The sequence below is a fragment of the Pseudomonas sp. RIT-PI-q genome (genome assembly GCF_001297125.1).
In the GTDB taxonomy this organism is placed as follows: domain Bacteria; phylum Pseudomonadota; class Gammaproteobacteria; order Pseudomonadales; family Pseudomonadaceae; genus Aquipseudomonas.
The window spans coordinates 568,326-661,762 of record NZ_LHPC01000028.1 but is presented as its reverse complement, the minus strand read 5'-3'; the positions used below and the strand labels follow the sequence as shown (position 1 = coordinate 661,762).

At 59.4% G+C, this 93,437-nt stretch carries 88 protein-coding genes, 1 tRNA gene and 2 pseudogenes (1 of these 91 only partly in view); 48 read left to right on the top strand and 43 right to left on the bottom strand.

All coding sequences use genetic code 11. From position 1 onward, the window contains the following. Positions 1–458: 458 nt before the first annotated feature. The 8 genes from AEQ67_RS15580 to minC all read right to left on the bottom strand — a co-directional run bounded on the left by AEQ67_RS15580 (position 459) and on the right by minC (position 8,800). Positions 459–1,796, bottom strand: coding sequence for an amidohydrolase (locus tag AEQ67_RS15580; protein WP_059404705.1), 1,338 nt, complete (start codon positions 1,794–1,796; stop codon positions 459–461). 65 nt (positions 1,797–1,861) lie between these two features. Next, positions 1,862–4,018 carry a mechanosensitive ion channel family protein gene (locus AEQ67_RS15575; protein ID WP_082377856.1) on the bottom strand — a complete coding sequence of 719 codons (2,157 nt, stop codon included), beginning with the start codon at positions 4,016–4,018 and terminating at the stop codon, positions 1,862–1,864. Positions 4,019–4,096: 78 nt separating this feature from the next. Beyond that, positions 4,097–4,273 carry a hypothetical protein gene (locus tag AEQ67_RS35965; RefSeq protein ID WP_177333649.1) on the bottom strand — a complete coding sequence of 59 codons (177 nt, stop codon included), beginning with the start codon at positions 4,271–4,273 and terminating at the stop codon, positions 4,097–4,099. A 194-nt stretch (positions 4,274–4,467) separates the two neighbouring features. After that, complete coding sequence (locus tag AEQ67_RS15570) at positions 4,468–5,757, bottom strand: M18 family aminopeptidase (protein WP_059404703.1); 1,290 nt, start codon at positions 5,755–5,757, stop codon at positions 4,468–4,470. Positions 5,758–5,967: 210 nt separating this feature from the next. Continuing rightward, complete coding sequence (locus AEQ67_RS15565; protein WP_059404702.1) at positions 5,968–6,603, bottom strand: RluA family pseudouridine synthase; 636 nt, start codon at positions 6,601–6,603, stop codon at positions 5,968–5,970. A gap of 191 nt (positions 6,604–6,794) precedes the next feature. After that, positions 6,795–7,049: a cell division topological specificity factor MinE gene (gene minE / locus AEQ67_RS15560; RefSeq protein ID WP_007944431.1), complete on the bottom strand. Its 255-nt coding sequence runs from the start codon at positions 7,047–7,049 to the stop codon at positions 6,795–6,797. Continuing rightward, complete coding sequence (gene minD / locus AEQ67_RS15555) at positions 7,049–7,861, bottom strand: septum site-determining protein MinD (RefSeq protein WP_059404701.1); 813 nt, start codon at positions 7,859–7,861, stop codon at positions 7,049–7,051. Before minD ends, minE begins: the two co-directional genes overlap by 1 nt. A 201-nt stretch (positions 7,862–8,062) precedes the next feature. After that, a complete protein-coding gene (minC, locus tag AEQ67_RS15550) occupies positions 8,063–8,800 on the bottom strand; it encodes a septum site-determining protein MinC (RefSeq protein WP_059404700.1) in 738 nt (245 codons plus the stop codon). 117 nt (positions 8,801–8,917) lie between these two features. Here minC and AEQ67_RS15545 point away from each other — a divergent pair, with 117 nt between their 5' ends. Together AEQ67_RS15545 and AEQ67_RS15540 are read left to right on the top strand one after the other, a co-directional pair. Next, on the top strand, positions 8,918–9,850 hold the full coding sequence (locus AEQ67_RS15545) for a lipid A biosynthesis lauroyl acyltransferase (RefSeq protein WP_059404699.1): 933 nt from the start codon (positions 8,918–8,920) through the stop codon (positions 9,848–9,850). A 35-nt stretch (positions 9,851–9,885) separates the two neighbouring features. Beyond that, on the top strand, positions 9,886–11,058 hold the full coding sequence (locus AEQ67_RS15540) for a patatin-like phospholipase family protein (RefSeq protein WP_059404698.1): 1,173 nt from the start codon (positions 9,886–9,888) through the stop codon (positions 11,056–11,058). A gap of 131 nt (positions 11,059–11,189) precedes the next feature. Here AEQ67_RS15540 and AEQ67_RS15535 read toward each other — a convergent pair whose 3' ends face one another. The 8 genes from AEQ67_RS15535 to puuE all read right to left on the bottom strand — a co-directional run bounded on the left by AEQ67_RS15535 (position 11,190) and on the right by puuE (position 19,307). Further along, positions 11,190–11,975 (bottom strand): outer membrane protein OmpK, encoded by a 786-nt coding sequence (locus AEQ67_RS15535; RefSeq protein ID WP_059404697.1) that lies wholly within the window; start codon positions 11,973–11,975, stop codon positions 11,190–11,192. Positions 11,976–12,350: 375 nt separating this feature from the next. Continuing rightward, positions 12,351–13,136, bottom strand: coding sequence for an outer membrane protein OmpK (locus AEQ67_RS15530; RefSeq protein ID WP_059404696.1), 786 nt, complete (start codon positions 13,134–13,136; stop codon positions 12,351–12,353). A 170-nt stretch (positions 13,137–13,306) separates the two neighbouring features. Next, the gene (locus AEQ67_RS15525) at positions 13,307–14,659 is read right to left on the bottom strand and encodes a nucleobase:cation symporter-2 family protein (protein ID WP_059404695.1); all 1,353 of its coding nucleotides are present in this window, start codon (positions 14,657–14,659) and stop codon (positions 13,307–13,309) included. Between the two features lie 138 nt (positions 14,660–14,797). After that, positions 14,798–16,102, bottom strand: coding sequence for a urate hydroxylase PuuD (locus tag AEQ67_RS15520; RefSeq protein ID WP_059404694.1), 1,305 nt, complete (start codon positions 16,100–16,102; stop codon positions 14,798–14,800). Positions 16,103–16,152: 50 nt separating this feature from the next. After that, positions 16,153–16,656, bottom strand: a complete 504-nt coding sequence (locus AEQ67_RS15515; RefSeq protein WP_059404693.1) for an ureidoglycolate lyase — start codon at positions 16,654–16,656, stop codon at positions 16,153–16,155. 128 nt (positions 16,657–16,784) lie between these two features. Next, positions 16,785–17,780: an allantoicase gene (alc, locus tag AEQ67_RS15510; protein WP_059404692.1), complete on the bottom strand. Its 996-nt coding sequence runs from the start codon at positions 17,778–17,780 to the stop codon at positions 16,785–16,787. Between the two features lie 88 nt (positions 17,781–17,868). Next, a complete protein-coding gene (uraD, locus tag AEQ67_RS15505) occupies positions 17,869–18,384 on the bottom strand; it encodes a 2-oxo-4-hydroxy-4-carboxy-5-ureidoimidazoline decarboxylase (RefSeq protein WP_059404691.1) in 516 nt (171 codons plus the stop codon). Next, entirely contained in the window at positions 18,381–19,307 is a 927-nt protein-coding gene (puuE, locus tag AEQ67_RS15500; protein ID WP_059404690.1) for an allantoinase PuuE, read from the bottom strand. Before puuE ends, uraD begins: the two co-directional genes overlap by 4 nt. Positions 19,308–19,739: 432 nt before the next feature. Here puuE and uraH point away from each other — a divergent pair, with 432 nt between their 5' ends. Further along, entirely contained in the window at positions 19,740–20,093 is a 354-nt protein-coding gene (gene uraH, locus AEQ67_RS15495; RefSeq protein WP_010456673.1) for a hydroxyisourate hydrolase, read from the top strand. Between the two features lie 198 nt (positions 20,094–20,291). On the opposite strand, the gene AEQ67_RS15490 is transcribed toward uraH, so the two are convergent. The 3 genes from AEQ67_RS15490 to AEQ67_RS15480 form a co-directional block, all read right to left on the bottom strand. Beyond that, the gene (locus AEQ67_RS15490; protein ID WP_059404689.1) at positions 20,292–20,918 is read right to left on the bottom strand and encodes a LysE family translocator; all 627 of its coding nucleotides are present in this window, start codon (positions 20,916–20,918) and stop codon (positions 20,292–20,294) included. 66 nt (positions 20,919–20,984) lie between these two features. Further along, entirely contained in the window at positions 20,985–22,334 is a 1,350-nt protein-coding gene (locus AEQ67_RS15485) for an NCS2 family permease (protein WP_059404688.1), read from the bottom strand. Positions 22,335–22,648: 314 nt separating this feature from the next. After that, positions 22,649–23,095 carry a MarR family winged helix-turn-helix transcriptional regulator gene (locus AEQ67_RS15480; RefSeq protein ID WP_059404687.1) on the bottom strand — a complete coding sequence of 149 codons (447 nt, stop codon included), beginning with the start codon at positions 23,093–23,095 and terminating at the stop codon, positions 22,649–22,651. Between the two features lie 81 nt (positions 23,096–23,176). Here AEQ67_RS15480 and AEQ67_RS15475 point away from each other — a divergent pair, with 81 nt between their 5' ends. Beyond that, positions 23,177–24,343 carry an aminotransferase-like domain-containing protein gene (locus AEQ67_RS15475; protein WP_059404686.1) on the top strand — a complete coding sequence of 389 codons (1,167 nt, stop codon included), beginning with the start codon at positions 23,177–23,179 and terminating at the stop codon, positions 24,341–24,343. A 171-nt stretch (positions 24,344–24,514) separates the two neighbouring features. Here AEQ67_RS15475 and AEQ67_RS15470 read toward each other — a convergent pair whose 3' ends face one another. The 5 genes from AEQ67_RS15470 to AEQ67_RS15450 form a co-directional block, all read right to left on the bottom strand. Beyond that, positions 24,515–24,886, bottom strand: coding sequence for a glutathione S-transferase N-terminal domain-containing protein (locus AEQ67_RS15470; protein ID WP_059404685.1), 372 nt, complete (start codon positions 24,884–24,886; stop codon positions 24,515–24,517). Between the two features lie 100 nt (positions 24,887–24,986). Further along, positions 24,987–25,532 carry a GTP cyclohydrolase I FolE gene (folE, locus tag AEQ67_RS15465; protein ID WP_003204506.1) on the bottom strand — a complete coding sequence of 182 codons (546 nt, stop codon included), beginning with the start codon at positions 25,530–25,532 and terminating at the stop codon, positions 24,987–24,989. Between the two features lie 77 nt (positions 25,533–25,609). Continuing rightward, entirely contained in the window at positions 25,610–26,167 is a 558-nt protein-coding gene (locus AEQ67_RS15460) for a Smr/MutS family protein (RefSeq protein ID WP_059404684.1), read from the bottom strand. 75 nt (positions 26,168–26,242) lie between these two features. Beyond that, complete coding sequence (locus AEQ67_RS15455) at positions 26,243–26,563, bottom strand: hypothetical protein (protein ID WP_059404683.1); 321 nt, start codon at positions 26,561–26,563, stop codon at positions 26,243–26,245. 131 nt (positions 26,564–26,694) lie between these two features. Beyond that, positions 26,695–27,285: a cysteine hydrolase family protein gene (locus AEQ67_RS15450; RefSeq protein ID WP_059404682.1), complete on the bottom strand. Its 591-nt coding sequence runs from the start codon at positions 27,283–27,285 to the stop codon at positions 26,695–26,697. Between the two features lie 240 nt (positions 27,286–27,525). On the opposite strand from AEQ67_RS15450, the gene prmB reads away from it, so the two are divergent. Next, positions 27,526–28,434, top strand: a complete 909-nt coding sequence (prmB, locus tag AEQ67_RS15445; protein ID WP_059404681.1) for a 50S ribosomal protein L3 N(5)-glutamine methyltransferase — start codon at positions 27,526–27,528, stop codon at positions 28,432–28,434. A gap of 207 nt (positions 28,435–28,641) precedes the next feature. Here prmB and AEQ67_RS15440 read toward each other — a convergent pair whose 3' ends face one another. Together AEQ67_RS15440 and AEQ67_RS15435 are read right to left on the bottom strand one after the other, a co-directional pair. Further along, a complete protein-coding gene (locus tag AEQ67_RS15440) occupies positions 28,642–29,433 on the bottom strand; it encodes a hypothetical protein (protein WP_059404680.1) in 792 nt (263 codons plus the stop codon). A 96-nt stretch (positions 29,434–29,529) separates the two neighbouring features. Further along, positions 29,530–30,528, bottom strand: a complete 999-nt coding sequence (locus AEQ67_RS15435) for an alpha/beta hydrolase (RefSeq protein ID WP_059404679.1) — start codon at positions 30,526–30,528, stop codon at positions 29,530–29,532. A gap of 83 nt (positions 30,529–30,611) precedes the next feature. Between AEQ67_RS15435 and aroC the strand changes: the two genes are divergently transcribed. From aroC to AEQ67_RS15420, 4 genes and pseudogenes are all read left to right on the top strand, one after another. Next, entirely contained in the window at positions 30,612–31,703 is a 1,092-nt protein-coding gene (gene aroC / locus AEQ67_RS15430; RefSeq protein WP_008146116.1) for a chorismate synthase, read from the top strand. A 33-nt stretch (positions 31,704–31,736) separates the two neighbouring features. Beyond that, positions 31,737–32,882: an MFS transporter gene (locus AEQ67_RS15425; protein WP_059404678.1), complete on the top strand. Its 1,146-nt coding sequence runs from the start codon at positions 31,737–31,739 to the stop codon at positions 32,880–32,882. Beyond that, positions 32,858–32,962: pseudogene (locus AEQ67_RS35095) on the top strand (methylthioribulose 1-phosphate dehydratase); the annotation flags it as partial. The gene AEQ67_RS15425 and the pseudogene AEQ67_RS35095, both read left to right, overlap by 25 nt. Before the next feature lie 12 nt (positions 32,963–32,974). After that, positions 32,975–33,520, top strand: a complete 546-nt coding sequence (locus AEQ67_RS15420; RefSeq protein WP_059404677.1) for a 1,2-dihydroxy-3-keto-5-methylthiopentene dioxygenase — start codon at positions 32,975–32,977, stop codon at positions 33,518–33,520. Between the two features lie 201 nt (positions 33,521–33,721). On the opposite strand, the gene AEQ67_RS15415 is transcribed toward AEQ67_RS15420, so the two are convergent. Beyond that, positions 33,722–34,000, bottom strand: coding sequence for a DUF3509 domain-containing protein (locus tag AEQ67_RS15415; RefSeq protein ID WP_059404676.1), 279 nt, complete (start codon positions 33,998–34,000; stop codon positions 33,722–33,724). 342 nt (positions 34,001–34,342) lie between these two features. On the opposite strand from AEQ67_RS15415, the gene AEQ67_RS15410 reads away from it, so the two are divergent. From AEQ67_RS15410 to AEQ67_RS15365, 10 genes are all read left to right on the top strand, one after another. Beyond that, a complete protein-coding gene (locus AEQ67_RS15410) occupies positions 34,343–36,181 on the top strand; it encodes a long-chain-acyl-CoA synthetase (protein WP_059404675.1) in 1,839 nt (612 codons plus the stop codon). Positions 36,182–36,278: 97 nt separating this feature from the next. Then, positions 36,279–36,797, top strand: a complete 519-nt coding sequence (locus AEQ67_RS15405; protein ID WP_059404674.1) for an ankyrin repeat domain-containing protein — start codon at positions 36,279–36,281, stop codon at positions 36,795–36,797. Positions 36,798–36,963: 166 nt separating this feature from the next. Next, positions 36,964–37,494, top strand: coding sequence for a hypothetical protein (locus AEQ67_RS15400; RefSeq protein ID WP_059404673.1), 531 nt, complete (start codon positions 36,964–36,966; stop codon positions 37,492–37,494). Between the two features lie 70 nt (positions 37,495–37,564). After that, positions 37,565–37,756 (top strand): PLDc N-terminal domain-containing protein, encoded by a 192-nt coding sequence (locus tag AEQ67_RS15395; RefSeq protein ID WP_059404672.1) that lies wholly within the window; start codon positions 37,565–37,567, stop codon positions 37,754–37,756. 243 nt (positions 37,757–37,999) lie between these two features. Beyond that, a complete protein-coding gene (gene speE / locus AEQ67_RS15390) occupies positions 38,000–38,875 on the top strand; it encodes a polyamine aminopropyltransferase (RefSeq protein ID WP_059404671.1) in 876 nt (291 codons plus the stop codon). 214 nt (positions 38,876–39,089) lie between these two features. Then, positions 39,090–39,323 (top strand): hypothetical protein, encoded by a 234-nt coding sequence (locus AEQ67_RS15385; RefSeq protein WP_059404732.1) that lies wholly within the window; start codon positions 39,090–39,092, stop codon positions 39,321–39,323. A 213-nt stretch (positions 39,324–39,536) separates the two neighbouring features. Continuing rightward, entirely contained in the window at positions 39,537–39,878 is a 342-nt protein-coding gene (locus AEQ67_RS15380; protein WP_059404670.1) for a ribonuclease E inhibitor RraB, read from the top strand. 470 nt (positions 39,879–40,348) lie between these two features. Continuing rightward, positions 40,349–41,758 (top strand): circularly permuted type 2 ATP-grasp protein, encoded by a 1,410-nt coding sequence (locus tag AEQ67_RS15375; protein WP_059404669.1) that lies wholly within the window; start codon positions 40,349–40,351, stop codon positions 41,756–41,758. A 12-nt stretch (positions 41,759–41,770) separates the two neighbouring features. Next, positions 41,771–42,721 (top strand): alpha-E domain-containing protein, encoded by a 951-nt coding sequence (locus AEQ67_RS15370; RefSeq protein WP_059404668.1) that lies wholly within the window; start codon positions 41,771–41,773, stop codon positions 42,719–42,721. Then, positions 42,718–43,527, top strand: coding sequence for a transglutaminase family protein (locus AEQ67_RS15365; RefSeq protein ID WP_059404667.1), 810 nt, complete (start codon positions 42,718–42,720; stop codon positions 43,525–43,527). Before AEQ67_RS15370 ends, AEQ67_RS15365 begins: the two co-directional genes overlap by 4 nt. Before the next feature lie 199 nt (positions 43,528–43,726). Here AEQ67_RS15365 and AEQ67_RS15360 read toward each other — a convergent pair whose 3' ends face one another. Further along, the gene (locus tag AEQ67_RS15360) at positions 43,727–44,548 is read right to left on the bottom strand and encodes a c-type cytochrome (RefSeq protein WP_059404666.1); all 822 of its coding nucleotides are present in this window, start codon (positions 44,546–44,548) and stop codon (positions 43,727–43,729) included. Between the two features lie 680 nt (positions 44,549–45,228). Between AEQ67_RS15360 and AEQ67_RS15350 the strand changes: the two genes are divergently transcribed. From AEQ67_RS15350 to AEQ67_RS15340, 3 genes are all read left to right on the top strand, one after another. Further along, entirely contained in the window at positions 45,229–46,434 is a 1,206-nt protein-coding gene (locus AEQ67_RS15350) for an acetyl-CoA C-acetyltransferase (RefSeq protein WP_059404664.1), read from the top strand. Between the two features lie 25 nt (positions 46,435–46,459). Then, positions 46,460–48,604: a 3-hydroxyacyl-CoA dehydrogenase NAD-binding domain-containing protein gene (locus tag AEQ67_RS15345; RefSeq protein WP_059404663.1), complete on the top strand. Its 2,145-nt coding sequence runs from the start codon at positions 46,460–46,462 to the stop codon at positions 48,602–48,604. A gap of 95 nt (positions 48,605–48,699) precedes the next feature. Beyond that, a complete protein-coding gene (locus AEQ67_RS15340; protein WP_059404662.1) occupies positions 48,700–49,422 on the top strand; it encodes an amidotransferase in 723 nt (240 codons plus the stop codon). 98 nt (positions 49,423–49,520) lie between these two features. Here AEQ67_RS15340 and AEQ67_RS15335 read toward each other — a convergent pair whose 3' ends face one another. The 3 genes from AEQ67_RS15335 to AEQ67_RS15325 form a co-directional block, all read right to left on the bottom strand. Further along, a complete protein-coding gene (locus AEQ67_RS15335; RefSeq protein WP_059404661.1) occupies positions 49,521–50,492 on the bottom strand; it encodes a magnesium and cobalt transport protein CorA in 972 nt (323 codons plus the stop codon). Positions 50,493–50,767: 275 nt separating this feature from the next. Continuing rightward, positions 50,768–51,490 (bottom strand): lysophospholipid acyltransferase family protein, encoded by a 723-nt coding sequence (locus AEQ67_RS15330; protein WP_059404660.1) that lies wholly within the window; start codon positions 51,488–51,490, stop codon positions 50,768–50,770. A 214-nt stretch (positions 51,491–51,704) separates the two neighbouring features. Further along, positions 51,705–52,394, bottom strand: a complete 690-nt coding sequence (locus AEQ67_RS15325; protein WP_059404659.1) for a crotonase/enoyl-CoA hydratase family protein — start codon at positions 52,392–52,394, stop codon at positions 51,705–51,707. A 308-nt stretch (positions 52,395–52,702) separates the two neighbouring features. Between AEQ67_RS15325 and AEQ67_RS15320 the strand changes: the two genes are divergently transcribed. From AEQ67_RS15320 to AEQ67_RS15265, 12 genes and pseudogenes are all read left to right on the top strand, one after another. Beyond that, a tRNA-Ser gene (locus AEQ67_RS15320) sits at positions 52,703–52,792 on the top strand. Between the two features lie 285 nt (positions 52,793–53,077). Beyond that, a pseudogene (locus AEQ67_RS15315) lies at positions 53,078–53,258 on the top strand (hypothetical protein). A gap of 53 nt (positions 53,259–53,311) precedes the next feature. After that, positions 53,312–53,716: a DUF488 domain-containing protein gene (locus AEQ67_RS15310; protein ID WP_059404658.1), complete on the top strand. Its 405-nt coding sequence runs from the start codon at positions 53,312–53,314 to the stop codon at positions 53,714–53,716. Positions 53,717–53,840: 124 nt separating this feature from the next. After that, positions 53,841–55,136 carry a serine hydrolase domain-containing protein gene (locus AEQ67_RS15305; RefSeq protein WP_236710343.1) on the top strand — a complete coding sequence of 432 codons (1,296 nt, stop codon included), beginning with the start codon at positions 53,841–53,843 and terminating at the stop codon, positions 55,134–55,136. Between the two features lie 126 nt (positions 55,137–55,262). Beyond that, entirely contained in the window at positions 55,263–55,901 is a 639-nt protein-coding gene (locus AEQ67_RS15300; protein WP_236710338.1) for a zeta toxin family protein, read from the top strand. Continuing rightward, positions 55,888–56,070 (top strand): hypothetical protein, encoded by a 183-nt coding sequence (locus tag AEQ67_RS15295; RefSeq protein WP_059404656.1) that lies wholly within the window; start codon positions 55,888–55,890, stop codon positions 56,068–56,070. The genes AEQ67_RS15300 and AEQ67_RS15295 overlap by 14 nt, the downstream gene beginning before the upstream one ends. A 101-nt stretch (positions 56,071–56,171) precedes the next feature. Next, positions 56,172–56,492: a YbjQ family protein gene (locus AEQ67_RS15290; RefSeq protein ID WP_059404655.1), complete on the top strand. Its 321-nt coding sequence runs from the start codon at positions 56,172–56,174 to the stop codon at positions 56,490–56,492. Between the two features lie 148 nt (positions 56,493–56,640). Continuing rightward, positions 56,641–56,829, top strand: coding sequence for a hypothetical protein (locus AEQ67_RS15285; protein WP_059404654.1), 189 nt, complete (start codon positions 56,641–56,643; stop codon positions 56,827–56,829). A gap of 311 nt (positions 56,830–57,140) precedes the next feature. Beyond that, entirely contained in the window at positions 57,141–57,512 is a 372-nt protein-coding gene (locus AEQ67_RS15280; protein WP_059404653.1) for a hypothetical protein, read from the top strand. A gap of 192 nt (positions 57,513–57,704) precedes the next feature. Continuing rightward, positions 57,705–58,133: a glycine zipper domain-containing protein gene (locus AEQ67_RS15275; protein ID WP_059404652.1), complete on the top strand. Its 429-nt coding sequence runs from the start codon at positions 57,705–57,707 to the stop codon at positions 58,131–58,133. A 127-nt stretch (positions 58,134–58,260) separates the two neighbouring features. Beyond that, entirely contained in the window at positions 58,261–58,449 is a 189-nt protein-coding gene (locus AEQ67_RS15270) for a hypothetical protein (protein ID WP_059404651.1), read from the top strand. Positions 58,450–58,546: 97 nt separating this feature from the next. Next, positions 58,547–58,759 carry a hypothetical protein gene (locus AEQ67_RS15265; protein WP_059404650.1) on the top strand — a complete coding sequence of 71 codons (213 nt, stop codon included), beginning with the start codon at positions 58,547–58,549 and terminating at the stop codon, positions 58,757–58,759. A 90-nt stretch (positions 58,760–58,849) separates the two neighbouring features. On the opposite strand, the gene AEQ67_RS15260 is transcribed toward AEQ67_RS15265, so the two are convergent. Next, a complete protein-coding gene (locus tag AEQ67_RS15260; protein ID WP_059404649.1) occupies positions 58,850–59,242 on the bottom strand; it encodes a hypothetical protein in 393 nt (130 codons plus the stop codon). Between the two features lie 2 nt (positions 59,243–59,244). Further along, positions 59,245–64,113: an RHS repeat-associated core domain-containing protein gene (locus AEQ67_RS15255; RefSeq protein WP_059404648.1), complete on the bottom strand. Its 4,869-nt coding sequence runs from the start codon at positions 64,111–64,113 to the stop codon at positions 59,245–59,247. Positions 64,114–64,350: 237 nt separating this feature from the next. Between AEQ67_RS15255 and AEQ67_RS15250 the strand changes: the two genes are divergently transcribed. Then, complete coding sequence (locus tag AEQ67_RS15250; RefSeq protein ID WP_059404647.1) at positions 64,351–65,046, top strand: HAD-IA family hydrolase; 696 nt, start codon at positions 64,351–64,353, stop codon at positions 65,044–65,046. Positions 65,047–65,169: 123 nt separating this feature from the next. Here the strand turns inward: AEQ67_RS15250 and AEQ67_RS15245 are convergent, their stop codons facing one another. Then, a complete protein-coding gene (locus AEQ67_RS15245) occupies positions 65,170–65,916 on the bottom strand; it encodes a 3-oxoacyl-ACP reductase family protein (RefSeq protein WP_059404646.1) in 747 nt (248 codons plus the stop codon). Positions 65,917–66,041: 125 nt separating this feature from the next. Between AEQ67_RS15245 and AEQ67_RS15240 the strand changes: the two genes are divergently transcribed. Further along, the gene (locus AEQ67_RS15240) at positions 66,042–66,965 is read left to right on the top strand and encodes a LysR family transcriptional regulator (RefSeq protein WP_059404645.1); all 924 of its coding nucleotides are present in this window, start codon (positions 66,042–66,044) and stop codon (positions 66,963–66,965) included. Positions 66,966–67,097: 132 nt separating this feature from the next. On the opposite strand, the gene AEQ67_RS15235 is transcribed toward AEQ67_RS15240, so the two are convergent. The 3 genes from AEQ67_RS15235 to AEQ67_RS15225 all read right to left on the bottom strand — a co-directional run bounded on the left by AEQ67_RS15235 (position 67,098) and on the right by AEQ67_RS15225 (position 70,736). Then, positions 67,098–67,826 carry an aspartate/glutamate racemase family protein gene (locus AEQ67_RS15235; RefSeq protein ID WP_059404644.1) on the bottom strand — a complete coding sequence of 243 codons (729 nt, stop codon included), beginning with the start codon at positions 67,824–67,826 and terminating at the stop codon, positions 67,098–67,100. 57 nt (positions 67,827–67,883) lie between these two features. Beyond that, positions 67,884–69,425, bottom strand: a complete 1,542-nt coding sequence (locus AEQ67_RS15230; protein ID WP_059404643.1) for an NCS1 family nucleobase:cation symporter-1 — start codon at positions 69,423–69,425, stop codon at positions 67,884–67,886. Between the two features lie 570 nt (positions 69,426–69,995). Continuing rightward, a complete protein-coding gene (locus AEQ67_RS15225; protein ID WP_008027340.1) occupies positions 69,996–70,736 on the bottom strand; it encodes a phosphoadenylyl-sulfate reductase in 741 nt (246 codons plus the stop codon). A gap of 173 nt (positions 70,737–70,909) precedes the next feature. Between AEQ67_RS15225 and thrH the strand changes: the two genes are divergently transcribed. Next, positions 70,910–71,527, top strand: coding sequence for a bifunctional phosphoserine phosphatase/homoserine phosphotransferase ThrH (gene thrH, locus AEQ67_RS15220; RefSeq protein ID WP_008027341.1), 618 nt, complete (start codon positions 70,910–70,912; stop codon positions 71,525–71,527). A gap of 105 nt (positions 71,528–71,632) precedes the next feature. Here the strand turns inward: thrH and pabB are convergent, their stop codons facing one another. The 4 genes from pabB to rloA all read right to left on the bottom strand — a co-directional run bounded on the left by pabB (position 71,633) and on the right by rloA (position 76,245). Beyond that, positions 71,633–72,970 (bottom strand): aminodeoxychorismate synthase component I, encoded by a 1,338-nt coding sequence (gene pabB, locus AEQ67_RS15215; protein WP_059404642.1) that lies wholly within the window; start codon positions 72,968–72,970, stop codon positions 71,633–71,635. A gap of 211 nt (positions 72,971–73,181) precedes the next feature. Then, positions 73,182–74,168: an alpha-L-glutamate ligase-like protein gene (locus tag AEQ67_RS15210; protein WP_059404641.1), complete on the bottom strand. Its 987-nt coding sequence runs from the start codon at positions 74,166–74,168 to the stop codon at positions 73,182–73,184. Next, positions 74,168–75,703: an osmotic stress tolerance membrane protein RloB gene (gene rloB, locus AEQ67_RS15205; protein WP_059404640.1), complete on the bottom strand. Its 1,536-nt coding sequence runs from the start codon at positions 75,701–75,703 to the stop codon at positions 74,168–74,170. The genes AEQ67_RS15210 and rloB overlap by 1 nt, the downstream gene beginning before the upstream one ends. Before the next feature lie 5 nt (positions 75,704–75,708). Further along, positions 75,709–76,245: a retropepsin-like aspartic peptidase RloA gene (rloA, locus tag AEQ67_RS15200; RefSeq protein ID WP_059404639.1), complete on the bottom strand. Its 537-nt coding sequence runs from the start codon at positions 76,243–76,245 to the stop codon at positions 75,709–75,711. Positions 76,246–76,547: 302 nt separating this feature from the next. On the opposite strand from rloA, the gene AEQ67_RS15195 reads away from it, so the two are divergent. From AEQ67_RS15195 to prpD, 6 genes are all read left to right on the top strand, one after another. Beyond that, positions 76,548–77,267, top strand: a complete 720-nt coding sequence (locus tag AEQ67_RS15195) for a GntR family transcriptional regulator (protein WP_177333652.1) — start codon at positions 76,548–76,550, stop codon at positions 77,265–77,267. Beyond that, a complete protein-coding gene (gene prpB, locus AEQ67_RS15190; protein ID WP_059404637.1) occupies positions 77,264–78,154 on the top strand; it encodes a methylisocitrate lyase in 891 nt (296 codons plus the stop codon). Before AEQ67_RS15195 ends, prpB begins: the two co-directional genes overlap by 4 nt. Before the next feature lie 175 nt (positions 78,155–78,329). Continuing rightward, positions 78,330–79,457 (top strand): bifunctional 2-methylcitrate synthase/citrate synthase, encoded by a 1,128-nt coding sequence (gene prpC, locus AEQ67_RS15185; protein ID WP_059404636.1) that lies wholly within the window; start codon positions 78,330–78,332, stop codon positions 79,455–79,457. Positions 79,458–79,661: 204 nt separating this feature from the next. Further along, the gene (acnD, locus tag AEQ67_RS15180; protein WP_059404635.1) at positions 79,662–82,259 is read left to right on the top strand and encodes a Fe/S-dependent 2-methylisocitrate dehydratase AcnD; all 2,598 of its coding nucleotides are present in this window, start codon (positions 79,662–79,664) and stop codon (positions 82,257–82,259) included. 56 nt (positions 82,260–82,315) lie between these two features. After that, positions 82,316–83,506, top strand: coding sequence for a 2-methylaconitate cis-trans isomerase PrpF (prpF, locus tag AEQ67_RS15175; RefSeq protein WP_059404634.1), 1,191 nt, complete (start codon positions 82,316–82,318; stop codon positions 83,504–83,506). Between the two features lie 278 nt (positions 83,507–83,784). Then, complete coding sequence (prpD, locus tag AEQ67_RS15170; protein ID WP_059404633.1) at positions 83,785–85,269, top strand: 2-methylcitrate dehydratase; 1,485 nt, start codon at positions 83,785–83,787, stop codon at positions 85,267–85,269. An 87-nt stretch (positions 85,270–85,356) separates the two neighbouring features. On the opposite strand, the gene AEQ67_RS15165 is transcribed toward prpD, so the two are convergent. Continuing rightward, the gene (locus AEQ67_RS15165; RefSeq protein WP_059404632.1) at positions 85,357–86,289 is read right to left on the bottom strand and encodes a DMT family transporter; all 933 of its coding nucleotides are present in this window, start codon (positions 86,287–86,289) and stop codon (positions 85,357–85,359) included. Between the two features lie 92 nt (positions 86,290–86,381). Between AEQ67_RS15165 and AEQ67_RS15160 the strand changes: the two genes are divergently transcribed. Beyond that, positions 86,382–87,791: an aminotransferase-like domain-containing protein gene (locus AEQ67_RS15160; protein ID WP_059404631.1), complete on the top strand. Its 1,410-nt coding sequence runs from the start codon at positions 86,382–86,384 to the stop codon at positions 87,789–87,791. 120 nt (positions 87,792–87,911) lie between these two features. On the opposite strand, the gene ppsR is transcribed toward AEQ67_RS15160, so the two are convergent. After that, positions 87,912–88,730, bottom strand: coding sequence for a posphoenolpyruvate synthetase regulatory kinase/phosphorylase PpsR (ppsR, locus tag AEQ67_RS15155; protein ID WP_059404630.1), 819 nt, complete (start codon positions 88,728–88,730; stop codon positions 87,912–87,914). A gap of 174 nt (positions 88,731–88,904) precedes the next feature. Here ppsR and ppsA point away from each other — a divergent pair, with 174 nt between their 5' ends. The 4 genes from ppsA to AEQ67_RS15135 form a co-directional block, all read left to right on the top strand. Beyond that, positions 88,905–91,280: a phosphoenolpyruvate synthase gene (gene ppsA / locus AEQ67_RS15150; protein ID WP_059404629.1), complete on the top strand. Its 2,376-nt coding sequence runs from the start codon at positions 88,905–88,907 to the stop codon at positions 91,278–91,280. Positions 91,281–91,477: 197 nt separating this feature from the next. Further along, the gene (locus AEQ67_RS15145; RefSeq protein WP_059404628.1) at positions 91,478–92,467 is read left to right on the top strand and encodes an alpha/beta fold hydrolase; all 990 of its coding nucleotides are present in this window, start codon (positions 91,478–91,480) and stop codon (positions 92,465–92,467) included. Between the two features lie 121 nt (positions 92,468–92,588). Further along, positions 92,589–93,080: a ribonuclease E activity regulator RraA gene (rraA, locus tag AEQ67_RS15140; protein WP_059404627.1), complete on the top strand. Its 492-nt coding sequence runs from the start codon at positions 92,589–92,591 to the stop codon at positions 93,078–93,080. A gap of 26 nt (positions 93,081–93,106) precedes the next feature. After that, positions 93,107–93,437, top strand: partial view of a zinc transporter ZntB gene (locus AEQ67_RS15135; RefSeq protein WP_059404626.1) — the beginning only. The gene runs 665 nt beyond the window's last position; 331 of the gene's 996 nt are visible here — the first part of the coding sequence; it begins with the start codon at positions 93,107–93,109; its stop codon lies beyond the right edge, outside the window.

The following is a 93,437-nucleotide window of genomic DNA, read 5'->3' as shown; positions in this document are numbered from 1 at the left end:
CGGCCTGTTGAGTGGTGAAAAGCAGCAGGTATGCGCTGCTGTTTTTGTAGGAGCTGGCTTGCCAGCGAAGGCGGCTTTGAGCCTTGCATCGAAAATGCCGACGCCTTCGCCGGCAAGCCGGCTCCTATAGGGTTTCGGTGCGCCGACGCGCAGGGCATTCATTTAATACGTCAATGTAGGCGCTTGTCAGCGAAGGGGCGGGTGGATCAAGGTCAAGAGCTGAAGGCGAGCTAACGCTCGGCCTGATGAGTGGTGAAAAGCAGCAGGTATGCGCTGCTGTTTTTGTAGGAGCTGGCTTGCCAGCGAAGGCGGCTTTGAGCCTTGCATCGAAAATGCCGACGCCTTCGCCGACAAGCCGGCTCCTATAGGGTTTCGGTGCGCCGACGCGCAGGGCATTCATTCAATACGTTGCCAGCGAAGGCGGCCGGACAGCCAACCAATCGCTCGCAGATGCTCACTCAAGGCTTCGCATTGGCATACAGATAATCGGTCGCCAATGAAGCCAGCGTCCGCACCCCAACCACCAACGCCGACTCATCCACAAAGAACCCCGGATTATGATTCGGCGCAGCCTTGCTCATGTCCTGATCTCGCGGCGTCACCCCGAGAAATACAAACAGCCCCGGTGCTTCCTTGGCATAGAACGAAAAATCCTCCGCGCCGCCCACCAATGGCCCTTGGACCACGTCATCCTTGGCCGCCCAGCGCAACGTCGGCAGCATTTTCTCGGTCAGCGCCGGGTTGTTGATGGTCGGGTCGTATTTTTCGATGATGGTGACTTCGGCCTTCGCGCCGCCGCTCTCGGCGATTTTTTCTACAGTCTGGCGCACGTCGGCATGCAGTTTCTGGCGGATGCCGTAGTCGTAGGGGCGGATGGGGCCGGTCATGTCCACGGACTCGGGGATGATGTTGTAGCGGGTGCCGCCGTTGATGGTGCCGATGCTGACCACTGACGGAAAGGACGAGATGTCGGTGCGGCGGCTGACCACGGTTTGCAGGCCGACGATGGTTTGCGCCCCGACGGTGATCGGGTCGATGCCGTCCCATGGGCGGCCGGCGTGGGTTTGTTTGCCGAGGATTTTGATCCGCAGGTCGTCGGAGCTGGCCAGGGTCGGGCCGGGGCGGTAGGCGATCTGGCCTGCGGGGACGCCGGCCCAGACGTGCAAGCCGAATACCGCGTCCGGTTTCGGCGATTTCATCACGCCTTCCTGGATCATCATTTTCGCCCCCCAGGTGTTTTTGCCATCGGGGATGAAGTCGCTTGGGCCTTCTTCGGCGGGCTGGAAGTAGAACACCACCGTGCCGGGCAAGGTGTCGCGCATGCCGCTCAGGATTTTCGCCGCGCTGAGCAGGATGGCGGTGTGGGCGTCGTGGCCGCAGGCGTGCATCACGTCGACTTCTTTGTCCAGGTACGTGCCCTTGGCTTTCGAGGCGAAGGGCAAGTCCGAGACTTCCTTGACCGGCAGCGCATCCATGTCGGCACGCAGGGCCACGGTCGGACCGGGCAGGGCGCCTTTCAGTACCGCGACCACGCCGGTGCGAGCGACCCCGGTTTTGACTTCCAGGCCCAGGGCCCGCAGTTGTTTGGCGACCCGTTCGGATGTGCGTTTTTCGCTGTTGCCCAATTCAGGATGAGCGTGGATATCGCGGCGCGTTTCCAGCAGTTCCGGCTCAAGGGCGATGGCTTGTTCGGCGATGTGCGTGCGCGCGTCTTCCAGTGTGTCGGCGCTGGCGTAAGGGGCCAGCGTGCCGAACACGGTGAGCAGGCAAGCCTGTGCAATGCGGGTCAGTTGCATCGGGGTTCTCCATGACGATTGTTATTGGGCTTCAGTGCCTGTGACCGGAGGATCTGCCGAGCGTGCTATTCCTTCTGCGGTCCACCGCCGGCCGTGATCACTTGCACGCTCATGCGTGGCGTGGCCAGGTCCATCCCGGCTTCATCCAGATGGCGCTTGAGCGACAGGTTGAACGCTCGGGAAACTTCCCACTGCTTGATTGGCGCGGTCTTGAAACGGGCGCGAAGAATCGCGTTGCCGGACTCGAAACTCTCTACACCCTGGATCTCCAGCGGCGACCAGATATTGCGCCGTTGCAGCGGATCGGTGCGCATCTTCTGGCCGACCTCGCGCATCAGTTTGATCGCACTGTCGATGTCCATGTTGGCCGGTATCGCAACGCGGAAAATCGCATAGCCGAATTCCCGGGAGTAGTTCTTGATGCTTTTGATTTCGCTGAACGGAATGGTGTGGACGATGCCGTCGATGTCCCGCAGGCGCACGGTGCGAATGGTCAGCCCTTCGACGGTGCCGAGGTGCCCGCCCACGTCCACGTAGTCGTCGATGGCCAGCGAGTCTTCGATGATGATGAACAACCCGGTGATCAGGTCGGCGACCAGCGATTGAGCACCGAAACCGATGGCCAGGCCGATCACGCCGGCACCGGCCAGCAGTGGCGTGACGTTCATGCCCATGTTCGCCAGGGCGACGATCAGCGCGATGATGAAAATGGCCACGAACAACACGTTGCGGATCAGCGGCATCATCGTCTGCGCGCGGGCATTGGCCAGGCCTTTACGCGAGCGGGTGAGGGCGTGGTGCACGGCGGTGTCGCTGAGGATCCAGATCAGCCAGGCAAAAATCAGCGTGCCGGCGAGGCTGAAGAGTTTGACGCTGACTTCGTGGCCATCGCCTTCGGTGAAGGTGATCAATGACATGCCCCAGACCCGCAGGCCGAGCTCGATGAACACCAGCCACACCAGCAAATGAGCCAGGGTGTAGAAGAAGCTTTTCAGGCGCTCCGAATACAGTGCATGGCGCTTCACGCCGCGTTGCGGTTTAAGCGCGTGGCGACGCACCAGCCCATTGATGACCATGCACAACACCACCAGCACCGTGCAAATCAGCGACTGGCGCAATGCCGTGCTGGTGTCGCCGGCGGAGACGAACGTGGCGAACAGCGAGATGGCCACCAACACCAGCGCCGGTATGTACCAGAAGGTCCCGAGAATTTCGATGGTGTCGCTGAGTGCCCGGCGGGTCAGGCGCCGGGACAGCGGTTGATTGCGGATCAAGTGCGCGATGGGCCGGCGGAACCGCAAGATGAACAACCCGGTGGACAGCGCGGCCAGCACGTTGGCCACGGTTGCGGCGGTGTGCGCCAGGTGGCTGCCGAGGCTGGCGACCAGTCGAGGATCGCTCAGGGCTTCACCAAACGCGGCGAAACTGCCGATCAGCCACAACGGCCGAAAGGCCTGATGCCGCAGGATGTACAAGGCGCGGTGGCGGTGCGGGCCGTCGAGCACGGAAAACGCGATCACACAGATCGCCGAAAAACAGGTGCCGACCACCAGCGCATAAGCCAGCACCATGGCCAGGCTTTTACCGAGTGACGAGGGCAGCGCGTAGCTCATGTACACCGTGATCACCAGGGCAATCAGCCACGGCCCGAGCTTGCGCAGGGCGAAGCGCAGCATGTCCAGGGCCTTGGGGTGTTGTGGCAGTTCTTCGGTCAGGCCGAAGCGCATCCGCACCCGATGGCTGAGCCAGATCAGCGCAGCCGCCAGCAGGCTCCAGACCATCAGAATCATGGCAAAGGCAAAGATGATCGGCAGCCATTCATTCGCCGGCAGCACCAGTGCCGCCAGTTCATCCTTGGCCAGATCAAACTCTTCAGACCAGCGAGTGATGGGGCTATCGGCGCCGGAAAACTGCTTTTCGAAATTGGCCAGGGTTCCACCGATCAGGCCCAGCACGCCTTGTTCGGTGGCGGGTTGAGCCTTTTTGGTGGCGTCGCGCAGCTTCTTCAAATCCGCCAGCAGCTTGCTCCGCTGCTGATCGTTTTCCAGCGACTTGATCACTTCGTCCAGGGATTGCCCCAGCGGTTCTTGTGCTTCTGGCTGGGTTTTCGCGGAGTTGCTGAGCAAGCCCGGCAAACTGACCGCCTGGGCAGGCGCGATCGGCAGCAACGTCATGAGGCAGACAAGGAAGAAACACGGCAGGGCAAAGAGACGAGCGAACACTAGGCGGTCAACCTTCGGATGAGCGGATCGACCGAGTGTACGAGCCCGTCAAAATCAATGCGAGCCAAGGGCGAGGATTTATTCGTTGAGTTTGGCGAGGATCTTGAAAACCACGGTGGCGAGGATCGTCAGCATGCCGATCCACATCGCGAACACTCCGGCGTTCTTGTCGCGAAAATTGAAACCGATTGCCAGCAAGATCATCCCGGCGAGAATCGGGATCAACATGGCGTGAAAGGAGGATAGGGAGATCATGAGCGACTGCCTTGTCGAAAGGAGTAATTGAAGTCTAGGTGGCTTTTGGGCGACCTGTGGTGAGGTGTATCAGAAATGAATCACTGTGATCATGAATTTTGTGTTGGTTGTGCTGACGCCTTCGCGGGCAAGCCGGCTCCCACAGGGGTTCGCGTTAACCTGTGGGAGCGGGCTTGCCCGCGATGTTTTGGGGGTTACGGCAACTCGCGGCAGGCGTAAAACGCGTTCAACACTTTGACCAGGTGTGCCAGGTCATGGCTGCCGCACAGCTCGCGGATCGAGTGCATGGCGAACGTCGGCAGGCCGATGTCCACGGTGCGCACGCCCAGGTGGCTGGCAGTGATCGGGCCGATGGTCGAGCCGCAGCCCATGTCGCTGCGCACCACGAAGCTTTGCACCGGCACTTCTTCGGCCATGCACAGATGGCGGAAGAACCCGGCGGTTTCGCTGTTGGTGGCGTAGCGCTGGTTGCTGTTGACCTTGATTACCGGGCCGGCGTTGAGTTTCGGGCCGTGGTTGGCATCGTGCTTGTCGGCGTAGTTCGGGTGCACGCCGTGGGCGTTGTCGGCCGAGACCAGCAGGGATTTCTGAATGGTGCGTACGAATTCATCACCTTCGGGCAGCAGGCGACGCAGGGTTTGCTCAAGCATCGGGCCATCGGCACCGCAGGCCGAGCAGGAACCGACTTCTTCGTGGTCGTTGCATACCAATACGCAGGTTTCGTCGGTTTCGGCGGTCAGCAAGGCTTGCAGGCCGGCGTAGCACGACAGCAAGTTATCCAGGCGTGCGCCAGCGATGAAGTCGCCGTGCAGGCCGATGATCGCAGCGCTTTGGGTGTCGTAGAAACTCAGCTCGTAATCGAGCACCACGTCGGCATTCAAACCGTGTTCGCGGGCCAGTTGGTCGGTGAGCACGGCGCGGAAGTCCACGCGCTCGTCACCGGCAAATTGCGCGAGGATCGGCGGCAGTTCGGTCTGGGCGTTGATCGCCCAACCCAGGTTGGCTTCACGGTTGAGGTGAATCGCCAGGTTGGGGATGGTGGCGATCGGCGCCTTGAAGTCGATCAACTGGCTTTCGACCTTGCCGTCACGGCGGAAGGTCACGCGACCGGCCAGGGACAGGTCACGGTCAAACCACGGTGCCAGCAGCGCGCCGCCGTACACTTCGACACCCAGTTGCCAGAAACCCTGGCGTTGCAGTTCCGGCTGGGGTTTGACCCGCAGGCACGGGCTGTCGGTGTGGGCGCCGACCAGGCGAATGCCGCTGTGCAGCGGTGAGTGACGGCCCATCTTGATCGCGACGATCGAAGAGTCGTTACGGGTAACGTAGTAGCGACCGTTGGCTTCGGTGGTCCACGGCTCGCGTTCGTCGAGGCGTTGGAAGCCGGCCGCTTCCAGGCGCTGAACCAGGCTGGCGGTGGCATGGAATGGGGTAGGGGAGGCCTTGAGGAAGTCGATCAGGCCTTGGTTCAACTCTTCGCGCATAAGTAGCTCCAGACAGCAATGGCGCCAGTTTAGCGTATTGGCCAAAGAATTGGCGGTAGTGGTGCTGGTGGGGAGATGGCTGAGATTGGATCTGAAGTAGATCTCTGTGGGAGCGGGCTTGCCCGCGAATACGGACTATCAGCCACGATTATGTCGACTGACACACCGCCATCGCGGGCAAGCCCGCTCCCACAGGGTTTTATTTATGGCTCAAAACGGTGCCGGGCACTCGAAGCGCAGGCGCTCGCCGGTCTGGGGATGGGTGAAGCTGAGCATGCTCGCGTGCAGGCACAGTCGCGGCCAGGCAGCCAGCGCTTGCTCATGGGCGTAGAGCCCGTCACCCAGCAGCGGGTGGCCGATGGAAAGCATGTGCACGCGCAACTGATGGGAGCGGCCGGTGATCGGCGTCAGCTCGCCACGGCGCCAGTCACCGCAACGCTCCAGCCCCCGCCAGAAGGTCAGAGCATGTTTGCCGAACTCATGGTCCACCACGTGGCGTGGCTTGGTCGGCGGGTCGTAGCGCAGCGGCAAGTCGATGCTGCCACTGTCCAGTTCCGGCTGACCCCAGCACAGGGCGGTGTAGGCCTTTTCGGTTTCGCGGTCGTGAAATTGCCGAGACAGTTCGCGATGCGTGTCCGGGTCACGGGCCAACAGAATGATGCCGGAGGTTTCCCAGTCCAGACGATGGACGATTCGCGCTTCCGGGTAGCCGTTTTCTTGCAGGCGGGTGATCAGGCAGTCCTTGTTGTCGTCGGCCCGGCCAGGGACAGAGAGCAACAGGGTCGGTTTATCCACCACCAGTACAGCGGCGTCCTGATGGATGATGCGGATGTTGGACAACGGCATTAAAACAGCCTCGTAACAAACGCCAACGGCGGCTCGATCACCTGTACACCCTTGTGTGTAGGAGCCGGCTTGCTGGCGATGCAGGCAACGCGGTGTAACTGATGCAGTGCGTTGATGCTATCGCCAGCAAGCCGGCTCCTACAGTGAGGGGCGCCCAGATGATCGAGCCGCCGTGGCTCCTGTCTGACCGACTAGCGGTCAGGCAGGGTGATATTGAGTTCCAGGATCGAGCAGCTGCCCTGGTTTTCCAGAGCGACGTGCACGTCATCGGACCCGATATTGACGTACTTGCGGATTACCTCGACCAGTTCCTTCTGCAAGGCTGGCAGGTAGTCCGGCGTACTGCGTTGGCCGCGTTCATGCGCCACGATGATCTGTAGACGCTCTTTCGCAACCGAGGCGGTACTTGGCTTCTTGTTGGCACGAAAGAAGTCAAAAATGTTCATTATCGACCTCCAAACAGGCGCTCGAAGAAGCCTTTCTTCGTCACATCGAGGAAACGATGCTCCACGGTTTTGCCCAGCAGACGATCGACCGCATCGCTGTACGCCTGGCCGGCGTCGCTCTGGTCGTCGAGAATCACCGGCACGCCCGAGTTGGAAGCCTTGAGTACCGCTTGGGATTCCGGAATGACACCCAGCAGGGTCACGGCCAGAATCTCTTTGACGTCTTCGACGCCGAGCATTTCGCCGTCACTGACGCGTTGCGGGTTGTAGCGGGTCAGCAGCAAGTGTTCCTTGATCGGCTCTTCGCCCTTCTCGGCGCGGCGCGATTTGCTGGCCAGCAGGCCCAGCATACGGTCCGAGTCACGTACCGAGGACACTTCCGGGTTGGTCACGATGATCGCTTCATCAGCGAAATACATGGCCAGGTGGGCGCCTTTCTCGATGCCGGCCGGAGAGTCGCAGACCACGAATTCGAAGTCTTCTTTCAGCGCCATCAGGACTTTTTCTACGCCTTCGACGGTCAGCGCGTCTTTGTCGCGGGTCTGACTGGCGGCCAGGACGTAGAGGTTTTCCAGGCGTTTGTCTTTGATCAGGGCTTGCTGCAGGTTGGCTTCGCCGTTTACCACGTTGACGAAGTCATACACCACGCGACGCTCGCAACCCATGATTAGGTCGAGGTTACGCAAACCGACGTCGAAGTCGACGATAACTGTTTTGTGACCGCGCAGAGCGAGGCCTGTACCGATAGCGGCGCTGGTGGTGGTCTTACCCACACCACCCTTGCCGGATGTAACCACGAGAATCTTGGCCAAGGTGTTTCACCCCTAAGGAAAAAGGACTTTTAGCCCCTGAAAAACATCTCTTGAAAAACTACTGCAGTCGGACAGCCTTGGCTGGAATCCGGTCCTGAACGGCGTTTACCCCCGGTAAACACTGTTTTCGGCCTTTTTCCTACTTCGTTTGAGCCGTTTTCGCTACGTTTTAGAGATGCTTGGAAAATGCGGCAGTATCCGTTAAAGCCGAATGATGTTCAACACATCGCCCGACAGGCTGACCTGTACGCCCGAACCCCACAAAGGGTCGCGGCGCAGATCTTCGGAAACCTTGTAATGACCGGCGATGGAGACCAGTTCAGCGCTCATTTGCTGACAGAAAATCCTGGCTTTCGTGTCGCCTTTGACCCCGGCCAACACGCGACCACGCATCGGCCCGTATACATGGATGTTCCCATCGGCGAGAAGTTCCGCCCCCGGGCTGACCGACGAAATCACCACCAAATCGCAACCCTGGGCATAAATCTGCTGGCCACCACGTACTGGCGACGTGATGATTTTGGTCGGTTTGAGGGTCGGCTCCGGTGGTTTTTCCGGTTTTTTCTTTATCTCGCCTTCGTGCAGGTCGAGTTGGCGTTCCCGGGCGCCGGATGGCGGCAGCACCGGCAGGTCGACCGCGATGGCCGCGGCGATGTCTTCGATACGGCTGGCACGGATCGCCAGGGTCCGCAGGCCATGCTGGCGGCAAACGCGCATCAGACCCGGCAAATCGACCGCGCCTTCACTGGCTGGAAGCTTGTCCAGGGCCAGCACCAGCGGCGCATTGCTGAAGAAATTCGGCGCCTGGGCGACCTTGGCGGCCAGTTGCCGATCAAGGTTCTCGAGGTCGTTGCGGGCCAGTTCCAGCACGGTAATGGCGAGCATGCTGCCCTTCAGCTGGAACACGGGATCTTGGTCTAGCGGTTCGGTTTGGCTCATGTCGGCATACAACGGCTTGTCACTAAAAGTGCCGAGACTTATAACGAGAACGCCCGCAGGCCGCAAGCCGGGTCGAACGATGTAGAATGCGCGGCCATTGTCTTTCCGGAACCTTTAATGGATCGCCCGCGTTTTCGAACAGCATTTCTTTCTCCGCGTTTTTGGCCGCTGTGGTGTGGCTTGGGGCTGTTGTGGCTGATTGTTCAGTTGCCGTATCCGGCGTTGCTGTTTGTCGGTCGCGTCCTCGGTGCCTTGATGTATCGAGTGGCCGGCGACCGACGGCGCATTGCCAAGCGCAATCTCGAGCTGTGTTTCCCTGAAAAGTCCCCGGCGGAGCGCAAGCGCCTGCTCAAGGAAAACTTCGCTTCCACCGGCATCGCGTTTTTCGAGATGGCGATGAGCTGGTGGTGGTCGCGCGAGCGTCTGGCCAAGCTGGCCCACGTCGAAGGCTTGGAGCATCTGAAAAAAGCCCAGCGTGAAGGCAAGGGTGTGATCCTGATGGCCGTGCATTTCACCACGCTGGAAATCGGCGCGGCGCTGTTGGGTCAGCAGCACACCATCGACGGCATGTACCGCGAGCACAAGAACGCGCTGTTCGATTACGTCCAGCGCAATGGCCGCGAGCGGCACAACCTGGATTCGCTGGCGGTGGAGCGTGAGGACGTGCGCGGCATGCTCAAACTGCTGCGGGCCGGCCGGGCGATCTGGTACGCACCGGATCAGGACTACGGCGCGAAGCAAAGTGTCTTCGTGCCGCTGTTCGGGATTCAAGCCGCTACCGTCACCGCCACCAGCAAGTTTGCACGGCTGGGCAAGGCGTTGGTGGTGCCGTTCACCCAGGAACGCCTGGCTGATGGCAGTGGCTATCGACTGGTGATTCATGCGCCGCTCGATAACTTCCCCGGCGAAACCGAGGAAGCCGATTGCCTGCGCATCAACCAGTGGATCGAAGGCGTCTTGCGCGAGTGCCCGGAGCAATACCTCTGGGCCCATCGCCGCTTCAAGAGCCGTCCGCCGGGCGAGCCGAAGTTGTATAAAAAACGCGGTTGAATCACCGATCCCTTTAAGCACCATGGAGCGTTGCGATGAGTCCTGCTGAACCGGTTACAGGCTTGATTCTTTCCGGTGGCGGGGCTCGGGCGGCCTATCAGGTGGGCGTGCTGGCGGCGATTGCCGAACTGTTGCCGGTGGGCGCCAGCAACCCGTTTCCGGTGATTGTCGGCACCTCGGCTGGGGCGATCAATGCGGTCAGCCTCGCCAGTGGCGCGCTGGACTTCCGTGGCGCGATCGAGCGTCTGACCGCCTTCTGGCAGGGCTTTCGCAGTCATCTGGTGTTGCGCAGTGACTGGCCTGGCGTGATTCATCAGGCCAGCCGCTTCGTCAGCCACAGCTTGCTGGGTATCGGCGCTCAGGTGCCGGTGGCTTTGCTCAACAGTTCGCCGCTGCGCGGGTTGCTCAACGACAAACTGCACATGACCGGCATCGCCGAAGCCATCGCGCAAAAGCAGTTGCAGGCGGTGGCGGTCACTGCGTTTGGTTATGAGTCCGGTCAGGCCGTCACCTTCTATCAGGGCGGCACCACCATCGATGCGTGGTTGCGTCATCGACGCATCGGCGTGCCGACGCAATTGTCCGTCGAACATTTGCTCGCCAGTTCGGCGATTCCGCTGCTGTTCGCCCCGGTGAAAATCGGCGAGGAGTATTTCGGCGACGGCGCGGTACGCCAATCGGCACCGATCAGCCCGGCCCTGCACCTGGGCGCCAGCCGTGTGCTGGTGGTGGGCGTCAGCGGCAACCCGCGCGGCGTCGACCCGGAACAACCGCTGCAACGCGCCTACACCGGTCAGCAGCCGACTCTGGCACAGATCGGCGGGCACATGCTCAACAGTACGTTCATTGACAGCCTGGAAAGTGACATCGAGTTGCTGCAGCGTCTGAATCAGTTCAGCCATCTGCTGCCCGACGGCACGCCGACCCGAGCGCTCGGTGTGGCGCCGGTGGAGGTGTTGGTGATTTCGCCGAGTCAGCCGATCGATGAAATTGCGGCGCGGCATAGGCAGGAATTGCCAGCGGCGTTGCGTCTGTTTCTACGTGGGCCGGGGGCGACCAAGACCAGCGGGGCGGGGGTGTTGAGCTATCTGTTGTTCGAGGCGGGGTATTGCAGTGAGTTGATAGATCTGGGGCGGCGCGATGCGTTGGCCAAACGCGGGGAGTTGTGCCGGTTTCTTGGGATAGCCGAGGCGGCGGTCAGCGCTTGAGATTTGCGGTGTGGCCTTCGCGGGCAAGCCTCGCTCCTACAGGTTTTGTGTCGTTCACATAATTGGCGAACGACACAAAACCTGTAGGAGCGAGGCTTGCCCGCGAAGGCGTCCTTACAGACGCCGCCGAATCAGAAGTGCACCTTGACCAGGAAGCTGGTTACGCTCTGATCAGTCTTGAAGCCCTGGCTGTCTTCGATGCCGTACTTGTTTTTCCAGTAGTCATACTCGACACCCACGTACAACTGCTTTTCGCCAAGATTCAGCGCCTTGCCCAGGTCGTATTTGACCTGTGGATTGAAGTGCAGGTTGGCGTGGTATTCGCCTTTTTTGTTGACGTCGTTGTCGACCACCCAGTCCATGAAACCGTCGATCAGGATGTTCGAATCGCCCACCGGAATGGTGTAGGACCAGACCGGCGTGACCTGCCAGATATTGTCACCCGGACGGTCGCCTTCGGTGTGGCGGTTGTAGAAGTTCAGCTGGAAGTAGTCGAAGCCCGGGATGGCCAGGTCGAAACCAGGACCGATCAGGTAGGACTCGGTATCGTCTTCACCGAACTCGTAAGTCATGGCCAACAGCACGTCTTTGACCGGGCCGAATTCAAGTTTCTGGTCGAAAATCTTGCCAAACGACAGGCGTGGGCTGAATTCACCGTAGTAGGTGTTCTCGCCCGCGAAGGCGTCTTCCTTGCCGTTGTAGAAGATCTTGTCGATGAAGAAGAAGTTGTCGCCGTATTTCCAGCCATCGGCGTGTTCGAAGGTCACCGTCTGCTGAATGCGCGGGTTGACCTGGAAGTCTTTGCCATACAGATAGGTCAGGCTGTTGTTCTGCCATTGCAGCAAGTCGCCGGCCATGGCCTGGCCCCCGGCCAGCAATGATCCCGCCAGCATCAGGCTAGTGCACGTACGTTTCATTCGGTTGCTCCCAAAAAGTAGGTGGTTCCACGTTATTTTTTTAAGGTCGGCGCTCTGGTGTGGCGCCTTTTTCTGTAGCGGTAAAAAATCATCCAGTCGGTCAGCTTCAGTGCTGTTAGCAAGAGCTGCGCCAAGGCTTTTAAAAAACAAAAAAACTCCCGCTCGGCTGCTCAAGAACAGTCGATTGAGAGGGGTTTTGGAGTGCCTTGATACCGTCCAGGGCCGGGATAAGTTGGCTTTCTGGTCAGGAATTAAATCCGGGCTTTTTTTTAAAGCGGATTTGGGCGGCCGCGGAGAATACTGACTCCTTGGCCAGGTCTCAAGTGCCCCGCAACAGCGCACCGACGACAGGTCTGGGGCACGGTTGCGGATCATCTAGAAATGCACCTTCACCAGCAGGCTGGTGGTGTTTTCATTGGTGTCGAAGTTGCCGTTGTTTTCGATGCCGTATTTGTCTTTCCAGTAACTGTATTCGACGCCGGCGTACACCTGTTTCTCCCGCCAGCCCAAGGCTTTCCCCAGGTCGTATTTGATCTGCGGGTTCACGTGCAGGTTGGCGTGATAGCTGCCCTGTGAGTTCTGGTCGTTATCCACGACCCAGTCGATGTAGCCGTCGATCAACAGGTTCGAGTTGCCCAATGGCAGGGTGTAGGACCAGGCCGGCGTGATCTGCCAGACATCGTCGCCGGGGCGCGAGCCTTCGGTCTGGCGATAGTAGATGTTCAAGGTGAAAAAATTGAAGCCCGGTACGGTGAGGTCGAAACCGGGGCCGATCAGATAGGCCTCGGTGTCGTCTTCGCCATTCTCGTAGGTCATGGCCAGCAACACGTCCTTGATCGGGCCAAACTCGAAACGGCGGTCGAGGATTTTGCCGAAAGAGAGGCGCGGACTGAACTCGCCGTAATAGGCGTGAACGCCTTTGTTCCGGTCTTTCTCGCCGTTGTAGTACGTACTGTCGACGAACAGGAAGTTGTCGCCGTACTTCCAGCGATGGGCGTGCTCGAACGTCACCGTTTGCTGGATCGACGGGTTGACCGCGAAGTCCTTGCCATACAGGTAGCTCAGGCTGTTGGTCTGCCACAACAATAAATCGCCGGCCATGGCTTGGCTCGCAGCCAACAGGCCACCGCCCAACAGCATGTTTGTCTGTGTCCGAATCATCTGTTGCTCCCTTTTGTTTTTATTTTCAAGGCGCAGGAAACCCCTGCCCCTGTAGGAGCGAGCCTGCTCGCGATGGTCGTCAACGATTACGCGTGTTATCTGGATACACGCGGTGTTCTCGGGTTCATCGCGAGCAGGCTCGCTCCTACAGGGGGTTGTGCGTTTCTGTCTTAGTGGGCGTGGCAGTCGTTGATGGCGGCGCGTTCGCGGCCACCGAGAATGTTGAACAGCAGGTTCAGCGACAGCGCACTCAACGTGGCCATGGCGATTCCGCTGTGGGTGATGGGGCTCATCCACAGCGGCAGGTGCGCGAAGAATTCAGGCCGCACCACCGGGATCAACCCCATGCCGATGCTCACCGCGACCAGCAACTGGTTACGGCGGTCACCGATGTCGGCTTCCTGAAGAATCTTGATCCCGGTGGCGGCAACCATGCCGAACATCGCAATCGCCGCGCCGCCCAATACCGCTGGCGGAATCGAGGCCACCAGGAACGCCGCTTTCGGCAGCAGGCTCAACAGCACCAGCAAACCGCCGGCGACGATGGTCACTGAGCGGCAGCGCACGCCGGTCATCTGCACCAGGCCGATGTTCTGGGCGAACGAGGAGTGGGTGAAGGTGTTGAAGAAACCGGCGAAGAACGAAGCGCCGGCATCACACAGCAAGCCGCGACGCAGCATGCGTGGGCAGACTTCCTGGCCGGTGATCTTGCCCAGTGCGAGGAACATCCCGGTGGACTCGACGAAGATAATCACCACCACCAGACACATCGACAGAATCGGTGCCAGTTCAAACTTCGGCATGCCGAAATGCAGTGGGGTAACGATTTGCAGCCAGGGCGCTTGCGCCATGCCGCTGAGGTCGACCATGCCGATCAGGCCGCAAATGACGTAGCCCAGGCACATGCCGATCAGCACCGAAATGTTCACCCAGAAACCGCGCATGAAGCGATGCACCAGCAAGATGGTGGCCAGCACCAGCGCGGCGATGGCCAGGTAAACCGGGGAACCGAATTGAGCGGCGCCGGCGCCGCCGCCAGCCCAGTTGACGGCCACGGGGAACAGCGACAAACCGATCGAGGTGATGACGGTGCCGGTCACCAGCGGCGGGAAGAAGCGCACGACTTTGGACATGAACGGCGCGATGATCATGCCGAAGAACCCGGCGGCGATGGTCGCGCCGAAAATCCCCTGCAGACCGATGCCCGGCATGCCGGCCATGGCGACCATGCTGCCGACCGCAGCGAAGCTGGCGCCCATCATCACCGGCATGCGAATGCCCATGGGGCCGATGCCCATCGATTGCACGATGGTGGCGATCCCGGCCACGAGCAGGTCGGCGTTGATCAGGAAGGCGATTTCTTCACGACTCAGGCCAGCGGCCTGTCCGATGATCAGCGGCACCGCGATGGCTCCGCCGTACATCAGCAGAACGTGTTGCAGGCCAACCAGAATCAACTGCAAAAGGGGCAAGCGTTGAATTGCGGGTGCGTCGGGGATGCGCGCTTCGGATAGCTCGGACATGCAACGCCTCGGATCTTTTTTATTCTTGTGATTTTTGCATCAGGGAGACCGCGTCGCGGCCGTTCGCGGGCAAGCCTCGCTCCTACGGATCAGTGTGAACCCTGTAGGAGCGAGGCTTGCCCGCGAAGCTTTTAACGATTAATTAGTCGGGGCACCCTGAACAATCCACGCGCCGATCAGGTCACGTTCCTGCTGGGTCATCTGGGTGATGTTGCCCAGTGGCATGATCTGGCTGGTGACGGCCTGCGCCTGGATGCGCGCCGCGTTCTGGCGGATCTGCTCGGGGGTATCGAACATCACACCGGCCGGGGCCGCGCTGAACAACGGGCTGGTCGGCTTGGCCGAGTGGCACACCGCGCAACGTTCCTGAATCACGCTGTGCACTTTGTCGAAACCAGGGCCCGCGTTGGATGCTTGCGCCGGTGCGGCGGCAGGCGCGTCTGCAGGTTTTGCTGCAGCCGGTTTCAAACCACCACCCAAGGCCGTTTCCGGCAGCGGCTGGTACTCGATGGTGCCAGGCGCCTTGGCCACTTCAGGTGCGCTCGGCATTTGTGCCGGGCCAGTCACGTAGGCCAGGCAGATCATGCCCACTGCCGCGACAGGCAGGGTCCAGGCGAACTTGTGGCTGTCGTGACGGGTGTTGAAGTAGTGACGCACCAACACCGCCAGCACCGCGATCCCGGCCAGGATCAGCCAGTTGTATTGGCTGCCATAGGTGCTCGGGAAGTGGTTGCTGATCATGATGAACAGCACCGGCAAGGTGAAGTAGTTGTTGTGACGCGAACGCAACAGGCCTTTGGCCGGCAGTGCCGGATCGGGCGTGCGGTTCTCGGCAATCGCCGCCACCAGTGCGCGCTGCGCCGGCATGATGATGCGGAACACGTTGCCGACCATGATGGTGCCGATGATCGCGCCGACGTGCAGGTAAGCACCGCGACCGCTGAACACTTTGCTGAAGCCGTAGGCGGCGCCGATGATCAGCACGAACAGGATGAAACCGAGCAGGGCAGGGCGTTTGCCCAGGGCCGAGTCGCAGAGGAAGGAGTAGACGAACCAGCCGATGAACAACGAGGCGATGCCCAGGGCAACACCTTCAGGGCCGGTCAGGCTGCTGCCGGGTGCCAGCAGGTACAACGTCGGGTTGGAGTAGAACACCACGCACAGCAGCGCGATCCCCGACATCCAGGTGAAATAGGCTTCCCATTTGAACCAGTGCAGGTTGTCCGGCATGGTCGGTGGGGCCAGTTTGTATTTTTCCAGGTGGTAGATACCGCCGCCGTGGATCGCCCACAAATCGCCCGCCAGACCACTTTTCGGGTTGACCCGATTGAGGTTGTTTTCCAGCCAGACGAAGTAGAACGATGCGCCGATCCAGGCCACGCCAGTAATCATGTGAACCCAGCGCACGCTCAGATTCAGCCATTCCAACAGATGTGCTTCCACAGTCTTTACCTCTCGCCTGTCACTCTGTTGTCGAGTGATCAGACCTTCTCTTATTGGTGGGGGGCAAGGATCAAACGCTCATCCTCTTTGAAAAAATGCTCATCGCAGTTATTGCCTGTGCCACTGCGATCAACCACCAGGAAGTCATCCCGCTTTTCGATCGTCAGCACCGGATGGTGCCAAACGCCGCGATGGTAATTAATGCCCTGCCTGCCGTTGGTGACGAAGGCGCGGACCAAGCCTGATACAGGTTCATCGCCAAGTGGCGCGACCACGATCAGAAAGGGGTTGCCGAGCAGCGGAATGAACGCCTGGCTGCCCAGCGGGTGACGCTCCAGCATGCTCACGGTCAGCGGCATGTCCTGCGCGTCGGCGCGGAAGATGCTGATGATCGCGTGGTCTTCTGGCGTGGCGGTTTCCACCGTCGCCAGTTTATGAAAGCGCATGGTCGAACCGTTGTTGATCATGAAGTGATCGCTGCCATCGGTTTCGATCACGTCACCGAAAGGGGCGAAGGCTTCTTTGGTCAGCGGTTCAATCGTCAGTGTGCGCATGCTGGTCTTCTTACCTTGAGTTCTGTGTTGTTAGATCTATTGCCATCGCGGGCAAGCCCGCTCCCACAGGTTTTGTGAACGCCACAATTCCTTGTGGGAGCGGGCTTGCCCGCGATTGGGTTCAGCGCTTATTTAGCGACCTTGCCCAAGACGCGCAGGCGGCTCACACCACCGTCCGGGAACACGTTCAGGCGGATGTGGGTGATCGGGCCCAGGGCCTTGATCTGCTCGGCGAAGGTGTGTTCGGCGTGCATTTCCAGTTTCTGCGCCGGCAGCAGTTCGCGCCAGAACAGCGATTGGGTTTCGATCTGGCTGTCGGTGCCGCCCTTGACGAACGCGCCCTGGATCGAGCACGTGTCCGGGTAGTTGCCCTTGAAGTGCAAGGTGTCGACGATGACTTTTTCGATCTCGCCGGCATGACCGAGCGCGACGATCACCCAGTCATTGCCCGGCGTGCGACGACGCGCGGTTTCCCAGCCGTCGCCCATGTTGATGCCACGGCCCGGGTTGAGGATGTTGCTCATGCGGCCGAAGTGTTCGTCGGAGCAGGCGAGGGCGCGGCCACCATTCAGGGCTGCGGCCAGGTCGACTTGTTCGTTGTCGCCGACAGCGGACCAGTCGCGGAACGGAATACCGTAGACACGCAGACGGGCCACGCCACCATCCGGGTAGATGTTGAAGCGCAGGTGGCTGAACGCCTGGTCGTTGCTGATTTCGTGGTAGTGGTGGCTGTTGCCTTGCAACTCGACGGCGGACAGCACTTCAGTCCACTGGGTGTTGTCGTCCGGCTCGCCCGACGCGAGGAAGCAGGCTTCCAGCGAAGCCGACGGCGGGAAGTTGCCGGTGAAGAATGAAGTGTCGATGTCCACGCCTTTGATCGAACCCGGTACGCCCAGGCGGATCACGGCGCTGTCGTAGCCTTCGAAGCGCTTGCGGCGCGACTCCCAGCCGTCCATCCACTTGCCGTTGTCATCGAACACGCCCTCCTTCCACACAGCCGGGGTCGGCTGGAACAGGCGGTTGGCATCAGCGAACCAGTCATCGGTGACCGAGATGATTTTGGTGCCCAGGCGGGCGTCGGCCAGGTTGACGAACTTCTCGAAAGGTACGGCGTAAGCTTTCATTCTTCTTGTCTGCCTTTAATAAGTTGGCTTGGGATGCTTGCAAGACCCTGGGTGTATTTCGCGTTTTTAAACACTCGGGCCAGGCTCGCTATAGGGTCAGTAAACGGAACAGGGCGATCTTGTTGATCTCCGCCAGCGCGCACTTGAATTCGGTTTCTGCCGAGTTATGAATGCGCGTTTCGAACGCCGCGAGGATCTGATGCCGGTTGCTGCCTTTTACCGCCATGATGAAGGGAAACTTGAACTTGGCTTTGTAGGCGTCGTTCAGCTCGGTGAAGCGTTGAAACTCTTCGGCCGTGCATTGGTGAATACCGGCGCCAGCCTGTTCATTGGTGCTGGCTTCGGTGAGTTGGCCCTGAACGGCAGCTTTGCCGGCCAGGTCCGGGTGAGCGTTGATCAGGGCCAATTGGCTTTGATGATCGGCGCTCAACAGGATGTCGCTCATGCGCTGGTGCAGGGTTTCGATCTCGTCGATCGAAGCGTCCTGGCCCAGGTCGAAGGCCTTCTCGGCCACCCATGGCGAATGTTCGTAGATGTCGGCGAAGGCTTTGACGAAGGCGTCGCGGCTCAAGGTCGATGGTTTCAAGGTTTGAAAGGCGCTCATTTCGCGGCCCCTTGGTACGGGTGGGTTTCATGCCAGTGGCGAGCGATGTCGACGCGACGGCTGAACCACACCTGTTCATGACTTTTAGCGTATTCGATAAAGCGCTTGAGCGAGGCCAGACGCGCTGGACGGCCGATCAGGCGGCAGTGCAGACCGATCGACAGCATCTTCGGCGCTTCGGCACCTTCGGCGTACAGCACGTCGAACGCGTCTTTGAGGTACTCGAAGAAATCGTCGCCCTTGTTGAAACCCTGGACCTGGGTGAAGCGCATGTCGTTGGTGTCCAGGGTGTACGGGATCACCAGGTGCGGCTTGCCGGTCGGGTTGTTCGGTTCCCAGTAGGGCAGGTCGTCGTCGTAGGTGTCGCAGTCGTAGAGGAAACCACCTTCTTCCATCACCAGCCGACGGGTGTTCGGGCCGGTGCGGCCGGTGTACCAGCCCAGTGGGCGTTCGCCGGTGATTTCGGTGAGGACGCGGATCGCTTCGAGCATGTGCTCGCGTTCCTGTGCTTCATCCATGTACTGGTAGTCGATCCAGCGATAGCCGTGGCTGCAGATTTCGTGGCCGGCATCGACCATCGCGCGGATCACGTCCGGGTGGCGCTGGGCGGCCATGGCCACGGCGAAGATGGTCAGCGGAATGTCGAATTCCTTGAACAGTTTCAGAATCCGCCAGACGCCGGCACGGCTGCCATACTCGTAAAGGGATTCCATGCTCATGTTGCGCGCGCCTTGCAGCGGCTGCGCCGAGACCATCTCCGAGAGGAACGCTTCGGATTCTTTATCGCCGTGCAGGATATTGCGCTCGCCGCCTTCTTCGTAATTGAGCACGAAGGACAAGGCAATGCGGGCATTGCCCGGCCAGTGTGGATGAGGAGGGTTACTGCCGTAACCGATCAGGTCGCGTGGGTAGTCAGCGCTCACTGCAGTCTTCCTTCTTATTCGTGTTGACGGTGTGTGTGAGCGGCCTGGCGATGAGATCCATGGCTGGCGTCACAGCGATGGGCTGATTGTATACAACTTTATATTCACTTTGTAAGCCTGATTTTTTGCATTTTTCGTTAACGGTCATCTTTCCATGCTATTCGCATGAACCTGCAAGAAACCTGCCTGACTGGTCAGCTAATGGTTGCAGGGTTCAATCAGTGGGCGGTTTGCTGGGAATTCACTGGGGAATCCACGGATGGAAAGGGCAGGCACAAAAATGTCGTTTTTATTGTGTACAATTTTTTTGAAAAGTGTCTTAATCAATCGCTCGCCGCAGTGTTTCGTGCTCCGAAACGGTGCGGTCTCCTTTCAACTGACTTCGGGAGGCGCGAGGTCTGACTGCTCCACGCAGGCAGGCGCGCAGAATCAATGGGACGTTTGACTACACACGTTTTGGACGCTGCACACGGTTGCCCGGGCAGCTCGATCAAGGTCGAGCTGTACCGCGTTGAAGGTTCGCAACTGGAATTGGTCGCCAGCGCGATCACCAACAGCGATGGCCGTGTCGATGCGCCGCTGCTGCAAGGCGATGACTACCGTTCCGGGGTCTATCAGGTTCAATTTCATGCGGGCGATTACTACCGCGCCCGTGGCGTTCAGCTGCCGGAACCGGCGTTCCTGGATGTGGTGGTGCTGCGTTTTGGCATCTCTGCGGAACAGGATCACTACCATGTGCCGCTTCTGATTTCGCCGTATAGCTATTCCACGTACCGCGGCAGCTGATCCCCCAAGCAGCTGCCTCAACCTGGAAGCGACTGCGCATAGAGCTTCTTTGGTCTTTTGCCCGCTCACACTGCGGGCTTTTTTTTGCCTTTGGGAAAGTCAAAAGATCGCAGCCTCGTTGCACTCGACAGCTCCTACAGGAAACCGCGATCCCCTGTAGGAGCTGTCGAGTGCAACGAGGCTGCGATCTTTTGATCCTTAACGGCTCAACAACGATGCCGCGCCCGCACCACTGAACAACCCCGCACTGATCCGGTTGAACCAACTCTGCCCCTTGCCACTGCGCAGATACCGCGCCGCACCATGCGCGCCCAACCCATACGCCAACTTGCACAGCAAATCCAGCACCGTCCAGGTCGCGATCATCACCAGCAGTTGCGGCAGGAACGGCTGTTCGGCGCTCAAGAACTGCGGCAGAAACGCGGCGAAAAACAGAATGTCTTTCGGATTGCTCGCACCCAACACAAAGGCGCGTCCGAACAGTGCACGAAAGCGTGGCACCGGCGCCGCCTGGGGCACTTCTGCGCCCACCGAGGGCTGGCGCGATTGCTGCCAGCTCTGCCAGGCGAGGTAGAACAGGTACAGCGCACCGACGATTTTCAGCGCACTGAACAGCTGCTCCGAGGCCAGCAACAACGCGCCCAAACCCAGCGCCGAGGCACTGAGCAAGCAGATCGAGGCAATCACGCCACCCAGAAACGCCGGGTATGAACGGCGCAAACCGTAATTCAGACTGTTGCTGATCATCAGCAAAGACAGCGGTCCCGGGATCAGGATCACCACCAGCGCAGCGCCGCTGAACAGCAGCCAGGTTTCCAGACTCATCACTTTCCTCCATTTGTGCAAAAGCCCCACCCGACAGGGGTGAGGCTGTTTTGAAACGTCTACCGCTTACAAGAAAATGAACTTGGCGATGAAGATCGCGCAGAGCACCCACAAACTGACGGAAATTTCCTTGTGCTTACCGGTGAAGGCCTTCAGCACCACATAAGTGATAAAGCCCAGCGCGATGCCGTCGGCGACCGAGAAGGTCAACGGCATCATGATCGCGGTCACGATCGCCGGAATGCTGTCGGTCGCTTCGTCCCATTCGATGTGCTTCATGCCGCCCATCATCAGCATCGCCACATAAATCAGCGCACCGGCGGTGGCATAAGCGGGGATCATGCCAGCCAGCGGTGCGAAAAACATGGCTGCAATAAATAGCACACCTACGGTCACTGCGGTAAGACCAGTCCGACCACCAGCGGCTACGCCAGCGGCACTTTCCACGTAGCTGGTGACCGGCGGAACACCGACCATCGCCCCGAATACACTGGACGCACTGTCGGCTTTCATGGCGCGGGAAAGGTTTTCGATCCGGCCGTCAGCGTTCACCAGGTTGGCGCGCTGGGCGACGCCCATCAGGGTGCCGGCGGTGTCGAACATGTGCACGAAGAGGAAGGCCAACACCACGCTGATCATGCTGACGTTGAATACGCCGGCGATGTTCATCGCCATCCAGGTCGGCGCCAGGCTCGGCGGGGCCGACATGATGCCCTCGTAGTGCACCAGCCCAAGGCCCCAGCCGGCGAGGGTCACGGTGATGATGCTGATGAGGATCGCGCCGAACACTTTGTGGTAGCTGAGCACGGCGATCATCAGGAAGCAGATGGCGGCCAGCAATGGGCCAGGCTCGCGCAGGGAACCGAGTTTGATCAAGGTGGCCGGGCTATCGACGACGATGCCGGCGGTTTTCAAGCCGATCAGCCCGAGGAACAAGCCCACGCCGGCGCCCATGGCGAAGCGCAGACTCACTGGAATGCTATTAAGCAGCCATTCGCGGATCCGCGAGAACGTCAGAATCATGAACAACACACCGGACACAAACACCGCGCCAAGCGCGGTTTCCCAGTTGTAGCCCATGGTGCCGACCACGGTGTAGGTGAAGAAAGCGTTCAGCCCCATGCCAGGCGCCAGGCCGACCGGCCAGTTGGCGTACAGGCCCATCAACAGGCAACCCAGCGCGGCGGCGATGCAGGTGGCGACGAATGCGGCACCGTGATCGATCCCGGCGTCGGCCATGATGTTGGGGTTGACGAAGATGATGTAAGCCATGGTGATGAAGGTTGTCAGACCGGCGATCAGTTCGGTCTTCACCGTGGTGCCATGCAAGGTGAGTTTGAAGATGCGCTCCAGCCAGCCATTGCGTAACGGCGGCGAGAGTTCCAGCGTCGGGGCTTCGGATTTGCGGCTTTCCACAGCGAGTACTCCTCAAGAGTTTTATTGTTATTTCCAGGGCCGGACCCATGAGGGTGGCAGCGGCCCTTTGAGGCACTTGCGAATTTGTTGACCGCCTGGTCAGGAACTCGCACGAAGTGGATTATGCTTTTGTATACAAATAAAGCAAATAATGTTTTTGGTTTTGTAGACGAAAAGTTTGGCAATAGGGATATATCGCCATAAAGGACGCCATCGCGGGCAAGCCCGCTCCCACAGTTGCCGCATTCCCCTGTGGGAGCGGGCTTGCCCGCGATAGCGTCAGATCAACCAATACAGCCCTAGCAGTCAGACACTCAGTCAGCCGCCACCTGGCTTTTCCCCAACGCCAGATTAACCGCCAACCACCCATTCACCGCCGTCTCCCCAGCCTCGGCAAACACCCGTTCGAGCAATTTCACCTGTTCGCGCCGCAACGACTGCTCAAACCGCGCGCCTTCCACGGTCAGTTCCAACAGCCGCTTACGCTTGTCGGTCTCGGACGCAACGCTGTTCACCAGATGCATTTCCACCAATTGGCGAAGCGGCATGTTCAGCGCCTGCTTGCTCACGCCGAGCAAGGCCAGCAACTCCTTGACGCTCAGGTTCGGGTAGCGGGCGATGAAAAACACGATGCGTTGATGCACCCGGCTCAAGCCTTTGCGCTCGAGCATTTCGTCGGCCTTCGCGGTGAACGCCTGGTAGCCGAAGAAAAACGCTTCCATCGCTTGTTGTTGAGTTCCGGGGTTTTTAAGGTCAAGCATATTGACGTATCCGTTCGGGCTGTCGTAATTTCGGTCAACAAGTTTGACTCATTTTCCTCTGGCCTCGCTACCGGTGACCCCATGGCTTTTTCCGAACGTGTCTCGCGCCTTAAAAGTTCTTTGATCCGTGAAATCCTCGCCGCCGCCCAGCGTCCGCAAGTGATGTCGTTCGCTGGCGGCCTGCCCGCCGAAGCCATGCTGCCGAAAGTCGAGTGGGCGGAGATGCCGGTGTCGATGGGCCAATATGGCATGAGCGAAGGCGAGCCGGCTTTGCGTGAAGCCCTGGCTGTCGAAGCCCGGGCGCTCGGTGTGCCGTGCGAGGCGAGTCAGGTGCTGGTGGTCAGCGGTTCCCAGCAAACCCTGGATTTGACCGCCAAGCTCTACATCGACAAAGGCACCGAGATTTTGCTGGAAGCGCCCACTTATCTGGCGGCGTTACAGATCTTCCAGCTGTTTGGCGCCGACTGCATCACCGTCCCGCTGGAGGCCGATGGCCCGAATCTGCCGGAACTGCGCGCCCGGCTGGAAAAACACCAACCCGCCTTCATCTACCTGATCCCGACTTTCCAGAACCCGTCGGCCGTGCGTTACAGCGAAACCAAACGCGATGCGGTGGCTACGTTGCTCGATGAGTTTGGTGTGACCCTGATCGAAGACGAGCCTTACCGTGAGCTGACCTTCGACGGCGGCAGTGCGACACCGATTGTCAGTCGTTTGAAGAACGCCAGCTGGATCTACACCGGCACCGTGTCGAAAACCCTGTTGCCAGGGTTGCGCGTCGGTTACCTGATCGCCAGTCCGGACCTGTTCCCGCACTTGCTGCGGCTCAAGCAATCGGCGGACCTGCACACCAATCGGGTCGGCCAGTGGCAGGCGCTGCAATGGATCGGCACCGAGAAATTCCAGCATCACCTGAGTGAGTTGCGGGATTTCTATCGGGTTCGGCGGGATGCGTTTCAGTCGGCACTGGTAACGCACTTTTCCGATCTGGCGGATTGGAACGTGCCGCAGGGCGGGCTGTTTTTCTGGCTGACGCTCAAGCAGCCGCTGGATACCCGGACGTTGCTCAAGGCTGCATTGGCAGCGGATGTGGCGTTCATGCCGGGCGAGCCGTTCTTTCCCGAGCCGGATAAAAATCACGGGCATCTGCGGCTGAACTTCAGCCATATCGATCCGGCGCGGCTGGATGAAGGGCTTAAGCGACTGGCAGCGGTGGTGCGCCAGGCCCAGGCGGCGCAAGCGGCCTGAGGGCAGAAACAAATAAACCGGCTCAAGGGCCGGTTTATTTTGTCCGAAGTTTGCGTTGTCCGGTCTGGCCCCATCGCGGGCAAGCCCGCTCCCACAGGTTTTGTGAACGCCACAGATCACTGTGGGAGCGGGCTTGCCCGCGATGGCGTCAGTTCAAACAACCCGAATCAATCAGGCCGCCGCAAACCGCTTATCCAGGTAATCAATAATCACCTTGGACTCATACATCCACGTGGTCTGCCCATTCTCTTCAATGCGCAGGCACGGAACCTTGATCTTGCCACCCTGTTCCAGCAGCGCCTTACGGTCCTGTTCATTATTCTTCGCATCGCGCAACGCCACCGGCACGTTCAAGCGGCGCAGGGTACGGCGGGTTTTCACGCAGAACGGGCAGGCGTGAAACTGATACAGGGTCAGGTCCTTGGCGGCCGTATTGACCTTGGCCTGAGCCTCGGCCGGGCGCTGCTTCTTGCCTGGACGGGTGATGAAGTCGATGAAGATGATCAGTTGGCCAAGGCCGACACGAAGCGCTTTTACGAACACGGTATAAGCCTCACGGGGCGAAAGAAGGCGCGCAGCTTACCTGATTTTTCACAGGCGAAAAAAAACCGGCGATGAATGCCGGTTTTCTTCGTGCTGCACATTACTTGATCAAACTGAGAAACTCGCTGCGGGTCGCCGCGTTTTCGCGGAACTCACCGAGCATCACCGAGGTGATCATCGACGAATTCTGTTTCTCGACACCGCGCATCATCATGCACATGTGCTTGGCCTCGATCACCACCGCAACGCCCAGGGCGCCGGTGACTTGCTGGACCGCATCGGCGATCTGGCGGCTGAGGTTTTCCTGGATCTGCAGGCGGCGGGCGTACATATCGACGATCCGCGCGACTTTCGACAGCCCCAACACCTTGCCGCTCGGGATGTAGGCGACGTGGGCCTTGCCGATGAACGGCAACAGGTGGTGTTCGCACAACGAGTAGAGCTCGATGTCCTTCACCAGCACCATTTCGCTGTTATCGGAGCTGAACAAGGCACCGTTGGTGACCTCTTCCAGCGTCTGTTCATAACCGCGGCAGAGGTACTGCATGGCTTTGGCGGCACGTTTTGGCGTGTCGAGCAGGCCCTCGCGGGAGACGTCCTCGCCCAGTTGGCCGAGAATCGCGGTGTAATTCTGTTCCAGGGACATGAAACTACCTGTGGGATTTTACGCAAAGGGCAAGGGTACGGTGGCGGACACGGCGCTGCAAGCGTGAAGCGACAGCTTTACTCGTCGCGGCCTTCCATCATGGTTCGTTTAAGCATCACATAAACGGCGCCGGCGCCGCCGTGTCTGGCCTGGCACGAGGTGAAACCGAGCACTTGGGAATGCTGGCGCAGCCAGGTGTTGACGTGGCTTTTGATCATCGGCCGCTTGCCGTCCAGACGCACGGCTTTGCCATGGGTGACGCGCACGCAGCGGATTTCGAATTTGGTCGCTTCGGCCAGAAAAGCCCAGAGGGTTTCCCGGGCCTTTTCCACGTTCATGCCATGCAGGTCCAGGCTGCCTTCGAACGGAATCTGTCCGATCTTGAGCTTGCGCATCTGGCTTTCCTGAACACCGTCGCGTGCCCACATCAACTCGTCTTCCGGGCCGACGTCGATCACGAACTGATCGGACAGCCCGTCAACAGTGGTGGCATCGGTGCGCACGGTGGCGGCCTGACGCAGCTTGGCGATCTGCGCGCGGTCAGCTTTGGGTTTGCCGGTTTCGGCGCGATCATGCTTGATCGGCTTGACGCCTTGGATCGCGCTTTTGAACAGGGAAAAATCGTCGTCTTGCATGTCAGCCTCCGCGAAGGGCGGCCAGTTTACCCAACTCGAGACGAATCGGGCGCGAGAAAACGCGAAGCGTTCGACTCAGTCGTGTTTTTTCATCAGATGCGGGGACATGTTCAACTCGCGCGATTGACGCGAACGGCGACGGCAACGGCGCCACAGCCACACACCGATGTACAGCACGAACAGGCCGATCGCCAGTATCACCGCCGAACCGGTCCGGTTGGTGTTCAATTCACCCAGGGCGGGTGCATGGCCGAGCAGGCTGGCGGCACCCGCCATGGCGAGCAACACACCGGACATCGCCAGCAACGCCGCAATCGCTGCGCCGATTCGAAAACGCCAGTTGCGTTGGCCTTTGGGCCGCAAGCGGCGAGCGTCAAAACCATCGGATAACTTCATTCCGACCTTCCTCAATGGGTATCGGCCCTTCGACCGGGAGTTGTCCGGGATGTTCCTGAGGCTAAGACAATTGCAGCAAATGATAGGCTTTTACGGATGAGCGGCAGCTTGCACCGCTCATCGAAGGTCGATCAGATCAGCTCTTGCGTCAGGGCCACGACTGCAAAATTGTCCGCCATGATTGCCATTTCCGTCTGATGAACGTGCTCGGCGCTGAGGACGCCACCTTTGTAGGGCAAATCTCGGGTGGCGCAGGCGTCTTCAACAAGGGTGCAGCGAAAGCCCAGGTTTTTCGCCGCACGCACGGTGGTGCTGACACTGGAGTGGCTCATGAAGCCACACACGACCAGGTCCACCGAGCCGAGTTCTTCCAGGCGCTTTTTCAGATCCGTGCCGTGGAATGCACTGGGCAGGATTTTTTCAATTCTGATTTCGCCGGCAAGCGGCTCCAGCCCGGGAATGAACTGCCCGCGCTCGCCACGTGGGTCGAACAGCCCACCGACAGTGCCGAGATGGCTGACATGCACAATCGGCCGGCCGGCAGCACGGGCAGCGGCCACCAGTTGCTTGATGTTCGCGACGGCAGCATCCATGCCACTCAGGGCCAGGGGGCCACTGAGGTATTCTTTCTGGGCATCGATGATGACAAGGGTCGCGTGACCCAGTTTGGCTGCTGCGTAACCGCGGCCGCTGAGTTGAAACATCGTTTGTGGAACGGACATTCTGGGGCTCCTTCGGGTGGGGCTTTTGCGACATTGTCCTCTGGCTGAGCGCTTCTGTGAATCGCTACCATCGTAGGCACCGTCGTTGCTGGCCCGTAGCCTTGTCAATAGGCCCGTTTTGTTCAATGGCCAGTCGATAAAATAGAATAGTCCTACATTTGCCCCGGTGTTTTTCCCGCGTCGTCGTGACGCGTTTTGGCTGTTAGAATCGCCAGTCGTTTTTTCTGGAGTTTGCCCGCCGTGATCACTTCCCGACTTCGTACCCTGCGCGACCATATCCGTTGGGCCGTCAGCCGCTTCCATGGGGAGGATCTGTTTTTCGGCCATGGGACTGACAACGCCTGGGACGAAGCCCGTCAACTGGTGTTGGGTGCCTTGCACTTGCCGTGGGAAATCGCCGACAGCTACCTCGACTGCAATCTCGAAGAAGATGAGCTGGTCAACCTGCAACGCTTGCTCAAGCGTCGCATCGAAGAGCGCATTCCTACGGCTTACCTGTTGGGTGAAGCGTGGTTCTGTGGCATGTCGTTCATCGTCGATGAGCGCGTGCTGATCCCGCGTTCGCCGATTGGCGAGCTGATCGAAAATCGTTTTACGCCGTGGCTGGCCAACGAGCCTGCGCGAATTCTCGACCTGTGCACCGGGTCCGGTTGCATTGGCATTGCCTGCGCCTACGAATTCCAGAATGCCGAAGTGGTGCTGGCTGACCTGTCGTTCGAGGCGCTTGAAGTCGCCAATCAAAACATTGAGCGCCATGGCGTCGATGAGCGGGTGTACACGGTGCAGGGCGACGGCTTCGATGGTTTGCCGGGTCAGCGTTTCGACCTGATCGTGTCGAACCCGCCTTACGTCGATGCCGAAGATTTCGCCGACATGCCGGACGAATACCAGCACGAGCCGGAGCTAGGCCTGGCCTGCGGTGATGATGGCTTGAACCTGGTGCGCCGGATGCTCGCCGAAGCGGCGGATCACCTGACCGAGAAGGGCTTGCTGATTGTCGAAGTGGGCAACAGCCAGGTTCACGTTGAAGGGCTGTATCCGGAAGTCGACTTCGCCTGGCTCGATTTCGAGCGCGGCGGGCACGGCGTGTTCATGTTGACGGCGGAACAGTGCCGCAATCACCAGGCATTGTTCGCTTCCCGCGCCTGACCTTAGAAAGCTATCGCGGGCAAGCCACGCTCCCACAGGTTTTGTGTTTGCCACCTCATTTGGGTACGACACAACACCTGTAGGAGCGAGCTTGCTCGCGATGGACGTCAACGATAACGCGTGGTTTCTGGTTAAACACGTCGCCTTCAAATCCATCGCGAGCAAGCTCGCTCCTACAAAGAATGGCCGCGCCGCGGTCTCAAACCATCAACGGTGTGTAGCAATCCAGATCAACAACCCCGCCTGAAACACCGCAAACGCCACCAGGCAGGTAATGGTGAAGCGCAACCCCGCGTCTTCACGCTTGTACTTGCTGACTTTTTCTTCGTGTTTCTTCAGCTTCACTTCCTGCTCGAGCAGATTCTGCTCGGCCTGCTGGAGCATCTGCGCTGCCTCGAGGATTTCCACCACCTGCAGTTTTTCGCTGTTCCAGTCACCCAGCAGGTCGCTGACCTGGACCTCTTTGACGCTGCCCTTCAAATGCTGGGCGTCGGCGTAGACCACGTCGAAACCGTGCATCCGCAGAAAGTGATCGCGGCGCAGGCGCGTGTCTTCGTTCAGCGCGTCCTTGTTGTTCAGGTCGCTGCCGTCGACGGTGTAGCCGGGCCATCGCTTCTTCGCCCAGGTCACCCCTTGAGCCGCCATGTACCGCCCGATGCCACGGTTCAACGGTTCGATCTGCAAACCGCTGTCAGGACCGAAACGCACGCGTTTTTCAGCGTGGTCGACCCACACGTCCAGATGATTCTGTTCCTTGCGCACGCGCTGGCCGGGCAGTGTGATGCTCATGCGCAGCAGGCTGTGCTCCTTGTCGTTGCGCTCGGCGTAGCCGAACTCGACAAAACGCAGTGGCCGCCCACCAGTGTTGCGGTCGGTCTGCAACGGGGCCAGGCGGAGCATCTTGTGGTGCTCGGCGTGGACGTCCGCCCACGGCAGCTCAACCGCCGGCGGTGCCTCTTTTTCAGCGGTGGTGTCGGGTGAAGTCTGGGTATCAGTCATAACGGCGAGGTCCTGTCCAAGCGCTTGCCGCCAGTCATAGCGCTGGCGACAAAGGCTTATCGGCCGTTTTTTTCAGGACTGGAGGGTAAAGCCCGCTTAACTGGAGCGAAGTCCGTCAATAAACCCGAGGATTCGCGAGCCCAGTTCGGCCGCCAGCGGCAATTGTGGATCCTTATAAGAAGCCAACTGCCGTTTGACGTCATTGGGCACGATGCGCATGACGTGGTTCATGCCTTCGATCAATGCCAGTTCAGCGTCGGGTTTGGCCGCCTGGAGCAGTTTGGCGTCACCGACACCGACCTGGATGTCGTTGCTGCCCTGGATAATCAGCGCCGGCATCTTCAACTTGGCGAACGCCGCTGCCGGGTCCTGGCGGAACAACGAAATCAGGTACGGCTGCACGCTCGGGCGGAAAATCACCTGCAACTGCGGCGGCACGTTGTCGTCGGTGTGACCAGCCTTGAGGCTGTCGAGCAGTTCATTGCTGCGCAGCAACAGTGGCGGTGGCAGGCGATTGCTCAGTTGTTGGCGCAGCACCTGATCGATCGGCCGGGCGCTGCCGGACATCGAAATCACCGCTGCGGCGTCGAGACTCGGCGCCGCCAGGCTGGCAATCAAGGCGCCTTCGCTATGCCCCAGCAGTATCAGTTGGCCAAAGCGCGGGTCGGCTTTGAGTTTCTGACCCCAGGCCTCGGCGTCGGCGACATACGCTTCCACCGACAGATTGCGCTCGTCCGGCGTGGCCGCCAGGCTCGCCGCCACGCCGCGCTTGTCGTAGCGCACGCTGGCGATGTTGTGTTTGGCCAGCACCCAGGCCAGTCGTTTGAGACTGTCATTGCGCCCGCCATCGGGGTTATTGCCGTCACGGTCTGTAGGACCGGAGCCGGAAATGATCAGGACAACCGGCACTGGCTGGTCGGATTTGGGCAGCAACAGCGGGCCGAAAAGCTCCCCGGTGCCGGTTTCCAAAGTGATCGGCCGTTGCAGGACAGTGGCCTGCACAAAGCCGGTAAACAAGGTAAGGCTCAAGGCTAGAACTCGCAGCATCATCACGCCATCATCAACAAGATGCCGGTTGGACTCACGGACACCCATAAGGTTCGAGGATGAACTACTTGGGTAGCCTGCGTATACTGGCGCGCATTACGTATTCAGGTTCATTTCACGGAGCGTCCTGCATGTCCGGCAATACCTACGGCAAGCTGTTCACTGTCACCACCGCGGGCGAAAGCCATGGTCCGGCGTTGGTCGCCATTGTCGACGGCTGCCCGCCGGGTCTGGAGATTTCCCTGGAGGATTTGCAGCGCGACCTCGATCGCCGCAAACCCGGCACCAGCCGCCATACGACCCAGCGCCAGGAAGCCGACGAAGTCGAAATCCTCTCCGGCGTGTTCGAAGGTCGCACCACCGGTTGCTCCATCGGCCTGTTGATCCGCAACACCGACCAGAAGTCCAAGGACTACTCGGCGATCAAGGATCTGTTCCGCCCGGCCCACGCCGATTACACCTACCACCACAAATACGGCGAGCGCGATTACCGCGGTGGCGGTCGCAGTTCGGCCCGTGAAACCGCGATGCGCGTGGCCGCCGGGGCGATTGCGAAGAAATACCTGGCCACCCAGGGCATCGTCATTCGTGGCTACATGAGCCAGCTTGGCCCGATCGAAATCCCGTTCAAGACCTGGGATTCGGTGGAAGAGAACGCCTTCTTCAGCCCCGATCCGGACAAAGTGCCGGAGCTGGAAGCCTATATGGACCAGCTGCGTCGCGACCAGGATTCGGTCGGCGCGAAGATTACCGTCGTCGCTGAAGGCGTGATGCCAGGCCTCGGCGAGCCGATTTTCGACCGCCTCGACGCCGAACTGGCCCATGCGCTAATGAGCATCAACGCGGTCAAGGGCGTGGAAATCGGCGCCGGTTTCGCCAGCGTCGCCCAGCGTGGCACCGAACACCGCGATGAAATGACCCCGCAAGGGTTCCTCAGCAACAACGCGGGCGGCATCCTCGGCGGCATTTCGTCGGGTCAGCCGATCGTTGCGCACCTGGCGTTAAAGCCAACGTCGAGCATCACCACGCCGGGCCGTTCGATCGACATCCACGGCAACCCGGTGGAAGTCGTCACCAAAGGCCGTCATGACCCGTGCGTCGGCATCCGCGCCACGCCGATCGCCGAAGCGATGATGGCCATCGTGCTGATGGATCACCTGCTGCGTCACCGTGGGCAAAACCTTGATGTGCGCGTGAGCACTCCGGTGTTGGGTCAGCTTTAATGGCTGACCTGACGGCCGCTGCGGTCTGACACCGTGGCGGCGCTCCCGTACTGGCGGCTTTCCAGTTTCTATCTGTTCTATTTCGCCTTGCTCGGTTCGACAGCGCCGTTTCTGGCGCTGTACTTCGATCACCTGGGCTTTTCCAGCGCGCGCATCGGCGAGCTGGTGGCGATCCCGATGCTGATGCGCTGCGTGGCGCCGAACCTCTGGGGCTGGCTCGGTGACTACACCGGCCGGCGCCTGGCCATCGTGCGCTTCGGCGCGGTCTGTACGTTGCTGACCTTCTCGCTGATTTTCGTCAGCAAGACCTACGCCTGGCTGGCAATGGTCATGGCCCTGCACGCCTTCTTCTGGCACGCGGTACTGCCGCAATTCGAAGTCATCACCCTGGCGCATTTGAAGGGGCAGACGTCGCGCTACAGTCAAATCCGGCTCTGGGGTTCGATCGGTTTCATCATCACCGTGGTTGCGCTGGGCCGGCTGTTTGAATGGCTGAGCCTCGACATCTATCCGGTGGCGCTGGTGCTGGTCATGGCGGGGATCGTGGGGAGCAGTCTGTGGGTGCCGAACGCTCAACCGCCACAGAGCGATCGGGTGACGGGAGAAGGCTTTCTCAAGCAATTGCTCAGCCCCGGTGTGTTGGCGTTTTACGCCTGCGTGGCGCTGATGCAGATGAGCCACGGTCCGTATTACACCTTCCTGACCCTGCACCTTGAGCGACTCGGCTACAGCCGTGGATTGATCGGCATGCTCTGGGCGGTCGGCGTGGTCGCCGAAGTGTTGATGTTCCTGGCCATGAGCAAGATCCTCGCGCATTTCTCGGTGCGTCGGGTGCTGCTGGCGAGTTTCCTGCTGGCGGCGCTGCGCTGGTTGCTGCTCGGTTCGTTCGCCGAGTTTCTCTGGGTGCTGTTGTTTGCCCAAGTGTTGCACGCGGCGACATTCGGCAGCTTTCATGCGGCGGCCATCCAGTTCGTGCAACGTAGTTTCGGCGCGCGCCAGCAAGGGCAGGGCCAGGCGCTTTACGCGGCGCTGGCCGGCATCGGTGGCGCATTGGGGGCGTTGTATTCCGGCTACAGTTGGAATGCGCTCGGCGCAACATTGACCTTTAGTATTGCAAGCCTCGCAGCCTTCGCGGCAGCCGTTATCATTGCGACCTGTATGCAAGAGGACAGGGCATGAGCAGTGCGCTGCGCCAGATCGAGGCCGTTGAATTTTTGTTCGAGTGCGAGTTGAAGACGCGCTCCTTCTTGAACCGTTAAGGAGTTGCCGCCATGAGCAGCCTGTCCGTTTATCACCTCTCCAGCCCTGAGCTACCGAACAAGGTGCTGACCCATTTCGAAGACATCGCTTCGACCCTGGCCGAGCAGGGCGTGCGCTTTGACCGTTGGCAAGCCGCCGCGAAGATCCAGCCGGGTGCCAGCCAGGAAGACATGATTGCCGCCTATCAGGCGCCAATCGACAAGCTGATGACTGAGCGCGGTTACCTCAGCATCGACGTGGTCAGCTTCAACAGCGATGACCCGCAAACAGCCGAGATGCGTGCCAAGTTCCTCGACGAACACTGCCATGGCGAAGACGCCGTACGATTTTTCGTCGCCGGTCGTGGGTTGTTCAGCCTGCACATCGACGATTACGTCTATGCCGTGCTCTGCGAAAAAAATGACCTGATCATCGTGCCGGCTGGTACGAAGTATTGGTTCGACATGGGCGAGCACCCGCACTTTATAACGATCCGTCTGTGTAAAAGCCCTGAAGGCTTTGAGGCCAGCTTCACCGGCGATGACATCGCCAGCCGCTTCCCGCTGCTCGAAGACTGAAACCACGACACCTGACCTGTAGGAGCAGAGCTTGCTCGCGAAAGCGGTATGTCAGGCAACATCAATGTTGAATAGCAAACCGCCTTCGCGGGCAAGCCTCGCTCCTACAGGTTATAGGTACAGATTTGCGGGATTACAGAAACAACTCAGGCCGTGAAGCTAAAGCTTGCACGGCCTGTTTGTTTGCAGCGCGGAACGGTTTTAAACCGAGTGATAGGTCGGCAAAGCAAACCGCTGTTGGCTTTGCAGCATGGAGATTTGTGGCAGTTCGCTGGCCTGTTCGGCGAGGTCACGACGAATCGCGCTGATCACCCACGACAATTGATCGCCAGCATGCAGTTGCTGATAGGAAATCGAGCGTTTGAAGACTTTACCTTCGCTGCTGCGCAGGGTCAGCAGGATGCCACCGTCAGGTCGTGCCTGAGTGGTCACTTCGAAGTTGGAGAACAAGGACGAAAATTTTTCTTGGATCAGGCTCATGTCTGTCAGCTCCGTTAGCTCTTGAATGGCAAGCATGCAGAGGTAGTTGCAGTGATTGTGCCAGCACCTGATTTTTAAAAAGTCGTTATAAATCAATAGGATATTTTTTCACTCATTTTTTACTTTCGTGCAATCTGCATGAAAGGCCATCGTGCATCCTGCATTTTGCGTGGTCGGCGAGGATTTGATGGAACCATTTGGCCGGGCCGTGGTTGCCGGTTTCCGCCCCCTCGGCGGCGGATACAAAACATTGCAAAAACCGCGTGTACAGCTCAAGAACCGCTGACGTATTTTCGGGTTCAATCACCGCCGCCCGACAATAAAAAATCGAACGGGAGCAACATGAGCCGCACGCCGAACGACACGATTACCTGGGGCATGATGCTCCGCAAGCTGCCTTCCATTGCCAAAGCCATTCCCCGAGTGGTGAAGGGCATGAAGGTCGCCAACGTCAAGGACCCGACCCAACCGTGTGGCCTTGGCTGGAGTTTCGAGCAGGCCACCTTGCGCAATCCCGACGGCCCGGCGTTGCTGCACGGCGACGTGTTGCTGACTTATGCACAGGTCAACCAGTGGGCCAATCGCATCGCCCATCACTTGATTGCCCAAGGCATCCGCAAGGGCGATGGGGTGGCAGTGTTCATCGAGAACCGCCCGGAACTGCTGGTGACGATTTTGGCGGTGGCCAAGGTCGGCGCGATCAGTGCCTTGCTCAATACCTCGCAGACCCGCGATACCCTGGCGCACAGCCTGAACCTGGTGGCGCCAGCGGCGATCATTGTCGGCGAAGAGCTGGCCCCGGCGTTTGCAGCGGTCCGTGATCGGGTGTCGATCGAGGTGTCGCGCACCTGGTTCGTTGCCGATCAAGACACCTACACCCATCCGGGCATTGCGCCCGCCGGGTTCATCAACCTGATGACCGCCAGTGTCGACGGCCCCGGTGACAACCCCGCCAGCAGCCGGCAGATTTTCTTCGACGATCCTTGCTTCTTTATCTACACCTCGGGCACCACCGGGTTGCCCAAGGCTGGCATCTTCAAACACGGCCGCTGGATGCGCAGCTCTGCGAGCTTCGGCATGATCGCGCTGGATATGCGCCCCGAAGACGTCGTTTATTGCACCTTGCCGCTCTATCACGCCACCGGGCTGTGCGTGTGCTGGGGCTCGGCGATCAGCGGCGCCTCGGGGTTTGCCATCCGCCGCAAGTTCAGCGCCAGTCAGTTCTGGAGCGACGTGCGCAAATACCGCGCGACCACCCTCGGTTACGTCGGCGAATTGTGCCGCTACCTGGTGGATCAACCGGCCAGTGCCGACGACAGCAAACACGGCGTGACAAAAATGATCGGCAACGGCCTGCGGCCCGGCGCGTGGGGCGAGTTCAAGACGCGGTTCGGGGTCAATCACATCTGCGAGCTGTACGCCGCCAGCGATGGCAATATCGGCTTCACCAACATTCTGAACTTCGACAACACCGTGGGTTTTTCCCTGATGTCATGGGAGTTGGCGGCATACGACCACGCCAGCGGCGAGCCGATTCGCGATGCCAAGGGTTTCATGCGCAAAGGCGCCAAGGGCGAGCAGGGGTTGTTGCTGGCGAAAATCGACGACAAGGCGCCGCTGGACGGCTACACCGATCCGCAGAAGACCGAAAAGGTCGTGCTCCACGACGTGTTCGAGAAGGGCGACCGTTACTTCAACACCGGTGACCTGCTGCGCAATATCGGTTTTGGTCACGCGCAGTTCGTCGACCGCTTGGGCGACACTTACCGCTGGAAGGGCGAAAACGTCTCGACCACCGAGGTCGAGAACATCCTCCTGCAGCACCCGAATATTTCCGAAGCCGTGGCCTACGGGGTGGAAATCCACAACACCAATGGCCGCGCCGGGATGGCCGCGATCACGCCAGCCGAATCCCTCGCGACCCTGGATTTCAGCGAACTGCTGGCCTTCGCCCGCCAGCAAATGCCCGCTTATGCGGTGCCGTTGTTCCTGCGGGTGAAAGTGAAAATGGAAACCACTGGAACCTTCAAATACCAGAAGACCCGTCTCAAGGACGAAGCGTTTGACCCGAATAAAACCGGCGACGATCCGATCTATGCCTGGCTACCGGGGACCCAGACTTATGTGCAGGTGACCGAGCAGTTGCTGGCGGACATTCAAAGCGGCAAGCACCGTTATTGAATGTGGCTATGGCCGCCCATGAGAAAAAAGGAGTGACAGTGTCGGGGCTGCTCGGGAAACTGTCGGCTTTCCGATTGACCGAATAATGGAGTCCCCCATGTCAGACCAAAGCCGCCAGATGTCCCCCGAGGAAGCCGCTGAATTTGCCGAACAGGTATTCAACAAGGCGCGCGAGGGCGATGCGGCCATGATGGCTGCGCTGCTGACCAAGGGCCTGCCGCCGAACCTGCGCAATCACAAGGGCGATACCTTGTTGATGCTGGCCGCGTACCACGGCCATGTCGAAACCGTGAAAGTCCTGCTCGAACACAAGGCCGACCCGGAAATCCGCAACGACAACGGCCAAAGCCCGATTGCCGGCGCAGCGTTCAAGGGTGACCTGGCGGTGGTCAAGGCGTTGGTCGAAGGTGGCGCGCAAGTGGAAGGTTCGTCGTTCGACGGCCGTACGGCGCTGATGATGGCGGCGATGTTCAACCGCGTTGAAATCGTCGACTACCTGATCAGCAAGGGCGCCGACCCGAAAGCCAAGGATGCCAATGGCGTCTCGGCGCTGGATGCAGCTAAGACCATGGGCGCCGTCGATACCACCGCGCAGCTTGAGAAATTGGTTGGCTGACAGTCAGCCTTCGCGGGCAAGCCCGCTCCCACAGGGATTTGTGTCGATCGAAAATTATCGCTCAGGCACAATTCCTGTGGGAGCGGGCTTGCCCGCGAATGGGCCAAACGCGATCAATGCGTTATCCTTCGCGCCCTCAAATTTCCCTCGCTACAGGATCTGCCCCATGAAAGCCGCGCTCGTCGAACTCATCAGCAAAATCAGCTCCGGGTGCATGAGCGACGACGAAATCCTGAAAGTCGCCGACGAAGCGGCCCAGGCCTACGCCGATCCGCAGGCTTTTCTGACAGCCAATCCGGACATCAACTACGACGACACCTTCCCGATGCCCCTGGGTGAGTGGGTCGTAGTGGGTAGTCTGCCGGAGACTGTGCTATTCCAGGCCGACACCTACATGGACTTGTTCGCGCAGATCGTCGCTTCGTTCGGCCCCGGCGTTGATTTCAATATCAAACCCAAGCAACTGGCCAAGACCGAAGCGCTGACCGCGCTCAATCGCATTCAGGTGCAAATGAGCAGCATGAACAAGGAAAACGGCGGCTACGTGCTGATGAACTTCAGCCAGTTGCTCGACGACGAACTGCAAGTGGTGCTGGTCTACGGCAACGACGTGCCGCGTGTACTCGAGTTGTGCGCTGAAGTCGGCATCACTGCCGCGCCGTCCCTGGAAGCCTTGAAAGTGGCGATTCACGTTTGATGGAATAAAACGGAACCCTCGCCATCGCCGTCTATCCTAAGAGGGCACACCACTCTTAGGGAGCGTCACCATGGGTTCCACGTTCAACGGCCTGATTGGCCTGATCATTCTTGCCCTGGACATCTGGGCAATCATCAACGTGCTGAAAAGTGGCGCCGACACCGGGATGAAAATCATCTGGGTGCTGCTGATCCTGTTGCTGCCGGTCCTCGGCCTGATCATCTGGGCCATCGCCGGGCCACGAGGCAACGTACGGGTCTGACTTTGGCCATACCTGTAGGAGCGAGGCTTGCCCGCGAAGAACGATAACGCGGTCTGTCTGAAGTACCGCGCCGTAGCATTCGCGGGCAAGCCTCGCTCCTACACATAGTGTCGGCATACGAGCTTCGACCTGTCATATTCCGCGACGTAGAATGCGCGTCTCTCCCGGTTGATCGAGCCGATCGATTGTCCGTCATGGGCGGGTAACCGTCCGTTGCCCACCGCATTCATCGGAGCAATTCCCATGAGCAACTTCACCACCTGCGAATACCTGGAAACCCTCTACGAAGGTTACGGCCAGCGTTTTCGCATGGAAAAACTGCTGCACGAAGTGCGGACCGAACACCAGCACCTGGTGATCTTCGAAAACCCGCGCATGGGCCGGGTCATGGCGCTGGATGGCGTGATTCAGACCACCGAAGCCGATGAATTCATCTACCACGAGATGCTCGCCCACGTACCGATCATCGCCCATGGCTCTGCCAAGCGCGTGTTGATCATCGGTGGCGGCGACGGCGGCATGTTGCGTCAAGTGGCGAAGCACCGCAGCATCGAGCACATCACCATGGTCGAGATCGACGGCACCGTGGTCGAAATGTGCAAACAATTCCTGCCCAACCACTCCAAGGGAGCGTTCGATGATCCGCGCCTGAACCTGGTGATTGATGACGGCATGCGTTTTGTCGCGAACACCACTGAAAAGTTCGACGTGATCATTTCCGACGCCACCGATCCGATCGGACCGGGTGAAGTGCTGTTTTCGGAAAACTTCTATCAGGCCTGCCGTCGCTGCCTCAACGAAGGCGGCATCCTGGTCACCCAGAACGGCACGCCGTTCATGCAAATCGAAGAAGTCAAAACCACCGCGGGTCGCCTGCGCAGCCTGTTCCCGGACTGGCATTTCTATCAGGCGGCCGTGCCGACCTACATCGGCGGCTCGATGACGTTTGCCTGGGGCGCGACCAATACCGCTTATCGCAAGCTGTCCCGCGAAACCTTGCAGCAGCGCTTTGCCGGTAGCGGCATCATCACGCGCTACTACAATCCAGAAATCCACATCGGCGCCTTTGCCTTGCCGCAATATGTGCTGCAAGCGGTGAACAAGCCAAGTAACGACTAAAATTGTATGCACAACCCCTGTAGGCGCTGGCTTGCCAGCGATGTACACGCTGCGGTTCGTCCGGCCCAGCGCGGTGATCCAATCGCTGGCAAGCCAGCTCCTACAGGTTCGGTATTTTTCATGCCCGCGCGCCGTAATCCGTTTTGAACGATCAGTCAGGGCAAAAGTCCAGATAGTTGTAAGCCCATTTGCGGGTTTGATCGAGGAGGCACTGATGCAAAAGTGGAAAGTCACTTTCGTGGATGATCACGGTGAAACAGTCGATGAAGTCTTTGAGTGCGAGGACTGCCCGAACAACGAGCAGGCCGCCAAACTTATCAAGGCCCGGCTCCTTCCTGTCGCCGCCGAACTGGATCTGAACGATCTGGAAGGGCGAACTACTGATGCGAGTGTCAAAGAGCTCAAATCCCAGAACGCCATTCAAATCCTCGGCATCACGCCAATCTGAACATCTCCTGTCACATTCTCAACCAGACCTTGGCAGCGCCTCTATCTTGGGGCTACTCTGCAATCGAGATCAGCGAACGGATCGCTAAGGTCTGGTCTTGTCAGCTACATGCTTGTGTCCCATTGGCAACTTGCTTGCCGCATCGCGCGCACCATTCGGTTGCGGGCGTCGGGAGTACGGAAAGTCTATCCATCGGTTTGCGGAGGACGTTTCATGAGCACAGCCTATCAAGAAGACATCAGCAGCAGCGTGCTGCGCCGCATGAAAGAAGGCGGTTTTGACTTTTCACGATTCCATCCCATCGAGTTCTACGCCATTTTCCCGGACGAGGAGCGGGCGCGCAGGGCGGCAGGGCATTACTGTGGTGAATCCTTGAATGCACAAATCAGCGTGCGCGATGACGGCGCGTGGTACTTGGAACTGAGCAAAGTGATGTACGCCACCTACGACGGCATCGGCGACTTTGAGCAGGACTTCGAGGCGGTGGTCGAGCCTTTGGGTGGCATCATCGAAGGATGGGGCGTCAAGCAGGAGGTACGAGGGCTACTCGCATAACCTTATGAACAGTGACAACGCTCAGCAACGGCTGACCTTCGGGTTGGCCGTTTTCGTTTGTGCAGCGAAAAGATCGCAGCCTCGTTGCACTCGACAGCTCCTACAGGGGTCCGTGTTCTTCTGTAGGAGCTGTCGAGTGCAACGAGGCTGCGATCTTTTGATCCAGTTTCAAGAAAACAAAAAAAAAAGCCACCTGAGCGGGTGGCTAAAAGGGAAGTTCGGTACGTTTTCCAGCGAATGCCCCAATTATCCGCATCGTCCGCCGGGCAGTGAAATCAACTCTGGCTATGCTGGTGATAGGCGACTCCATTGCGTCGCAATGAAGCGGGGGCGATCAGGTTGGGGCATTTGCCGCACAGGATTGGTGCGGTGTCTGCGGGGCGAATATCCAACTGATTGATATCAAAGCGTTTATGCCGATGGCACGGGCCTTGCGAAGGCCTGCATGTCCGGGTGACAAGGAGTACGGCATGATCCGCACCTATTTTGATGAGATGTACGATGCCGGCGGCCAGGTCCGCCCGCATTATCGGGAGTTTGCCCGTTGGCTGGCCGAAACGCCTGACGAGCTTTTGGCACAACGGCGACGCGAGGCCGATCTGTTATTTCATCGCGCCGGGATAACGTTCACGCTCTACGGTGATGAGCAAGGGACAGAGCGCCTGATTCCCTTCGACACCATTCCCCGCAGCATCCCCGCCAGCGAATGGCGGATCGTCGAACGTGGCTGCATTCAGCGGGTCAAGGCGTTGAACATGTTCCTCGCCGACCTCTATCACGAGCAACGCATCATCAAGGCCGGCATCATCCCGGCCGAGCAGGTGCTGGCCAACGAGCAATACCAGTTGGCGATGCAAGGGCTGGATCTGCACCGCGATATCTATTCCCACATCTCCGGTGTCGACCTGGTGCGCGATGGCGACGGCACGTACTACGTGCTCGAAGACAATCTTCGTACACCGAGCGGTGTGAGCTACATGCTCGAAGACCGCAAGATGATGATGCGCCTGTTCCCCGAGCTGTTCGCGGCGCAACGCATCGCACCTATCGACCACTATCCGAACCTGCTGCTCGACACCCTGAAAAGCTCCAGCCCGATCGATAACCCGAGCGTGGTGGTGTTGACGCCAGGGCGCTTCAACAGCGCATTCTTCGAGCATGCTTTCCTGGCTCGGGAAATGGGCGTTGAACTGGTGGAAGGCGCGGATTTGTTCGTGCGTGACGACAAAGTCTTCATGCGCACCACGGACGGGCCAAAAGCCGTCGACGTGATCTACCGACGCCTCGACGATGCGTTTCTCGACCCGCTGGCGTTCAATCCAGACTCGATGCTTGGCGTTCCAGGACTGCTGTCGTCGTACCGCTCCGGCAATGTCGTACTGGCAAATGCCATCGGCACCGGGGTTGCGGACGACAAGTCGGTGTATCCGTTCGTCACCGACATGATCCGTTTCTACCTGGATGAAGAGCCGATCCTGAAGAACGTTCCGACGTTCCAGTGTCGTAATCCCTCCGAACTTTCCCACGTGCTGGCCAACCTTCCAGACCTCGTGGTCAAGGAAACCCAGGGCTCGGGCGGTTACGGAATGCTGGTGGGGCCGGCGGCGACGGCGGCGGAAATCGAAGCCTTTCGCGCACGGATCAAAGCCAAGCCCCATGCGTACATCGCGCAACCAACGTTGTCTTTGTCGACCTGTCCGACCTTTGTCGAAAACGGCATCGCGCCACGCCACATCGACCTGCGTCCGTTTGTATTGTCTGGCCGCGAAACCCGGGTTGTGCCCGGCGGTTTGACCCGTGTCGCCCTGCGCGAAGGCTCCCTGGTGGTGAATTCCTCCCAGGGTGGCGGAACCAAGGACACCTGGGTGGTCGAGGATTGAAGGAAGCCTGCCATGTTAAGTAGAACTGCCTCGGATTTGTATTGGATGTCGCGTTACCTGGAGCGGGCGGAAAACCTCGCACGGATGCTCGACATCAGTTATTCGCTGTCGCTGATGCCGCAGGACGGCCGTGGTGATGGCTTGCACGAACTCGCCATGCCGTTGCTGATTACCGGCACCCTGGACGATTACCTGGAGCGCCACGGCGAGCTGCACGCCGAACGGCTGCTGCATTTCTTCGCCCTGGACGCGGCCAACCCGGCGAGTATTTACAGCTGCCTCGGCGCCGCACGGGCCAGCGCCCATGCGGTGCGTGGGCGAATTACCGCCGACATGTGGGAAAACATCAACGCCACCTGGCTGGAAATTCGCGGGATCGCCAACCAGGGCTTGAGTCGCTACGGCATGAGCCGTTTCTGCGAGTGGATCAAGGAACGTTCCCACCTGTTTCGCGGCGCGTCCTACGGCACGATCATGCGCAACGATGCGTTTCGCTTCATTCGCCTGGGGACGTTTATCGAAAGGGCCGACAACACCTTGCGCCTGCTCGATGCCCGCTACGAAATGGCTGGCGATCAGGCCGAAGCGGTCAGCGACGGCACGGCCCACGCTTACTACCAGTGGAGTGCTTTGCTGCGGGCGTTGTCATCGTTCGAGGCCTACACCGAGATTTATCGCGATGCGCCCGGCGCCCGGCATGTGGCCGAACTGCTGTTGCTGCGCGCTGACGTTCCGCGCTCGCTGCGGGCCTGCACCGAAGAAATCGATCAGATCCTCGCCCAGCTGCCGGGAGCCAACGGCCGTCCCGCGCAACGCCTGGCCGCGGAAATGGACGCGCGCCTGCGCTACACCGGCATCACCGAAATTCTCGACGAAGGCCTGCACGCCTGGCTGACCGAGTTCATCCCGCTGGTGCGCCAGTTGGGTAACGCCATACACAGTTCCTACCTGGAGGCTGCATGAGACTTTCCATTAGCCACGAGACCACCTATCACTATGAAGATCAGGTGCGGGCGAGCATCCAGTACCTGCGACTGACCCCTCACGACAGCGAGCGCCAGCATGTGCTGAGCTGGCAGCTCGACCTGCCGCGCCCGGTGCGCGCGCAACTCGATCCGTTCGGCAACATCCTGCACGTGCTGACCATGGACGAGCCGCACGAGGCGATCATCATCGGTGCCCGTGGCCAGGTCGACATCGACGAATTGCGCGAAGCCGAGCACGAGAGCCAGTCGTCGCTGCCGTTCTTGCGTTTCACCCGTTTGACCGAGGCCGACGAGGCTTTGCGCGCCTTCGCCAACAAGGAATGCAAACAACGCCGGGATCGCACGGCGTTGATCGATTTGATGCATGGCCTCAACCAGCACATGACCTACACGCCGGGCTCCACCGAAGTCGACACCAGCGCCGCCCAGGCCTTCGCCGGGCGTTCGGGCGTCTGCCAGGACCACACCCATGCGTTCCTCGCCTGCGCCCGCAGCCTGGGAATTCCAGCGCGTTATGTGTCGGGTTATTTGTACAGTGAAAACAGCGAACACCTGGCCAGCCACGCCTGGGCCGAAGCCTGGCTGGATGACGCGTGGTACAGCTTTGACGTGACCAATGAACTGGCACGGCCCGAACGGCATTTGAAACTGGCGGTGGGCCTGGATTACCTGGACGCCTGCCCGGTTCGCGGCATGCGCCGGGGCGGCGGGTGCGAGCAGATGCATGCGAAGGTGTTTGTCTCGCCGACGCCAGTGCCGGTCATCTCCGTCCAGCAGCAATAAGTCAGGACACCGCAGAACCTGTGGGAGCGGGCTTGCCCGCGATAGCGGTTTTCCAGTCACCGTATTTGTGTCTGAAATATCGCAATCGCGGGCAAGCCCGCTCCCACAGGGATCATCGGTGAGCACATATTTGTGTTTTGCGCCGGACCATTGTGGGGGCGGGCTTGCTCGCGAAGAGGCCAGCCCAGGCAACACAAGCCTAGGGCTTAACTTTGCGCCCAACCATATGCTTCAAATACCCCACCAACATCTCAAGATCCCCATCCGGCAACACCTGCGCCGTAAACCCCGGCATCTTCGCCTGCGGCCACTGCCGCAAACTCTGCGGATCACGAATGTAGCGCTTGAGGAAATCCGCGCCGAAATATTCGGTCGGGTTAAACGGAATATTCAAGTCCGGTCCGAACTGCGCATCCCCCGCGCCATTCAATCGATGACACGCCAGACAGTTTTTCTGAAACAGAGCGAAACCCTTGTTGACCGGATCGTCCGCCTTCAACGCAGGATCCGGCAGCAGGGCAGGGAAGCGCTCGGCGACCGGTGTCAAACGCTTAATGGCGGCCACTTGAAACGGCCATTGCTCAGGGCTGATGTTGCCCGCCTGCGGATCGGTCCAGACCAGATAAAACGGCCCGGCACTCGGCTTGCCTTCGGACAGTGGCGGCCATGGCTTGGCCGGGTCTTCAATGGCCAGCCAGGCCCGCGAACCCTTGGTATTGAGCAACGGCGCCGCCGCCATTTCAGCGGCAAAACCGTCCAGCGCCACCGCTTGCAGGTGATCTTCGGGTTTGATGCCGGTCAACAACGCAGCCAACGGCACGGCGCGATAGCTCATGTCCCGTTTGTAGGAAACGTCGTTGGTAATCGTGACGGTCTGGACCTGAGGATGCTTGAGCAATTCCTCGGTCTGCCAGGTGCGACTGCCCGCGCCCAGCTCCAGGTTCAGCTGTGCAGCTAAAAGGGGCGTGCTGAGGAGCAAGGCCCCGAAAAGAATGAGCGTTTTCAAGAGATCGCCGTCCATGTCGTGGAAGTGCCACAAAGGTTGGCACACCCACGCTGGCCCGGGTAGCGAGCCAGTCACATTTTTAATGAGGCGAACAACTCTTTATGAGTACCGGCTTGGCTGGCGCGTCAGTCAGCCGATCACCTTGGTCAGGTTCGGCAAAATCAACAACAGCGTGGTGGCGAATAGAATGAGCCCGGCTTGACGTACTTTCGAATGCTTGAACATGGCTGTCTGCCTTTTTTTGTTATTTCCTGATGCCTGCCTGCATTTCTCCATGACGGCAGAGCGGTGCACTTCCTGTTGTACGAGCGCCTCGGCAAAACCCGACGACAACTTCGTACTGTTCACCTTAGAGCCCGCGTCACTCGTGGTTTAGATCCATTTCGTATGGGCTTGCCATTAAAAGCTCTAAAAAAGGCATGAGGCCTATTGCCAGCTTCTTGGGCGCCCTTTTGCTAGACAGCTTCGTCTCTTGAATTGGTAAATCCGATAGGCGACTACCGTCCGTCTGAGCGTGTCCGTCAACGCCGGTGAGCGCTGCGGTCATTGAATTGGCAGCGGTGCGGAATAAGGTGGAGGCTCCTTAAAAGATCAAAAGATCGCAGCCTACGGCAGCTCCTACAGGGATCACATGTGTATGTAGGAGGTGCCGAAGGCTGCGATCTTTTGATGACAACAACAATACCGAGGATGTCATGACCCAAGCTTTGATTTTCGACGCGTTACGCACGCCCCGTGGCAAAGGCAAGGCCGATGGCGCCTTGCACAGCGTCAAACCGGTGAACCTGGTGGCCGGGCTGCTCACGGCGCTGCAGCAGCGCACGTCTCTGGATACCAGCCAGGTCGATGATGTGGTGCTCGGCTGCGTGACGCCGATCGGCGATCAAGGCTCGGATATCGCCAAAACCGCGGTACAAGTCGCCGATTGGGACGTCAGCGTCTCGGGCGTGCAGATCAACCGTTTCTGCGCCTCCGGGCTGGAAGCGGTGAACCTTGGCGCAATGAAAGTGCGTTCCGGTTTCGAAGACCTGGTGGTGGTCGGCGGCGTTGAATCCATGTCCCGCGTACCCATGGGCAGCGACGGCGGCCCTTGGGCGCTGGACCCGGAAACCAATCTGCACAGCCATTTCACCCCCCAAGGCGTAGGCGCCGACTTGATTGCCACAATTGAAGGCTTCAGCCGTCAGGACGTCGATGCCTACGCGCTGCATTCCCAGCAAAAAGCTGCGCGGGCGCGGGCGGACGGTTCGTTCAACAAGTCGCTGGTGCCGGTGCAGGACCAGAACGGCATCATCCTGCTCGATCACGATGAGTTCATCCGCGCCGAGTCGACCCTGGAGGGCCTGGGCAAGCTCAAGCCGAGCTTCGAGATGATCGGCCAGATGGGCTTCGACGCCACCGCGCTGCGGGTCTATAGCCATGTGGAACGGATCAACCACGTTCACACACCGGGTAATAGTTCCGGGATCGTCGATGGCGCGGCGCTGATGCTGATCGGTTCCGAAGCCAAGGGTCGGGCGCTGGGCTTGCAGCCACGGGCGCGCATCGTCGCCACGGCGGTGACCAGCACCGATCCGACCATCATGCTCACCGGCCCCGCGCCGGCCACCCGCAAGGCACTGGCCAAGGCCGGGCTGCGGGTGGAAGACATCGACCTGTTCGAGGTCAACGAAGCCTGTGCCTCGGTGGTGCTGAAATTCATCAAGGACATGGCCATCGACCCGGACAAGGTCAACGTCAACGGCGGCTCCATCGCCATGGGCCACCCGCTGGGCGCTACCGGCTGCGCCATTCTCGGCACGCTGCTCGATGAACTGGAAACCCGGCGCCTGCGCTACGGCCTCGCGACCCTGTGTGTCGGCGGCGGCATGGGCATTGCCACCATCATCGAACGCCTCTGAGCCCCGACTACAAGGAAATACCTTCATGACCGAAGCCATTCGTTACGAAAAAGGCCAGGACCAGATCGTCGTCCTGACCATCGATATGCCGGGCCAGAGCGCCAATACGATGAACGCGGTCTACCGCGAGGCCATGGCCACCTGCGTCGCCCGACTGGTGGCCGACAAGGACGCCATTGCCGGCGTGATCATCACCTCTGCCAAGAAGACCTTCTTCGCCGGCGGCGACCTCAATGAATTGATCAAGGTCGGCAAGCCCGACGCCAAGGCCTTTTACGACATGGTGCTGACCCTCAAGGGCCAGTTGCGCACCCTGGAAACCCTCGGCAAACCGGTGGTCGCGGCGATCAATGGTGCGGCGTTGGGCGGTGGTTGGGAAATCTGCCTGGCCTGCCATCACCGTGTGGCGCTGGACAATCCGTCGGTGCAACTCGGCTTGCCTGAGGTTACCCTCGGCCTGCTGCCGGGTGGGGGCGGGGTGGTGCGTATGGTGCGGATGTTGGGCATCGAAAAAGCCTTGCCCTACCTGCTCGAAGGCAAAAAAGTCCGTCCGCAACAGGCACTGCAGGCGGGTTTGATCGATGAACTGGCGGCGGATCGCGATGAACTGAGGAGCAAGGCGCGCGCCTGGATCCTCGCCAATCCTTCGGTTACCCAGCGTTGGGATGTAAAGGGTTATCAGATTCCCGGTGGCACGCCATCGAACCCGAAAGTCGCGCAGATGCTGGCCATCGCGCCGTCGATCCTGCGCGCCAAAACCCAGGGCTGCCTGCCGGCGCCGGAGAAAATCCTCTGCGCTGCGGTGGAAGGTGCTCAGGTGGATTTCGACACGGCGCACTTGATCGAAACCCGTTACTTCACTGAATTGACCACCGGCCAGGTGTCGAAAAACCTGATCGGCACGTTCTGGTTCCAACTCAACGAGATCAATGCCGGGGGCTCACGGCCTCAGGGTTTTGCGCCTTACGTGACGCGTCGCGTGGGAGTGCTTGGGGCCGGGATGATGGGCGCGGGCATCGCTTTTGTCAGCGCATCGGCTGGCATTGAGGTGGTGCTCAAGGACATCAGCCTTGCCGCAGCAGAGAAGGGCAAGGCCCACTCGGCGGCGCTTTTGGACAAGAAAGTCGCTCGCGGCCAGATGATCGCAGAACAGCGCGAAGCGATTTTGGCGCGGATCCGTACCACCGAAAACGATGCCGACCTGGCCGGTTGCGACTTGATCATCGAAGCGGTATTCGAAGACCGCGAGCTGAAAGCCAAAGTCTCCTCTGCGGCACAAAAAATCGTCGGCCCGGACGCGGTGATTGCTTCCAATACCTCAACCTTGCCCATCAGCGGCCTGGCCACCGCTGTGCCGGATCAGAGCAAATTCATCGGCCTGCATTTCTTCAGTCCCGTGGAGAAAATGCCGCTGGTGGAAATCATCAAAGGCACTAATACCAGCGACGAAACCCTGGCTCGCGGGTTCGATTTCGTCCTGCAAATCAAGAAAACCCCGATTGTGGTCAACGACAGCCGTGGCTTCTTCACCTCGCGGGTATTTGGCACCTTCACCAACGAAGGCATCGCCATGCTCGGTGAAGGCGTGAGCGCGCCGATGATCGAGACCGAAGCGCGCAAAGCCGGGATGCCGATCGGGCCTCTGGCAATTTCCGACGAAGTTTCCCTCAGCCTCATGAGCCATATCCGCCAGCAAACCGCCAAAGACCTGCAAGCGGAAGGGAAACCGCTGATTGAGCACCCGGCGTTCGCCGTGATTGACTTGCTGCTCAACGAATACAAGCGTCCGGGCAAGGCCGCTGGTGGTGGTTTTTACGATTACCCGGCTGGTGGTCAGAAGCACCTGTGGCCACAGCTGAAAAGCCGTTTCGAAACAGCCGATGGGCAGATTTCGCCGAAGGACGTGCGTGATCGCCTTCTGTTCGTGCAAGCCATTGAAACCGTGCGCTGTGTGGAGGAGGGCGTGCTGACCTCGACGGCGGACGCCAACGTCGGCTCGATCTTTGGTATTGGCTTTGCGGCCTGGACCGGCGGCGCGCTGCAATTCATCAACCAGTACGGCGTGAACGACTTTGTCGCCCGCGCCCAGTATCTGGCCGAGCAGTATGGCGAGCGATTCGCGCCACCGGCGCTGCTGCTGGAAAAAGCCGCCAAAGGGGAGGTGTTTTAAGGGACGGATGACGCATGCCGGGGCTTGCCTTGCCACCGTGTTTCAAGGCAGGCTCTGGGGTGTGCATTATTCCCATCACGTGTCAGGTATTTTTTATGTCGTTACGCATCTGCATTCTGGAAACCGACATCCTGCGTCCGGAACTGGTCGATGAATATCAGGGGTACGGGCAGATGTTCCAGCGTCTGTTTTCGCAGCAACCCATCGCTGCCGAGTTCACCGTGTACAACGTCATGCAGGGCGAGTACCCGAGCGATGATCTGGTCTTCGACGCCTACCTGGTCACCGGCAGCAAAGCCGATTCCTTCGGCACCGACCCGTGGATCGAAACCCTCAGGGCTTACCTGCTGACCCGCTACGAGCGCGGCGACAAATTGCTGGGCGTGTGCTTCGGCCATCAGTTGTTGGCGCTGTTGCTGGGCGGCAAGAGCGAACGGGCGACCCAGGGCTGGGGCGTCGGCACCCACAACTACAAACTCGCCGCCAAGGCGCCGTGGATGAGCCCGGTGCGCGAAGAGCTGACCTTGTTGATCAGCCACCAGGATCAGGTCACCGCGCTACCGGAAAACGCCACCGTTATCGCCTCCAGCGATTTCTGCCCGTTTGCCGCGTACCACATCAACGACCAGGTGCTGTGCTTCCAGGGGCATCCGGAGTTTATTCACGATTATTCGCGAGCGTTGCTGGACATTCGTCAGCAAGTGCTGGGTGAGCAGATTTATCAGAAAGGCGTGGCGAGCCTGGAGCATCAGCACCACGGCACTACCGTTGCCGAATGGATGATGCGGTTTGTGGCGCACAAGCCTGAAACGGTTTAACCCCAAAAGCTTCGCAGGCAAGCCTCGCTCCTACAGGTACACCGAAACCCTGTAGGAGCGAGGCTTGCCCGCGAATCTCACAAACGACCCGGTCTCGGCTACAGCCAACCCGACCTCTTGAAACTCGCCCACAACCCCACACACCCCACCGCAATAAACCCCAAGACCCCGAAATACCCGTAATGCCAACTCAACTCCGGCATGTTCTGGAAGTTCATCCCGTAAATTCCGGCCACCGCCGTCGGGAACGCCAGAATCGCCGCCCACGCTGCAAACTTGCGTTGCACCACACTCTGCCGTGACGCTTCCAGCAACACCCCGACCTCAATCGTCTGGCTGGCAATATCGGCCAGGGTCGTCAGGTCTTCCATCTGCCGCGTCACGTGGATCTGCACATCGCGGAAGTACGGACGCATGTTCTTGTCGATGAACGGAAAGCTGAGCTTTTGCAGTTCCTCGCCGATTTCCACCATCGGCGCCGCATAACGGCGTAAACGCAACACGTCGCGGCGCAGGCTGTGGAGATTCTGAATGTCGCGCTCATTCAGCGAGCTACACATCACGTTGCGCTCAAGCTCATCGATTTCGGCATGAATCGCTTCGCCCACCGGTTGGTAGTTTTCGATCACGAAGTCGAGGATGGCATAGAGAACGAAATCCTCCCCGTGCTCCAGCAGCAGCGGCCGCGCCTCACAACGCTGTCGGACGTGGGCGTAGGACGCCGAGTGACCGTTGCGCGCGGTAATGATGTAACCGTTGCCGGCAAAGATATGCGTCTCGATGAACTCCAGTTTGCCTTCATGCCGGATCGGCGAGTACGTCACGATAAACAGCGCATCTCCGAAGGTTTCCAGCTTCGGTCGACTGTGTTTTTCCAGGGCATCTTCGATGGCCAGTTCGTGCAGGTTGAACTGGCGTTGCAGATTGAACAGTTCCTGGGCGTTCGGCTCTTCGAGGCCGATCCAGACAAAGTGGCCGGGTTTTGCTGCCCAGGCAGCACCTTCGTCGAGGGTGATATTGGTGACTTTCTTACCGGCGCTGTAAACCGCAGCAGCAACAACTCTACCCATGATGGTGGTTCACTTCTTATTAGCAAATGGCAGTGGCAGGCAGCGTTCAGCTTAGCCTTGTCTGCTACTTGAGAGTCAGTGAAATCTGCAGAGTTCGTAGGTAAAAGGCGTTAAGCGAACGCTGACCTTTGTAGGAGCGAGCTCGCTCGCGATGGACGTTAACGATAACGCGTGTTCGCTGGATAAACGCGTAGCCTTCAGATCCATCGTCGGAACGCCGCCCGGAGAAAACTCGCTCCTGCAACTGATTGCATCAGGCCGGGCGGGTTTGTTTATCAGGTAGCTTGCAGCTGCCGATCCATCGAGGCGATGCACTCGCGCATCTGCTCGCGGCACTGGGCGATCAACAGCGGCATGTCATCCAGGCTCAATCCAGCCGTAGGAATCGCCGGCAACGAGCGAATCAAAATCTTCCCACTGCGCCAGCGGTTCAATCGCATGTGTTTGACGTAACTGCTGACGCACACCGGAACAATCGGCACCCCAGCGGCGATGGCCATCTGGAACGCGCCTTTTTTGAACGGCAGCAACTCTTCGCCCAGGTTGCGCGTGCCTTCCGGGAAAACCCAGATCGAAGTGTCTTCGTTTTGCAGCGTGTGGGTCGTGGTCAACATCGACTGGCGCGCCTTCTGCGCATTGCCGCGATCGATCAACACATTGCCCGCCAGCCAGAACAACTGCCCGAACAGCGGCACCCATTTCAGGCTCTTCTTGCCAATGCACACGGTGCGGCGGGGCACCACGTTGCCGAACACAAACAGGTCATAGTTGGATTGGTGGTTGGCGATGATCACGCAACTGTCGGGTTTATCCATCAACGGTCCGACTTCAGCCTTCACCCGCAAACGCAGAATGCACATCGCCGGCCACGCATACAGGCGGGCGCACAAACGGCTGTTGTCCGGGGTGAACGGACGGCACAGGCCCAGAAGTACCCCAAGCACACCGGCCAGAATAAAGTGCAGGCCCATCAACAACATACGAAACACGAACAGCATTTACAGGCCCCACCGGGACAAAAGGTGGCGCAGTGTACGGATGTGCACTGTTTTCGGCAATTGCCGCTATAGAGGTAGGAGATAGCCGATGTTTGAGCGCATGTTTCCGACTTATGGGTCAGACGCTTTCTAGAGCGGTTGTAGGCTTTTAAACAATACGCGTATGAAAAAGCCCGACACGACGGTCGGGCTTTTCGATGCAGCGCGTGCGGGTTTAACCCATATGCTCCTGATCCAGGATGATCGCGTTATCGAGGGTCTCCAGCAGCGCCTTGCGCACTTTGAGCTTGGTGTTCTTGTGCGCGGTCATGTTGATCTTCTTCAACTGACGCGCCGCTGCCAGCGCCGCGCCTTGCAGTTCCTCGGCCGATACCACGACGTCAAGGAAGCCCGCATTCACGGCGCTCTGCGGATTGAACATCTCACCGTTGATCACCGAGCGGTGAAGCGCCGACTTGCTCAGACGATCCCGAGCCAGCTCGATACCGGCGTGGTGCATGGTCATGCCGATCTGCACTTCGTTCAGGCCAATGCTGAACGGGCCGTCGACACCGATGCGGTAATCCACCGACAACAGCAGGAACGCACCCTTGGCCACCGCATGCCCCGGGCACGCGACGATCACCGGGAAGGGGTGCGACAACAGTCGACGCGCCAGGGTCGAACCGGCCGTGACCAACGCCACGGCTTCTTTAGGACCGGCGGTCATCACCTTCAAATCATAACCGCCGGACAGAATCCCCGGCGTACCGGTAATGATCACCACCGCACGATCAGTGACCGCCTGATCCAGCGCAGCGTTAAAAGCAGCAATCACATCCGGCGAGATGGCATTGACCTTGCCATTGCTCAAGGTCAGGGTCGCGATACCGTCTTCGAGATGGTAGGAAATCAACTCACTCATGACGCAATTCCTTGTATGAAAGTTGAGGCAGACGTTACCCACCACCGCAGGTCAGGTAAAGCGCCATGACTGACCCGCCAGTCACGCTTTCCCCGCCCGGCAAGCGGAGCCCGCCGCACCCGCCGTGCATTTCCCTCTATATAGGAGAGGACGCGAAGCCGAAGATTGGCAGGTTTGCCATGGCCTCAAACGCGTCGGAACGACAAAATCGCTAAGCGCATGAAAATTCTGAAAAAAATATTTGCCATCGGAAAAGCTTTCGACTACATTAGCGCGCCTCGACAGACAGAACATGTTTGACGAGATACGGTGAAGTGTCCGAGTGGCTTAAGGAGCACGCCTGGAAAGTGTGTATACAAGAAATTGTATCGAGAGTTCGAATCTCTCCTTCACCGCCAAATTCGATGTAAGCAAAACCCCTGATTTCGAGAGAAGTCAGGGGTTTTGTGGTTTCTGGCGTTTGAATTTCTTGGGTTACGAGGGTATTGGCCCCTCCTGTCAGCGGAGGCGCTTCCGAAATTGCTGTGGGAAAAGTGACTGGCGAGTGGGAAACATCGCTGGAAAGCCAGGTAGTTTGGGGCTTCCATAGGTTTTGATATCTGACATGAGCCACATCGGAGGGGGTATTCGCTATGCGCCTTCAGGGTACAGAATGAATGCAAGGGCACATGCAGGAACTCACCATGAAGCAGGCCGAGCTGGAAAAGGTTCATGTGGATCGTCAAGCTGATCGCTGAGCAGCGCAAGCTGAACGCCGAGGCAGGCAAGATGACCCGTGAAACGTTTTGGTATCCGGTAGCCGTTGCGACTGGCCTGATCGGCACGGTGGCGACCATTACTGCGGTGTTGATCAAGCTTCTATAGTCCTCTCTGTTTAATAACACTCTCGATGAGAGCTTGGTATTTATCAGGTAGTCATGATCCAGTGCAAACATGCCTATACCCCCGCAACTCTCGAAGACGGACGCCGCATCCTCGTAGATCGCCTTTGGCCACGAAATTGTCAGAAAGATCAGTTGCAGTTAAACGCATGGTTACCAGACGTCGCACCTTCTACTCAACTGCATAAGACTTTCAAAACCGGGGAGCTGGATTTCGCACAGTTCACCGTTGCCTATCGTCTTGAACTGGCTGCTCGCCCACAGAATTGGTGGGAGCTTTTGCAGTTTGCCGCAAGGGGCATGCTTACCCTGGTCTATGGGGCCAAAGATCCGCAGGCAAACAATGCCGTTGTTCTCGCTCAATGGTTGGAGGAGGAGCTTGATCGCTTCTCAAGCTCCAGTTCGCCAGTGTGTTATCTGGACGATTTTCCGGAATACTGACTGGCTAGTGGATATCCGCCTAACTTCAGGCTACTTCCGCCCACCTGTTAGACTGCCAAACCCCTCGAACGGATTCGACACCATGTGCCCTCCCTGCGCCGCTTCCCTGCGTTTGGCCAAATCCATGACAGCCGTTTTGATCGGCTTCATGTCCTCCCTTGCCATCGCCTCCACCCCTGCAACCTATCCCGACGCCGCAGCCAGCGATCCTGCAAAACTGGGCTGGATGGTCGGCTCTCCGCCTCCCGCCGATCGCACAGTGCGTTTTGACGATGGCAGCTATTTTCAGTTTCCGGCGATGCGCTGGAGCGTCTCGAACTTCCGTCAGCTCATGCCAACAATCAATGTTTCACGGGGGCTTGGCGCTCCTGTTTCCTTGGCATCGGCATTGCGCGAAGACATCGACGCCATCAGTTTCGTCCCGCTCGGCGCAAAGGCGTCGATGACATGGGATCAATCCCTCGCAGCGACCTACACCGACGGCATCCTGGTGATGCACCGTGGGAAAGTTGTCTACGAACGTTACTTCGGCGTGCTGAAACCCGACGGTCAGCACGCGGCGATGTCGGTCACCAAATCCGTGGTTGGCACGCTGGGCGCAATGTTGGTGGCTGAAGGGCGTATCGATGCAAACAAGCACGTTGCCGACTACGTCCCCGAACTCGCGGGTTCCGCCTTTGGCAGCGCCACGGTGCGCCAGGTCCTGGACATGACGACGGGGCTTAAATACAGCGAAGACTACGCCGACCCGAACGCCGAGGTCTGGGCGCATGCAAAAGCCGGCAGCCCTTTGCCCAAGCCCAAGGACTACACCGGGCCGCGAAGCTACTACGAGTTTTTGCAGACCGTGCAGTTGCAAGGTCAACACGGCAGCGCGTTCGGCTACAAAACCGTCAACACCGATGTATTGGGCTGGGTCATCGCTCGAGTGACCGGCCGCAACGTCGCGCAATTGTTGTCGGAACGTATCTGGAGTCGCCTCGGCGTCGAGCAGGACGCCTATTTCACGGTGGACTCGATCGGTACTCCGTTTGCCGGCGGCGGTTTGAACACCAGCCTGCGCGACCTCGCACGATTTGGCGAAATGCTGCGCAATGACGGCCAGTTCGAGGGTCAACAGATCGTGCCAAAAGCGGTGGTGGACGACATCCGTCGTGGAGGCGATAAACAGGCGTTCGCCAAGGCCGGTTATGACTTGCTCAAAGGCTGGAGTTATCGGTCGATGTGGTGGGTGACGGACAAGGAGGGCGGCGCGTTCATGGCGCGCGGCGTTCATGGCCAGCGCATCTATGTCGACCCGAAGGCTGAGATGGTGATCGTTCGTTATGCCTCGCATCCGGTCGCGAGTAATTCGGCCAATGATCCTGTTACGTTGCCGGCATTTGATGCGCTGGCTCGGTATTTGTCGAAATTGCCTTGATGAGCATTGATATGACTCCCGAAGAAAAAGCAATTGAAGAGGAGGCCTTTGAGTTCGCGAGAGCAAACCGAGCCAGATTAGCGAGGACAATCGCTGACACCGGCATGTTTCCTGCGGACCTCACCATTGACCGTTTTCATGGCGGGGTCCCCCGGGGCAGGGAAAACCGAGATATCGAAAGCGATGGTGGAGGTTCTTGAACAGGGCATTCCGGGTGTCCCGGCAAAGAAAGTTCTACGAATTGATCCTGACGACTATAGGTGTTTGATTCCGGGTTACTCGGGTGGAAATTCTTATCTTTATCAACGCGCCGTAACGAAGATTCTGGAAAGGGTTTTAGATCGGGTATTCGAAAAGCGGATCTCGTTCCTGCTCGACGGGACGTTGGCCAATATCGACGTCGCGAAGAGAAACATCAGTAGGGTATTGGCGAGTCAACGAATCGCTCAGGTTATTTATGTTTATCAGGAGCCGAGACTTGCTTGGCAGTTCGTTCAGGCGCGTGAGATTACGGAAGGACGTAACATCCCTTTGGATGCATTTGTGGCTCAGTATCTTGCTGCAAGGAGAAATGTAGTTGAGCTTCGCAGATGTTACGGCGAGCGGTTTTTCGTGGATTTGATCATCAAGAATACGGATGGCACGGCTTCGTTCTTCGAAGGTGGCGTCAGCGTGGAGCAGATTGACGCTCTCATTCCCGACACCTATGATCAATTTGAGCTTATCGAGCTGTTAACCGGAGTACATATTCATGAACGCAGCTAAAGACGGGGCTTCCAGTCCCTTGGCTGACTTTTTCACCAAGGCATCCGCAGAGACCAAACGGGATGTCTACAATGCTGTGATCAACAAAGCTATTGCTTCTCAACGGGATGTTATTGAGAAGGCTGAGGCGATCAAGAAGGTGAAAAAGGCGTCCGAGAAAAATGGCTAAAGATTAGCGATACCTGAATTTCGAAGCCCAGCCGATGCTGGGCTTTTTTATTTTCGTCAAACCTTTGGGGGGAAACGCGCCTCTATGAACAAGGAAATCTCATGATCACCACCACAACCCACACCATCGAAGGCCGGCAAATCACTGCGTACCTGGACATCGTCAGCGCCGAGTCGGTGCAGGGGGTCAACGTTGTCCGCGATATGTTCGCCGGGATGCGCGATTTTTTCGGTGGGCGCTCGCAGACGTTGGAGCGGGCGTTGAAGGAAGCGCGTATCCAGGCCACTGACGAAATCAAGGAACGGGCGCGGGCGCTTCAGGCGGATGCGGTGGTGGGGCTCGATTTCGAGATCAGTATGCCGGCCGGGAAGGGTGGGATGGTGGTGGTGTTCGTGACCGGGACGGCGGTCAAACTGCGGTGAGCCTGACGAGAGGCCATTCGTCGGGCGTTCAGCAATCTGAACTACAAGTCCAGTAATGACCGGCTAGTCTCAAAATCCTTGGTGGTCGATATTTTTCAGGCAAATAGGGCTTGCCGGTGTCGATCCCGTTTTTGAGAGGGGCGAATTTATGACTGATCCGTATATCGAAGACGACGGGGCAGAGTTTCCGATCAACAATTGCGTGCAGTGTGGCCAGACGGAGTACGTGGCTGGCTTCGGTGAAGACCAGGCCGAGGTTGGCAAGATGAAATCCAAGGTAAGCGGAGGACCGAAGGCGAAATTCTTGCCCAAGGTAACGGCGCCTGCCAGGAAGTGATGAAACCACCGGACAGACCCCGTCATCGAACGGGGTTTTTTTATGTCTGGAGGATGTGTGACAGCGAACGTTTCGGGCGGCGTCTTTCACAAAGTTTTCACAACGTCTTACGTAGGCTCAACTCATCCGTTAGAAAGCAACTCCTAGCCCGTTCCCCAGCGGGCTTTTTTTTGCCTGCCATAAAACCTTTTCCATAAATGCTGTCCAATCGTCGCTATTTGCGAGGAGAGGACGTTTTTGTGTGGACGTTCCCTGCGCTAAAGCTTTCAATCCCCGGCTTTCGGTTTCCCCCTATTTTTGAGGTTTTCGTCATGCGTTTAACACTGCCTGCTTTGGTTCTTGGGCTTCTGGTTGCTCAAGGTGCGATGGCTGCTGGTGACGGCACTGCCGCGATCGGCGGTGGTCTGGGTGGCGCGCTGGGCAACGTGGTTGGCCAAAGCATGGGCGGCAGCACCGGTGCAGCGATTGGTGCAGGCGTTGCAGGTGCAGCGGGCAGTGCCGTTGCCGCACGCAAAGGCAGCCGTACTAAAGCAGCCATTGGCGGCGGCGTTGGCGCGGCCGGTGGTTCGGTGATCGGCAACAGCCTGGGTGGCAAGACTGGCTCCACCATCGGCGCAGGTTTGGGCGGCGCATTGGGCGGCGGCGTGGGTAGCAACCTGGCCAAAGGTCACAAGCGTCACTGATCGAAATCGATCCAATGAAAAGCCCGGCTTGATGCCGGGTTTTTCGTGTCTGAATGTGTCATATCGAGCGCTTCGCACGCCATCGCGGTCCAACCCTTATCGCTGACGGGATTCAGCGGGCGCAGGTGCTAGACTCACGCCCATCCGCAGCGCGTTCTCTTCACCCCCGATGCGAAATTAGAGGTTCAAATCATGCGTTTGACATTGTCCACAGTGGTTCTGGGACTTTTGGTCGCTCAAGGTGCAATGGCTGCCGGTGACGGCACAGCTGCAGTTGGCGGTGGTATTGGCGGTGCGCTGGGTAACGTGGTCGGCCAGCAAATGGGCGGCAGCACGGGTGCAGCAATCGGCGCCGGCGTCGGCGGCGCGGCGGGCAGTGCAGTGGGTGCCAAAAAAGGCAGCCGTACGGAAGCCGCCATCGGCGGTGGTTTGGGCTCAGCTGGCGGCTCGGTGATTGGTAACAGTCTCGGTGGCTCGACCGGCTCTACCATCGGCGCAGGCCTGGGTGGTGCGGCGGGTGGTGCGGTCGGTAATAACCTGGGCACCGACAGTGGCAGTTCTCATTCGGGTAACGGCAACAAAAATAAACATCGGAACAAGCACAGAAACAAACATCACTAAATCGACCTCGAATCACCGCAAAAACCCGGCCTCGTGCCGGGTTTTTCGTATCTGTGGACTGGACGTCGGAACGTTTGGCCGCAGGTTACCTCGAACTTCATACACCCTGAACGTTATGAGGCAAGCCATGACTCCTGAAACCGAAGGCAAGGAAGAAAAAGGCCCGAGCGGGCTTCCGTTCATTAACGACCCCGGCAACGAAGACCCGGGTTCGCTGATGGATGATGCGACGGTGCCGCTGAACGATTCCGATGACGCGGGTGATGTGGGGAACCTCGAATATGAAGAAGAGGAGGAGGACGAAGAAGAGGATTGATCAGCCTGGTGACCGATCGTCTCTCTGATCGAACGCGCGCATTGCACCGCTCTCGAAATATCAGGGCCTGCTTTTCAGGCTCTTCGAGAGGTGCCCTATGAACTCTGTTCCGAAAAACGCAGACATCGATGAAACCCCCGAGTATCCGCTGCCGTCACCCACGGATTCGTTGAGCCGCGATCAACGTCCGCCGGACGATGACACTGAGGTGGAGCAAGTGCCTTCGGATGATGTGAAGCGTGGGGATGTTGAGGCGCTGCCAGATGACCCGGACATTGCGGGTGAGGATGGCTCGGGTGAGCCGAGTTGAGCTGAAAGACATTTGACGAATGTCACGACTCTAGCGTCCCTTGCAGGACGCTAGTCATTCCGTCGTAGAGTTCCAAAAGACTCGCCCCTTTTATTCCATTAGAGAATCGATCCAGCGCCTGTAAAAATCCCTTTGTTGTTGGATGTCATTTGTGATGTCTGTCTCTTCAACGTCGAAGATGTTAACTATGTCTTCAGTTTCGGTTGGTTTTCCCATGCGAAGTTCATACGCCACAACGCCACCGGACATTTGCGATGCCATACGTGAGGGATGCACATTGAGTTTGGCGCCTTTGCATAAAAATTTTGTTTCAGGGAAATCAGCCCGTAACAGCCCAAGGCACTCGTAAAGGTCATCAGCTGCGTATGTTTTTCTCAGGCCGTTTTTAGCCGTAAAAACTAATGTCAGATTTTTTCGGTCGCATTCAATTGAAACCGTTTCGGTGACTCCGTGGGTGTTTGTAGCTATCGCTATAGTTTTCATAACTACTTCCGGTATGGGTTAGGGGTGGAGTAGCCCACATAGCTACCATCGGCGTTGACAGGGGTCACGCCAAGTATGTCGCGGCTATCTACTCCTCCCGGTAAAGCGATTTCAACCTCGTTCCTATGAGGAGAAAGCACGCCGAGCCTTTTATTCACATCTATTCCGCGAATGTTTTTTATTACATAGACGAAGCCATCATCAAAGCCGTAGCCCGTCGCGAACTTTATGGCCTCCTTCATCGAGGTCGAAGCACTGACAAAAAAGCTGGGAGGACTTCTGTTGTCCATCGCATGTAAGTAGAGATCCATGCTCTCTCCCAAGGGCTCAAATCCCGTTTCGAAAATCTCCCAGTCTTCCCGGGAATCTCCGCGGTACAAGTACTTGTTCTTTGGTTTCGTGGATGGGGTGAGGGGTTCCCCCTCATCAACCCTAGCCTTCCCCGCCGGCTCTTCATCCCCAAACGAAGGCCTCTTACACCCATCACCCCCCGGACACTCATTCAACCCCAACGGATCAACCCAACCCGTCGGATTCAGCCCATACCGATACCCATTCAACCCTCCCGCCAGTTTGATCGGGTCCTGGGTCAGATACCGTCCAGTCTCCGGATTGTAGTAGCGATGCCGGTTGTAATGCAGGCCGGTTTCCGCATCGAAGTATTGCCCTTGAAACCTCAACGGCTGGTCGAGAACCTGGTGGGTGTCGCGGTTGAGGCGGGGGGGGCGGCCATAGGCGGGGTATTGGGCGGCCCAGATGATGTCGCCGCTGTAGTCGGTGAGCTCCAGCGGTGTGCCGAGGTGGTCGAGTTGGTAATAGAACGGGCACGCCTGGCGCGGGCCTTTGCCGTCGAGCATGGCCAGCGGTCGGAAGCTGCCCGGTTCGTAGACGTAGCTGCGGTAATGCTCGCGGCTACTTTCGGCGACTAGTTTGTCGCCCTGCCAGAAAAATTCGGTGGTGTTGCCGTCGACGGATTTGCTGATGCGGCGGCCGAAGGCGTCGTAGCGGTAAGTCGCCTGGCTGCCATTGGGCAGGGTGACGCCGATCAGTCGATGCTGGCAGTCGTAGCGGTACTCGGTGATCAGTTTTTGCGCGGTGCCGCGGCGTTCGCGGATCAGGTTGCCGAAGGCGTCGTAATCGTAATGGCGATCACCCTGCATCAACAACCGATTACCCAAAACCTTCGCCGCGCCGGGGCGGTCTTGCATCAGCAGGTTGCCCGCCGGATCGTGGGCAAAGCTTTCCGGTTGGTGATCGCGGGAGTGGCGAACGCGGATCAGGCGGTCGAGTGGATCGTATTGGTAGCTGCGCTGGCCGTGTCGCGTGTCGGCAATGGCGTCGAGGTTGCCATTGGCGCTGTAGGCATAGTCACGTCGATGCAGCGGTTGTCGGTGTTGTCTGACGGTGTGAGCGTTCAGACGGCCCTGATCGTCGTACTGATAGTCGCTGAACAATAGACCTTGTTGACGGTTTTGTTCGCGGCCGGCAAGGAATGTATGTGACGTCAGTCGGGCGCCATTGAGGTCAATGGCTGACAGCGCGCCGCCCTTGGCGTGGTGGTAATCGAGTTTGCTGTTGTCCGGCAGTCGCAGGTGGTTGAGTCGGCCGCAGGCGTCATAGGCATACCGCAGAGTGCCCCAGCCTTGGTGCTCGGTGATCAGGCGATCCTGAGAGTCGTACTCGAACTCCAGCGGATGATCGTGACCATCATCGACACTGACCAGTCGGCCAAGGCTGTCGTAGCGATATTCGATCTTGACGCCGTCGGGCAGCGTCTTGACCAGCAGCCGGCCCGCCGAGTTGCGCTGATATCCCGTAACCCGCTGTGAACCGTCATCACCGAACTCGGTTTTCTCCAGCAACTGACCGTTGAGGTCATAGGCATAGGCGGTGCGTCGACCGTCAAAACCGGTTTCCTGTCGGATCAATCCGTTGGGCGTGTAGTCCAGTTGGTACTTTTCGCCGGATTCGTTCTCGACTTCCGTCAGCAAAAGCCGGGCGTTGTCGTAGCGATAACGCAGTTGTGTGCCATCGGGATTGATCCGGCGACTGACCAGGTGCAGGTCTTCGGCATACTCAAAACGGGTAATGCGGCCCAGTTCATCGCGTTCGGCGGTGATCTTGCCGTAGGCGTTGTAGCTGAACGCGCGACTGGCACCTGTAGGGAGCGTCGTCTGGATCAGTCGGCCGACAGCGTCCCACTGATAACGGGTGACGGCACCGTGTTCATCCTGACGAGTAATCTGCCGGCCCAATGCATCGTAGGAAAAACGCCGTTGACCACCGTCCGGCAAGGTCTCTTCGAGTAGCTGTCCCAAGGCATTCCAGACGAACACATGCCGACTGGTGTCCGGGGAGCGGATCGACAGCAGCCGACCTTTTTCGTCGTAGTAACAGTGGGTGACATGGCCCTCGGGGTCGGTCGCTTCTGTGATGTCCCCCTGGGCATTGCGCTGATACTTCCACACCGCTTTGCCGCGATACCGCGCATGTAGGAAACCATTGCGATATTGGTAGGTAGTGGGCTCATCTTCAGGTGGAATCTGCGCGACCAGCCGACCCATCTCGTCATAGCAATATCGGGTAATCGCCCCGAGCGGATCCTGCTCGGCAATCAACTGACCTTCATCGTCGTAGGACTTTAGCTGCTCGCCACCCTCCGGCCCGACCTTGCGCACCAGCCGTGCCCGATCGTCATGGGCGTAAACCTCTTCGCTACCATCGGCGTTCCGGACGATGACGCTACCGTGGTCATCCCAAACGTAGCGCGTGTCCATCTGCGAAAATGACGCCCAATGCCGGACGCATCGCGCAGCCTTGCCAGACCTTTCCCACTCCCAGAAGAAGCTCGCCCCACCGGCCAGTTGCCGCTGGAGAAGGACTTGCTGGTCGTCGTAGTCGTAGCGTTCGCTTTCGCCGGCGGCATTTGTCGCTTCGATCAAGCGATGACAGGCGTCATAGCGGTAGGTAACCAGTGTCTGTTCGGTACGCCAGGTGTCTTCCTGAGTGTCGGCTGGATGAAAGCTCTGATAATCGACGGCGATCAGATGCCGACGTTCATAACGCAATAGCAGGGAGCGCCCGGCGCCGTTGTCGAGGCGTTTGATCCTGTCAGAAGTGTCACGCTGCACCGTCAGTCGATTGCCATAGGCATCGCTGATCGCCGTCAGGCGTCCTGTACGAAAGTGGAGAAATCGCGCTTTCTCACCAGCCAGTGCGAGGATCAGCTCTTCCGGCCCGCCCCCCAGATAAATCGCCGCCCGTGACAGGCTGTTGTGGATCGCCGGGCGTTCGATGTTTGGCAGCGGAAAAGTGGTGCGACGGTTTTCGTGGTCGCTCCAGATGACGCTGTCGTTATCGATGTCCAGACGATGCGCGAGGCTGTGACTCCAACCAAAGCCGAGTCCGCAATCGAATTCGGCGGCGCTGGTGCGATAGAGTCGGGTGAAATCGAACGGTAAATTGCCGTCCAGCGAACCGTCGGTCAGCGTGAGCAACTCTTCGCCCGTGACCATCGATACCGGACAACCGCTGGTGCAGGTCAGCACTGAGCAATCGGCACTGTCGCCGTTGGGGTTTTTCGCCTGAGCAGGGGCGTCATCGCGATGCTCCTGTCTGGCAACCCTGGTCATGGCCCGGGACTTGTCGCGAGCAATGGCGAGCGGATTGTTCACCAGCACCACCGGTGAATCGGTGGTAGTTATCCGCAAAGGAACCGTAGGCGCAGGTTTGAGCGGCGCATTTCGGGCGCTGACCATCAACGGTTTGAGCACACCCGCGTGCGCATTGAGGTCAGACCCGGCCATCAGCCCGGACAGGCGCAGGCCTGCACCCGCCAGCCATTCCCGGGCTCGCGCAGACTTGATCTTGCCCAGAACTTCGGCGCTCAAGCCGAGTTTCAAGCCTGCGGGACCTGTAAGGCACACCAGCAGAAAGCTGATCAATATGCCTGTGCGGATTTCCGCTACGACTTCGGCAACGTGTTGCGGCGGCAACATCCTCAGCCAACTGGTGAAGGCCGCGAGGTAAATGAACATCAACGGCTCGTCGCTCAACACCAACAACACAGTGGCGATGGCTTCAGCCGAGGCGTTCAGCAGTGTTTCGAGTTCGCTCTGGGTCAGGTATTCAAGGAGCTTTTCGCTGTTGGCCTGCAGATCCGCTATCAGGGCGTAGAGCTGCTTCACGTCATCCCATACACCGTTCAGCGAATTCTCGAAGCCACGCCAGTCAGCCCGTTGCAGCATGCCGTAGCGTTGGGTTAATCCAGCGTTGGAAAATGCGGTCCAAAGCGGCTGGAACTCGGTGGCCCACTCGTTACGCAGCCAGCCTTCCAGCTCGCCGATCACACCTTGATAAGAGGCATAGAGCGCTTTGACGTGCTCGGCCGAAACATTGGGGAAAAAAGTGATGCGGTAGCGATGGCCACGCCAGCATTCGGGAATTTCGAGGATGCCGCTGGGGCCAATGGTTTCGTGGATGGGCTCAGCGAGCGTCAATTCTCCATCGCGCTGCGAGATGATGCGTTCGAGCATGACCGGCGTATTACCGATCGGCACGAACCTCGCGGCCTCAAACATATGCACCAGGGTCAATGGACCGTTGGCCGGGCACATGGCGACTGTCGAACTGACCGGGGTGGTGGAATCCTTCGGCGCGCTGAGTCGGACGTCGTTACCCACCGTGAATACTTGCTCGACATCAAGCACCGAACCGGTCCAGAAATTTTCCGCCCAGGCCTCATAATCATTGAGGCAGAGCCGAAAATCAGCCATCACTGTTTCGATATCCGGCTGCTCGGGGTTCATGGCGGCGACCACCAGCAGGCCGATGCTGTTGTTCAAGGCCAGGAGCTTATCGGGGTCGAACATTCGCAGCCTCTCGCACGGATCGATTTGGGTCGCGAGACTTTGCGGGGGATCAACGAGGAAAGAAGTCGGGAAAAGAGGTGTTTGGTGTAGGGCGAATCGCTAATTCATTAACACCGTCGGGCATTGGTCGGTTGCTCTATGCTCGCCGCGCTCGCTATGCTGCTGAAACCTTTAATCGATCACGGATCCGGCCGTACCTGAGCCGCCTGGGATGTCATTAAAAACGGATCAGATGCGATGAATGCACCGCTGAAAGAATTCGGCCCGATCAAGGCCGTTATTTTCGATATGGACGGTTTGCTGCTGGACACCGAGGGCATTTACACCGAGGTCACGTCGATCATTGCCGGGCGTTATGGCCGCACGTTCGACTGGAGCATCAAACAGCACATCATTGGCCGTGGCGCCGGTGACCTGGCGCGTTATGTGGTCGAGGCGCTGGACCTGCCGATTACCGCCGAGGAGTTCCTGGTGATCCGCGAACCGCTGATGCGCGAGCGTTTTCCTAAAGCGCTGGCCATGCCTGGCGCACAGGAACTGGTTCGGCACTTGAAGGCCAACAACATTCCGATTGCGGTGGGCACCAGTTCTTCGCGCCAATCGTTCGGCCAGAAAACCACCTTGCACCGCGACTGGTTCGCGCTGTTCGATTTTGTCGTCACAGCCGACGACCCGGAAGTGGGCGCCGCCAAACCGGCACCGGATATCTTTCTCACGGCGGCACGGCGCCTGGGCGTCGCGCCCCAGGATTGTCTGGTGTTCGAGGATTCGCCGTTTGGTGTCACGGCGGCGAAAGCGGCGGGAATGACGGCCATTGCGATCCCGGATGCGGCGATGGCTGACGAAAAGTACGCCCACGCCGATGGCATTCTTCGTACGCTGAAGGCGTTCAAGCCGAGCGCCTGGGGATTACCAGCACTCGATTGGGCTTGATACAGAACAAATGTGGGAGCGGCTTGCTCGCGAAGAGGGAGTGTCAGTCGACATTGATGTCGGCTGACACTCCGCTTTCGCGAGCAGGCCCGCTCCCACATTTGATTGGCGTTGTGACCGGTATCAGGCGCCGACACCACCATCGATGGTCAGGCTGGCACCGGTGATGTAGCCGGCTTCCGGGCTGACGAGGTAGGCGACGAAGCTGGCGATTTCATCCGCTTTGCCATAACGACCCACGGCCATCAGCGGGATCAGGCTGTCGGCGAAGTCGCCGTCGGCCGGGTTCATGTCGGTATCGACCGGGCCCGGTTGCACGTTGTTGATGGTGATGCCGCGCGGACCCAGGTCACGGGCCAGGCCTTTGGTCAGACCGACCAGTGCCGATTTGCTCATGGCGTACGGGCCGCCACCAGCGAAGGGCATGCGGTCGGCGTTGGTGCTGCCGATGTTGATGATGCGGCCACCTTCGGTCATGTGCTTGGCGGCGGCCTGGGTGGCGATGAACACGCTGCGCACGTTGATCGCGAGGGTCTGGTCGAAGTCTTCGAGTTTGAAATCTTCCAGCGGTGCAACAGCCAGTACACCGGCGTTGTTGACCAGGATGTCCAGGCGACCAAAGGTTTCGACAGTGGTGTTCACGGCGCTGCGAATGGCCTCGGCGTCGGCGCTATCAGCCTTGATCGCCAGGGCCTTGCCGCCGTTACCGGTGATGCTGTTTTGCAATGCTTCGGCTTTGGCCGTGGAGCTGACGTAGGTGAAGGCGACCGTCGCGCCTTCAGCGGCGAGGCGTTTGACAATGGCTGCGCCGATGCCGCGAGACCCGCCTTGAATCAAAGCCACTTTGCCGCTGAGGTTCTGAGTAGTCATATCGATCTCCAAAGTCCCGAGGCGAGATGTCTCGGTTGATGGAGCCTAGTATCGATTGAGGATTACAGACTGTGTAGACGGTCATTGCGATAGTCTGTGTAAACCAAAAGTTTATAGTAACGCCTATGGAAACCTTCAGCAGTATCGAATGCTTCGTGCGCAGTGCCGAGGTCGGCAGCTTCGCCGAAGCCGCGCGCCGCCTGAGTCTGACCCCGGCGGCGGTGGGCAAGAGCGTCGCCAAGCTTGAGGCGCGGTTGGGTGTGCGGCTGTTTCAGCGCAGCACCCGCAGCCTGACGTTGACCGAGGCCGGTCAGCTGTTTCTCGGCGAAGTCAGCGCCAGCCTGCACACGATCCAGAATGCCGTGGCCAATCTGGCCAGCGCCGAAGGGCGACCGGCCGGCACGCTGAAAGTCAGCATGGGCACGGTGTTCGGGCGCCTGTACGTGGTGCCGTTGCTCGGGGAGTTTCTACGGCGTTTTCCGGCGATCAATCCGGACTGGCATTTCGACAATCGTCAGGTCGACCTGATTGCCCAGGGTTTCGATGCGGCGATTGGTGGCGGATTCGAGCTGCCTCAGGGCGTGGTGGCGCGCAAGCTGACCCCGGCCCATCGGGTGTTGGTGGCCTCGGCCGATTATCTGGCGGGGCGTGAGGCGATCGTCGAGCCCGATGATCTCAAGCTTCACGATGGCATCCTCATTCGGTCACCGCAGACCGGTCGCGTGCGTTCATGGCAGTTGACCAGTCGCACCCGGCAACACAGTCCATTGACGCTCACGGCGCGGATGACCATGAGTGATTCGGAAGCCGCGTGCGCGACCGCGACTCAGGGCTTGGGTATCGCGCTGGTGAGCATGCCGTTCGCTTCGGGGTATCTGGAGGCGGGGACTTTGCCGCGGGTGTTGCCCGATTGGTACGTCGACGATGGCAACATTTCTATCTATTACGCGGAACACAAACTGTTGCCGGGCAAGACCCGGGCGTTTGTGGATTTCATTATTGAGCAGTTTGCGGAGCAGGGGTTGGGGCAGCGGTTTAGTGCTATCTGAGTTTGGCTTGGGACTGAGGTGCTGCCATCGCGGGCAAGCCCGGCTCCCACAGGTTCTGTGGTGTACATCAGAAATGTAAACGACGCAGATCCTGTGGGAGCCGGGCTTGCCCGCGATGAACGATAACGCGGTCTACCGCCCAAACCGCCCCGGCCAACCGATGATGTTTTTCGGTCGCGGTGTCGCATACGTCCGCACTTTGGAAGTGGACAACCCCAACCGCCCCAGCGACTCGGCAACCGTCACCGCCGCCGTCCCGCCACCCCCCACCGGCACACCGGTGCGCCGACGAATCTGCTCGTCCAGCCCGGCCATCCCGCCGCAGCCCAGGCAAATTACCTCGGCCTTGTCCTCAAGCACCGCCAATTCCGCCTGACGCACAATCGCCTCCAGCGCACGCTCGGGATCGGATTCCAGCTCCAATACCGCCAAACCACTGGCCCGAACCGATGCGCAGCGGTCCCAGAGCCCGGACAGCTTGAGGCGATCCTCGATCAGCGGCACGGTGCGGTCGAGGGTGGTGACCACCGAATAGGCATGACCAAGGAACATCGCGGTGCTGGCGCCGGCATCGGTGATGTCCACCACCGGCACGTTGAGCAACTCCTGCAACCCTTCGCGGCCGTGCTCACCGTAACCGGCCTGAATCACCGCGTCGAAGGGTTGGTCGTAGGCCATGACCCGGTCCATGACGGCGATGGCGGCCAGGTAGCTTTCGAAATTGCCTTCGATGGAGTCAGCACCGAAGTAAGGCGTCAGGCCGACGATTTCCGTGCCGGGCGCGGCCACGGACTGAGCCTGGGGGGCGATGGCCTGGGTGATGGATTCGGTGGTGTTGACGTTGACCACGAGAATACGCATGGGAAGTCCTTATAGCGGGGTGGTTCTGCGACCCGACGGTGCCGGGCCGCCGTGGGATTAATGGCAGACGTTATCAACCGCGATGGATTCACCGCTAACGTCGGCGTAATGCGGCTGCCGCTTGGCGATGATCAGGTAGAGCATGCCGGCAATGCCGGCGCCAATCAGCCAGGAGAACGGCGATACGCTGTGGAAACCCGGCACCAGCGCCAGGACGATGGCGATCAGCGCCGCAGGAATGAACGCCGCTACGGCACGTAAATTGACCCCACGGCTGTAGTAATAGGCGCCGTTAGGGTCTTCGCTGTACAACTGCGGCACGTTGACCTGACCTTTTCGTACAAGCCAGTAGTCGACCATGATCACCCCGTACAACGGGCCGAGCAGGGCGCCGAGGCCGGAGAGGAAATACACGATCACCAGCGGGCTGTTGTAGAGGTTCCACGGCAGGATCAGCACCGCGATGGTCGCGCTGATGAGGCCGGCACGGCGGAACGTCAGGTATTTCGGCGCCAGGTTGCTGAGCACGAAGGCCGGGGCAACGAAGTTGGCCATGATGTTCACCGCCACGGTGACGATCAGGAACGCCAGGCAACCAAGGACCAGAAAGAAGGTATTGGGGATCGAAGCGATGATTTCCGTCGGGCTTTCGATGATCCGGCCATTGATCTGAAATTGCGCGCCACAGAGCAGGACGGTGATGCTGGCGAACACCAGAATATTCACCGGCAGGCCCCAGAAGTTGCCGACCTTGATGGTCCTGCGGCACGGCGAAGAGCGGGCGAAGTCGCAGAAGTTGAGGATCAACGTGCCGTAGATCGACAGCCACAACGCGCCGCCGGCAAAGATGTTGCGCCACATCTCGCCGCCAGTCAGTGGTTCGCGGATCGACCAGGCGATGGTTGCATCGGCCTGGAAATACATCCACCCGGCGAGGGACGCGACGGTCAGCAGAATCACCGGCCCGGCGAAGGCTTCGTAGCGTCGCACCATTTCCATGCCGTAGGCGAGGATCGCCAGTTGCACGAACCAGATCGCCACGAAGCACACCCAACCCAGGGTCGACAAACCGAGTATCGAATTGTGGTCGTAGTCGGCGAAGCCCGGATGTACCGCTGTCAGGAGCACGCGAAAGACTACCGACGCCAGGTACGTCTGAATCCCGAACCAGGCGATAGCGATAATGGCGCGGATCAGCGCAGGAATCTGCGCCCCGTGAATGCCGAAACTGATCCGGCTGATGACCGGAAACGGCACGCCGGTCTTCTGGCCCATGTAACCGGAAAGGTTCATGAAGCTGTACACCAGCGCCGCGCCGATCCCCAGGGACAGCAAAATCTGCCAGCCGCCCAGCCCCAACGCATACAGTCCGATGGCGAAGGAGTAGTTGGCAATGTTGTGAACGTCATTGGTCCACAGGGCAAAGATGCTGTAGCGACCCCAACGCCGACCTTCGGCCTTCGTCGGCGCCAGGTCCTTGTTGTGCAGTCGGGGGCTGAGCACCACCGGTGCTTGATACGTTTGATCGTGAGTGACGGAAACAGGGTGGGAGGAGGGCAGATCCAGCGCGATGTTGTTATTGGAGAGGCTAGTACGCATTCCGGCAGGCTCCGAGCTTGGCGTCGCGATGACTGTGCATGAGCATGGGCTCGACAAATCTTCGTCGCGGGCAATAAGCATCATTGGTTACGGGGCATCTGCAGCCTGTACGGGATAGGGCGCTTCAGGCTTGCGGATCTAAAGTGTGTGTATGTTTTGATAATTATTGTATACAAAACATGTATGCACTTAAGCCAGATCTGTGCCAGTTCCCGGTCTATGAATTTCGTCGGTAATTTCGTTTCGTTATGATTGTTCTGTAACTTGTTGAAATACAGGCAATATAAATTGACCGATTGAACAGGTATTTATTTTTAAGCGGGATTTGCAGGAAAGTCTGACTGAGGAAGTCAGGACACGAGGATGTAACTTTTTGGGGCGTAGAAACGAAAAGTGCACACATAAATGGCACCTATGGTGACATTTCTGTGTACACATTTATAAGTTGGACACAGAACCTGTGGGAGCGGGCTTGCCCGCGATAGAGTCGGCACATTCAGTATCAATGTGACTGAAAGATCGCCATCGCGGGCAAGCCCGCTCCCACAGGGGATTTCACAGAGCGGGAGGTTATGCCTTGGATTTGCTGATGATATTGCCCGCATGCAACCCGCATTCTTTCTGCGTCGCTTCTTCCCACCACCAACGGCCTTCACGCTCGTGCTGGTTCGGCAGCACAGGGCGGGTACACGGCTCGCAGCCAATGCTGATAAAGCCGCGCTCATGCAGGCTGTTGTACGGCAGCTCGAGCATGCGGATGTAACCCCAGATCTCTTCGCTGGTCATTTGCGCCAACGGATTGAATTTGTACAGGGTGCGCTCCGGCGTGGAGAACGCGGTGTCGATTTCCAGCACGGCTACGGCGCTGCGAGTGCCGGGGCTCTGGTCCCGGCGCTGGCCGGTGGCCCAAGCGGTGACGCCCGAGAGCTTGCGCCGCAGCGGCTCGATCTTGCGGATGCCGCAGCATTCGCCATGGCCATCCTTGTAGAAACTGAACAGGCCTTTTTCCTTCACGAACGGTTCAAGCTTGGTGTAGTCCGGTGACACCAACTCAATGTCGATCTTGTAGTGCTCGCGCACCTGATCGATGAAGCGGTAGGTCTCGGGGTGCAAGCGGCCGGTGTCGAGGCTGAAAACCTTGACGTTCTTGTTCAGCTTCCAGGCCATGTCCACCAGCACCACATCCTCGGCGCCGCTGAAAGATATCCACAGGTCATCGCCGAACTCGGCGAATGCGAGTTTCAGGATGTCTTGGGCGGATTTGTTGGCATAGGTCGTGGCGAGTTCCACGACGTCGAACGTTGGGCTCATCAGGGCGGCTTCCTACAGGTCGGTGGCGCTGGGCGCTCTATATGGCCTTGATGGTAACAAAAACCTGCGGCAACTGGCGCGCCCTGTGCGTTGCGCAGGCCAGCCCGAGTCGCTAGAGTTCGGCAATCTTTTTGCTCGCTCGACTCAATAATCAATACAAATGGGAGTGTCTTGTGGAAATTGCCTGTCTGGATCTTGAAGGTGTACTGGTCCCGGAAATCTGGATCGCCTTCGCCGAAAAAACCGGGATCGAATCCCTCAGGGCCACCACTCGGGACATCCCCGACTACGACGTGCTGATGAAACAGCGCCTGCGGATTCTGGATGAACACGGCCTGAAGCTCACCGACATCCAGGAAGTGATCGCCACGCTCAAGCCGCTGGACGGTGCCATCGAGTTCGTCAACTGGCTGCGCGAGCGCTTTCAGGTGGTGATTCTGTCGGATACGTTCTACGAGTTTTCCCAGCCGCTGATGCGTCAGCTGGGCTTCCCGACCTTGCTCTGCCATCGTCTGATTACCGACGATGCCGGGCGGGTGACCAGCTATCAGTTGCGTCAGAAAGATCCGAAGCGTCAGTCGGTATTGGCTTTCAAGAGCCTCTACTACCGGGTGATCGCGGCGGGCGACTCCTACAACGACACCACGATGCTGGGCGAGGCCGATGCAGGGATTCTGTTCCATGCCCCGGATAACGTGATTCGCGAGTTCCCGCAATTCCCGGCGGTGCATACGTTTGAAGATCTAAAGCAAGAATTCATCAAGGCCTCCAACCGCGCCCTAAGCCTGTAAACCGAAACCCTGTAGGAGCGAGCTCGCTCGCGATGAACCCGATGGCACCGCAGTGTGTCAGGCGTTCATCGTTATCGTTGACGTCCATCGCGAGCAAGCTCGCTCCTACAGGTTTTGCAGGGTATCGAGCAGCACTTTCACCTTGGTGATCGATTCCTGATACTCGGCCTGCCACTCGGAATCTGCGACGATCCCGCCGCCGCCCCAGCAACACACCTGCCCATCCTTGACCAGCAAGCTGCGAATGGCGATGGAGCTGTCCATCTCGCCGCGTACATCCAGGTACAGCAACGAACCGCAGTACAACCCGCGTCGGGTCGGCTCCAGCTCGTCGATGATCTGCATCGCGCGAATCTTCGGCGCCCCGGTAATCGAACCGCCCGGAAAACTGCCGGCGATCAGGTCCAGCGCGTCGCGGTCATCCGCCAATTCCCCGGTCACGCTGCTCACCAGGTGATGCACGTTCGGGTAGCTTTCCAGACTGAACAATTCCGGCACTCGCACCGAGCCGATGCGGCAGGTGCGACCGAGGTCGTTGCGCAGCAGGTCGACGATCATCAGGTTTTCCGCGCGATCCTTGGGGCTGGCCAGCAGTTCGGCGGCATTCGCCGCATCTTCTGCCGGGGTCAGCCCACGCGGCCGGGTGCCTTTGATCGGGCGGGTTTCGACATGACGTTCACTGACTTTGACGAAACGCTCCGGCGACAGGCTCAACACCGCGCCGCCGTCGGGCAAGCTCTGGAACCCGGAAAACGGTGTCGGGCACGCCGCCCGCAACGCGACATACGCGGCCCACGGATCACCTTGGCACTGCGCGCGGAAACGCTGGGCGAAGTTGACCTGGTAACAGTCGCCAGCCTGGATGTAATTCTGGATGCGCTCCAGCGCCTGACGATACTGCTCAGCGCTCAAATCGGCGCTCATCGGGCCGTTCAGTTTAAAAGGCTTGATGGAGGCCGGTGCTGGCTCACTGAACAGCACGATCAGGCGCTGACGCTCAGTCTCGGGCAGCTTTGGGTGGAACACCAACTGACTGGTCATCAATTGGTGATCGCTGATCAACGCCCAGTCGTACAGCCCGAAGCGTGCGTCGGGCAATTGCAGGTCGTCCTGCGCCTGGCTCGGCAGGTTTTCCAGCTGCCGACCGAAGTCGTAGCTCAGGTAACCGATCAGGCCGCCGGCAAACGGCAGTTCTTCAGGAACGCTCGCTTCGCCGAGTCGAGTCAGGTTGACACGAAGGCGTTGCAGGAAATCGTCACCGCTTTCATCCGGCAACACGGCCAATTGCTCCAGCGGCCAGGCACTCAGCAGGTCGTAGCGACCGCGATCGGCGATCGGCCGGCCACTGTCGAGCAGCACGGCGCCGGGGGCATGACGAATCGCCGCGAAGTACTCGGCGGGGTTGGCGCGATAGGGGAGCGGGGGTACGGAACAGGTCAACATGGGCGGGGCAGATCAGCCATCGTGGCGGGGGAGCGATTGTAGTCCCCTCGGGGAATTGCTCCTAGAGGGGATTGTCTTCACAAGCCGACTTACCCCGTAGGAGCTGTCGAGTGCAACGAGGCTGCGATCTTTTGATTTTAAGAAAGCCAAGATCAAAAGATCGCAGCCTCGTTGCACTCGACAGCTCCTACAGGATGGGCTCCTTCTTGGATCAACCCTCAACCGCCGGAATATGCCCAAACATTTCCTGAACAAACGCCACGCGCTCTTCAACCGTCTCTACCACGCCGCGCGCCTTCAACTCTTCCAGCCGCGCCTCGACCGCATGGGTGCGCAACGTCAGGCCACAATCATTGGCTATCTGAATGTTCAACCCCGGCCGGGCATTGAGCTCAAGAATCAGCGGGCCTTTTTCCTGGTCCAGCACCATGTCGACACCGATGTAACCCAGCCCGCACAGCTCATAACAGCCGGCGGCGAGTTTCATGAAACCGTCCCAGTAAGGCAGTTGCACGCCGTCCACCGCGTTGGTGGTGTCCGGGTGCTTGGTGATGATGTTGTTCAGCCAGGTGCCGCGCAACGTCAGGCCTGTCGCCAGGTCGACACCGACGCCGATGGCGCCCTGGTGCAGGTTGGCCTTGCCGCCGGACTGGCGGGGGGGGAGCCGCAGCATGGCCATCACCGGATAGCCCAGCAGCACAATGATGCGAATATCCGGGACGCCTTCGTAGCTGATGCTCTTGAAGATCTGGTCGGGGGTCACGCGGTATTCGATCAGCGCGCGATCCCGGTGTCCGCCCAGCGAATAGAGGCCGGTGAGGATGCTCGAGATATGGTGCTCGATTTCCTCGTGACTGATGATCTTGCCGGACACCGTGCGATAGCGGCCTTCGAAACGGTCGGCCACCACAATGATGCCGTCGCCGCCCGCGCCCTGGGCCGGCTTGATCACGAAGTCGTTGCGCCCGCCGATGATCTCGTCGAGGTTGTCGATTTCCTTCTCGGTGGAGATCACGCCATACAGTTCCGGCACGTGAATGCCGGCGGCGATGGCGCGCTCCTTGGTGATGATCTTGTCATCGACAATCGGGTACAGGCTGCGCTTGTTGTACTTGAGTACGTAGTCTGCGTTACGCCGATTGATCCCCATGATGCCCCGGGCTTCCAGGGCCTTCCAGGTTTTCCAGAAACCGAACATCAGGCGTCAGCCTTCTTGAGGAAAGCCTTGAAGCGCACCAGTTCGGTCAGGCGGTAGCCGCGATAGCGACCCATGGCCAGCATGAAACCCACCAGGATCAGCAGGATCGCCGGGAAGGTGAACACGAAGTAAACCAGCTCTGGCACGGTCATGATCAGGTGCGCCAGGGACGCCGCGAACAGCGTGCCGATCGCCACTTTCATGGCGTGGCCGGAACCGCGTTCTTCCCAGGTGATCGACAGGCGTTCGATGGTCATGGTCAGAATCACCATCGGGAACAGTGCCACCGACAACCCGCGTTCGAGGCCGAGTTTATGGCTGAGCAGGCTGATCGTCGCGATCAGCACCACCACGAAGGTCAGCACCACCGACAGCCTCGGCAGCATCTGCAGCTTCAAGTGCTCAAGGTAGGAGCGCAGCGACAGCCCCAGCGCCGTGATGATGGTAAACAGCACGATGCCGAAGCCGAGCTGGGTTTCGCGGAAGGCCAGGGCGATCAGTACCGGCGTAAAGGTGCCGAGGGTCTGAATGCCGATCAGGTTGCGCAGGATCAGAATCACCAGCACGCCAATCGGGATCATCACCATGATCATGAACGTCTGCTGGGTTTGCAGCGGCAGGCCGTACAGCGAGTATTCGAGGAAGTTGGCGTCGGTGTTTTCGTCGGTCAGCTTGGCCAGGCGAATGGCGTTCATTTCGCTGTTGTTCATGCTGAACGTGACGGTGGCTTTCTTGCCGCCATCGACGGTGATCAGGTTTTCATCGCCGGTCCACCACAGCAGGCGGTCGGTCGGCAGGCCCTGTTCGCCGGTTTCCGGGTTGAAGTACAGCCAGTCGGTGCCGTTGAAGCTGCGCAGCCAGAGTTCCGGGACTTGCGGTTGGTCGGCCACCAGACGGATGGTGTGGACCTTCTCCACCGGCACGTGGGCAATCGACAGTACCAACTCGACGATCCTGGCTTTGTTGGCGGTGGCCGGATCGCCAGCCAGGAGCAGTTTCACGTTGTCGTCGTTGAGGTTGTTGACCCGCTTGATCGCTTCGCCGATGAAGGTTTCGACGTCGGCCGAGTGTTGGCGGATTGGCGCGAGCAGGGCTTCGGCGGCAATTTTTTCCGCGCCTTCGACGGCGATACTGTCGCGAAAGGTCGGACCTTTGACCTTGAGCTTTTCACCGGAGTAGCGCTTGGTCAGCACCAGGCGGTAATACAGGGTCTGGTTGCCTTTGGCCCGACGTGCCGACCAGGTGACCTTGCGGTTGCCGTCGACACGGTTCACGGCCACGCCGTAGTTATTGGAGATGAAACTCTCGTTGAGGCTGACGTAATCGCGGCTCAGCGGCGGCACGAACATCTGGATCTTGACCGGGTCTTTGGCACTGGCGACGAACTCGACCTTGGCGTCGATGTTCCACAAGTCGTCAGTAGCGTCTTCGGTGACGGGAATCCCGAGCACGAAGATCTGATAGGCCGTAACTGAAATGCCCAGCACCACCAGGATGGCGATCAGGAACTTCAGGTGGAGGGTAAGAGAGCGCATTGGAATTACTCTGCGGTATGTGCGTCGGTGGCGCAGGCGGGTTTGCCAGCAGCGTATTTAAGGCTGGGGTCGACCAGCGCATCGAAGCGTTTGAGCGCTTCGGAGCCGATCAGGAGCGGGTATTGGAAGGCGCTGCGGTCAGTCAAGTTCACTTCTATGCTGCGTAAAGCCGAACCCATGCAGATATCCAGTTCGATCACCGGACGGGCGGTGTACTTCTTGCCTTCGTCCGGGTCGTAGTCGCCGGCCCGGCGCTTGATCTTGCTGACGCGGGCCAGTGGGCGCTCGATCGGGTGCGAATGGGCTGCGTCGATCGCCAGATAAAAGCGCACCCAGGATTCGCCATTGCGTTTGAAGCGTTTGATGTCACGGGCGCTCAGGGAAGCGGTTTTCGCCCCGGTGTCGAGTTTGGCGGCGACTTCCAGGGCGATGCCGTCCAAAGAAGCGTACTCGTTGAGGCCATACACGGTCTTTTCCCCCGCCGCGGCAACACCGGGCAGGCACAGTAGATAAAGGAAAGCGGGGAAGGGCTTGAGTCTCATAAATCCTGGTGCGCAGCGGTCCGTGTTTCGATTCAAGGCCCTGGCATCGCTGCGCAAGCTCCCTCGTATGCCTATCAACTATTTATGACAAGCAGTGCAGATGTCACAAACAAATGCGGGCGGCATTCTAGCACGGTGGGTTTGTGGCGCCAGCGCTGGCAGGCGGCTATAAACAGAGGTGCTGCTTCGTTATGGTGCAGGCGGTTATTAGACGATTGTCGACAATACCGATTTTCTCTTTGACTATTTGCCCTGTATTCGCTAGTTTTTGCGGCATCAGCTTTCAAGGTGTCGACAATATGCTGGATCAACTCGATCCCCCGGTCATTGCTCAAGACGATTCGGAAACACTTTCCGAGAACGTGTTCCGCCGCATTCAGGCGGCCATCGTCAAGGGCGAGATCGCCCCGGGCAGCAAGATCTCCGAGCCGGAACTGGCGCGCACCTATGGCATCAGCCGCGGGCCGCTGCGTGAGGCGATCCACCGTCTGGAAGGCCAGCGCCTGCTGGTTCGCGTGCCGCACGTCGGGGCGCGGGTGGTGTCGCTCAACCACGCCGAACTGCTGGAACTCTACGAAATCCGCGAGTCCCTCGAAGGCATGGCCTGCCGCCTGGCAGCCGAACGCATGACCCTCGAAGAAATCGACGAGCTGCGCCGGGTCCTCGAAACCCACGAGCGCGATGCGGCGTTTCAGGCCGGCGTCGGTTACTACCAGCAGGAAGGCGATTTCGACTTTCATTACCGAATCATCCAGGGCAGCGGCAACCGCACCCTGACGCAAATGCTCTGCGGCGAGCTGTATCAACTGGTGCGCATGTACCGCATCCAGTTTTCCACCACGCCCAATCGGCCGCGCCAGGCCTTTGCCGAGCACCACCGAATTCTCGATGCCATTGCCGACCGCGACGGTGAACTGGCCGAGTTGTTGATGCGCCGCCACATCGGCGCCTCCAAACGCAATATCGCCCGTCATTACCAGGACGGCGCTAACCCGACAGCCACTGAACGAGGTGAGTCATGAGTTTGAACAAGAGCACTCCAGGCCAGCGTTTCCGCGATGCGGTCGCCAGCGAGCATCCATTGCAAGTGGTCGGCGCGATCAACGCCAACCATGCGCTGCTGGCCAAGCGCGCCGGTTTCAAGGCTATCTATCTGTCGGGTGGCGGCGTGGCTGCCGGCTCCCTCGGCGTGCCGGACCTGGGCATCACCAGCCTGGACGACGTGCTGACCGACGTGCGCCGCATCACTGACGTCTGCGACCTGCCGCTGCTGGTGGACGTGGACACCGGTTTCGGTTCCTCGGCGTTCAACGTCGCGCGCACCGTCAAGTCGATGATCAAGTTTGGCGCCGCGGCGATCCACATCGAAGACCAGGTCGGCGCCAAGCGCTGCGGTCACCGTCCTAATAAAGAGATCGTGTCGCTGCAGGAAATGGTCGACCGGATCAAGGCCGCCGTCGATGCGCGCACCGATGACAGTTTCGTGATCATGGCCCGTACCGATGCCCTGGCGGTGGAAGGTCTGGAATCTGCACTGGATCGCGCCGCGGCGTGCATCGAGGCCGGCGCCGACATGGTGTTCCCGGAAGCCATCACTGAACTTGAAATGTACAAGCTGTTCGCCAGCCGCGTGAAAGCGCCGATCCTGGCTAACATCACTGAATTCGGCGCGACCCCGCTGTACACCACCGAGCAACTCGCCGCTGCCGACGTGTCGCTGGTGCTGTACCCGTTGTCGGCTTTCCGCGCGATGAACAAAGCCGCGGAAAACGTCTACACCGCGATCCGTCGCGACGGCACGCAACAGAACGTCATCGACACCATGCAGACCCGCATGGAGCTTTACGATCGCATCGACTACCACACCTTCGAACAGAAGCTTGATGCGTTGTTTGCTGCCAAGAAATGAAGATCAAAAGATCGCAGCCTCGCTTCGCTCGACAGCTCCTACAGGGGTGTTGCCGACGAGGTCCCTGTAGGCGCTGTCGAATGCAACGAGGCTGCGATCTGTTCGGCAACACCCCAATAACCTGATGAAACAAAATTTGCCGATTCCCTAACAAATTCAAAAACTGGAGACAGCAATGGCCGAAGCAAAAGTACTCAGTGGCGCCGGGCTCCGTGGCCAGGTTGCCGGGCAAACCGCACTGTCCACCGTGGGCCAGTCGGGCGCCGGTCTGACCTATCGTGGCTACGACGTTCGCGAATTGGCGGCTGACGCACAATTCGAAGAAGTGGCTTACCTGCTGCTGTACGGTGAACTGCCGACCAAAACACAACTCGCCGCCTACGTGAGCAAGCTGAGCAAGCTGCGTGACCTGCCGCAAGCGCTGAAAGAAGTGCTGGAACGCATCCCCGCCGACGCCCACCCGATGGACGTGATGCGCACCGGTTGCTCGTTCCTGGGCAACATCGAACCGGAGAAAGACTTCTCCGAACAACACGACGTCACCGACCGCCTGTTGGCCGCATTCCCGGCGATCATGACTTACTGGTATCGCTTCAGCCACGACGGCAAGCGCATCAGCTGCGTGAGCGACGAACAGTCCATCGGCGGCCACTTCCTGCACCTGCTGCATGACAAGAAGCCGAGCGAGTTGCACGTCAAGGTGATGAACGTTTCGCTGATTCTCTACGCGGAACACGAGTTCAACGCTTCGACCTTCACCGCGCGGGTGTGTGCATCGACCCTGTCGGACATGTTCTCTTGCATCACTGCTGCCATCGGCTCGCTGCGCGGTCCGCTGCACGGCGGCGCCAACGAAGCGGCGATGGAAATGATCGAGCGCTTCAGCTCGCCGCAAGAGGCGGTCGAAGGCACCCTCGGCATGCTGGCGCGCAAGGACAAGATCATGGGCTTCGGCCACGCGATCTATAAGGACAACGATCCGCGCAACGAGGTGATCAAGGGCTGGTCGAAAAAACTCGCCGAGGAAGTGGGCGACACGGTGTTGTTCCCGGTCTCCGAAGCCATCGACAAGACCATGTGGGAACAGAAAAAACTGTTCCCGAACGCCGACTTCTACCATGCGTCGACGTACCACTTCATGGGCATCCCGACCAAGTTGTTCACACCGATTTTCGTCTGCTCGCGCCTGACCGGCTGGGCCGCGCATGTGTTCGAACAACGTGCCAACAACCGCATCATCCGCCCAAGCGCCGAGTACGTCGGCGTCGAACAGCGCAAGTTCGTGCCAATCGAACAACGCTGAATGGTGGGGACGCCGACGCAGGGATTTGAACATATCGCAAATCCCTGTGGGAGCGGGCTTGCCCGCGATGACGGAGTCACATTCGACATAAATGTCGCCTGACCCACCGCAATCGCGGGCAAGCCCGCTCCCACAGGGGGTGTGTTGACTTCGAACCCTGTGCCAGGCCCCACCTTTTGAAACTACCGTGACCGAGTCCTGACGATGAACACTGAATTCCGCAAACCGCTGCCCGGCAGCCATCTGGATTACTTTGACGTCCGTGCGGCTGTCGAAGCCATCCAGCCCGGCGCCTACGACACTCTGCCGTACACCTCCCGCGTGCTGGCGGAAAACCTGGTGCGTCGCTGCGACCCGGCCACGCTGACCGAATCCCTCAAGCAATTCATCGAGCGCAAACGCGACCTCGACTTCCCGTGGTTCCCGGCGCGGGTGGTGTGCCACGACATTCTCGGCCAGACCGCACTGGTCGACCTCGCCGGCCTGCGTGACGCCATCGCTCTGCAAGGTGGCGACCCGGCGCAAGTCAACCCGGTGGTGCCGACGCAACTGATCGTCGACCACTCCCTGGCCGTCGAGCGCGGTGGTTTCGATCCGGAGGCGTTCGAGAAGAACCGCGCCATCGAAGACCGTCGCAACGAAGACCGTTTCCACTTCATCAACTGGACCAAGAAGGCGTTCAAGAACGTCGACGTGATCCCACCGGGCAACGGGATCATGCACCAGATCAACCTGGAGAAAATGTCTCCGGTGATCCAGGTGCGTGACGGCGTTGCCTTCCCTGATACCTGCGTCGGCACCGACAGCCACACCCCGCACGTCGATGCCTTGGGCGTGATCGCCATCGGCGTCGGTGGCCTGGAAGCGGAAAGCGTGATGCTTGGCCGCGCGTCGTGGATGCGCCTGCCGGAAAGCGTTGGTGTTGAACTGACCGGCAAGCTGCAACCGGGCATCACCGCCACCGACATGGTGCTGGCGTTGACCGAGTTCCTGCGTCAGCAAAAAGTCGTCGGTGCATGGCTGGAATTCTTCGGTGAGGGCGCATCGAAGCTGACCCTCGGCGACCGCGCGACCATCTCAAACATGGCCCCGGAATACGGCGCCACGGCGGCGATGTTCTACATCGACCAGCAGACCATTGACTACCTCAAACTCACCGGCCGTGAAGACGAGCAAGTGCAGTTGGTCGAGACCTACGCCAAGCACACCGGCCTCTGGGCTGACAGCTTGAAGAACGCACGATACGAGCGCGGGTTGACCTTCAACCTGTCCTCGGTAGTACGCAACATGGCCGGCCCGAGCAACCCGCACGCCCGCGTCGCCACCTCCGATCTCGCCGCGCAAGGCCTCTCTGGTCAGTGGGACGCCGTGCCGGGCCAGATGCCGGACGGCGCGGTGATCATCGCCGCCATCACCAGCTGCACCAACACCAGCAACCCGCGCAACGTCATCGCCGCCGGCCTGCTGGCGCGCAATGCCAACAAGCTCGGGCTGACTCGCAAACCGTGGGTCAAATCGTCCCTGGCGCCGGGTTCGAAAACCGTCGCGTTGTACCTCGATGAAGCGGGCCTGACCGATGAGCTGGAACAGCTCGGCTTCGGCGTCGTGGCCTTCGCTTGCACCACCTGCAACGGCATGTCCGGCGCACTGGACCCGGTGATCCAGCAAGAGATCATCGACCGCGACCTGTACGCCACCGCCGTACTGTCCGGCAACCGCAACTTCGACGGGCGAATCCACCCGTATGCGAAGAACGCGTTCCTCGCCTCGCCACCTTTGGTGGTGGCTTACGCCATCGCCGGGACCATCCGTTTCGACATCGAAAAGGACGTGCTGGGCCTCGACGCCGAGGGCAAGGAAATCCGCCTGAAAGACATCTGGCCGAGCGACGAAGAAATCGACGCGGTGGTGAAAGCCTCGGTCAAACCGGAGCAGTTCCGTCAGGTCTACATCCCGATGTTCGCCATCCACGAAGACACCGGCCCGAAAGTCACGCCGCTGTACGACTGGCGCGAAATGAGCACCTACATCCGCCGTCCGCCGTACTGGGAAGGCGCACTGGCCGGCGCGCGTCCGCTCAAGGGCATGCGCCCGTTGGCCGTGCTGCCGGACAACATCACCACCGATCACTTGTCGCCATCGAACGCGATCATGCTCGACAGCGCCGCCGGCGAATACCTGGCGAAAATGGGCTTGCCGGAAGAGGACTTCAACTCTTACGCCACGCACCGTGGCGATCACTTGACCGCACAACGCGCGACCTTCGCCAACCCGAAACTGTTCAATGAAATGGTTCAGGAAAACGGCAAGGTCAAGCAGGGTTCGCTGGCCCGCGTCGAGCCGGAAGGCAAAGTGATGCGCATGTGGGAAGCCATCGAAACCTACATGGAGCGCAAGCAGCCGCTGATCATCATTGCCGGCGCCGACTACGGTCAGGGCTCGTCCCGCGACTGGGCGGCGAAGGGCGTGCGTCTGGCCGGTGTTGAAGCGATCGCGGCCGAAGGCTTCGAGCGCATTCACCGCACCAACCTGGTGGGCATGGGCGTGTTGCCGCTGGAATTCAAACCGGGCACCGACCGTCACACCCTGGCCATCGACGGCAGCGAAACCTACGACGTGATCGGTGAGCGCACACCGCGCGCCGAACTGACGCTGGTGATCAATCGCAAGAACGGCGAACGCGTCGAAGTGCCGGTGACCTGCCGCCTCGACACCGCCGAAGAAGTGTCGATCTACGAGGCTGGTGGCGTACTGCAACGCTTCGCTCAGGACTTCCTCGAAGAATCGGCGGTCGCTGTCTAACCACACGCAGTGCGGGTGCGGGACTTCAGGTCCCGCGTCTGCTTATAGGGAACAACATGGCTCACGCACCTCAGATCAAGATCCCTGCCACCTACATGCGTGGCGGCACCAGTAAAGGCGTGTTCTTCAGCCTGCAAGACCTGCCCGAAGCGGCACAGATTCCTGGCCCGGCCCGCGATGCCTTGTTGCTGCGCGTGATCGGCAGCCCCGACCCGTACGACAAGCAAATCGACGGCATGGGCGGCGCGACGTCCAGCACCAGCAAAACCGTGATCCTGTCGAAAAGCATCAAGGCCGATCACGACGTCGACTACCTGTTCGGTCAGGTGTCCATCGACAAGCCTTTCGTCGACTGGAGTGGCAACTGCGGCAACCTGTCGGCAGCGGTCGGTTCGTTCGCCATCAGCAATGGCCTGGTGGACGCCAGCCGCATTCCGCAGAACGGCGTGGCTGTGGTGCGCGTGTGGCAGGCCAACATCGGCAAGACCATCATCGCCCACGTGCCGATCACCAATGGTGAGGTGCAGGAAACCGGCGATTTCGAACTCGACGGCGTGACCTTCCCGGCCGCCGAAGTGCAGGTCGAATTCATGGACCCGGCGGCGGAAGAAGAGGGCGGCGGCGGTTCGATGTTCCCCACCGGCAACCTCGTGGATGACCTGGAAGTGCCCGGCGTCGGCACCTTCAAGGCGACCATGATCAACGCCGGCATCCCGACCATCTTCGTCAACGCCGAAGACATCGGCTACACCGGCACCGAGCTGCAAGGCGCGATCAACGGCGACCCGAAAGCGCTGCTGATGTTCGAGACCATCCGCGCCTACGGTGCGTTGCGTATGGGCCTGATCAAGGACCTGGACGAAGCGGCCAAGCGTCAACACACGCCCAAAGTGGCGTTTGTGGCCAAGCCTGCGGATTACGTGGCGTCCAGCGGCAAGGCGATTGCGGCGGGCGATGTCGATCTGCTGGTGCGTGCGTTGTCCATGGGCAAGTTGCACCACGCGATGATGGGCACGGCAGCCGTGGCGATTGGCACTGCGGCAGCAATCTCCGGCACGTTGGTCAACCTCGCGGCGGGCGGCATCGAACGCAACGCCGTGCGCTTCGGCCATCCGTCCGGCACCTTGCGTGTGGGGGCCGAGGCCAGCCAGGTCAACGGTGAATGGACCGTGAACAAAGCCATCATGAGCCGCAGTGCACGAGTGTTGATGGAAGGCTTCGTCCGCGTGCCGGGTGATTCCTTCTAACTGACACACACCTTGTAGGAGCTGGCTTGCCAGCGAAGCCGGTGTCACAGGCAACAATAATGTTGGATGTGACCCCTTCTGACGATACAACCCCTGTAGGAGCTGGCTTGCCAGCGAAAGCGGCCGACCGGCAACGATGATGTTGGATGTGACAGCCTCTTCGCTGGCAAGCCAGCTCCTACAGAGGGTTGCATTACCAAAATAAGAACGGTGTAACCAACCAAGATCGCCCCTGAACCGAGGTCCCATCAACGAACCACCGACCGAGTGAATCGAACATGAGCGCCAACGTCGACCTGAACAACCGCCCCGACTACGACACGGTCCTGCAGGACATCGCTGACTACGTCCTCACCTTCAACATCGAATCCCAAGAAGCGTTGGACACCGCCCGTAACTGCCTGATGGACACGTTGGGCTGCGGCCTGCTGGCCCTGCGCTTTCCCGAATGCACCAAACACCTGGGCCCTATCGTCGAAGGCACCGTCGTACCTTTTGGCGCCCGGGTGCCGGGCACCAGCTTCCGTCTCGACCCGGTCAAAGCGGCCTGGGACATCGGCTGCATCGTGCGCTGGCTCGATTACAACGACACCTGGCTCGCGGCCGAGTGGGGCCATCCGTCCGATAACCTCGGGGGGATTCTCGCGGTGGCCGATCACCTGTCGCAAAAACGCCTGGCCAATGGCGAGGCGCCGCTGACCGTTCGCGCCGTGCTCGAAGCGATGATCATGGCCCACGAGATTCAGGGCGTGATCGCGCTGGAAAATTCCTTCAACCGTGTAGGCCTCGATCACGTCATTCTGGTGAAAGTCGCCTCGACCGCCGTCACCGCCAAACTCATGGGCGCCAATCGCGAGCAACTGCTGTCGGCGTTGTCCCACGCGTTTGCAGATGGCCAGGCGCTGCGCACCTACCGCCATGCGCCGAATGCCGGGTCGCGAAAATCCTGGGCGGCAGGCGATGCGTCGAGCCGTGGCGTGCGCCTGGCGGACATCGCGATGCGCGGTGAAATGGGCATTCCCGGCGTGCTGACTGCCAAACAATGGGGCTTCTACGACGTGCTGTTCAGCCACACCAACAATGATCTGGAGCTGAAACCCGACGATAAACGCGCGTTCAGCTTCTCCCGCAAGTACGGCAGTTATGTGATGGAGAACGTACTGTTCAAGATCAGCTTTCCCGCCGAGTTCCACGCGCAAACCGCCTGCGAAGCCGCCGTCACCCTGCATCCGCAAGTCCGCAATCGCCTGCACGAAATCGACAAGATCGTCATCACCACCCACGAATCGGCGATCCGCATCATTTCCAAGGTCGGCCCGTTGGCCAACGCCGCGGACCGCGACCATTGCATTCAGTACATGACCGCCGTGCCGTTGGCGTTCGGCAATCTGGTGGCCGAGCAGTACGAAGACGACTTCCACGCGGCGCACCCGATCATCGATGTGCTGCGCGAGAAAATGGTCATCGTCGAAGAACCGCGCTACACCCGCGAATACCTGGAGGCCGACAAGCGTTCGATCGCCAATGCGATACAGGTGTTTTTCAAGGACGGTTCCAGCACCGAAAACGTGGTGGTGGAGTACCCGATCGGCCATCGCCGGCGCCGCACCGATGGCATCCCGCTGTTGGAGGACAAGTTCAAGGCGAATCTGGCGACGCGCTTCACGGCGCAGCGAAGCGCCGAGATTTTTGCGTTGTGCACCGATCAGGCGAAGCTGGAAGCCACGCCGGTGAACCGCTTTGTCGATCTATTCGTGATCTGACCCCCATCCCTGTAGGAGCCAGGCTTGCCGGCGAAGGCGTTCTTGAGGGCGCCTTCGCCGGCAAGCCTGGCTCCTACAGGAATGTGTTCAACCTTTGAGCCATTTCTCGATGGGCAATTTGGTGATGGCAAAACCCGTCAGCAATACCGTCGAATAGATCACAAGTTCTCGAGAAATGACCTGCCCTTCGTACCACGCACCCATCACCACCGCGAACACCGGAAAAATAATGAACACAAACGACAAAATGATCGGGCTCAGGCGTTTGAGCAGCAAAAAATAAACGATAAACCCACCCACTGACGCCACCAGCCCCAAATAGAGCAGGGCGCTCCACGAGCGTAAGCTGATGGCCGCGAACACTGGGGCTTCAACACTCAAACCCGCGACAAACAGCATCAACCCGGCGATGCCGATCGGCAGGGTGTTGTAGGTAATCACGCTGATCGCCGTGCCATGTTTCTTGGTCACCACGTAACACAGCGCGTGCATCACCGCCGCACAAAGAATCGCCAACACGCCGAACAATTCGGCATGGTCCAGATGCAGCCCTTGGCTGCGGATAATCATGAACAGGCTGCCGAAGCCAATGGCAATGCCGAGCACTTGCGACGGGTAGATTTTCTCCCGCAAAAACAGCGCGGAAAACAGCAGGATAAACACCGGCATGCAGCTGAACAGCAGCGCCGTCAGACCGGACGAAACGTGCATTTCGCCGTAGTTGAGCAAGTAGTACGGCAGGCTGAAATACGACAGCGTGACGAACACAAAGAACCAGCGGCTTTCCCGTGGAAACAGCAGCGGTTCACGACGCAGCCGGGCGAAGCAAAGAAACAACGGGAAGGCGATCAGGAACCGCAGGCCGGCAGCCGTCAGCGGCGGCACGCTTTCCACGGCGATTTTTATCCCCAGCCACGTCGTGCCCCAACTCAGGCACACGATCAGAAACAACGTGCTGGTGATCAGCGCGGTCAACCAGGGTTTGCGAATGCTTGAAGGGGCGCTGATAGCGATGGACATAATTGAGTTCCTTTTGTCGTCGGAATTGACCTTCACAGGCAAAAGGTCTATCCCTGATTGAACCTGTTTCAAGCACGCTATTCGGGGCTGTAATGACTGTCAAAGTAAGTATTGCCATGGTGTCAATCCTGCGCGACGGCCTCGCCAATGGCGTAGGTGTGAAGTACAAACGCCTGGCCGACGCCGTGGAAAAAGGCATTGCCGAAGGGCTGATAGACCCCGGCAGTAAATTGCCGCCGCATCGGCTGTTGGCCGATAGCCTGGGCGGCACCATTGGCACCATCAGCCGTGCCTATGGCGAACTGGAGCGCGTGGGATTGGTGGTCGCCCGTGTAGGGGACGGTACTTATGGGCGTCAGCGCGGGGTGGAACGTCCGCGGGACGTTGGCTTTCGCAATGTCAGCGATGAGCCGCAGCCGTTTTTTGATATGAGCCGCAACCAGCCGATTCCGGGGCAGGAAGCGCATTTCTTGAGTCAGAGCCTGCAAGCCTTGGCCCTCGATCCCCAGGCGTTGCAGCACCTCGGCGGCTACACCGCCGAGGCCGGCCTGCCGCGCTACCGTGCGGCGGGCGCGCATTGGCTCCGGCACGGGGCGGTTGTGCCGAGTGCCGAGCAGATCGTCTGCGTGAACGGCGGCCAGCAGGGGCTGCTGTGCACGTTGATGGGGTTGCTCAAGGCCGGTGACACCGTGGTGACCGAACACCTGACCTACCCAGGATTGATCAGCGTCGCACGCCTGCTGGGGATAAAACTCATCGGCGTGGCGATGGATGACGAAGGACTCGATCCCGTCGCCCTTAAGGAGATTTGCCGTCACCATCGCGTCTCAGCGCTGTATTGCACGCCGACGATCCAGAATCCTACGGCGGCGGTGATGTCAGTCCCACGGCGCGAGGCGATTGCTGAGGTCTGCCGGCAGAATAATCTGCTGATCTTCGAGGACGAGGCCCACGCGGTATTGGCTCGACAGCGCCCGTTGCCGTTGAGCCATTTCGCCCCGGAGCGCTCGGTGTTGATTGGCAGCTTGAGCAAGGCGGTTTCGGCGGGGCTGCGGGTCGGCTATTTGCATGCGCCGCAACCGTTGATCGGACGCTTGAGTGCGGCAGTGCGGGGGACGTGCTGGATGGCCAGCCCGTTGACGCTGGAAGTGGCGAGTTCGTGGATAGAAAACGGTGTGGCGGAGCTGTTGCTGGGGCAGCAGATTGCTGAGATCAGTCGGCGCAAGGCGCTGGTGGTCGGGTTGTTGGATGGGTTGGTGTACAAAACCCATCCTGACAGCCCGCATTTCTGGATCGAAGTGCCAGAGCCGTGGCGGGCGTCGCAGATTGCCGTGGAGCTGAAGGAAAACAATTACCTGGTGGCCACGGCCGAGATGTTTGCGGTCGGGCATGGCGCGGTGCCGCAGTTCATCAGGGCGAGTGTCTGTAATTCGGCGGGGGATGATCAGCTATTGCTTCGAGGGTTTGAAGCGTTGGCGGGGGCATTAACAGAGACCGTGTAATCGTTCATCGCGGGCAAGCCCGCTCCCACAGTGATCTTCAGCGGACACAACATTTGTGCACGACAGAAATCCTGTGGGAGCGGGCTTGCCCGCGATGGCGGGCTGGCAGACGCCAAAAAACTACTTGACCCGCCGCTCCACGCCTTTCTCCACCAGAATCTTCGCCGAAATCTCTTCCACCGAAAAATGCGTGGAATTGATGTTCGGGATGTTCTCCCGGCGGAACAGGTTTTCCACCTCGCGCACTTCGAATTCGCACTGTGCATAACTCGAATAGCGGCTGTTGGGCTTGCGCTCGTTGCGGATCGCGGTGAGGCGGTCCGGGTCGATGGTCAGGCCGAACAGCTTGTGCTGGTGGGCGCGCAGGGCGTTCGGCAGTTGCAGGCGCTCCATGTCGTCTTCGGTCAGCGGGTAGTTGGCCGCGCGGATGCCGAATTGCATGGCCATGTACAGGCAGGTCGGGGTTTTGCCGCAGCGCGACACGCCCACCAGGATCAGGTCGGCCTTGTCGTAATAGTGCGTGCGGGCGCCGTCGTCGTTGTCGAGGGCGAAGTTCACCGCCTCGATGCGTTCCATGTAATTGGTGTTGCTGCCAATCGAGTGCGACTTGCCGACGGTGTAGGAAGAATGCTCGGTCAGTTCCTGTTCAAGCGGCGCCAGGAAGGTCGAGAAAATGTCGATCATGAAACCATTGGACGTTGCGAGGATCTCACGAATGTCCTGGTTGACGATGGTGTCGAAGATGATTGGCCGAAAGCCGTCGTTTTCGGCGGCTTTGTTGATTTGTTGTACCATGGCCCGCGCTTTATCCACGTTGTCGATGTACGGACGCGTGAATTTGCTGAAGGTAATGTTCTCGAACTGCGCCAAGAGGCTTTGGCCGAGGGTTTCGGCTGTGATGCCGGTGCCGTCGGAAATAAAGAAAGCAGATCGTTTCATTTGCACCTTGGGCCTTAAGCTAGTGACGAATCTTGGATATAGTAGGCGCGATTTGCTGGCCGCCAGTGGCCCGCATTCTCACTTATTTTCCAGGTCCAGGCCATACAGCTGGCAAACGCTCCCCCGAGCAGCCGGCTTCTGAGCTTTTCCAACACAGTTAGTGGAGAGATCACCTTGGTAGAGTACGTAGTTTCCCTCGATAAGCTCGGCGTCCATGATGTAGAGCACGTAGGGGGCAAGAACGCATCCCTTGGCGAGATGATCAGTAACCTTGCAGGTGCCGGTGTATCGGTGCCCGGTGGCTTCGCCACGACAGCTCAGGCTTATCGTGATTTTCTGGAACTGAGCGGCCTGAACGATCAGATCCACGCCGCCCTCGACGCCCTGGACGTCGACGATGTCAATGCCCTCGCCAAGACCGGCGCCCAGATCCGTCAATGGATCATGGAAGCCGAGTTCCCCGAGAAGCTCAACGCCGAAATCCGTACCGCGTTCGCCACGCTGTCGGCCGGCAACCCTGACATGGCCGTGGCCGTGCGCTCTTCCGCTACCGCCGAAGACCTGCCGGACGCTTCCTTCGCCGGTCAGCAGGAAACTTTCCTGAACATCCGTGGCGTCGAAAACGTTATTCGCGCCGCCAAAGAGGTGTTCGCTTCACTGTTTAACGACCGCGCCATTTCCTACCGCGTTCACCAGGGCTTCGACCACAAGCTGGTAGCCCTGTCGGCCGGTGTGCAGCGCATGGTCCGCTCCGAAACCGGCACCGCCGGCGTGATGTTCACCCTCGATACCGAATCGGGCTTCCGTGACGTGGTGTTCATCACCGGCGCCTACGGCCTGGGTGAAACCGTCGTACAAGGCGCGGTGAACCCGGATGAGTTCTACGTCCACAAAGGCACGCTGGCAGCCGGTCGTCCGGCCATCCTGCGTCGCAACCTGGGCAGCAAAGCCATCAAGATGATCTACGGCGAAGTGGCCACGGCCGGTAAGTCGGTCAAGACCATCGACGTCGACAAGGCTGATCGCGCACGTTTCTGCCTGAGCGACGCCGAAGTCAGCGAACTGGCCAAGCAAGCGATGATCATCGAGAAGCACTACAAGTGCCCGATGGACATCGAATGGGCCAAAGACGGCGACGACGGCAAGCTCTACATCGTTCAGGCGCGTCCTGAAACCGTGAAGAGCCGCACCCAGGCCAACGTCATGGAACGTTACCTGTTGAAAGAAACCGGCACCGTGCTGGTTGAAGGTCGCGCCATCGGCCAGCGCATCGGCGCCGGCAAGGTCCGCATCATCAAGGACGTGTCCGAGATGGACAAAGTCCAGCCGGGCGACGTGCTGGTTTCCGACATGACCGACCCGGACTGGGAACCGGTCATGAAGCGCGCCAGCGCCATCGTCACCAACCGTGGCGGTCGTACCTGCCACGCGGCGATCATCGCTCGCGAGCTGGGCATCCCGGCCGTGGTCGGTTGCGGCAACGCCACCCAGCTGTTGCAAGAAGGCCAGGGCGTGACCGTTTCCTGCGCTGAAGGCGACACCGGCTACATCTTCGAAGGCGAACTGGGCTTCGACATCAAGAAAAACTCCGTCGACGCCATGCCTGATCTGCCGTTCAAGATCATGATGAACGTCGGCAACCCGGACCGCGCCTTCGACTTCGCGCAACTGCCGAACGCTGGTGTGGGCCTGGCCCGTCTGGAATTCATCATCAACCGCATGATCGGCGTGCACCCCAAGGCGCTGCTGAACTACGCCGGGCTGCCGCAGGACATCAAGGACAGCGTCGACAAGCGTATTGCCGGCTACGACGATCCGGTCGGTTTTTACGTCGAGAAGCTGGTTGAAGGCATCAGCACCCTGGCCGCTGCGTTCACCCCGAAAAAGGTCATCGTGCGTCTGTCGGACTTCAAGTCCAACGAATACGCGAACCTGATCGGCGGCAAGCTCTACGAGCCGGAAGAAGAAAACCCGATGCTGGGCTTCCGTGGCGCTTCGCGTTACATCAGCGAATCGTTCCGCGACTGCTTCGAACTCGAGTGCCGTGCCCTCAAGCGCGTGCGCAACGAGATGGGCCTGACCAACGTCGAAATCATGGTGCCGTTCGTCCGTACCCTGGGCGAAGCGAGCCAGGTCATCGACCTGTTGGCGGAAAACGGCTTGAAGCGTGGCGAAAACGGCCTGCGCATCATCATGATGTGCGAGCTGCCGTCCAACGCGATCCTTGCTGAAGAATTCCTCGAGTTCTTCGATGGCTTTTCCATCGGCTCCAACGACCTGACCCAGTTGACCCTGGGCCTGGACCGTGACTCCGGGATCATCGCTCACCTGTTCGACGAGCGTAACCCTGCGGTCAAGAAGCTGCTGGCGAACGCCATTGCCGCGTGCAACAAGGCTGGCAAGTACATCGGCATTTGCGGTCAGGGCCCTTCGGACCACCCTGATCTGGCCAAGTGGCTGATGGAGCAGGGCATCGAAAGCGTTTCGTTGAACCCCGATTCCGTACTGGAAACCTGGTTCTTCCTGGCTGAAGGTCAAGCCTCGGCTTGATAGTGTGTGAACGGGCCGCTCTTTTTGTAGGAGCGAGCTCGCTCGCGATGGACGACAACGATAACGCGTTTATCCTGGATAACCGTGGTGTCTTGTAGTTTTTCGCGAGCAAGCTCGCTCCTACAAGGGGTGGCCTTTTCAGAGATTCAAGCAGGGCGGGCTCCTCTGGAAGCCGCCCTTTTTTGTGCAAGAGCATTATGCAAAGCAGCAGCAACCTATTTCCTGTCGCCCTGATCAGCGCCGAGCGGCGCGGCGATCTGAGCGAAGACGTCTATCGTTTGAACCCCGGCAACAGCCCCGACGGCACCGTCGAACTGGCTGTAACCCGCCTCGGCCTGGCCGATGAATCGTCCGTGCGTGGCGTGCCGGTGATCCTGTTGCACGGCAGTTTTTCCAATCGACGCTTCTGGTTTTCCCCGAAAGGCCTGGGGTTGGGCGCTTACCTGACTCGCCTGGGGTTCGACGTGTGGATTCCGGAAATGCGCGGTCATGGCCTGTCCCAGCGCAACCACGACTACCGCAAGAACCGCGTATCCGACTATGCGCGCTACGATCTGCCGGCCATTGGCGCGTTCGTGCGCGAGCAAAGTGGCCAGGTCCCGCACTGGATTGGTCACTCACTGGGCGGGATTACTCTGGCGGCGGCACTGGGCGGTGAGTACATCGGCGAGCCGGTCGTGGCCTCTGCGGCGTTTTTCGGCACGCAGGTCAGCCGCACCTACTGGCCGTTGAAGATTCCACCGGTGGAGTGGAGCGGACGCTTCATTCTCAAGCGTTTTGCCCAGCTGTCCGGTTCCCGGCTCAAGCGTGGCCCGGAGGACGAGCCGATTGGCCTGGCCCTGGAAAGCATGCGCTGGTACGGCCTGTTTGGGCGCTTCGGCGATGCCGACAAGGACTGGTGGGCCGGGTTGGCGAATGTTCAGTTGCCCGTGCTGGCCGTGAGCGCAGCAGGCGATCATCAGGACCCGGCCTGGGCCTGTCGCAAGTTGTTCGAACAGGTCGGCTCCGAGCACAAGCAATTTATCAACCTGGGGCGCGAGCAGGGCTTTGGCGATAATTTCGGTCACGTGGAAATGCTCGTCAGCAAAGCCGCCCAGGCTGAAGTCTGGCCGTTGGTGGCCCGCTGGTTGGCGGATCAGCAAACACCGTTACTGGGTGAGAAGCCGGATTTGGCCGCGGCAGTTTGAGCCTGATGCTCTAACAAGGGCATTTCGCTCTGATCGGCTTGCGGCTAAGATATGACGCATTGAGCTTTTCTGGTCACTTTGCGACATCCTCGATTGTCTTCCTCTTTACAGGAGTTTCTCGATGAACCATTACCTCACGCCTGACCTGTGCGACGCCTATCCGGAGCTGGTGCAGGTGCTGGAACCGATGTTCAGCAATTTCGGCGGCCGTGATTCCTTCGGCGGTGAAATCGTGACCATCAAGTGCTTCGAAGACAACTCGCTGGTCAAGGAGCAAGCCGAACTCAAGGGTCATGGCAAGGTGCTGGTGGTCGATGGTGGCGGTTCCCTGCGCCGTGCGCTCCTGGGCGACATGATCGCCGAGAAAGCCGCCAGCAACGGTTGGGAAGGGCTGGTGATCTACGGTTGCATCCGCGACGTCGACGTCATCGCGCAAACCGACCTGGGCGTGCAGGCCCTCGCCAGCCACCCGATGAAAACCGACAAGCGCGGTATCGGCGATCTCAACGTGGCGGTGACCTTTGCTGGCGTGACTTTCCATCCAGGCCATTACATCTACGCGGACAACAACGGCGTGATCATCTCGCCAAGCCCGCTGAAAATGCCTGCATAAAGCGCAGAACCAACAAAGGGGTGAGGATGTTCGAGGAAGAAAACGCGCAGTGGGGGCTGGTGCATGCCCTGGTGCTGGACGGTAAAGGCGGTGCGCGTTCGATAGCCCGGACTGAACTCGATGACTTGCAGCTGCAGGCCCATGAAAGCCTGTGGCTGCACTGGGATCGCAGTCACCCGCAAACCCAGACCTGGCTGCGCAAATCCAGTGGATTGAGCGAATTCAGCTGTGACCTGCTGCTCGAAGAGAACACTCGACCGCGTCTTCTACAGCTTTCCGACAGCGAACTCCTGCTATTTTTGCGTGGGGTCAACCTGAACCCGGGCGCCGAGCCGGAAGACATGGTCTCGGTGCGGA

What these genes read in the sequence shown, in the direction of transcription:
- AEQ67_RS15435 (WP_059404679.1), bottom strand. Translation starts at nt 30,528, where the DNA reads ATGGGTGTCCGTGAGTCCAACCGGCATCTTGTTGATGATGGCGTGATG.
- folE (WP_003204506.1), bottom strand. Translation starts at nt 25,532, where the DNA reads ATGTCCCTGGAACAGAATTACACCGCGATTCTCGGCCAACTGGGCGAG.
- AEQ67_RS15160 (WP_059404631.1), top strand. Translation starts at nt 86,382, where the DNA reads ATGACTGTCAAAGTAAGTATTGCCATGGTGTCAATCCTGCGCGACGGC.
- AEQ67_RS15450 (WP_059404682.1), bottom strand. Translation starts at nt 27,285, where the DNA reads ATGTCCGTTCCACAAACGATGTTTCAACTCAGCGGCCGCGGTTACGCA.
- AEQ67_RS15330 (WP_059404660.1), bottom strand. Translation starts at nt 51,490, where the DNA reads ATGCTGTTCGTGTTTCGTATGTTGTTGATGGGCCTGCACTTTATTCTG.
- AEQ67_RS15395 (WP_059404672.1), top strand. Translation starts at nt 37,565, where the DNA reads ATGGGTTCCACGTTCAACGGCCTGATTGGCCTGATCATTCTTGCCCTG.
- minE (WP_007944431.1), bottom strand. Translation starts at nt 7,049, where the DNA reads ATGAACATTTTTGACTTCTTTCGTGCCAACAAGAAGCCAAGTACCGCC.
- rloA (WP_059404639.1), bottom strand. Translation starts at nt 76,245, where the DNA reads ATGAGACTCAAGCCCTTCCCCGCTTTCCTTTATCTACTGTGCCTGCCC.
- AEQ67_RS15580 (WP_059404705.1), bottom strand. Translation starts at nt 1,796, where the DNA reads ATGCAACTGACCCGCATTGCACAGGCTTGCCTGCTCACCGTGTTCGGC.
- AEQ67_RS15370 (WP_059404668.1), top strand. Translation starts at nt 41,771, where the DNA reads ATGTTAAGTAGAACTGCCTCGGATTTGTATTGGATGTCGCGTTACCTG.
- AEQ67_RS15270 (WP_059404651.1), top strand. Translation starts at nt 58,261, where the DNA reads ATGACTCCTGAAACCGAAGGCAAGGAAGAAAAAGGCCCGAGCGGGCTT.
- AEQ67_RS15265 (WP_059404650.1), top strand. Translation starts at nt 58,547, where the DNA reads ATGAACTCTGTTCCGAAAAACGCAGACATCGATGAAACCCCCGAGTAT.
- AEQ67_RS15165 (WP_059404632.1), bottom strand. Translation starts at nt 86,289, where the DNA reads ATGTCCATCGCTATCAGCGCCCCTTCAAGCATTCGCAAACCCTGGTTG.
- rraA (WP_059404627.1), top strand. Translation starts at nt 92,589, where the DNA reads ATGAACCATTACCTCACGCCTGACCTGTGCGACGCCTATCCGGAGCTG.
- prpD (WP_059404633.1), top strand. Translation starts at nt 83,785, where the DNA reads ATGAGCGCCAACGTCGACCTGAACAACCGCCCCGACTACGACACGGTC.
- pabB (WP_059404642.1), bottom strand. Translation starts at nt 72,970, where the DNA reads ATGTTGACCTGTTCCGTACCCCCGCTCCCCTATCGCGCCAACCCCGCC.
- AEQ67_RS15515 (WP_059404693.1), bottom strand. Translation starts at nt 16,656, where the DNA reads ATGCGCACACTGACGATTGAACCGCTGACCAAAGAAGCCTTCGCCCCT.
- AEQ67_RS15400 (WP_059404673.1), top strand. Translation starts at nt 36,964, where the DNA reads ATGAAAGCCGCGCTCGTCGAACTCATCAGCAAAATCAGCTCCGGGTGC.
- AEQ67_RS15235 (WP_059404644.1), bottom strand. Translation starts at nt 67,826, where the DNA reads ATGCGTATTCTCGTGGTCAACGTCAACACCACCGAATCCATCACCCAG.
- AEQ67_RS15525 (WP_059404695.1), bottom strand. Translation starts at nt 14,659, where the DNA reads ATGTCCGAGCTATCCGAAGCGCGCATCCCCGACGCACCCGCAATTCAA.
- AEQ67_RS15460 (WP_059404684.1), bottom strand. Translation starts at nt 26,167, where the DNA reads ATGCAAGACGACGATTTTTCCCTGTTCAAAAGCGCGATCCAAGGCGTC.
- AEQ67_RS15275 (WP_059404652.1), top strand. Translation starts at nt 57,705, where the DNA reads ATGCGTTTGACATTGTCCACAGTGGTTCTGGGACTTTTGGTCGCTCAA.
- AEQ67_RS15385 (WP_059404732.1), top strand. Translation starts at nt 39,090, where the DNA reads ATGCAAAAGTGGAAAGTCACTTTCGTGGATGATCACGGTGAAACAGTC.
- minC (WP_059404700.1), bottom strand. Translation starts at nt 8,800, where the DNA reads ATGAGCCAAACCGAACCGCTAGACCAAGATCCCGTGTTCCAGCTGAAG.
- AEQ67_RS15310 (WP_059404658.1), top strand. Translation starts at nt 53,312, where the DNA reads ATGATCCAGTGCAAACATGCCTATACCCCCGCAACTCTCGAAGACGGA.
- AEQ67_RS15295 (WP_059404656.1), top strand. Translation starts at nt 55,888, where the DNA reads ATGAACGCAGCTAAAGACGGGGCTTCCAGTCCCTTGGCTGACTTTTTC.
- AEQ67_RS15240 (WP_059404645.1), top strand. Translation starts at nt 66,042, where the DNA reads ATGGAAACCTTCAGCAGTATCGAATGCTTCGTGCGCAGTGCCGAGGTC.
- AEQ67_RS15345 (WP_059404663.1), top strand. Translation starts at nt 46,460, where the DNA reads ATGACCGAAGCCATTCGTTACGAAAAAGGCCAGGACCAGATCGTCGTC.
- AEQ67_RS15545 (WP_059404699.1), top strand. Translation starts at nt 8,918, where the DNA reads ATGGATCGCCCGCGTTTTCGAACAGCATTTCTTTCTCCGCGTTTTTGG.
- AEQ67_RS15565 (WP_059404702.1), bottom strand. Translation starts at nt 6,603, where the DNA reads ATGCCGTTGTCCAACATCCGCATCATCCATCAGGACGCCGCTGTACTG.
- uraD (WP_059404691.1), bottom strand. Translation starts at nt 18,384, where the DNA reads ATGAGCGCCTTTCAAACCTTGAAACCATCGACCTTGAGCCGCGACGCC.
- prpF (WP_059404634.1), top strand. Translation starts at nt 82,316, where the DNA reads ATGGCTCACGCACCTCAGATCAAGATCCCTGCCACCTACATGCGTGGC.
- acnD (WP_059404635.1), top strand. Translation starts at nt 79,662, where the DNA reads ATGAACACTGAATTCCGCAAACCGCTGCCCGGCAGCCATCTGGATTAC.
- ppsR (WP_059404630.1), bottom strand. Translation starts at nt 88,730, where the DNA reads ATGAAACGATCTGCTTTCTTTATTTCCGACGGCACCGGCATCACAGCC.
- AEQ67_RS15290 (WP_059404655.1), top strand. Translation starts at nt 56,172, where the DNA reads ATGATCACCACCACAACCCACACCATCGAAGGCCGGCAAATCACTGCG.
- aroC (WP_008146116.1), top strand. Translation starts at nt 30,612, where the DNA reads ATGTCCGGCAATACCTACGGCAAGCTGTTCACTGTCACCACCGCGGGC.
- AEQ67_RS15380 (WP_059404670.1), top strand. Translation starts at nt 39,537, where the DNA reads ATGAGCACAGCCTATCAAGAAGACATCAGCAGCAGCGTGCTGCGCCGC.
- AEQ67_RS15540 (WP_059404698.1), top strand. Translation starts at nt 9,886, where the DNA reads ATGAGTCCTGCTGAACCGGTTACAGGCTTGATTCTTTCCGGTGGCGGG.
- AEQ67_RS15335 (WP_059404661.1), bottom strand. Translation starts at nt 50,492, where the DNA reads ATGGGTAGAGTTGTTGCTGCTGCGGTTTACAGCGCCGGTAAGAAAGTC.
- AEQ67_RS15210 (WP_059404641.1), bottom strand. Translation starts at nt 74,168, where the DNA reads ATGTTCGGTTTCTGGAAAACCTGGAAGGCCCTGGAAGCCCGGGGCATC.
- AEQ67_RS15305 (WP_236710343.1), top strand. Translation starts at nt 53,841, where the DNA reads ATGACAGCCGTTTTGATCGGCTTCATGTCCTCCCTTGCCATCGCCTCC.
- rloB (WP_059404640.1), bottom strand. Translation starts at nt 75,703, where the DNA reads ATGCGCTCTCTTACCCTCCACCTGAAGTTCCTGATCGCCATCCTGGTG.
- AEQ67_RS15350 (WP_059404664.1), top strand. Translation starts at nt 45,229, where the DNA reads ATGACCCAAGCTTTGATTTTCGACGCGTTACGCACGCCCCGTGGCAAA.
- AEQ67_RS15245 (WP_059404646.1), bottom strand. Translation starts at nt 65,916, where the DNA reads ATGACTACTCAGAACCTCAGCGGCAAAGTGGCTTTGATTCAAGGCGGG.
- speE (WP_059404671.1), top strand. Translation starts at nt 38,000, where the DNA reads ATGAGCAACTTCACCACCTGCGAATACCTGGAAACCCTCTACGAAGGT.
- AEQ67_RS15475 (WP_059404686.1), top strand. Translation starts at nt 23,177, where the DNA reads ATGGCTTTTTCCGAACGTGTCTCGCGCCTTAAAAGTTCTTTGATCCGT.
- AEQ67_RS15225 (WP_008027340.1), bottom strand. Translation starts at nt 70,736, where the DNA reads ATGAGCCCAACGTTCGACGTCGTGGAACTCGCCACGACCTATGCCAAC.
- AEQ67_RS15535 (WP_059404697.1), bottom strand. Translation starts at nt 11,975, where the DNA reads ATGAAACGTACGTGCACTAGCCTGATGCTGGCGGGATCATTGCTGGCC.
- AEQ67_RS15250 (WP_059404647.1), top strand. Translation starts at nt 64,351, where the DNA reads ATGAATGCACCGCTGAAAGAATTCGGCCCGATCAAGGCCGTTATTTTC.
- AEQ67_RS35965 (WP_177333649.1), bottom strand. Translation starts at nt 4,273, where the DNA reads ATGATCTCCCTATCCTCCTTTCACGCCATGTTGATCCCGATTCTCGCC.
- uraH (WP_010456673.1), top strand. Translation starts at nt 19,740, where the DNA reads ATGGGACGTTTGACTACACACGTTTTGGACGCTGCACACGGTTGCCCG.
- AEQ67_RS15530 (WP_059404696.1), bottom strand. Translation starts at nt 13,136, where the DNA reads ATGATTCGGACACAGACAAACATGCTGTTGGGCGGTGGCCTGTTGGCT.
- AEQ67_RS15365 (WP_059404667.1), top strand. Translation starts at nt 42,718, where the DNA reads ATGAGACTTTCCATTAGCCACGAGACCACCTATCACTATGAAGATCAG.
- AEQ67_RS15405 (WP_059404674.1), top strand. Translation starts at nt 36,279, where the DNA reads ATGTCAGACCAAAGCCGCCAGATGTCCCCCGAGGAAGCCGCTGAATTT.
- AEQ67_RS15340 (WP_059404662.1), top strand. Translation starts at nt 48,700, where the DNA reads ATGTCGTTACGCATCTGCATTCTGGAAACCGACATCCTGCGTCCGGAA.
- AEQ67_RS15480 (WP_059404687.1), bottom strand. Translation starts at nt 23,095, where the DNA reads ATGCTTGACCTTAAAAACCCCGGAACTCAACAACAAGCGATGGAAGCG.
- AEQ67_RS15375 (WP_059404669.1), top strand. Translation starts at nt 40,349, where the DNA reads ATGATCCGCACCTATTTTGATGAGATGTACGATGCCGGCGGCCAGGTC.
- AEQ67_RS15440 (WP_059404680.1), bottom strand. Translation starts at nt 29,433, where the DNA reads ATGACTGATACCCAGACTTCACCCGACACCACCGCTGAAAAAGAGGCA.
- AEQ67_RS15570 (WP_059404703.1), bottom strand. Translation starts at nt 5,757, where the DNA reads ATGCGCGAAGAGTTGAACCAAGGCCTGATCGACTTCCTCAAGGCCTCC.
- AEQ67_RS15410 (WP_059404675.1), top strand. Translation starts at nt 34,343, where the DNA reads ATGAGCCGCACGCCGAACGACACGATTACCTGGGGCATGATGCTCCGC.
- AEQ67_RS15360 (WP_059404666.1), bottom strand. Translation starts at nt 44,548, where the DNA reads ATGGACGGCGATCTCTTGAAAACGCTCATTCTTTTCGGGGCCTTGCTC.
- AEQ67_RS15285 (WP_059404654.1), top strand. Translation starts at nt 56,641, where the DNA reads ATGACTGATCCGTATATCGAAGACGACGGGGCAGAGTTTCCGATCAAC.
- AEQ67_RS15490 (WP_059404689.1), bottom strand. Translation starts at nt 20,918, where the DNA reads ATGAGTCTGGAAACCTGGCTGCTGTTCAGCGGCGCTGCGCTGGTGGTG.
- AEQ67_RS15420 (WP_059404677.1), top strand. Translation starts at nt 32,975, where the DNA reads ATGAGCAGCCTGTCCGTTTATCACCTCTCCAGCCCTGAGCTACCGAAC.
- AEQ67_RS15415 (WP_059404676.1), bottom strand. Translation starts at nt 34,000, where the DNA reads ATGAGCCTGATCCAAGAAAAATTTTCGTCCTTGTTCTCCAACTTCGAA.
- prpC (WP_059404636.1), top strand. Translation starts at nt 78,330, where the DNA reads ATGGCCGAAGCAAAAGTACTCAGTGGCGCCGGGCTCCGTGGCCAGGTT.
- AEQ67_RS15325 (WP_059404659.1), bottom strand. Translation starts at nt 52,394, where the DNA reads ATGAGTGAGTTGATTTCCTACCATCTCGAAGACGGTATCGCGACCCTG.
- alc (WP_059404692.1), bottom strand. Translation starts at nt 17,780, where the DNA reads ATGAAAGCTTACGCCGTACCTTTCGAGAAGTTCGTCAACCTGGCCGAC.
- AEQ67_RS15255 (WP_059404648.1), bottom strand. Translation starts at nt 64,113, where the DNA reads ATGTTCGACCCCGATAAGCTCCTGGCCTTGAACAACAGCATCGGCCTG.
- AEQ67_RS15260 (WP_059404649.1), bottom strand. Translation starts at nt 59,242, where the DNA reads ATGAAAACTATAGCGATAGCTACAAACACCCACGGAGTCACCGAAACG.
- AEQ67_RS15145 (WP_059404628.1), top strand. Translation starts at nt 91,478, where the DNA reads ATGCAAAGCAGCAGCAACCTATTTCCTGTCGCCCTGATCAGCGCCGAG.
- AEQ67_RS15455 (WP_059404683.1), bottom strand. Translation starts at nt 26,563, where the DNA reads ATGAAGTTATCCGATGGTTTTGACGCTCGCCGCTTGCGGCCCAAAGGC.
- AEQ67_RS15280 (WP_059404653.1), top strand. Translation starts at nt 57,141, where the DNA reads ATGCGTTTAACACTGCCTGCTTTGGTTCTTGGGCTTCTGGTTGCTCAA.
- AEQ67_RS15230 (WP_059404643.1), bottom strand. Translation starts at nt 69,425, where the DNA reads ATGCGTACTAGCCTCTCCAATAACAACATCGCGCTGGATCTGCCCTCC.
- prpB (WP_059404637.1), top strand. Translation starts at nt 77,264, where the DNA reads ATGAGTTTGAACAAGAGCACTCCAGGCCAGCGTTTCCGCGATGCGGTC.